Annotated in this window: 109 protein-coding genes, 4 tRNA genes and 4 pseudogenes (1 of these 117 only partly in view); 69 read left to right on the top strand and 48 right to left on the bottom strand. The window is 67.6% G+C overall.

From position 1 onward, the window contains the following. From BN3906_RS11455 to uraH, 10 genes are all read left to right on the top strand, one after another. A protein-coding gene (locus tag BN3906_RS11455; RefSeq protein WP_066588488.1) for a GntR family transcriptional regulator crosses the window boundary here: on the top strand, positions 1-447 show its 3' portion. 393 nt of this gene lie to the left of the window's left edge; the window shows 447 of its 840 coding nt (coding positions 394-840); its start codon lies beyond the left edge, outside the window; the stop codon is at positions 445-447. Further along, entirely contained in the window at positions 444-1091 is a 648-nt protein-coding gene (locus BN3906_RS11450; protein WP_066588485.1) for an amino acid synthesis family protein, read from the top strand. Before BN3906_RS11455 ends, BN3906_RS11450 begins: the two co-directional genes overlap by 4 nt. After that, entirely contained in the window at positions 1088-1648 is a 561-nt protein-coding gene (locus BN3906_RS11445) for an amino acid synthesis family protein (protein WP_066588479.1), read from the top strand. The genes BN3906_RS11450 and BN3906_RS11445 overlap by 4 nt, the downstream gene beginning before the upstream one ends. A 10-nt stretch (positions 1649-1658) precedes the next feature. After that, positions 1659-2459 (top strand): alpha/beta fold hydrolase, encoded by an 801-nt coding sequence (locus BN3906_RS11440; RefSeq protein WP_066588478.1) that lies wholly within the window; start codon positions 1659-1661, stop codon positions 2457-2459. An 8-nt stretch (positions 2460-2467) separates the two neighbouring features. Continuing rightward, a complete protein-coding gene (locus BN3906_RS11435) occupies positions 2468-3976 on the top strand; it encodes an aldehyde dehydrogenase (RefSeq protein WP_066588476.1) in 1509 nt (502 codons plus the stop codon). A gap of 16 nt (positions 3977-3992) precedes the next feature. Next, the gene (locus BN3906_RS11430; protein WP_066588472.1) at positions 3993-4253 is read left to right on the top strand and encodes a tautomerase family protein; all 261 of its coding nucleotides are present in this window, start codon (positions 3993-3995) and stop codon (positions 4251-4253) included. Between the two features lie 2 nt (positions 4254-4255). Then, positions 4256-5302, top strand: a complete 1047-nt coding sequence (locus BN3906_RS11425; protein ID WP_066588469.1) for an LLM class flavin-dependent oxidoreductase — start codon at positions 4256-4258, stop codon at positions 5300-5302. A 76-nt stretch (positions 5303-5378) separates the two neighbouring features. Then, positions 5379-8303 carry a guanine deaminase gene (gene guaD, locus BN3906_RS15225; protein ID WP_261797000.1) on the top strand — a complete coding sequence of 975 codons (2925 nt, stop codon included), beginning with the start codon at positions 5379-5381 and terminating at the stop codon, positions 8301-8303. Between the two features lie 86 nt (positions 8304-8389). Further along, positions 8390-8899: a 2-oxo-4-hydroxy-4-carboxy-5-ureidoimidazoline decarboxylase gene (locus BN3906_RS11410; RefSeq protein WP_066588466.1), complete on the top strand. Its 510-nt coding sequence runs from the start codon at positions 8390-8392 to the stop codon at positions 8897-8899. Between the two features lie 11 nt (positions 8900-8910). Next, positions 8911-9279, top strand: a complete 369-nt coding sequence (gene uraH / locus BN3906_RS11405; protein WP_066589901.1) for a hydroxyisourate hydrolase — start codon at positions 8911-8913, stop codon at positions 9277-9279. 5 nt (positions 9280-9284) lie between these two features. Here the strand turns inward: uraH and BN3906_RS11400 are convergent, their stop codons facing one another. After that, positions 9285-10334, bottom strand: coding sequence for an FAD-dependent oxidoreductase (locus BN3906_RS11400; RefSeq protein ID WP_147592951.1), 1050 nt, complete (start codon positions 10332-10334; stop codon positions 9285-9287). Beyond that, positions 10331-10444, bottom strand: a complete 114-nt coding sequence (locus BN3906_RS14600; RefSeq protein ID WP_147592948.1) for an FAD-dependent oxidoreductase — start codon at positions 10442-10444, stop codon at positions 10331-10333. Before BN3906_RS14600 ends, BN3906_RS11400 begins: the two co-directional genes overlap by 4 nt. 82 nt (positions 10445-10526) lie before the next feature. On the opposite strand from BN3906_RS14600, the gene BN3906_RS11395 reads away from it, so the two are divergent. After that, entirely contained in the window at positions 10527-12107 is a 1581-nt protein-coding gene (locus tag BN3906_RS11395) for an APC family permease (protein WP_066588463.1), read from the top strand. Positions 12108-12151: 44 nt separating this feature from the next. Beyond that, a complete protein-coding gene (locus tag BN3906_RS11390; RefSeq protein ID WP_315969048.1) occupies positions 12152-12553 on the top strand; it encodes a helix-turn-helix domain-containing protein in 402 nt (133 codons plus the stop codon). Here the strand turns inward: BN3906_RS11390 and BN3906_RS11385 are convergent. The 11 genes from BN3906_RS11385 to BN3906_RS11340 form a co-directional block, all read right to left on the bottom strand. Then, positions 12537-13130 carry a ClpP family protease gene (locus BN3906_RS11385; RefSeq protein WP_066588456.1) on the bottom strand — a complete coding sequence of 198 codons (594 nt, stop codon included), beginning with the start codon at positions 13128-13130 and terminating at the stop codon, positions 12537-12539. The two genes, BN3906_RS11390 and BN3906_RS11385, sit on opposite strands and share 17 nt — an antisense overlap. Positions 13131-13132: 2 nt before the next feature. Then, positions 13133-13762 carry a ClpP family protease gene (locus tag BN3906_RS11380; RefSeq protein WP_066589891.1) on the bottom strand — a complete coding sequence of 210 codons (630 nt, stop codon included), beginning with the start codon at positions 13760-13762 and terminating at the stop codon, positions 13133-13135. 99 nt (positions 13763-13861) lie between these two features. Further along, positions 13862-15289 carry an amidohydrolase family protein gene (locus tag BN3906_RS11375; RefSeq protein WP_066588454.1) on the bottom strand — a complete coding sequence of 476 codons (1428 nt, stop codon included), beginning with the start codon at positions 15287-15289 and terminating at the stop codon, positions 13862-13864. Then, positions 15286-16032, bottom strand: coding sequence for a pyridoxamine 5'-phosphate oxidase family protein (locus BN3906_RS11370; protein ID WP_066588452.1), 747 nt, complete (start codon positions 16030-16032; stop codon positions 15286-15288). The genes BN3906_RS11375 and BN3906_RS11370 overlap by 4 nt, the downstream gene beginning before the upstream one ends. Continuing rightward, on the bottom strand, positions 16032-16808 hold the full coding sequence (locus BN3906_RS11365; protein WP_078057511.1) for a creatininase family protein: 777 nt from the start codon (positions 16806-16808) through the stop codon (positions 16032-16034). The genes BN3906_RS11370 and BN3906_RS11365 overlap by 1 nt, the downstream gene beginning before the upstream one ends. Further along, the gene (locus tag BN3906_RS11360) at positions 16805-18235 is read right to left on the bottom strand and encodes an FAD-binding oxidoreductase (RefSeq protein WP_390620346.1); all 1431 of its coding nucleotides are present in this window, start codon (positions 18233-18235) and stop codon (positions 16805-16807) included. Before BN3906_RS11360 ends, BN3906_RS11365 begins: the two co-directional genes overlap by 4 nt. Beyond that, on the bottom strand, positions 18232-19416 hold the full coding sequence (locus BN3906_RS11355) for an ABC transporter substrate-binding protein (RefSeq protein WP_066588446.1): 1185 nt from the start codon (positions 19414-19416) through the stop codon (positions 18232-18234). The genes BN3906_RS11360 and BN3906_RS11355 overlap by 4 nt, the downstream gene beginning before the upstream one ends. Positions 19417-19515: 99 nt before the next feature. Next, complete coding sequence (locus tag BN3906_RS11350; RefSeq protein WP_078057510.1) at positions 19516-20439, bottom strand: ABC transporter permease; 924 nt, start codon at positions 20437-20439, stop codon at positions 19516-19518. A gap of 47 nt (positions 20440-20486) precedes the next feature. Then, positions 20487-21272 (bottom strand): ABC transporter ATP-binding protein, encoded by a 786-nt coding sequence (locus BN3906_RS11345; RefSeq protein ID WP_066588440.1) that lies wholly within the window; start codon positions 21270-21272, stop codon positions 20487-20489. Positions 21273-21511: 239 nt separating this feature from the next. Further along, entirely contained in the window at positions 21512-21637 is a 126-nt protein-coding gene (locus tag BN3906_RS15220) for a hypothetical protein (protein ID WP_261796996.1), read from the bottom strand. Beyond that, positions 21630-22859, bottom strand: coding sequence for an amidohydrolase family protein (locus tag BN3906_RS11340; protein ID WP_066588438.1), 1230 nt, complete (start codon positions 22857-22859; stop codon positions 21630-21632). Before BN3906_RS11340 ends, BN3906_RS15220 begins: the two co-directional genes overlap by 8 nt. 532 nt (positions 22860-23391) lie before the next feature. On the opposite strand from BN3906_RS11340, the gene BN3906_RS11335 reads away from it, so the two are divergent. From BN3906_RS11335 to BN3906_RS15210, 10 genes are all read left to right on the top strand, one after another. After that, a complete protein-coding gene (locus tag BN3906_RS11335) occupies positions 23392-24495 on the top strand; it encodes a PDR/VanB family oxidoreductase (RefSeq protein ID WP_261796995.1) in 1104 nt (367 codons plus the stop codon). Beyond that, positions 24492-24938, top strand: a complete 447-nt coding sequence (locus BN3906_RS11330) for an amidohydrolase family protein (protein WP_066588435.1) — start codon at positions 24492-24494, stop codon at positions 24936-24938. Before BN3906_RS11335 ends, BN3906_RS11330 begins: the two co-directional genes overlap by 4 nt. Positions 24939-25095: 157 nt before the next feature. Continuing rightward, a complete protein-coding gene (locus BN3906_RS11325) occupies positions 25096-25929 on the top strand; it encodes an amidohydrolase family protein (protein ID WP_390620345.1) in 834 nt (277 codons plus the stop codon). Positions 25930-26040: 111 nt separating this feature from the next. Continuing rightward, the gene (locus BN3906_RS11320) at positions 26041-27198 is read left to right on the top strand and encodes an isopenicillin N synthase family dioxygenase (RefSeq protein WP_078057391.1); all 1158 of its coding nucleotides are present in this window, start codon (positions 26041-26043) and stop codon (positions 27196-27198) included. A gap of 109 nt (positions 27199-27307) precedes the next feature. Further along, entirely contained in the window at positions 27308-27751 is a 444-nt protein-coding gene (locus tag BN3906_RS11315; RefSeq protein ID WP_066588424.1) for a pyridoxamine 5'-phosphate oxidase family protein, read from the top strand. 88 nt (positions 27752-27839) lie between these two features. Then, entirely contained in the window at positions 27840-28958 is a 1119-nt protein-coding gene (locus tag BN3906_RS11310; RefSeq protein ID WP_066588421.1) for an MBL fold metallo-hydrolase, read from the top strand. Further along, positions 28942-30762, top strand: a complete 1821-nt coding sequence (locus BN3906_RS11305) for an alpha/beta hydrolase (protein ID WP_066588420.1) — start codon at positions 28942-28944, stop codon at positions 30760-30762. Before BN3906_RS11310 ends, BN3906_RS11305 begins: the two co-directional genes overlap by 17 nt. Positions 30763-30923: 161 nt before the next feature. Further along, on the top strand, positions 30924-31976 hold the full coding sequence (locus BN3906_RS11300; RefSeq protein WP_066588417.1) for a transposase: 1053 nt from the start codon (positions 30924-30926) through the stop codon (positions 31974-31976). Between the two features lie 284 nt (positions 31977-32260). Further along, positions 32261-33067 carry an ISAs1 family transposase gene (locus BN3906_RS15215; RefSeq protein WP_222705283.1) on the top strand — a complete coding sequence of 269 codons (807 nt, stop codon included), beginning with the start codon at positions 32261-32263 and terminating at the stop codon, positions 33065-33067. 101 nt (positions 33068-33168) lie between these two features. Next, positions 33169-33441, top strand: a complete 273-nt coding sequence (locus BN3906_RS15210) for a transposase (RefSeq protein WP_222705282.1) — start codon at positions 33169-33171, stop codon at positions 33439-33441. A gap of 435 nt (positions 33442-33876) precedes the next feature. Here BN3906_RS15210 and BN3906_RS14595 read toward each other — a convergent pair whose 3' ends face one another. After that, a complete protein-coding gene (locus tag BN3906_RS14595; RefSeq protein WP_147592946.1) occupies positions 33877-34521 on the bottom strand; it encodes a hypothetical protein in 645 nt (214 codons plus the stop codon). A gap of 172 nt (positions 34522-34693) precedes the next feature. Between BN3906_RS14595 and BN3906_RS11290 the strand changes: the two genes are divergently transcribed. Beyond that, positions 34694-36007, top strand: coding sequence for an ISL3 family transposase (locus tag BN3906_RS11290; protein WP_025253818.1), 1314 nt, complete (start codon positions 34694-34696; stop codon positions 36005-36007). Here the strand turns inward: BN3906_RS11290 and BN3906_RS14590 are convergent. The 4 genes and pseudogenes from BN3906_RS14590 to BN3906_RS11280 form a co-directional block, all read right to left on the bottom strand. Continuing rightward, complete coding sequence (locus BN3906_RS14590) at positions 35994-36269, bottom strand: hypothetical protein (protein ID WP_147592944.1); 276 nt, start codon at positions 36267-36269, stop codon at positions 35994-35996. The two genes, BN3906_RS11290 and BN3906_RS14590, sit on opposite strands and share 14 nt — an antisense overlap. A gap of 118 nt (positions 36270-36387) precedes the next feature. Beyond that, entirely contained in the window at positions 36388-36759 is a 372-nt protein-coding gene (locus BN3906_RS15205) for a solute carrier family 23 protein (protein ID WP_261796994.1), read from the bottom strand. A gap of 100 nt (positions 36760-36859) precedes the next feature. After that, positions 36860-37513 (bottom strand): annotated as a pseudogene (locus BN3906_RS15200) (solute carrier family 23 protein); the annotation flags it as partial. Positions 37514-37785: 272 nt separating this feature from the next. After that, positions 37786-38853 carry an isopenicillin N synthase family dioxygenase gene (locus BN3906_RS11280; RefSeq protein WP_066588414.1) on the bottom strand — a complete coding sequence of 356 codons (1068 nt, stop codon included), beginning with the start codon at positions 38851-38853 and terminating at the stop codon, positions 37786-37788. Positions 38854-39207: 354 nt separating this feature from the next. Here BN3906_RS11280 and aqpZ point away from each other — a divergent pair, with 354 nt between their 5' ends. Continuing rightward, positions 39208-39975: an aquaporin Z gene (aqpZ, locus tag BN3906_RS11275; RefSeq protein ID WP_066588411.1), complete on the top strand. Its 768-nt coding sequence runs from the start codon at positions 39208-39210 to the stop codon at positions 39973-39975. Positions 39976-39982: 7 nt separating this feature from the next. Here aqpZ and BN3906_RS11270 read toward each other — a convergent pair whose 3' ends face one another. The 6 genes from BN3906_RS11270 to BN3906_RS11245 form a co-directional block, all read right to left on the bottom strand. Further along, positions 39983-41395 carry an NAD(P)-binding domain-containing protein gene (locus BN3906_RS11270; protein ID WP_261796993.1) on the bottom strand — a complete coding sequence of 471 codons (1413 nt, stop codon included), beginning with the start codon at positions 41393-41395 and terminating at the stop codon, positions 39983-39985. A gap of 226 nt (positions 41396-41621) precedes the next feature. Further along, a complete protein-coding gene (alc, locus tag BN3906_RS11265) occupies positions 41622-42668 on the bottom strand; it encodes an allantoicase (RefSeq protein WP_066588408.1) in 1047 nt (348 codons plus the stop codon). Positions 42669-42744: 76 nt separating this feature from the next. After that, complete coding sequence (gene allB / locus BN3906_RS11260; protein ID WP_066588401.1) at positions 42745-44307, bottom strand: allantoinase AllB; 1563 nt, start codon at positions 44305-44307, stop codon at positions 42745-42747. Positions 44308-44350: 43 nt separating this feature from the next. Further along, positions 44351-45736: an HpcH/HpaI aldolase/citrate lyase family protein gene (locus tag BN3906_RS11255; protein ID WP_261796992.1), complete on the bottom strand. Its 1386-nt coding sequence runs from the start codon at positions 45734-45736 to the stop codon at positions 44351-44353. A 20-nt stretch (positions 45737-45756) separates the two neighbouring features. Then, the gene (locus BN3906_RS11250; protein WP_066588399.1) at positions 45757-47265 is read right to left on the bottom strand and encodes an NCS1 family nucleobase:cation symporter-1; all 1509 of its coding nucleotides are present in this window, start codon (positions 47263-47265) and stop codon (positions 45757-45759) included. Then, complete coding sequence (locus tag BN3906_RS11245; RefSeq protein WP_390620344.1) at positions 47262-48014, bottom strand: aspartate/glutamate racemase family protein; 753 nt, start codon at positions 48012-48014, stop codon at positions 47262-47264. The genes BN3906_RS11250 and BN3906_RS11245 overlap by 4 nt, the downstream gene beginning before the upstream one ends. Before the next feature lie 305 nt (positions 48015-48319). Here BN3906_RS11245 and BN3906_RS11240 point away from each other — a divergent pair, with 305 nt between their 5' ends. Both BN3906_RS11240 and BN3906_RS11235 read left to right on the top strand, forming a co-directional pair. Beyond that, on the top strand, positions 48320-49840 hold the full coding sequence (locus tag BN3906_RS11240) for an MFS transporter (RefSeq protein WP_078057389.1): 1521 nt from the start codon (positions 48320-48322) through the stop codon (positions 49838-49840). Further along, positions 49827-50369: a TetR/AcrR family transcriptional regulator gene (locus BN3906_RS11235; RefSeq protein ID WP_066588396.1), complete on the top strand. Its 543-nt coding sequence runs from the start codon at positions 49827-49829 to the stop codon at positions 50367-50369. The genes BN3906_RS11240 and BN3906_RS11235 overlap by 14 nt, the downstream gene beginning before the upstream one ends. Positions 50370-50428: 59 nt before the next feature. On the opposite strand, the gene BN3906_RS11230 is transcribed toward BN3906_RS11235, so the two are convergent. The 3 genes and pseudogenes from BN3906_RS11230 to BN3906_RS15375 form a co-directional block, all read right to left on the bottom strand. Then, positions 50429-52114 carry a bifunctional NAD(P)/FAD-dependent oxidoreductase/class I SAM-dependent methyltransferase gene (locus tag BN3906_RS11230; RefSeq protein WP_066588394.1) on the bottom strand — a complete coding sequence of 562 codons (1686 nt, stop codon included), beginning with the start codon at positions 52112-52114 and terminating at the stop codon, positions 50429-50431. 21 nt (positions 52115-52135) lie between these two features. Next, positions 52136-52327: a hypothetical protein gene (locus BN3906_RS11225; RefSeq protein WP_147592942.1), complete on the bottom strand. Its 192-nt coding sequence runs from the start codon at positions 52325-52327 to the stop codon at positions 52136-52138. A 190-nt stretch (positions 52328-52517) separates the two neighbouring features. Beyond that, positions 52518-53921 (bottom strand): annotated as a pseudogene (locus BN3906_RS15375) (MFS transporter); the annotation flags it as partial. On the opposite strand from BN3906_RS15375, the gene BN3906_RS11215 reads away from it, so the two are divergent. Beyond that, positions 53920-54600, top strand: coding sequence for an XRE family transcriptional regulator (locus tag BN3906_RS11215; protein WP_078057388.1), 681 nt, complete (start codon positions 53920-53922; stop codon positions 54598-54600). The pseudogene BN3906_RS15375 and the gene BN3906_RS11215 overlap by 2 nt on opposite strands. Here BN3906_RS11215 and BN3906_RS11210 read toward each other — a convergent pair. Beyond that, on the bottom strand, positions 54578-55837 hold the full coding sequence (locus BN3906_RS11210) for a YibE/F family protein (RefSeq protein ID WP_078057507.1): 1260 nt from the start codon (positions 55835-55837) through the stop codon (positions 54578-54580). The two genes, BN3906_RS11215 and BN3906_RS11210, sit on opposite strands and share 23 nt — an antisense overlap. Before the next feature lie 704 nt (positions 55838-56541). Between BN3906_RS11210 and BN3906_RS11205 the strand changes: the two genes are divergently transcribed. Further along, positions 56542-57708, top strand: a complete 1167-nt coding sequence (locus BN3906_RS11205) for a hypothetical protein (RefSeq protein WP_162620193.1) — start codon at positions 56542-56544, stop codon at positions 57706-57708. 83 nt (positions 57709-57791) lie between these two features. Here the strand turns inward: BN3906_RS11205 and BN3906_RS11200 are convergent, their stop codons facing one another. Continuing rightward, a complete protein-coding gene (locus BN3906_RS11200) occupies positions 57792-58766 on the bottom strand; it encodes a hypothetical protein (RefSeq protein WP_066588379.1) in 975 nt (324 codons plus the stop codon). 409 nt (positions 58767-59175) lie between these two features. Here BN3906_RS11200 and BN3906_RS11195 point away from each other — a divergent pair, with 409 nt between their 5' ends. Both BN3906_RS11195 and BN3906_RS11190 read left to right on the top strand, forming a co-directional pair. Then, positions 59176-59718 (top strand): hypothetical protein, encoded by a 543-nt coding sequence (locus tag BN3906_RS11195; RefSeq protein WP_261796990.1) that lies wholly within the window; start codon positions 59176-59178, stop codon positions 59716-59718. Then, complete coding sequence (locus tag BN3906_RS11190; RefSeq protein ID WP_066588377.1) at positions 59715-59924, top strand: hypothetical protein; 210 nt, start codon at positions 59715-59717, stop codon at positions 59922-59924. Before BN3906_RS11195 ends, BN3906_RS11190 begins: the two co-directional genes overlap by 4 nt. Positions 59925-59951: 27 nt before the next feature. On the opposite strand, the gene BN3906_RS11185 is transcribed toward BN3906_RS11190, so the two are convergent. Genes BN3906_RS11185 through BN3906_RS11175 form a run of 3 tightly spaced genes read right to left on the bottom strand, consistent with a single transcriptional unit; the run spans position 59952 to position 62865 of the window. Beyond that, the gene (locus BN3906_RS11185; RefSeq protein ID WP_066588375.1) at positions 59952-60704 is read right to left on the bottom strand and encodes an ABC transporter ATP-binding protein; all 753 of its coding nucleotides are present in this window, start codon (positions 60702-60704) and stop codon (positions 59952-59954) included. After that, complete coding sequence (locus BN3906_RS11180) at positions 60701-61723, bottom strand: ABC transporter substrate-binding protein (RefSeq protein ID WP_066588372.1); 1023 nt, start codon at positions 61721-61723, stop codon at positions 60701-60703. Before BN3906_RS11180 ends, BN3906_RS11185 begins: the two co-directional genes overlap by 4 nt. Next, positions 61720-62865: a FecCD family ABC transporter permease gene (locus BN3906_RS11175; protein ID WP_066588368.1), complete on the bottom strand. Its 1146-nt coding sequence runs from the start codon at positions 62863-62865 to the stop codon at positions 61720-61722. The genes BN3906_RS11180 and BN3906_RS11175 overlap by 4 nt, the downstream gene beginning before the upstream one ends. 148 nt (positions 62866-63013) lie before the next feature. Between BN3906_RS11175 and BN3906_RS11170 the strand changes: the two genes are divergently transcribed. The 9 genes from BN3906_RS11170 (at position 63014) to BN3906_RS11125 (ending at position 72821) form a co-directional block, all read left to right on the top strand. Beyond that, positions 63014-63340: a helix-turn-helix domain-containing protein gene (locus tag BN3906_RS11170; RefSeq protein WP_066588365.1), complete on the top strand. Its 327-nt coding sequence runs from the start codon at positions 63014-63016 to the stop codon at positions 63338-63340. Between the two features lie 54 nt (positions 63341-63394). Then, the gene (locus BN3906_RS11165) at positions 63395-65287 is read left to right on the top strand and encodes an urease subunit gamma (protein WP_261796989.1); all 1893 of its coding nucleotides are present in this window, start codon (positions 63395-63397) and stop codon (positions 65285-65287) included. Continuing rightward, complete coding sequence (locus BN3906_RS11155) at positions 65268-66041, top strand: hypothetical protein (RefSeq protein ID WP_261796988.1); 774 nt, start codon at positions 65268-65270, stop codon at positions 66039-66041. Before BN3906_RS11165 ends, BN3906_RS11155 begins: the two co-directional genes overlap by 20 nt. A gap of 163 nt (positions 66042-66204) precedes the next feature. Next, on the top strand, positions 66205-66603 hold the full coding sequence (locus tag BN3906_RS11150) for an urease subunit beta (protein WP_066588358.1): 399 nt from the start codon (positions 66205-66207) through the stop codon (positions 66601-66603). Then, a complete protein-coding gene (gene ureC, locus BN3906_RS11145) occupies positions 66603-68342 on the top strand; it encodes an urease subunit alpha (protein ID WP_066588355.1) in 1740 nt (579 codons plus the stop codon). The genes BN3906_RS11150 and ureC overlap by 1 nt, the downstream gene beginning before the upstream one ends. A gap of 8 nt (positions 68343-68350) precedes the next feature. Then, on the top strand, positions 68351-69178 hold the full coding sequence (locus BN3906_RS11140; RefSeq protein ID WP_261796986.1) for an urease accessory protein UreF: 828 nt from the start codon (positions 68351-68353) through the stop codon (positions 69176-69178). Positions 69179-69284: 106 nt separating this feature from the next. Then, positions 69285-69902: an urease accessory protein UreG gene (gene ureG / locus BN3906_RS11135; protein ID WP_066588349.1), complete on the top strand. Its 618-nt coding sequence runs from the start codon at positions 69285-69287 to the stop codon at positions 69900-69902. Then, positions 69899-70951 (top strand): urease accessory protein UreD, encoded by a 1053-nt coding sequence (locus BN3906_RS11130; protein ID WP_261796985.1) that lies wholly within the window; start codon positions 69899-69901, stop codon positions 70949-70951. The genes ureG and BN3906_RS11130 overlap by 4 nt, the downstream gene beginning before the upstream one ends. Before the next feature lie 166 nt (positions 70952-71117). Beyond that, positions 71118-72821, top strand: coding sequence for a purine-cytosine permease family protein (locus BN3906_RS11125; protein ID WP_078057386.1), 1704 nt, complete (start codon positions 71118-71120; stop codon positions 72819-72821). Positions 72822-72928: 107 nt separating this feature from the next. On the opposite strand, the gene BN3906_RS11120 is transcribed toward BN3906_RS11125, so the two are convergent. Further along, the gene (locus BN3906_RS11120; protein WP_066588346.1) at positions 72929-73507 is read right to left on the bottom strand and encodes a gamma carbonic anhydrase family protein; all 579 of its coding nucleotides are present in this window, start codon (positions 73505-73507) and stop codon (positions 72929-72931) included. Positions 73508-74030: 523 nt separating this feature from the next. On the opposite strand from BN3906_RS11120, the gene BN3906_RS11110 reads away from it, so the two are divergent. The 3 genes and pseudogenes from BN3906_RS11110 to BN3906_RS11095 all read left to right on the top strand — a co-directional run bounded on the left by BN3906_RS11110 (position 74031) and on the right by BN3906_RS11095 (position 76262). Next, complete coding sequence (locus BN3906_RS11110) at positions 74031-74420, top strand: VOC family protein (RefSeq protein ID WP_066588343.1); 390 nt, start codon at positions 74031-74033, stop codon at positions 74418-74420. Between the two features lie 84 nt (positions 74421-74504). Continuing rightward, positions 74505-75424: pseudogene (locus BN3906_RS15525) on the top strand (IS3 family transposase); the annotation flags it as partial. A gap of 322 nt (positions 75425-75746) precedes the next feature. Continuing rightward, positions 75747-76262: a flavodoxin family protein gene (locus BN3906_RS11095; RefSeq protein WP_066588335.1), complete on the top strand. Its 516-nt coding sequence runs from the start codon at positions 75747-75749 to the stop codon at positions 76260-76262. Between the two features lie 56 nt (positions 76263-76318). Here the strand turns inward: BN3906_RS11095 and BN3906_RS11090 are convergent, their stop codons facing one another. Beyond that, a complete protein-coding gene (locus tag BN3906_RS11090) occupies positions 76319-76639 on the bottom strand; it encodes a hypothetical protein (protein WP_066588331.1) in 321 nt (106 codons plus the stop codon). 342 nt (positions 76640-76981) lie between these two features. Between BN3906_RS11090 and BN3906_RS11085 the strand changes: the two genes are divergently transcribed. Both BN3906_RS11085 and BN3906_RS11080 read left to right on the top strand, forming a co-directional pair. Further along, on the top strand, positions 76982-77929 hold the full coding sequence (locus BN3906_RS11085) for an NAD(P)H-dependent flavin oxidoreductase (protein WP_066589866.1): 948 nt from the start codon (positions 76982-76984) through the stop codon (positions 77927-77929). A 44-nt stretch (positions 77930-77973) separates the two neighbouring features. Then, positions 77974-78384 carry a DUF488 domain-containing protein gene (locus BN3906_RS11080; protein WP_066588321.1) on the top strand — a complete coding sequence of 137 codons (411 nt, stop codon included), beginning with the start codon at positions 77974-77976 and terminating at the stop codon, positions 78382-78384. An 11-nt stretch (positions 78385-78395) separates the two neighbouring features. Here BN3906_RS11080 and xdhC read toward each other — a convergent pair whose 3' ends face one another. From xdhC to BN3906_RS11055, 5 genes are all read right to left on the bottom strand, one after another. Then, on the bottom strand, positions 78396-79220 hold the full coding sequence (gene xdhC, locus BN3906_RS11075; protein WP_066588318.1) for a xanthine dehydrogenase accessory protein XdhC: 825 nt from the start codon (positions 79218-79220) through the stop codon (positions 78396-78398). Continuing rightward, the gene (gene xdhB / locus BN3906_RS11070; protein WP_066588315.1) at positions 79217-81649 is read right to left on the bottom strand and encodes a xanthine dehydrogenase molybdopterin binding subunit; all 2433 of its coding nucleotides are present in this window, start codon (positions 81647-81649) and stop codon (positions 79217-79219) included. The genes xdhC and xdhB overlap by 4 nt, the downstream gene beginning before the upstream one ends. Continuing rightward, a complete protein-coding gene (locus tag BN3906_RS15185; protein WP_261796984.1) occupies positions 81646-82581 on the bottom strand; it encodes an FAD binding domain-containing protein in 936 nt (311 codons plus the stop codon). The genes xdhB and BN3906_RS15185 overlap by 4 nt, the downstream gene beginning before the upstream one ends. Further along, on the bottom strand, positions 82578-83165 hold the full coding sequence (locus BN3906_RS15180) for a 2Fe-2S iron-sulfur cluster-binding protein (protein ID WP_066588311.1): 588 nt from the start codon (positions 83163-83165) through the stop codon (positions 82578-82580). Before BN3906_RS15180 ends, BN3906_RS15185 begins: the two co-directional genes overlap by 4 nt. A gap of 175 nt (positions 83166-83340) precedes the next feature. Beyond that, a complete protein-coding gene (locus tag BN3906_RS11055) occupies positions 83341-85935 on the bottom strand; it encodes an ATP-dependent RNA helicase (RefSeq protein WP_066589864.1) in 2595 nt (864 codons plus the stop codon). Between the two features lie 40 nt (positions 85936-85975). Between BN3906_RS11055 and BN3906_RS11050 the strand changes: the two genes are divergently transcribed. The 3 genes from BN3906_RS11050 to BN3906_RS11040 all read left to right on the top strand — a co-directional run bounded on the left by BN3906_RS11050 (position 85976) and on the right by BN3906_RS11040 (position 89829). After that, positions 85976-87496 (top strand): FAD-binding oxidoreductase, encoded by a 1521-nt coding sequence (locus tag BN3906_RS11050; RefSeq protein ID WP_066588308.1) that lies wholly within the window; start codon positions 85976-85978, stop codon positions 87494-87496. A 118-nt stretch (positions 87497-87614) separates the two neighbouring features. Further along, a complete protein-coding gene (locus BN3906_RS11045; protein ID WP_147592934.1) occupies positions 87615-88991 on the top strand; it encodes a class I SAM-dependent methyltransferase in 1377 nt (458 codons plus the stop codon). Positions 88992-89040: 49 nt separating this feature from the next. Next, on the top strand, positions 89041-89829 hold the full coding sequence (locus BN3906_RS11040; protein WP_078057382.1) for a septum formation family protein: 789 nt from the start codon (positions 89041-89043) through the stop codon (positions 89827-89829). Positions 89830-89886: 57 nt separating this feature from the next. On the opposite strand, the gene BN3906_RS11035 is transcribed toward BN3906_RS11040, so the two are convergent. Further along, a complete protein-coding gene (locus BN3906_RS11035) occupies positions 89887-90495 on the bottom strand; it encodes a hypothetical protein (protein ID WP_066588306.1) in 609 nt (202 codons plus the stop codon). A gap of 34 nt (positions 90496-90529) precedes the next feature. After that, positions 90530-91696, bottom strand: a complete 1167-nt coding sequence (locus tag BN3906_RS11030) for an aminotransferase class I/II-fold pyridoxal phosphate-dependent enzyme (protein ID WP_066588303.1) — start codon at positions 91694-91696, stop codon at positions 90530-90532. Positions 91697-91784: 88 nt separating this feature from the next. Between BN3906_RS11030 and BN3906_RS11025 the strand changes: the two genes are divergently transcribed. The 5 genes from BN3906_RS11025 (at position 91785) to BN3906_RS11010 (ending at position 93316) form a co-directional block, all read left to right on the top strand. Continuing rightward, a tRNA-Ser gene (locus BN3906_RS11025) sits at positions 91785-91876 on the top strand. Between the two features lie 176 nt (positions 91877-92052). Next, positions 92053-92125, top strand: a tRNA-Arg gene (locus BN3906_RS11020). A gap of 305 nt (positions 92126-92430) precedes the next feature. After that, positions 92431-92625, top strand: coding sequence for a Panacea domain-containing protein (locus BN3906_RS15175; protein ID WP_261796982.1), 195 nt, complete (start codon positions 92431-92433; stop codon positions 92623-92625). After that, entirely contained in the window at positions 92598-92888 is a 291-nt protein-coding gene (locus BN3906_RS11015; RefSeq protein WP_261796981.1) for a Panacea domain-containing protein, read from the top strand. Before BN3906_RS15175 ends, BN3906_RS11015 begins: the two co-directional genes overlap by 28 nt. Beyond that, positions 92885-93316 (top strand): hypothetical protein, encoded by a 432-nt coding sequence (locus tag BN3906_RS11010; protein WP_147592932.1) that lies wholly within the window; start codon positions 92885-92887, stop codon positions 93314-93316. Before BN3906_RS11015 ends, BN3906_RS11010 begins: the two co-directional genes overlap by 4 nt. Before the next feature lie 5 nt (positions 93317-93321). Here BN3906_RS11010 and BN3906_RS11005 read toward each other — a convergent pair whose 3' ends face one another. Next, positions 93322-94440 carry a tyrosine-type recombinase/integrase gene (locus BN3906_RS11005; RefSeq protein WP_066588293.1) on the bottom strand — a complete coding sequence of 373 codons (1119 nt, stop codon included), beginning with the start codon at positions 94438-94440 and terminating at the stop codon, positions 93322-93324. A 29-nt stretch (positions 94441-94469) separates the two neighbouring features. On the opposite strand from BN3906_RS11005, the gene BN3906_RS11000 reads away from it, so the two are divergent. From BN3906_RS11000 to BN3906_RS14575, 4 genes and pseudogenes are all read left to right on the top strand, one after another. Next, entirely contained in the window at positions 94470-94865 is a 396-nt protein-coding gene (locus BN3906_RS11000; protein ID WP_066588291.1) for a hypothetical protein, read from the top strand. Positions 94866-94868: 3 nt separating this feature from the next. Further along, on the top strand, positions 94869-95303 hold the full coding sequence (locus tag BN3906_RS10995; protein ID WP_066588289.1) for a hypothetical protein: 435 nt from the start codon (positions 94869-94871) through the stop codon (positions 95301-95303). A gap of 76 nt (positions 95304-95379) precedes the next feature. Next, a complete protein-coding gene (locus tag BN3906_RS10990; RefSeq protein ID WP_066588281.1) occupies positions 95380-96081 on the top strand; it encodes a VIT1/CCC1 transporter family protein in 702 nt (233 codons plus the stop codon). A 318-nt stretch (positions 96082-96399) separates the two neighbouring features. Further along, positions 96400-97593 (top strand): annotated as a pseudogene (locus BN3906_RS14575) (IS3 family transposase). 80 nt (positions 97594-97673) lie between these two features. Here the strand turns inward: BN3906_RS14575 and BN3906_RS10975 are convergent. After that, entirely contained in the window at positions 97674-97973 is a 300-nt protein-coding gene (locus BN3906_RS10975) for a hypothetical protein (RefSeq protein WP_078057380.1), read from the bottom strand. Between the two features lie 358 nt (positions 97974-98331). On the opposite strand from BN3906_RS10975, the gene BN3906_RS10970 reads away from it, so the two are divergent. Further along, positions 98332-99150, top strand: coding sequence for an SDR family oxidoreductase (locus BN3906_RS10970; protein WP_147592930.1), 819 nt, complete (start codon positions 98332-98334; stop codon positions 99148-99150). A 168-nt stretch (positions 99151-99318) separates the two neighbouring features. After that, positions 99319-99391 (top strand) — tRNA-Arg (locus tag BN3906_RS10965). 159 nt (positions 99392-99550) lie between these two features. On the opposite strand, the gene BN3906_RS10960 is transcribed toward BN3906_RS10965, so the two are convergent. Beyond that, complete coding sequence (locus BN3906_RS10960; protein WP_066588274.1) at positions 99551-100420, bottom strand: alpha/beta fold hydrolase; 870 nt, start codon at positions 100418-100420, stop codon at positions 99551-99553. Between the two features lie 55 nt (positions 100421-100475). Here BN3906_RS10960 and BN3906_RS10955 point away from each other — a divergent pair, with 55 nt between their 5' ends. Continuing rightward, on the top strand, positions 100476-101945 hold the full coding sequence (locus tag BN3906_RS10955) for a condensation domain-containing protein (RefSeq protein ID WP_078057379.1): 1470 nt from the start codon (positions 100476-100478) through the stop codon (positions 101943-101945). A gap of 26 nt (positions 101946-101971) precedes the next feature. Here BN3906_RS10955 and BN3906_RS10950 read toward each other — a convergent pair whose 3' ends face one another. Beyond that, positions 101972-102637: a response regulator gene (locus BN3906_RS10950; RefSeq protein ID WP_066588266.1), complete on the bottom strand. Its 666-nt coding sequence runs from the start codon at positions 102635-102637 to the stop codon at positions 101972-101974. 39 nt (positions 102638-102676) lie between these two features. Continuing rightward, the gene (locus BN3906_RS10945; protein WP_078057378.1) at positions 102677-103873 is read right to left on the bottom strand and encodes a sensor histidine kinase; all 1197 of its coding nucleotides are present in this window, start codon (positions 103871-103873) and stop codon (positions 102677-102679) included. A 145-nt stretch (positions 103874-104018) separates the two neighbouring features. On the opposite strand from BN3906_RS10945, the gene BN3906_RS10940 reads away from it, so the two are divergent. From BN3906_RS10940 to BN3906_RS10925, 4 genes are all read left to right on the top strand, one after another. Beyond that, positions 104019-104639, top strand: coding sequence for a hypothetical protein (locus tag BN3906_RS10940; RefSeq protein WP_147592928.1), 621 nt, complete (start codon positions 104019-104021; stop codon positions 104637-104639). A gap of 116 nt (positions 104640-104755) precedes the next feature. Next, positions 104756-105595 carry a hypothetical protein gene (locus BN3906_RS10935; protein WP_066588262.1) on the top strand — a complete coding sequence of 280 codons (840 nt, stop codon included), beginning with the start codon at positions 104756-104758 and terminating at the stop codon, positions 105593-105595. A 49-nt stretch (positions 105596-105644) separates the two neighbouring features. Beyond that, positions 105645-106622, top strand: a complete 978-nt coding sequence (locus BN3906_RS10930) for a hypothetical protein (RefSeq protein WP_066588254.1) — start codon at positions 105645-105647, stop codon at positions 106620-106622. A gap of 41 nt (positions 106623-106663) precedes the next feature. Next, positions 106664-107764: a serine hydrolase gene (locus tag BN3906_RS10925; protein WP_261796979.1), complete on the top strand. Its 1101-nt coding sequence runs from the start codon at positions 106664-106666 to the stop codon at positions 107762-107764. A 42-nt stretch (positions 107765-107806) separates the two neighbouring features. Here the strand turns inward: BN3906_RS10925 and BN3906_RS10920 are convergent, their stop codons facing one another. Then, a complete protein-coding gene (locus tag BN3906_RS10920) occupies positions 107807-108844 on the bottom strand; it encodes a prephenate dehydrogenase (RefSeq protein ID WP_066588247.1) in 1038 nt (345 codons plus the stop codon). A gap of 125 nt (positions 108845-108969) precedes the next feature. On the opposite strand from BN3906_RS10920, the gene BN3906_RS10915 reads away from it, so the two are divergent. The 4 genes from BN3906_RS10915 to BN3906_RS10905 all read left to right on the top strand — a co-directional run bounded on the left by BN3906_RS10915 (position 108970) and on the right by BN3906_RS10905 (position 110434). After that, a complete protein-coding gene (locus BN3906_RS10915; protein ID WP_066588244.1) occupies positions 108970-109503 on the top strand; it encodes a tRNA adenosine deaminase-associated protein in 534 nt (177 codons plus the stop codon). After that, positions 109496-110026: a nucleoside deaminase gene (locus tag BN3906_RS10910; protein WP_078057377.1), complete on the top strand. Its 531-nt coding sequence runs from the start codon at positions 109496-109498 to the stop codon at positions 110024-110026. Before BN3906_RS10915 ends, BN3906_RS10910 begins: the two co-directional genes overlap by 8 nt. 39 nt (positions 110027-110065) lie before the next feature. Further along, complete coding sequence (locus BN3906_RS14570) at positions 110066-110308, top strand: hypothetical protein (RefSeq protein WP_147592925.1); 243 nt, start codon at positions 110066-110068, stop codon at positions 110306-110308. A 39-nt stretch (positions 110309-110347) separates the two neighbouring features. Next, positions 110348-110434 (top strand) — tRNA-Ser (locus BN3906_RS10905). Between the two features lie 114 nt (positions 110435-110548). On the opposite strand, the gene BN3906_RS10900 is transcribed toward BN3906_RS10905, so the two are convergent. Beyond that, positions 110549-111304, bottom strand: coding sequence for an SDR family oxidoreductase (locus BN3906_RS10900; protein WP_066588239.1), 756 nt, complete (start codon positions 111302-111304; stop codon positions 110549-110551). A gap of 85 nt (positions 111305-111389) precedes the next feature. Here BN3906_RS10900 and BN3906_RS10895 point away from each other — a divergent pair, with 85 nt between their 5' ends. Together BN3906_RS10895 and BN3906_RS10890 are read left to right on the top strand one after the other, a co-directional pair. Beyond that, positions 111390-112085: a TetR/AcrR family transcriptional regulator gene (locus tag BN3906_RS10895; protein WP_066588235.1), complete on the top strand. Its 696-nt coding sequence runs from the start codon at positions 111390-111392 to the stop codon at positions 112083-112085. A 265-nt stretch (positions 112086-112350) separates the two neighbouring features. Continuing rightward, positions 112351-113755 (top strand): acyltransferase family protein (locus BN3906_RS10890; protein ID WP_078057376.1); only part of this gene is annotated, 1405 nt, incomplete at its 3' end.

The following is a 113755-nucleotide window of genomic DNA, read 5'->3' as shown; positions in this document are numbered from 1 at the left end:
CGCTACACGCAACTCGTCGGCGAGTTCCACTGGACCCTGGTCCGCGGGGCGGACAACCGGAAGCTCTACGAAATGTACGAGCGGCTCATGAACCAGCTCGCCTATGAACAGCTGGTGGCCCGCACCGTCTCCGACCCGCAGCGGCTGAAGGACTCCGACCGGGAGCACAACAAGGTCCTCGACGCGATCCGGCAGAAAGACCCCTACGGCGCCGAGATGGCGATGCGCGACCACGTGCACGCGTCCAGCCGGGCGGCCCTCCACCAGACCTTCGACCGGCACGACCGGCACCAGGATCCCCCCGGGGAACGGTCCGCCCGGCCGGCACGGTTCAACTACCTCGGCAACCCCGACGCAGTTGTCCCCGCCACCGGACCAGGTGACGCCGGCACAACCGGTGCACACTCACGCACCACCCACAGCACCGACGACGAGGAGCAGCGATGACAGACAGACCCACCACATTCGAGGAGCTCGGAGCGAGTCTCGGCATCCGCCGGGTCACCCTCGTCCACGAGGAGGTGTTCGGCGAAGCCGGATCCGTTCTGGACACCCCCGTACACAAGGCCGCGGCAGTCGCCGTGGTGAAGAACCCGTGGATCGTCGACGGGACGACCACCGGAACGGACGCCGACCTCGACCCGGCGACCCGGAAGATCGCCCCGGTGATCGCCAAACTCCTCGCCGACCGGCTCCTCGCGGCACTCGGCGGTGCCGGGAACATCGAGGCGTTCGGCAAAGCCGCGCTCGTCGGCACCGACGGCGAACTGGAACACGCCGGCGCCCTGATCCACACCCCCTACTTCGGGAACCTCATCCGGGAGATGCTCGAAGGCACCTCCATCATCTGCTTCACCGACGGAAGGGTCGAACCCGGGACCGACGTCCACGTGCCCATGTGGCACAAGACCCACGCCGCGAACCGGGACCACTACCAGACCATCGACGTCCCGCTGGCGGACGCCCCGCACGCCGACGAGATCTGTGTCATCGCCGCGGCGTCCACCGGGCCGCGCCCCTTCCCCCGCATCGGTGACCGGACCACCGACATCCCGGTCACCACCGACATCCTGAAAGGCCTGCTTCCATGACTCTTGAACTCCGCAAGCTCACCACCACCGTCGACGAGATCTTCTCCGAGGGCGGACGTGAGGTCACCCCTCCCAAGCGCGTGGTCGTCGTCGCCGCGGTGATCCGCAACCCCTGGGCAGGACAGGGCTTCGTCGAAGACCTCGCCCCCGGCATCGACGCGACCGCCTCGGACCTGGGTGCACTGCTGGCACCCCGGGTCATCGAGGCCCTGGGCGTCCCGCTCGAAGCCTTCGGCAAGGCGGCGATCGTCGGGGTCGACGGTGAGATCGAGCACGGGTCCGCGCTGATCCACACCCTGAAGTTCGGCAACCACTTCCGGGACGCCGCGAACGCCTCGACCCTGCTGCCCGCGGTGGAGAAGCGCGGCGTCTCCGGGGCGCCCTTCGACATGCCGCTGAAGCACTTCACCGACGCCACGATCCGTTCCCACCACCAGACGGTCGAGTGCCGGGTCTCCGACGCCCCCCACGCCGACGAGATCGTCATCGCGTTGGGTGGCACCGGGTCCGGGCGTCCCCAGCAGCGGCTCGCCGCACTGAGCACGGAAACCAGGTAGAGGAACGCCCATGGGTGCGCCGATCATCCTGCTGCACGGCGTCGGACTGGACCGGACGATCTGGGACGCCGTCACCGTTGAACTGTCCCACACGGCCGCAGGCAGGTCCGGGCGACAGACCGTCGCCCTCGACCTGCCCGGGCACGGCGGTCAACCACCGCTGACCCACGAGGTCAGCCTGGGCGACCTGGCGTCCGACATCCTCCACCGGATTTCCCGGACCACCACCGGACCCGTCCACCTGGTCGGGTTCTCCGTCGGGGCCCTCATCGCGCAGTACATCGCGGTGCACCACCCGGATCGGGTCCTCTCGTTGACCTGCGTGAGCTCCGTCTGCGCCCGGACACCGGAGGAGGCCGCCGCGGTCCGGGCACGCCTGGACACCGCCGGAACCGACTTCGCCCTCGGTGCCGAACGCGCGGTCGACCGGTGGTTCCCCGAGGACGCCACAGTCCCCGGGGCCACTGCGACACAGCTGCTGAGGGACCGGACCAGGCGCATCCTGCTCGCCAACGACATCCCCTCCTACCTGCACGTCTACCGCGTCTTCGCCACAGCAGACGCCGAACTTGCCCCGGAACTGCACCGGATCACCGTTCCGGTGCTCGCCGTGACGGGGGAGGAGGACCCCGGGTCAACACCCGACATGTCCCGCCGGATCGCTGAACGCATCCCCTCCGCCCACGTCCACATCATCCCGGGCGCCAGGCACATGGTGCCCGACACCCACCCCGAGCTGCTCGCAGCGCTGATCTCCGAGCTGGTCGGGACCGCCGAAAAGACCACCGAACCACACCCCGAAAGGAGCTGAACTGAGCCATGACCGCAACGACTGCAACAGCCGCCACGACCCCACGTCTTGACCACTTCATCAACGGCGAACACCGGACCCCCGCATCCGGTGAGTACTTCGCATCCACCAACCCCGCAACCCTGGAGACCCTCTACGAGGTCGCCCGTGGCACCGACGAAGACGTCACCGCCGCCGTCGACGCCGCACACCGGGCGTTCCGTGACCCCGCCTGGGCCGGACTCACCGCGACACAACGTGGCCGTCTGCTCCGACGCCTCGGAGACCTCATCGGGGAATACGGTGACGAACTCGCCCTCTACGAAAGCCTCGACAACGGCAAACTGCTGCGCGAGATGCGGGGGCAGCTGAAGTCCGTGCCGGAGTACCTGTACTACTACGGCGGACTCGCCGACAAGGTCCAGGGCTCCCAGATCCCCGCCTCGAACCTGGACATCATCAACTTCACGATGCGGGAGCCCCTCGGCGTCGTCGGGGCGATCACCCCGTGGAACTCGCCGATCACCCTGACGGTCTCCAAGCTCGCCCCGGCCCTCGCCGCCGGAAACACCCTGGTCATCAAGCCCAGCGAATACACGTCCCGCACCATCGTCCGCCTCGCGGAGATCGCCTCCGAGGCAGGTTTCCCCGACGGTGTGGTCAATGTCGTCACCGGATACGGTGCCGAGGCCGGGGCAGCCCTGGTCGACGACCTGAGGCTGGCGAAGATCTCCTTCACCGGTTCCACGGCCACCGGTGCCGGGATCGCCCGCTCCGCCGCCGGACGGTTCATCGGCTGCACCCTGGAACTCGGCGGCAAGTCGCCGAACATCGTCTTCGGGGACGCCGACGTCGACAACGCCGCTATGGGCGTCGTCGCCGGTGTCTTCGCCGCGGCGGGCCAGACCTGCATCGCCGGTTCACGGGTCTTCGCCCACCGCTCCGTCTACGACGAACTCCTGGAGAAGGTGACCCGCAGGGCATCCACCATCAGGATCGGCAACCCTGTCGACGACGACACCGAACTCGGTCCGCTGGCCTTCGAGGCACAGCTGAACAAGGTGAAGTCCTACATCGACCTCGGCAGGTCCGAAGGCGCGACGGTGCATTACGGCGGGGACCGCCCGGACGTCGGTCTCCCCGGCTACTTCCTGCAGCCCACGGTGCTGACGGACGCCACCAATGACATGCGCGTGTGCCGTGAGGAGATCTTCGGCCCCGTCACCGCGGTGATCCCCTTCGACACCGAGGAGGAGGTGCTCCGCCTGGCCAATGACACCGAGTACGGACTGGCCGCCGGTGTGTGGACCTCCAACCTGCAGCGCGCGATGAGGATGTCCCGCGGTCTGGAGGCCGGCACCGTGTGGATCAACACCTACCGGGCCATGTCGCCGATGTCCCCGCGCCAGGGCTTCAAGAAGTCCGGTGTCGGGATCGAGCACGGTATCGAGTCGATGTACGAGTACACGCGGTTGAAGTCCGTGTGGATCAACACCGACGAGGGTCCTGTCGCCGACCCCTTCGTCATGCGCGGTTAGTCGGGGAGTGCCCACAATGCCACTCATCGACATCTCCATCGCCGCAGGTAGAAGTCCGGAACAGCTCAGGGCGCTGATGGACGGCGTCCACAGGGTCGCCGTAGAGACCGTGGGTGCCGCCCCGGAGAACATCACCGTCATCGTCCGCGAGGTCCCCCACGAACTCTGGTCGCGCACGAACACGACCATCGCCGAGCGGGAGGCGGCGGCGCGTGCACCTGCCGCAGACGCCGCCGGAACAGAATTCTCACACACACGACACAGCAAGGAGCAGTGACAATGCGTTTCTCACTTTTCATCCACATGGAGCGCTGGGACGACTCCATCTCCCACGAACAGCACTGGAACAACCTCACCGAGCTCGTCCAGTTGGCTGAAGCCGGCGGTTTCACCACCGTGTGGACCGGCGAGCACCACTCCATGGAGTACACGGTCTCCCCCAACCCGATGGTCTCCCTCGCCTCCCTCGCGGCGAAGACCAGCACCATCCGCCTCGGTGCGGGCACGATCATCGCCCCGTTCTGGAACCCGGTCCGTGCCGCCGGGGAGACCGCACTGCTGGACATCATCTCCGGAGGACGCGCCGAGATCGGTGTGGCCCGTGGCGCCTACCAGTTCGAGTTCGACCGCCTCGCCGGAGGCATGTCCGCCAAGGACGGCGGAAGCTACCTGCGGGAACTCATCCCCGCCATGAAGAAGCTGTGGGTCGGGGACTACGCCCACGACGGCGAACACTGGTCGTTCCCCACATCCACCTCGGTGCCGAAGCCGATCCAGAAGCCGGGACCGACAGTCTGGGTCGCGGCCCGTACCGCCGAGACCCACGACTTCGCCGTCTCCCAGGGATGCAATGTCCAGGTCACCCCCCTGATGAAGGACGACACCGAGGTCCGGGACCTCAAGGACAGGTTCGATGCGGCAGTCGCCAACCACCCTGAGGTGGAGAAGAAGCCGGAGATCATGGTCCTGCGGCACACCTTCGTCCATTCGCCGGAGGACCCGGACGGCTGGATCCCCGGAGCCGAGGCCGTGAGCCGCTACTACCGGACGTTCAGCTCCTGGGCGTTCGGGAAGAAGGTCCCGGACGACGGCTTCCTCGCCCCGCAGCCGCTGGAGACCGTCAAGGACCGTCCGGAGTTCGGGCTGGAGTCCCTGCACCGGTCCGCGATGATCGGCACTCCCGAGGAGATCACCGCACGCCTGCACTCCTACGAGGACATGGGCTACGACGAGTACTCCTACTGGATCGACAACTCCATGTCCCACGAGGAGAAGAAGGCCTCACTGCAGCTGTTCATCGACCAGGTGGTCCCGAACTTCGTGTGAGGCCCGGGGGGGGTCTGCCGGGGACCGCAATACCGGGGACATCTGCCGTTAACACGACCCACGGACACTGTGGGACATGACTGTTTCAGCTCCTGACCCTGCTGTCCCGGCCCCTGCCCCGGCCGTCCACCCGGTCGACCAGAGGCCACCGTGGCCCCGGCTCATCATCCTCGGTCTCCAGCACGTGCTGGCGATGTACGCGGGAGCGGTCGCAGTTCCCCTCATCGTCGGTGGCGCACTGATCAATGCAGGCCAGTTCGATGCCGCTGACCTGCATCACCTCATCGTCGCCGATCTTTTCGTCGCCGGCATCGCCTCGGTGATCCAGTCGATCGGCCTCTGGCGCTTCGGTGCGAGACTCCCGCTGATGCAGGGGGTCTCCTTCGTCGCCGTGGCCCCGATGATCTCCATCGGTTCGGAACACGGCGTCACCGCGATCTACGGGTCCGTCATCGTCACAGGTGTGGTGATGATGGCGGTCGCCCCACTGTTCGCGAAGATCGTCCGCTACTTCCCCCCGCTGGTCACCGGCACGATCATCACGGTCGTCGGACTGTCACTCCTGTCCGTCGCCGCAGGATGGGTGTACAACGGCAGCGCCCCGGACGAAGCCGACCACGGTACAGTCGGCGGGTTCTTCCTGGCGCTGGTCTCCCTCGTCGTCGTGATCCTCATCCACCGTTTCGCCTCCCCGGCGATGAAGTCCCTCGCCGTCCTCGGCGGGATCATCGTCGGCACCGTGGTGGGACAGTTCATGGGCAGGACCGACTGGTCGGAGGTGGGCCCCTCCGAGTGGGTCGGCATTCCCACCCCCTTCCAGTTCGGTGCCCCCACCTTCGACGCCGCGTCGATCTTCACCATGGTCATCGTCGGACTGGTGATCATGACCGAGACCACCGGTGACATCATCGCCATCGGTGACGTGGTGAAGAAGCCCGTGGACGGCCGGACCCTGTCCGACGGTCTGCGGGCAGACGGCCTGTCGACCGTCCTCGGCGGTATCTTCAACACCTTCCCGTACACCGCGTTCGCGCAGAACGTCGGGCTGGTGTCCCTGTCCCGTATCGCCTCCCGGTTCGTGGTCACCGCGGCGGGTGTCATCCTCATCATCCTCGGACTCCTGCCGAAGATGGGTGCGGTGGTCACCGGCATCCCGTCCGAGGTTCTCGGTGGAGCCGGTGTCGCACTGTTCGGCATGGTCACGGCGTCCGGTATCAGGACCCTGTCGACCGTGACCTGGACGGAGACCCGGGCCCTCATCGTCGGCGTGTCCATTGCGGTGGCCATGCTCCCCAGCGTGCAGCCCGGACTGTACGAGAAACTGCCGGACGAGATCGAGATGATCGTGGACTCCGGTATCTCCGCCGGCGCGATTGTCGTGATCCTCCTGAACCTCCTGCTCAACCGGGAAGGCGGCGGCCACCTGGCGCCCGCGTTGGCTGACGGCGTCCACGAGACCGAACCCGGCCCGACCGGGGACTCCGAATCCACCTCGGTGGTGCTCAACAACTCCGAACGTGCCGCGGCCTGGGCCGAGCGCAAGGCTGAGGAGGCCCGGGCGGCGGTCGCCGAGGCGAAGCGAGAACGCCACGGGAGGTTCGGTCGGTGCGCCGGGGGCACCCCGGGAGGACGCCGGCGGCACTGGCAGTCCCCGGACCAGGTGAGGCAGCCCGTGGAGATCCATCTGGGCCATGTCGTCACCCCCTCGTCCGGGACGGACGCCACCCCCGGGACTCTTCTCGACATCCCCCGGGGCGCGGTCGTCACGGACGGACCGGTCATCGTCACTGTCGGCCCGGCCGACGAGGTCGTCGCCGGGTACACCCGCAGTGCGGCGTCCCCGGTCGTGCACGACCACGGCGGGAAGCTGATCGTGCCGGGCTTCGTCGACTGTCACGTCCACTACCCGCAGATCGGGATGATCGCCTCACCGGGGGAGCAGCTGCTCGACTGGCTCGACCGGTACACCTTCCCCGCGGAGGCACGTTTCGCCGACCTCGCCCACGCCAGGGCGACCGCGTCCTTCTTCACCGACCAGCTCATCTGTCACGGTGTCACCACGGCACTGGTGTACTCCACCGTGCACCCGCACAGTGTGGACGCGCTGTTCACCGCGGCCAGGGAACGGGGTCTGCGGATCATCACCGGCAAGACCTGCATGGACCGTAACGCCCCGGCTGAACTGCTGGACACGCCCGAGACAGCCCAGAGTCAGAGTGCCGCTCTGCTGGAACGGTGGCACGGGGTGGACCGCCTGGAGTACGCCCTGACCCCCAGGTTCGCCCCGACTTCCTCGGACGCCCAGCTCGAAGCGCTCGGAGAGCTCGCCGACTCCTACCCCGACGTGGTGGTCCAGACCCACCTGTCGGAGAATGTCGGCGAGATCGGATGGGTCGGTGAACTCTTCCCCGACGCCGTCGACTACACCGACGTCTACGACCGGGTCGGCCTGGTGCGGGAGCGTTCCGTCTTCGGGCACGGTGTCCACCTCACCGACCGTGAACTCGACAGGCTCGGTTCAGTGCACGCTTCGGTGGCGCACTGTCCGACGTCGAACAACTTCCTGGGGTCCGGACTGTTCCCGCTGGCGGCGTCCCTGCACACGGCCCCGGGTCTGCGCATCGGTTTCGGGTCGGACGTCGGCGGGGGGACCTCCCTGTCACCGTTGGCAACGGCGGGGGAGGCGTACAAGGTCTCCCGGCTGATCGCCAGCTCCGGGGACGCCGTGGCCCCGCTGTCGGCGGCGGAACTGCTGTACTACTCCACGCTGGGCGGGGCCAGGGCGCTCGGAGTTGACGCACATGTCGGCAGCCTCGAGCCGGGGAAGGACGCCGACCTCGTCATCCTCGACGCCACGGAGAGCAGTGGAAATGCGGTCCTCGCGAACCGTGCCGTCGAGTGCACGTCCACGGAGGAGCTCCTGTTCGCCCTGATGCTCCTCGGTGACGACCGGGCCGTGGACCGGGTCGTCGTCAACGGCGTCTCGGACGCACCCCGGTGACGGTGGCTGTGGCTGTGACGGTGCCGGTGGCTGTGACGGTGCCTGCTCGCCCGACGGATCCGGGCGGGGGTGGATACGATGGAGGCATGCCCACGATCACCCTGGCCGAGTTCAACACGGCGCCGGCGTCCGTCATTGTTCCGGAGCTGGAGAGCATCCTGGGGTCGGCCCCGTTGGCGGACTCCGTCGCCGCCGCCCGACCTTTCCGGGATGTCGCCGATCTTGTCGCCGCCACGTCCCGGCTGCTGGATGCCCTGTCCACCGGGGAGGTCAGGGACGCGGTGAACGCGCACCCCCCGATCGGTGGTTCGGTGGCGCGGGGGTCCCGGTCCGCAGATGAACAGGCCGGGGCGACCGAGTCCGCTGACCTTGACGTTGTCCGTGACCTGCAGCCGGTGTACCGGGAGAAGTTCGGCTGGAACTTCCTCATCCGTGCCGCAGGCCGGTCCAGTGGGCAGATCCGTGCGGAACTGGAACGGCGCATGAGCGTCGGGCCGGACGAGGAGTGGGTGTTCAGCGTGGACCAGCTCCGTGCGATCAACGAACTGCGCCTGCGCGGGTACGTCACCGACGACACTGACGACACCGACCGATGAAGGAGAACCAGATGAGCCTTTCCACCCACTGCCTCGACACGACCACGGGGTTGCCCGCCAAGGGTCTGCAGGTCGAACTGGTGAAGCTGCACGCCGTGGACTCCGGCGCCGACATCACCGCCGATCCGACCGTGCTGGAGTCCGCCTCCACCGACGGTGAGGGCCGGTACCGTTTCGTCGTGGACCCGGTTCCGGGCACCTACCGTCTCCGGTTCCACACCGGGGACTACCTGTCGGCGGCCGGCACCCCCACCCTGTACCCGTGGGTTGACGTCACCTTCGTGGTCGAGGATCCGGCGGACAACCCTGCGGCACCGTCACACCTGCACATCCCCCTGCTGCTGAACCCCTTCGGCTACTCCACCTACCGCGGGAGCTGAGCAGGTCACTGTTTCCCCCCGGCAGTCCCTGCGGCCAGTTCGGCGACCAGTTCGGCGACACGTTCAGCGGTGCCCCAGCTCAGTGTCACCCCCGCACCGCCGTGCCCGTAGGCGGCGATGACCGGGACACCGGCCGCCGGGGCGGCGTTGTCGGGGAGGGTCGCCGGATCCACCACCTCCAGCCGGATGGTGGTGCGGCCCGGGCGTAGTCCCGTCCCGTGACCGAGCACGGGAAGTCCCTCCAGTTCAGGGACCAGTGCCACGGCCCGCGCGAGGATCGCCCGGGCGGTCTCCGGGTCCGGGGTCTCGTCCCACACAGCCGGTTCGGCGGTTCCGCCGACGACAATGTCGTCGACCCTGGGCAGCACATAGGTCTCCCCGTCCGGGTTGTCGTCGTCGGTGATCCAGTCCGTCAGCGGCTCCGGTGACCCGTCCGTTCCGGTCCCGTTGGCCAGCACCACGATCTGCCCCCGGACAGGGGTGACCTCTTCATCTCCTCCGAGGAGTTCACCCCCGCGCAGCCCCCCTGCGACGACCACGACGTCCGGGGCCGCGGTCGCGTACTCCCCGTCGTAGAGGGCCGCGAGAGACTCGACCTTCCGCCAGCGGAACTGCACACCTGCCACGCGGCAGGAGTCCATGAGCCAGGCCAGGTAGGTGGGCATCATGATCATCGGCAGGGTCGTCTCCACACCGCCCGCGGTCGGACGGACGGCGTCCGTGCCGAGAACCGCAGTGACAGCGGGAACCCAGGAACGGTCCGGCGTCCCCCGACGTTCGATGACGGTGCCGCGACGCATCTCAACAGGGGCGATGTCATCGGTGACGTCGTCGGCGCCGTCCGCGACAGCCGCCGCCGCCGAGTCGGCGAGTTCCACGAAGCGGAGGAGGGAGCGTTCCGTCAGCCGGGTGGCGTCCTCCCCGGAGGGTACGGCGGTCCGGTAGGGGAACCAGACTGCGGCGGCGCGGGCGGAGACGGTGTCGCCCCGTCTCTTATACACCTCCAGATGCGGATAAGAGACCGGATGAAGAGGCCGGGGCGTCCGAGTGCTCATACCCCTACGGTGTCCCGGTCGGCGACGACGGTGACCTCGTGGCCCGCCTCGGCGAGTTCGTGGGCGCAGGACAGGCCGGTCACGCCGGCCCCGATGACGGTGATTTTCATGGACACCAGGGTATGTCCTCTTTCGCCCCGGCTGTACCGCTCACTACACTTGGCCCCCGACCTATCAGAGAGTGAGGACGCCGTGACGAATCTGTTCCGGACGAAGTCGATAGAGCAGAGCATCCGGGACACCGAGGATCCCGAACACCAGCTCAAGAAGAACCTCGGCCCCCTGGACCTGGTGGTGTTCGGTGTCGGGGTGTGCGTCGGAGCGGGGATCTTCGTGCTCACCGGACAGGTCGCCGCGGACCACGCGGGCCCGTCGGTGGCCCTGGCCTTCGTCATCGCCGCCGTCGGATGCGGACTGGCCGGCCTGTGCTACGCGGAACTGGCGTCCACCGTCCCGGTTGCCGGCAGTGCCTACACTTTCGCCTACGCCTCGGTGGGGGAGTTCATCGCCTGGATCATCGGCTGGGACCTCATCCTGGAGTTCACTCTCGCCTCCTCGGCGTTGGCGACCTCGTTCAGTGACTACCTGGCGATCGTGCTCGACGGCACCCCGTTGGCGATCCCGGAGTCCATCCAGAACACGGACAAGGGCGTGGTCAACCTGCCTGCGGGGATCCTCGTGCTCGGCCTGACAGCCGTCCTGGTCACCGGGATCAAACTCTCCAGCCGGATCAACCAGGTCATCACCTTCATCAAGATCGCCGGCGTGCTGCTCGTGGTCGTCGTCGGATGCTTCTTCATCAAGGTGTCCAACTGGTCCCCGTTCATCCCGCCGTCGGAGGGGACCCAGGGTGGTGTGTCCTCGGTGATGCACGCCCCGCTGCTGCAGACACTGCTGGGGATCGAGCCGAGCACCTACGGTCTCGGCGGACTGTTCTCCGCGGCGGCGCTCGTGTTCTTCGCCTTCATCGGTTTCGACGTCGTCGCCACGACAGCGGAGGAGACGAAGAACCCGCAGAAGGACCTGCCGATCGGGATCTTCGGCTCCCTGGCGGTGGTGGCCGTACTCTACGTGGCGGTGTCCCTGGTGATCACCGGCATGCAGAACTTCCGGGACATCGACCCGGCCGACGGTGCCCCGCTGGCCACCGCATTCAATGCCGTCGGTGTCCACTGGATGGCCGACGTCATCTCGGTCATCGCGGTCATCGGCCTGGTCGTGGTGTCCATGACCATGTTCCTCGGACAGACCCGCGTGGCTTTCGCGATGGCCCGCGACGGTCTGTTCCCCGAGTGGCTGGCCCGCACCCACCCCCGGTTCAGGACCCCCTACCGGATCACCGTCGTCACGGGTGTGGTCATCGCCGTGATCGCGGCACTGGTCCCGTTGGCGACCCTGGTCGAGATGATCAACATCGGCACCCTCTTCGCGTTCATGATCGTCTCGGTCGCTGTCATCGTGCTGCGGAAGACCCGCCCCGACGTCCCCCGCGCCTTCAAGGTCCCCCTGGTCCCGTGGGTGCCGGTGCTCTCGGTGATCGTCTGCGGGTACCTGGCACTGAGCCTCCCGCTGGACACGTGGATCCGGTTCGTGGCGTGGCTGGCGATCGGCGTGGTGGTCTACTTCGCCTACTCACAGCGGCACAGCCGTCTGGGCAGGCACTACGCCGGAGAGGCAGGGCACGAGGAGGTCCTCGCCGCCGAAGCCGCGCACAAGGCGCGTGGTGCAGCGTCCCCTAACGCCACGAACGCCGGGGACGCCGGGGAGAAGTAGCTTCGTGCTGCCCCGCCGGTGCCCGACACCGTAGGCTGGTCGGCATGAGTGAGCGCACGGACACCACACAGAGCTCCCCGGCGGGAACCTCCACCGACAGCATGTCCGACGTCACCGTGGTGCCGCTGCACCCGCGTGGTCGGGGAACGGGAACTCCGCAACGTACGGTCCCGGACCGACTGTGGCGGGAGGTACTCGGCGAGGAGATCCGCCGTCACCGCACCGCCAGGAAGGAACGTCTCAGGGACACCGCCGCCCGGGCCGGGATCTCGCCGCAGTACCTCTCCGAACTGGAACGAGGCATGAAGGACCCGTCCTCGGAGATGCTTGAGGCGGTGGCCGGGGCGCTGGGGAAGTCCTCTTTCGAACTCACCCGCTCGGCGGTCCGCGGCTGGGGTGCTGCAGCAGCCGGCTCCGGCGGGACCGTCCTCATGTGCGCCGCGTGAGCACCCTGTCGACGATCCCGTACTCGACCGCCGCCTCCGGGGTGAGCACCAGCTGACGTTCGGTGTCCTCCCTGACCTGGTCCGCGGTGCGTCCGCAGTGGGAGGCCAGCACCTCCTCCTGCAGCCGGCGGACCCGCTCCATCTCCTCGGCCTCGATGATGAGATCGGGGATGGTGCCGCGTCCCCCCTCGGTGGCCGGGGCGGACAGGACGACCCGCCCGTGGTGCAGGATCGCCCGGCACCCCGGCGTCCCTGAGGCCAGCAGCAGAGCGGCGGAGGCCACAGCCTGGCCCACACAGGTGGTCTCCACCTGCGGCCGGATGAACTCGAGGCAGTCCACGATCGCCATCGTCGCCCACAGGGACCCGCCCGGCGAGTTGATGTACAGCGAGACAGGGGCGTCCGCACTCTCGCTCTCGAGGTGAAGTAGCTGGGCGATGACCGCGTTCGCCACACCGTCGTCGACGGGGGTGCCGAGGTAGACGATGCGTTCGTCGAGCAGGCGGCTGTAGATGTCCACCGTCTTCTCGCCGACCGGGGTGGAGGTGGTGACGTAGGGGATCGGGTAACTGGTCACGGTCAGGCCCCCAGTCCCAGGCGGGGACGACGGGCGGTGAGCGCGCCGGGGCCGGTGAGGAAGCCCAGGTCGGACACGATGTGGTCGACGAAGCCGTACTCCTTCGCCTCCTCCGCGGTGAACCACCGGTCACGGAGTGAGTCGCGGGTGACCTGGTCGAGAGGTCGTCCTGTGTCGTCGGAGATGCAGCCGAGCACGGTGTCGCGGGTGTGGGTGATGTCCGCCGCCTGGATCTCGATGTCCTGCGCGGTGCCGCCGATACCGCCCGAGCCCTGGTGCAGCAGCACCTTCGAGTGCGGCAGGGCGTAGCGCTTGCCAGGCGTCCCCGAGGACAGCAGGAACTGGCCGGCACTGTAGGCCATGCCGAGGTTGACAGTGGCGACGTCATTGGGGACGCCGCGCAGGCAGTCACGGATGGCGAGCATCCCCGGCACGGAACCTCCGGGGGAGTTGATGAGCAGAACGATGTCCGCCTCCGGGTCGCGGGCGGACAGGAGCAGGACCGAGGCGCAGAGACGGTTGGCGGTGTCCTGCCCGAGAGCGTCGCCGAGGACGACAGTGCGGCGCTCGAAGAGGTCCCGGTAGATCTCGGCGTCGAGGATACGGGTGGGGTCGGGTGTGTTCTCTGACATGGTGTCCACCCTGGTGGTGCCGCACTGGCACCGGCAAGGCCACGCTGCCGGAGGCGGATCCGCTGTCAGCGGACCGTCCGGTCCGGCAGGCGGGCCGCCTCAGTACGCCGGAGTGAAACCGCCGGCGAGCGCGGAACGGACCATGCCTTCGTCAGCGAGCCGGTTGACCTCCCGGACAGTCACCCCGTCGGCTCCGACGACCGGGGAGGTGGCGTCGAAGGCGACCTTCCCGCCGACGTACACGGTACGCAGGTGCCGCAGTCCGCAGGCCAGCACATATGTCGCCACCGGATCCCACACGGGACCCGTGGCAGGGTCCCGGGGGTCCACGACCACCAGGTCGGCGAATTTTCCGACCGTCAGCGAGCCGACCCGGTCAGAGATCCCCACAGCCTCCGCGGAACCGAGGGTGTGCAGGTGCAGTACCTGGTCCACCGACATGACCGAAGGGTCCGAGTGGACAGCCCGCTGTGTGAACAGGCCGGTGCGCATGTTCTCGAAGGGGTCGGTTGTGTCGGTGCAGGACTGGTCGTCGACCCCCATCCCCACGGTCACGCCCCGTGCCAGGAGGGTGGTGATGTCGGCGATCCCGGAGCCCAGCCGGCCGTTGGACATGGCCTGCCACACCACAGAGGTCCCGGATTCCACGACCCGGTCCACCATGTGCCCGGTGGGGTGCACGAAGTGGCCGAAGGCGAAGTCCGGCCCGAGGACTCCGGCGTCGTCGTACCAGTCGAACTTCGACTGCTGGATGTCGATCTGCTCGGCAGTCTCCACGAAGTGTGCCTGGTCCGTGACACCCCACTTCACCATGAGCTCCCTCTCGAGCTCGGCGGTGCGGGGACGCGAGGCCCACTGCACCGCGCCGTAGACTGAACCGCCCAGGTTGAGATCGGCGGCGGGCCCGTCCGCCGAGGACGCCAGGCGTTGCATTGCAGCGTCGAAGCCGGCGACCGCCTCGTCCTCGGGAAGCTGTTCGTCGTCGACGCGGACCGAGGTCACCGAGCGGATACCGGAGGCCTCCACGCCGTCGATCTGACGGATGACGAAGTCCGGGTCGTGGACTTTCACGGCCTTCAGTGTCGAGGTCGCGTAGTCGAAACGGCAGATCACCCGGGACTGCGTGAAGTTGTAGACCGAGGTCACCCCGGATGCGAGGTGGTCGAGACCTCCGGCCCTCGACAGCCAGTACATCGTCTCCGGGTCGGCGTCGGCGAGCATCGCCGAATTCTGCGTGACCCACGCGTACAGGGGTGAGGAGTGCTCCACCCCGCGCATGCCGCCGGTGTAGATGTGGCTGTGACCGGAGACGAACCCCGGTGCGAGGAACGCCCCGTCGAGGTCGGTGACACGGCCTCCGGCGGCCAGGCAGGACGCCGTGAGTGAGGTGGGGGGTGTCCCCTCCCCGAGGCCGCTGATGCGGCCGGTGTCGTCGACGGAGAGCCATCCGCGGAACCAGCGGGGCTGTTCCGGGTCGACGGGGATGATGACGGCGTCGGTGAAGACGGCGGTGCGGGTGGTGCTCATCCGGGCAGGACCTCCATGATCCAGTTGTCGGCCACAGTGCCGGGCACGGTGCCGGGCACAGTGCCGGGCACGGTGCCGGGCAGGCGGCCGGAGGGACGGGTGAAGTGCAGCCGACGGGACGGGCCGTCGGAGTCGGCGGTCCAGAACAGGTACTCCCGCGGCACGACCGCGTAACCGGCCCAGGTGTCGGGAGGAGTGGAGGAGAGGTCCGGGTGCGCGGCAGCGAACTGTGCCCATGTCCGGTGCCGTTCATCCTCGGGACGCTGCGCCAGGTCACTGTCGTTCAACCAGGCGAGCAGCTGGAGATAGCGGACCCGGCCGGAGAACGCCTCCGCCTCCTCGTCCGGATCGGAGCGCACGGCGTCCCCGACGACGGTGACCTGACGCGACCGGTCAGGTGCGAGGACAGTCAACGAGACCTTCGGGTCGGCCCCGATGTGCCGGGCCTTGTCGGACCGGGAGTCGGTGTGAAGGTAGATCCGGCCGGCCGCCGGCGACCCGGCGGCGCCGGTGTGACTGACCATGACATTCCTGGTCCGCGGGTAGCCGTCCGGGCCGACCGTGGCCAGTGTCATGAGCACCGGCGGAACCTCCGAGAGGTCCCCGGAGACCGGCGGCCAGGTCAGACCGGCGTCCTCGGCGATGAGGGCGCGGAAGTCCGACATCCAGGTGTCGAAGAGCACGGTGGGGTCTGTGACCGTGCCTGTGACCGTGCCTGTGGAACGGTCCGTCGCCGCCGTCATCACAGTGCCCCCGGGTTGAAGGTGAGGATCTCGGGGACGGCGTCCACCACTGAAGTGACGTAGTCCTCGAAGAGCCGCTCCCCGGCCTCCGCCGTGGCACCGGTGGGGTCCCCCACCACGCCTGAGGCGTCGAAGTCGGTCGACAGCCAACCGAACTTCACAGTTCTGCCGAAACCGACGTGACTGCCGGACGCCACAGCGGCGGCGGGCTTCGGACCGAGTTCAGCTGCGGCGTCCATGGAGACCAGCTCCGGGGCGACGTGAAGCATCATCGAGGTCTCGGACCATCCGGCGTGGATACCCATGCCGAACTCCGTCTCCCCCGGGGTGGGAGGCGAGGAGACCAGGAAGGTCCGCAGGTCGAAACGCCTGCGCAGTTCACGTAGGGCGACCTCCAGCAGCGCAGAGTTGCCGCCGTGGCCGTTGACGATGAGCAGCCGGCGCACCCCCGAGGCGGCCAGCGACCGGCCCAGGTCCACCATCGTGGCGAAGAGGGTCGAGGCGTTCAGCCACAGGGTGCCGGGCAGGGCGGAATGCTCGTCGGACTTGGTCACCGACAGGGTCGGCAGCAGCCACAGGTCATGACCGGCGGCGACGGACCGTTCCACCACAGCGGACGCCACGGCAGCGGCCATCACCGCATCGGTGGACATGGGAAGGTGGGGGCCGTGCGGCTCCACGGCACCGACCGGCAGAACCACCAGTGAGCCGGGGCCGACGGCGGTGGGAACCTCGGCCGTGCTGAGATCCGCCCAGCGGCGGGACGCGGTACTCACATCCACCTCCCGGGGTTGAGGATGCCGTGGGGGTCGAAGTCCGTGGCGAGAGCCCGGACCCGGTCAGGTTCCAGGTCGATGTACCACTGGTGCGGTGAGTGCACGGACACTCCGAGAGCCTCGAGCTGCGGGACACCGGCGGCGATCCGCTCCCTCACCGAAGTGACGGACTCACCGGGGTCGATCGGGCCGTTGACCATGCCGAACATCATGCCGTTGCCGACCTCCAGGTGGAAGCTCGCCGACCTCAGCGGGGTCGAGTAGACGGCCAGTACCTCGTCGAGGTGCTCCACCACGGCCGTGCCCTGGCACTCCATGTGGAACCAGCGGCCGGGTTCCTTCTTCTGCAGCCACCAGGTCGGGTGGTTGTAGGACAGGGTGGACAGTTTCACCGTGGCGTTGATGCCGGTGCGCACGGCCTCCATCCGTCCCCCGCAGGAGGAGACGATCCGGGTGAAATCGTCCAGACGGGAGGCGTCGAGGATGCCCCGGACGCTGCCACGGCCGGGGACGAAGGCCTCGTCGGACGGGAGGGCGGCGACGATGTCGGGGCCGTCCGCGGACATCAGCCGAGGCTGCAGCCGGGCCCGCATGACCTCGGTCGCTGCCGAGAAGGCGGCGTCCCGGGAGGGGAAGGAGGCGTAGACGGCCCGCCAGTCGGCCAGAGGTTCGACCTTGACCGTCGCCCGGACGATGACCCCGGCGACCCCGTAGGTGTGGACGTAGGGTTGCGCGTCCTCGCCTTCGAGGTGGATGATCCTGGCGTCCTCGGTGGCGGGGACGATGTCCACGGCGGTGACGAACCCCTCGTGGTTGCGCCCGTGCACGATGGTTCCCGTCCCGGCGGAACCTCCGCCGAGGAAACCGCCGAGGGTGGACTGCACGGTGGAGGGGTACATCCACAGCTGGTGTCCGTGTTCCCAGGCGTAACTCTCCAGGGAGAGCATCTGCGCCCCGGCGTCCGCCGTGATCGTCCCGGCCCCGGTGTCTGCCGGGTCGAGTCCGTGGATGGTGGTCAGGGAGGTCATGTCGAGGACCAGTCCACCGAACCTGGGCAGGACCTGACCGTAGTTCCCGGTGCCCTTGCCCCGGGTGGTGACCGGCACATTGTGGCGGACGGCCGCCCGCATGATCTCCGGCACCTCCTCGACACTGCGCGGATAACAGACCACGTCGGGGACGCCGAGTTCACCGTCGGCGACCTGGGCGGTGATCACCGGGGACATCCCGGAACCGTCGCGTGAGGCACGTTCCACCGCGCGCGGCAGCTGGGTCACCCCGCGAGGTCCGAGAACCGCGAGAAGATCGTCGACGAGGGCGTCGACGTCGGCGGGGGTGAAGTCGGGGCGTCCCCGGCCGTCGGCGACGGCGAAGAGATGGCCGACGTCGGTGCTGACCTTCACCCCTTCCCTGACTGCCTGGCTCACAGTGACACCCCCGGGTCGAGGAACTCGTTGGTGGCGAACTCGGAGTTCTTCACGCCGTCCTTCACCGGGGTGTTCTGGGCGGCGAAGATCGGGGTGAGGATGTCGACGAGGCGGGACAGTCGGGCGTCCTCGAAGGAACCGAGGGTGCCGTCCGCACCGTTGGCGACGAGCTTCTCGTCCCTCATCTTGTCCACACCGTAGGAGGCGTTGCCGGCGTCGTAGACCCAGCCGGAGTTGAACTCGGACACCGTTTCGACGATGAGTTCATTGGTGGCGTCCGGGTTGTCCAGGTACGACTTCTCACCACGCTGGAGGACGGGGACGAGCTCCTTCAGGCAGTCGGCGTTGGCGTCCTTGGCATCGGCGCGGACAGCGAGGGCGGACTTGTACGTCGGGAATCCGACATCGTGGATGAGCTGGTACTCGACGGGCTTCTTCCAGCCCTCGATGGTGTTCTCGTAGTTGTAGGGCTCCGAGGAGGAGTAGCCCTGCTGGGCCTTGGCTCCGCCGGCGGCGACGAAGGTGGCGGGGGCGCCGTCGTAGGATTCGTCGATCTGCGACTGGTTGAGGATGCCGGAACCGGTGAGGTACTTGATGTAGGACATGTCAGCGAAGGTGAGCACCGTGACGTTCTTGTCCTTGAGGTCGGCGATCCCGTGGACGTCAGGGTAGGTCGCCGGATCCCACATGATCATCTGCGGGCTCTTGTCCAGGGTGGTCATCACCCCGACGGTGGGCATGTCCGCGGAATGCTGGATGGACTGGTCGGTGTCGACGTAGCCGAGGAGAATGTCCTGGTCCTGGTACATCTGCGAGGTCACCGACTGGTTGCCGATGGCCGGGCCGCCGGAACGGATCTCCAGGTTCACGCCCGTGTATCCGTTCGCCCCGTCGAACAGCGGCCCGGAGACGGTCTTCTTGTCCGCGTCGATGGTGATGTGGTCCTTGCCCTCACCTCCGTAGTTCAGCTGTTCGTAGAGGTGCCCGTGCTCAGCCTCGGGGAACCAGTCGGTCTGCACGACGACGGTGGAAGGGCAGACCGAGGACAGGTCGGTGGAGCCGATCTCGCCGTCGTAGGACGCCGCGGACGTGGACGAGTCATCGCCTCCGCAGGCTGCGAGGGAGACGGCGGCGGCCGCGGCGACGGTGGCGGCGGTGAGGGTGCGGACGGTGTACTTCATGGTTGAGCTCCTGTCAGGATTTTTGGTTGGGAAACAGCCGTCGGGGGACGGCGGGAAAGAGGCCGGGGAGATCCGGTCGTGCGCGGGAACCGGCCGGAACTACTTGCCGTACCAGCGGCCGACGACACGGTTGCCGATCCAGCCGAAGACCAGGAAGACGACGACACCGAGCAGTGACGCGAGGATGATCGCGGCGAAGAGGTCCGGGGACTGCAGCCGTGACCGGTAGTTGTCCAGGAGGACGCCGATGCCGGGGGTTCCCTGCTTGAAGAAGAAGTCACCGACGATCGCACCGACGACGGCGAGGCCACCGGAGGTGCGCAGGCCGACGAAGATGGACGGCATCGCGGCGGGGAGCTCCAGTTTGCGCAGCACCGTCAGACGTGAGGGGTGGTGCAGGGCGAACAGGTCCCTCATACCCGGGTTGACCGACTGGAGTCCGAACAGGGTGTTGGAGACCATCGGGAACAGGGAGATGAGCACACAGACGAAGACACGGGCGGAGAACCCGAAACCGAACCAGAACCCGATGAGCGGGACCAGCGCGAGGACCGGGATGCACTGGAGGATGACCGCGTAGGGGAACAGTGCGGTCTCCGCCCGCTTCGACTGGGCCATGACGATGGCCCAGACCACGCCGATGACCGCGGCGATGAGCAGTCCGGTCGCCGCGATCCGGGTGGTCTGCCACAGGGCCTCCCACATTTCCCCGGCATTCGGGCCGAACAGACCCTCGGTGACGACCTGGTGGGGCGGCGGCATGAGGAAGCGGCGGGACTCGTCGAGCAGGACGTAGCTGACGAGGTACCAGATACCCACGATCACCGCGAGGACTGCGAGGGGGAGCAGGACAGAGGCGTAGGGGATGTTGAGGGACCTCCTGCGCGTCGTGGGGGACGGTGCCGGCCCACCGTTTCCGGTTGCCGGGGACGTCCCCGCACCGGTTGACGACTGGGCGGGTGCTGACGTGTTCGTGACTGATCCTGGGGTTGATTCCGTGGTGGGTCCCGTGCTGACGGACATGGCGTCCTCCTTCTGGGTGTCGGATGAGCTGACCGGTGCGGGCGGGGTCATTTGTGCGCCGCCGTCAGTGAGCGCGACACCCGTTCGGCGATCGCGGTGAACTCCGGTGTGAACCGCAGCTCCGGTGACCGGGGGAAGGCGAAGGGGACGTCGACGACGTCGACGACGGTTCCGGGGCGTCCCGACATCACCGTCACCCTGGTGGAGACGAACACCGCCTCACTGACCGAGTGGGTGATGAACAGGCCACCGAACTGCTTCTCCGCGAAGAGCTGGGTCAGATCCACCCCGAGACGTTCGCGGGTGATCTCGTCGAGGGCGGCGAACGGCTCGTCGAAGAGGAACAGCTGGGGTTCGATGGTCAGTGCCCGGGCGAGGGAGACCCTCATCTTCATGCCGCCCGACAGCTGGTGGGGCAGGTGGTCCTCGAATCCGGTCAACCCCACCGTCTCCAGTGCCTCGGTGCACCGGCGTTCCCGCTCCTCCTTCGGCAGACGGTCGAGTTCACCGAGCAGCATGACGTTGTCACGGACACTGCGCCAGGGCAGGAGGGTGGCGTCCTGGAAGACGTAGGCGATCCGGTCGGTGGAGGTGGTCATGGTGCCTTCGGTGGCGGATTCCAGTCCGGACGCGAGGCGGAGCAGTGTCGACTTGCCGCAGCCCGAGGGGCCGACGACGCTGATGAACTCGCCGGGGGTGACGTCGAAGGTCACTCCGGTCAGGGCTGTCGTGCCGCCGTCGAAGGTCATTCCGGTGTCGACGAAGCTGACCAGAGGTTCAGCTGCCGTGTCGGCGGGACGACTGTCTGCGACGACAGTTCTGGGGGTACTCACGGTGTTCTCCTTTTTTCGCGGTATGCGGGGACGGTGACCGGCGGATGCCGGTGGTCAGTGGACCGTCCGGAGGTAGGGGTCGGGGTCGGTCTGCCGGACAGGGTCTGCACGGTCTGCAGGGTCTGCAGGGTCTGCACGGGGGTCCGGCCCGAAGGCCCGGGGCAGTTCGACGGTGGTACGCGACTGTGAGGCGAGGCGTCCCGCCGAGATGACGGTGCGGTCCGTCGGGCGGCACTGGCTTACCAGCTGACGATCCTGCAGTGGATCTTCACCGTCCCCTCCGGCATGTCCGCCGGCGCCGCAGACCGTGCGGCGAACTCGGCACTGCTGCGCATCGCTGTGGTCCGGACCTGTCTCTTATGCACACCGAGAGGTGTAAAAGGGACGGGCGGGAGGCAGGCCGAGGGCGGCCCGCGCGTCACGGGTGACCAGGTCCAGTGCCTGCCCGGGGCTCTGGTGGCAGGCGGTGACCAGAAGGGACGCGGTCTCCAGAGGGTCGGCGCGTCCGGTGGGGTTGAAGGGGTCACGGACATTGTCACCTCCGGCGGACACCGCCACGCCGAGTTCGCGCAGGACCGACACCGGGGCCACCCCCCGTTCGTGCGGGACGGGGACACCGTCGCCGCCCTGCAGGTAGAGGTTCGTCGCCGGCAGTGCGATGACATGGATCCCGGCGTCCCGCAGCCGGGCCGCGGTTTCCGCGAGCTCCTCCGGGCCCTCCTGGGACAGTCGGCAGCAGTGTCCGGCACCCCGGATCCGGCCGGCCGGCCACCCGCGGACACGTTCGGCGTACCTGCGGACCGTGCGGGTGCCCGCCACGGCGGGGGAACCGTCGGACGGTGCAGGCGGATCGAGGAACTCGTCGGTGTGCAGGTCGCAGCCGACGCCCCGGGCCTCGGCGACATCCAGGAGGGTGTCCGTCTGGGCGAGTGGGTCGGCCGCCAGGTGCGGGGCCCCGCCGACGAGGTCGGCTCCGGCGTCCAGGGCCCCCTCGGTGACGGAGACCAGCAGGTCGTCCGGGGTGTGCGCGGGGACGAGTGCGACGAGCTGGAGTGTCATCGTCCCCGCCAGTTCGTCGCGCAGCCGGTTGAGTGCACGGACACCGCGGTACGGGTCCGCGCCGGGACCGGTCGAACGGTAGATGTCGACGTGGGTGCGGACCGCGGTGGTGCCGGCGGCGAGCATCATCAGTGCGGCGCGTCGGGCACGGTCGAGGATGTCGTCCTCGGTGAAACGGTCGGACGCCTCCACCCAGGACCTGATCGCGGCGTCGAGGTCACCTGCCGGCGGGTCGATGACATCCCAGCTCAGAGCCTTGTCCAGATGGGCGTGCGGGTCGGCGGCCGCGGGGAACACGGTGTATCCGCTCAGGTCGATCCAGTTTCCCCGGGCTGTTGTCCGGACTGTTGACCGGGCTGCCGTCCCGGTCTCTGTCCTGCCCGGTGTACCGGTGGTCACGGGGGCGACACTTCCGGCCGGCAGGACGTCGGCGACGACACCGCCGTCGAAAGTGATGTCCACGGTTCTGCCGTCGGGCAGGTGAACACCGGTGATGCCGTGCAGTCGGTCACCCGGACGTACGTTCACGGGACCCTCCTCTCCTGGGTCTGGGACCGGAACCGCCGGACGTCGTGGACCCCGTTGTCACCGGGGTGCAGAGTCACCGGCTGTGCCGGTCGTGGAAACGGACGCCGGACGGCGGCCGTGTTCGTTGACCATGACAGCGGCGGTGTGCAGGAGTGCTCTCTTGTGTCCGTGATTCCCCGGGTCGGTGTCCCGGGGAGTGTCCGTGGCCGGGCTGGGGCTTGACGGGACTGGGGACCGGACAACGGTGGTGCACCGCTTATTTCGTCATGCACCGAGCAAAGCTACGGAGGGTGTGTTTCCCGTCTGTTTCCGGATCAACTCACCTCGGTGACACATACCGCGTGCTGAAACGGTTTCCCGATATAAGGGTGCGGTCGTGTTTCCTTCCGGTGAAAGGTTTCCTGAGCTGCTGTGATGCCGGTCCGCTCCCGGAGGCCCCGACATCTCGGCCGTGTTACAGTACCGGTAGTGCGTGACCGGGCTGGGGCGCGCCGGAACCTCCGGCGTCACAGCACGCCCGAAAGTGATCACCGTGACTGTCTTCCCCCACGCTCCCGCCCCTGTGACCGGTACTGCAGCCGGTCCGGCCTCCGGATCTGCCGCCGTCCGGGCCCTTCCCGCCTCCGGCACACTCACCGTCACCGTCAGCGGCCGACGGAAACTGACCGACAGGGTCACCGAGTTCCGCCTCACCTCCGCGGACGGGAGCCCGCTGCCGGAATGGACCCCGGGGTCGCACATCGACCTGCGCATCCCGGTCGACTCGCCACCCGCCTCCCCGGACACCCCTGACGCCGGCCAGACCGGCCAGACCGGCCAGACCGGCCAGACCGGCCGTACCCTGGTCCGCCAGTACTCGCTGTGCTCGGACCCGGCGGACCCGTCCAGCTATGTGGTGGCTGTCGACCGCTCAGCGGATTCCCGTGGCGGTTCCGCCGCCCTCCACCGGTACGCGACCCCGGGGACGGTCCTGGAGATCAGCGAGCCCCGGAACCACTTCCCTCTTACCAGGGCGCTGAACTACGTCTTCATCGCGGGCGGGGTCGGTGTGACCCCCATGGTCCCCCTCGCCGCGCAGGCCGCCCGGTCAGGGCGTCCCTGGCGGATGATCTGCCTGGCCCGTACCTCCGGGGACATGCCCTACCTGCAGGAACTTCAGGAACGACACGGCGGCGCCGTCGCTTTCCATGCCTCGGTCGAGGGCAGGATCGATCTCGCCGCCGCTCTGGCCGACCTGCCTCGGGGGACGGCCGTGTACGTGTGCGGTCCGGGGACACTGGCCGACGACGTGGCCGCGGCCGTGGAGGGACAACCGGCGGTGGACGTGTTCACCGAACAGTTCACCGCCCCGGTCAGCACCGGTGTGAACACCTCCTTCGACGTCTCCCTGGCCAGCACCGGGGAGACCTTCACCGTCCCCGAGGACGCCTCGGTCCTGTCGGTCCTCGAGGCGCACGGCAAGCTGCTGGCCTCCTCCTGCAGGGAAGGGATGTGCGGGACCTGCGAAGTCTCTGTGGTCGCAGGTGAGATCGACCACAGGGACTCGGTCCTCACCCCGGAGGAACGCGCGGAGAATGAGTCGATGATGATCTGCGTCTCCCGCTGCCGGTCCGGAAGGCTGGTGCTGGACCTGTGAATGTCCTGCTCACCGGAGCCCTCACAGGCACGGACACGGCAGTGACCGACGGAGTGGTGACCGCGGAACCGGCCGCGGACGCTGTCCGCGTCGACGTCTCCGGCTGTGTCGTCACCCCCGGCCTCGTCAATGCCCACCACCACCTTCTCCAGTCTGCTTTCCGTACCCTCCCGGGGACGCGGGGGGTCAGGATGCGACGGTGGCTGGAGATCATGGGACAGGCCTACCGCGACTTCCGGGTGGACCCGGAGCTTGCCGGGGCCGCCGCCCGGGTCGGCCTGGCGGAGTCTCTGCTGTGCGGGGTCACGACAGTCGCTGACCACCACCTGACCTGGCCGGACGGGGTGGATGAGGTGGAACTGGCCACCGCGACCGCCGTCGCCGCCGACGAGGCGGGGGCCCGGCTCTGTCTCTGTCTCCTATTAACATCTTTCTGTGGATAAGAGACAGGTGTAGGCGGGACGGGGAAATTGTCGGGGGGGAGGTGGCAGACGCGGCCCCGGGGCCCCGCGGGCACCCGGAGAGTAGGGAGAGGGTGGCGGAGGGGGAGAGTGGAGATATAGGGGGGGGCTGGTAACCACGGGCGGGGACCCGGACGAGGTGGTCGACTCTGTCCGGCGTCTCCACGACGCCTTCGGCACGGTCGGCGGCGGAGCACCGGTCCGGGAGGGGAGGCTGCAGCTCGCCGTCGGTCCTTCCGGAGTGCACACCGACGGCAGGGAGATGTTCACTGCACTGCGTGAGGTCGCCCTGGAACTGGGACTGCTGCGACGGACCCAGGCCAATGAGCAGGTGGACGTGGAACGCGCCGCCGCCGCGTACGGCAGGCGTCCCCTTGAGCTTCTGGCGGAATGGGGATGGCTGGAACCCGGTGTCACGGTCGCACACCTGTGCGGGGTGACGGACGCGGAGATTGACGCCGTGGCGGAGTCCGGGGTCTGCGTGACCCACGCGCCGGGGTGTGACGTCCCGATGGGCTGGGGCATCTCTCCTGCCGGGGCCCTGCTGGACCGGGGTGTGTCCGTGGGACTGGGGACGTCCGGTGGGGGGAGCAATGACGCCGGTCACCTCCTCGCCGACGCCCGTCTCGCGGTGCAGGTCTCCGGGCTCACCGGCAGGGTGCTCTCCGCCGACGAGGCCCTGGGGATGGCGACGTCCGGGTCGGCGACCGGTCTCGGCCGGCCCGAGTTGGGCACACTGGCCCCGGGGACTCCGGCTGACCTGTGCGTCTGGGACTGTTCCGGGGTGTCGGACGCCGGGGTCCACGACTGGCCCGCCGGCCTGTTGTGGGCCACACCCGGACGCAGGCCCCGTGACGTGATGGTCGCGGGGGAGTGGGTGGTGCGCGACGGTGAACTGCTCACCGCGGAGGAGTCGGAGCTGGCGTCCGGTCTGGACCGGTTGCTTACCGGCAGAGCTGTCCCGGCGAGATAGGGCGGGGACAGACCGACGCGACAACGGCCCGCACACCCGCAGGCACGATCAGACGGACTCAGGCACATTCAGACAGACTCACACCTACGAAGCATGAGAGGACGCCGGACAATGGACACCGGGGAAGAACACCTGAGCTCAGGGAAGACGGTACCGGGCACACCGGACACGACACAGGAGGCGCACACCACCGGGAGGGGAGCCTTCCGGGTCCCGGTCGTCGACATCTCGCCGTGGACAGGCGCCGGTACAGAAGCCGGCACAGACGACCGACGTGAGCGTGTCGCCCGCGAGGTCGACACCGCCGCCCGCGAAGTCGGCTTCATCCAGGTCACCGGGCACGGGATCGACAGCCGCACCTGGGACGGACTGGCAGACGCCCTCGACGCCTTCTTCCTGCGCGACCTGGAACTGAAGAAGAAGGTCGCCACCCCTCCGGAGATCAACCGCGGATACTCGCCGCCGAAGTCGGAGAGACTCTCCCTGTCACTGGGGGTGGAATCCGCGGACGGGATGAACGACTTCTTCGAGGCCTTCAACATCGGCGTCCAGGCGTCCGACTTTCCGGACCTCCACCTCCCGGAGGCCGACTACCCGGCCAATGTGTGGCCGCAGGAGACTGACGGTGGCATGGCGGTGTTCCGGGAGAACCTGGAACGGTGGTTCTCTGAGGCACAACGGGTCGCCCGGACACTGACCGACATTTTCGAGGTCGCCCTGGACGTGCCGCGGGGCACTCTCGCGGAGTTGACCGACCATTCCATCGACGTGCTGCGCACCATCAACTACGCCCTGGAGCCGGGGCAGGCGGTGGAACTCGACGGTGAGCTCAACGGGATGGGCGAGCACACCGACTACGGCATCGTGACCGTCCTGTGGGCGGACCGGGTGGAGGGGCTGCAGGTCCTCGGTGAGGACGGCGGGTGGCACGATGTGATGCCGGACCCGGGGGCACTCCTGGTCAACCTCGGTGACGTCACCGCACGCCTGACCAATGACCGGTGGAAGTCGACACTGCACAGGGTGAAGCCCCCGGTGGTGGACGGGACGATACGCCGCCGGCGGTCGGCGGCGTTCTTCCACGACGGGAACGTGGACGCGGTCGTCGGCCCGTTGCCGGGCACCGTCGACGAGGACCGTCCCGCCCGCTACCGGCCCATGACCGTCGGTGAGCATGTGGCGCGCAAACTCGCCGGGTCACGGGCCCTGGAACTCAACGACACGGACACCATGTCCGAGGCACAGCGGGTGCTGGCCTCGAAGAGGTAGCGCCGGAGAACCGGGCGGCTGCCGTGGGGCGGATCCGATGTGCGCTGATCCGGTGGGGGAGGGGTGACGGCCGCTGCACAGGTGCAGCGTGAGTGGAACAATGAGATGTATGACTGACAACGATTCCCCCGTCACCCGCCTCACAGACGAAGAGTCCCTCGACCTTCTCGCGACGAAGACCTTCGGACGTCTCGTGGTGCACCGTTCGAACGACATCGACCTCTTCCCGCTCAACTACACCGTCAGCGACGGGAAGATCTACTTCCGCACGGCTGAGGGCACCAAACTGTTCAGCCTGAACCTCAACGACGACGTCCTCTTCGAGGCCGACAACGTCGAGCAGGTCTCGGACGTCGACGGCCGGGCCTGGTCCGTGATCGTGAAGGGCAACGCCCGGATCCTCACCGAGTCCGCCGAGATCCACGCCGCCGATGAGCTGCCGTTGCGCCCCTGGCTGCCGACACTGAAGTACAACTACGTGGAGATAACCCCCGCTGAAGGGGGGATCTCGGGGAGGAAGTTCCACCTGGGCGCCGAACCGGACCGCTACTGAGCTGTGGGCAGCTGCGGGCAGCCTGTGGGCAGCTGCGGGCGGGTGCCTGCAGTGACGGTACGGCAGTGAAGCAGGTACGTTGACATCCATGGTCCACCGGCAGGTCACCCACCAGGTCACTCCCTTCGCGAAACCCCAGTACACCGCGGCCGTGAACAGCCGTACCCCCGGACCTGTCCGGATCGACGGCGGATCGGCTCCCGGCACCGGGACATGGGTGCGCCCTGTGGCCATGCCCGGTTCCGGGGTGATGGCCTCGGTGTTCTCCACCGTGCATCTCGGCGACGACGGCGTCACCGTCGTCGACCCCGGATGGACCGGCCAGGGTCAGGAGGGCCTGTACCTCAGCGGGCTGGACGCATTCCTCCGCGAGCGGGGACGCCGCCTCGAACAGATCACCCAGGTCATCGTCACCCACGCGCACCCGGACCACGTGACCGCGGCGTCCTGTCTGCTGGAGGCCACGCGCGCTCGGTTCATTGTCGGCGCCACGGAATGGCGGAGCGTGGAGGCTGCCCGCTCCGGAAACGGTGCGGGGGACTATTCGCTCTCAGTTGAGGAGGTCGGGGCACCTGCCGGAGTGCTCGACACCGTCGTCGAACAGCTGGAGAAGCCCGGGGTGCCCGGGTTCATCCCGCGCAGAAGCCCGGATGTCCTCCTCAGTGACGGCGACCGTCTCAGCGACCTCGGACTGTCCGCCGACCCGCACACGGAGGCGGTCGTCACCCCGGGGCACACTCCCGGACACCTGTGCCTGGTCAACAGGGAGACGAAGCTCTTCATCGCCGCGGACATGATCCTGCCGGAGATCCATCCGGGCATCGGACTCGGCGTCGGATCTCTCGGAGGCAATCCGGTGGTGGACTACCTCACCTCGCTGCGCAGGATCGGGGAGTTCGACGACCATCTCGTCGTCCCGGGACACGGTTACGTCTTCACCGGCCTGGCCCGCCGGCGGCGCGACACCGCCCACCATGTGCTCTCCCGGGCCCGCGAGGTGGAGCGGGTGCTCGCCTGGAACCCGTCGATCAGTGTGTGGCGCCTGGCGTCACAGCTGACATGGTCCTCGGGCTGGGAAGAGTTGCGTGGGTCGCCGATGCTCTTCTCCGGACTGCGTCAGACAATGATGTACCGTGACCTGGTGCTCTCCGGGGACCCCGGTGGCACACTCGACCGTTGGGAGAGGGACTTTGACCTCGACGACTGACACCGGATCCGGCGCGGAGGGGACGGCAGGAGCGGACGGTCCGGTCGTGCCGGACGGTCCGGTCCGGGAGACCGGACGATTCACCTCCTACCGGCTGCGCCTGAGCTACACCGGCTCAGTCGTCGCCGTGGTGATGCTCATGGCGTCGATGACACCGTCCCTGCTGCCACGGGGACCACTGTTCCAGGGTGCGGTCAGCGGCGCGTCCGCGGCGGTGGGCTACATGGCCGGAGTTTTCGCCGCCTGGTTGTGGCGCTACATGCTCTCCCGCGACCTCACCGAGGATCCGCGGGGCCGTACCCTGTCCGCCCGGTGGTGGATACCCCTGGGGACGCTCGGGGTCGTCGGAACGTCCGTGATGCTCAGATGGTTCACGGTGTGGCAGAACGACATCCGTGACCTGGTCGGGGTGGAGCACCTGGACTGGACGGCGGTGCCCGTGACCGTCATTGTGGCCGCGGTGGTCTTCCTGTTGCTGGTACTGGTCGGACAGGGCTGGGGGGACCTGGTCGGCAGACTGTACTCGGCGTTCCGCAGGGTCGTCCCGCCCAGGATCGCCAGGGTCTCCGCCGCTGCCGTGATGGTCGCACTCACCGTGGTGCTCGCCAACGGTGTCGTGGCGAACTACTCCCTGCGCCTGCTCAACGCGTCCTTCGCCAGTGCGAACGAGACGACCACGGACACCTCGGTGCAGCCGACCTCCGACCGGCGCTCCGGCGGTCCGGGTTCGCTGGTGAGCTGGGATTCCCTGGGCAGGGAGGGCCGCAAGTTCGTCTCCCACGGGCCGACGACCGACCAGCTCGAGGCGGTCAACGGCTACCGGGCGGTGGAACCTGTCCGGGCCTTCGTGGGCCTGGGCACCGGTGACGGTCAGGAGGGGGACCCCGGGGACGACCTGCGGGCGGATGCGGAACTCGCGGCCGAGGAACTGGTGCGCGCCGGTGGCCTCGGGCGACAGGTCATCGCCGTCGGCTCCGCCACCGGTTCAGGCTGGATCAACCAGGCCACGGTGGACTCCCTCGAGTACATGTACAACGGCAACGTCGCGACGGTGTCCATGCAGTACTCGTACCTGCCCAGCTGGTTGTCCTTCCTGGTCGACAAGGAGCGTGCGCGACAGGCCGGCCTGTACCTTTTCGAGGCCGTGGACGCCAAGGTCCGTGAGCTTCCCGAGAACCGGCGCCCGAAGATCGTGGTCTTCGGTGAGTCGCTCGGCTCCTTCGGTGCGGAGGCGGCGTTCGGGACGGTGCCGACCCTGACCGCGAGGACGGACGGGGCCCTGTTCGTCGGCCCCACGTTCAACAACGACCTGTGGCGGGAAGCCACCGACCAGAGGGACGCCGGGTCCCCGGAACGGCTGCCGGTCTACGACGGTGGTGAACATGTGCGTTTTGCTTCCCAGGTCGGTGACCTGGACACCCCGCAGCTGCCGGCCTCGGACTGGAAGGAGCCGCGGACGGTCTACCTCCAGCACGCCTCCGACCCGATCTCCCGGTGGTCACCTGACCTCCTGTTCGAGCAGCCTGACTGGCTCAGGGAGGCCCGTGGGGCAGATGTGCTGTCCGAGATGCGGTGGATCCCGGTGGTGACCTTCCTCCAGGTGTCTGCCGACATGGCGGTCTCCGCGGACGTGCCTGACGGGCACGGGCACACGTATATCTCGGAGATCCCCCGGGCCTGGGCGAAGATCCTCGAACCCGAGGGATGGACCGGTGACGAGGGGGAGCGGAAGCTGGAACAGATTATCCCGCTGATGGCCCGGTCCGGCGTGGTGCCAGGGGAGATGCCGGAGGGCGAGCAATAGAGGTGAAGGTTGTAACTCGCAGTGCCAGAATTAACAGTTAACCCGGATAGTTCATCCCACCGCTGATCCAGGCCCCTGAAAACACGAGAAAAGTGACCCTGAACTGCTAGAATTCATGGTGCTGAAGCTAGAATCCCCGCACGAACAGCATCACCCTCACGGTGAAGACTACCAACACGATCATCGATGTGACCACCGACCGATCAATCTGCTCCAACGCCGGCACTTTGCTGGTCGCCGACACCGCCACCACCCTCGGCATCACAGAGGTTCTCGACAAGCACCTCGCCGGCCTGACTCCCGACACCGTCACCCACACAGCCGGGACGGTGATGACGTCGCTGGCCGTCGCCCTGACCGCCGGAGCAACCTGCCTGGATGACCTGAACCTGCTGAATCCCCTGGTCACCACCGGTCTGACCCGCGCCATCGGTTCCGTGCCCACCGCCCACCGCCGGGTCCACCAACTCGCTGACCACGCCGACACCGTCGACGACAAGATGACCCGGGCGATGCGCACCATCCGCACCCACGCGTGGAACGCACTCGGGCCCCTCAATCCGACGAAGATCGCGACCAGGGACGATCCGTTGATCATCGATATCGACGCCTCCATAATCCACATCCACTCCACCAAGCAGGATGCGGCACCGACCTACAAAGGCGGCTACGGCTTCCACCCACTGTGCGCCTTTGTCGACCACGGCCCAGGACTGGGCGGGGAACCACTGGCCCTGCTCATGCGCCCTGGTAACGCCGGAGCGAACAACGCCGACGACCACATCACCTTGATCCGCAACGCCTACCGGGCCCTGCCCGGATCCGACCTCGGCGGCAACATCGGCCACAAAATCCTCGTGCGCACCGAAGGCGCCGGCGGGACGAGAAAAGTCGCGACCTACCTGCACTCCCGCGGCTTCGCCTACTCCCTGGGCATCCGGGTCAACGACAAAATCGGCACCCTGGTGTCCACCCTGCCCGAGCACGTGAAACAAGGAGTCCTGCGACCAGGTGCTGACGGTGGAGTCACCGACACCGCCTATGTCGGAAGACATCACCGGACTGCTGGCCACGGCTGCGACGGTGGCACGTCACGCCCGGCAGGTGCGGGTGCACCTCGATGGCAATGCCCCGAACGCCGGACTGTCGGCCGTCGCCTTAGCCCGGATACGGTCACTGACCATCGCCTGACCAGAGGCCTTACCCTGCCCTGAATACCTTCTGTCGCCCCTGTCCTTGTCCCGCCGATACGTTTCCGGACCCCAGCACCGGCCCTGGTTCGAACAACGGCCCGCGGCGTCGCGCGCCGTGGGTAGGATCAGGCGCAGGTCAACACCATCGGGCCTGAGGACCAGGGCTCCGTCAAAGTCGGTTGACGGCCCTGTGACCAGCCTGAACGTCGGCGACACGTCGGGGTAGATGCACGACAAGCGTGCAGTCACAACCGAAGATGAAAGTTCTCTACGCCAACATCTTCACAAGGACCGCACGCTCGCCGATGTCATCTTCCCTGACCAGGCCCCGCTCTGTCGAACCCGCAGCCGAGTTCACCACGCCTTGCCTGCTCGACCTGTTCGCCCGGGTGACTGACCACCTGGACCCCCGTGGCATCCGCTACCGACTGTCCACCCTGCTCACCGTCGCCCTCACCGCGATGCTCGCAGGGGCGAAGTCTTTCGTGGCTGTTGCGGAGTGGATCAATGACCCGACCAACACAGCCGTCGCCGACCTCGGTGTCGACCTGCACCGACGGCCGTCGGAAGCAACACTGCGGCGCGCTCTGTCCCACGTCGATGCCGACCTGCTCGACCGTGTCCTCGGCACCTGGATGTGGACCTGCACGGCCACCATCAACGATCGTCGGATCATCGCCGTCGACGGGAAAACCGTCCGCGGTGCCCGCACCCCCTCGGATCCTCACTCCCGTGCCCCGCACCTGGTCGCCGCCTACGACCACGCCGGCGCAACGGTCCTCGGCCAGCTCCAGATCGACGCGAAGACAAACGAGATCCCCGCCTTACGACACCTGCTCGACCAGTTCGATCTGACCGACTGCGTGGTCACCGCGGACGCGATGCATTGCCAGGACACCACCGCCGAGCGCATCATCAACGCTGGTGGGGACTATCTGCTCACCATCAAGGCCAACCGGCCGAGCCTGCTGGGCTGGGCGAAAACGAAGACCTGGAAGGACCTCCCGCCGAACACCGTACCGAACACGGGCACGGCCGGCGGGTCACCCGGACCACCAAGGTCCTGCAGTTGTCCCCGGAGGACTCCGATTTTCCGCACGCCCGACAGTTGATCCAGGTCCGCCGGACCCGCACGGTGTACCCGGCCAGAAGGTCAACCCAGAAGCCGTAGAAGAGTGTGGAGGTCGTCTACCTGCTATGTTCCCTGTCGCAAGTGGATGCACCGGTCCAGGCCCTGGCATCGTGGGCGCAGTCTCATTGGCGAATCGAGAACGCCCTGCACTGGGTCAGAGACGTGACCTTCGGTGAAGATGCCTCCCGGGTACGCACCGGTGCGGGCCCGCGGGTGATGGCGACGTTGCGTTCGACGGTGATCAGTCTGCTGCGGTTGGACGGGCACGACAGTATCGCCGCGGCTCTCAGGTTCCACGGACGTGATCCCGGGCAGGCATCACTGCTGGTCAGAACCGCTCACCAACGACTTTGACGGAGCCCTGGCCTGAGGGCTGGCGGGCAGACCCTCTCCATGAAAAATCCGGGTTAACCAACTAGAATCCAGAGAAGTAGCCAGGGGGAACTTCCAATAAGTAATCCCATGATGAGGATCTTGGCGAATATCCAGGGCTTTTGACTCGCGGGGTTGCTGAGCTACAGGTTCTGGTAGATCCAGTACATTCCAGCCAGGTATGCGGTGGGTAACAATAGGGTCAAAGTAATGTATACCCCTGTTCCCCAATAATATTCTCCTTCGGGGTTTTTGAAACTGAGTGCGCTCAATAATCTCCATACGCCGGACCGGTAGGATGTAACCCCTATTGCGAGTCCGGTAACAAACGTCACAATCATCGCCACTATTGAAAAATGTGGCGGGTGCGATGTTGTCCGTGAATGGTTGCCCATAGTCACTTGAGTGGTTTTATGTTTACCGAGTTTCAAAACCTGACATAGGCGTACTTTCCCCTTGAACTTCGAACGGCTTGGCAATTCCGTAGAGCATTGCTTGATGTGCTAACTTTGAGAATTCTCTCTGCCTGCCTCCGTACTCTGGCTCGCCGGGGCCGAAGTCGTAGTGGTCATAAAAATATGCTACTTGCTCGTACTGAAGGTATGTGTGGCCGTTGGGGTAAGGTCGTGCGATGACTGTAGTGGAAGTCGACATCTGGTGTCGTCCAAGAGAAGTTGTGTAGTCCTGGTCAATTCCTGCGATTGTGTACCAGCGTGTGGAACGGGCGTATTTAACATTCTTACCTGCGCCCCTGGCAACTCCTACAGCGCTAGAAATCGCGATCTGTCGGTGGATCAGGATAAGTGGCCACGGAGGGTCAACCCAATCCGGTGCACTTGAATCGTAGTCATTGGTTTCATCTTTGATCCACTTGTCGACGATTGAGGTGTCAAGTATGTATATGCCGCCACTGTTATTGTAGTAGTGCTGGTAAAGCTTCGGTGTCTCGATTTTTCCCTGCACATCCCTTACCCAAATGATTCCAGCGGCGGCGAGATTCTTATTTCCCTCTTTAATATCGTCAGGCGCGTAGGATTCTGAGCCATACAGGCTCAAGTCCACGGGAGAGTAGGTAGGGTGTATTCCATTATCGTACGACCTTATGTGGCTCTTCGCGGTTCGGAGTGCGTAGATAGCTGAAGGGCGGGACGCGGGGTGGTACAACATACAGAGGCCCTGGCCGGTACAAGATGAGAGTTGCGAAGCTTCCATCTGACCGAACCAGGACCCTACCGTGCACCCTACTGGCAACCTCGTCGCCGACACCATCTGCCGCACCGCAGAACTCGGTCTGACGATCACCGATGCCGCCGACGCCGGCACCCTCACCATCATCAACGCCGAGCCGGTGGACGTAGCCGACACCTGCCCGGACTGCGCGATGCCTGGGGTGAAGCGGGACCACATCCGACGTCGACTCGTCGACCTACCGGTCGTGGGGTTCCCCACCCGCCTGAACGTCCGGGTACCCCGCTTCACATGCACCAACCCCACCTGCAGCAGGAAGATCTTCCAGACCTCACTGGCCTGCGCTGACGACGGGGCGAAACTCACCCACCGGGTGACCCGCTGGATCCTCCAACGCCTCGCCATCGACCGTATGAGCGTGGCCGCCACGGCGAAGGCTCTCGGAATCGGCTGGGAGTTGGTCAATACCGTCGCCGTCACCGCGGCCCGGAGCATGGTCTACGCTGACCCCTCCCACCTGGCTGGGGTCCGGGTCCTCGGCGTCGATGAGCACGTCTGGAAACACACCCGCCGACCCGGCGAGCCGTCTTCGATGGTCACCGTGCTGGTGGACCTGACCCCGCTGACCGACGGGGCAGGCCCGGCACGTCTGATCGACATGCGCCCGGGGCGGTCCGCAGACGTCCTGAAAACCTGGCTGGGTGAGCGGGACCCGGACTTCCGGGCCGGGGTGCAGGTCGTGACGATGGACGGGTTCACCGGCTACGCCACCGCCGTCGACCACTCTCTCCCTGCGGCGCGCAAAGTCATGGACCCGTTCCACGTCGTCCACCTGGCTGCAGAGAAGCTCAGCGGGTGTCGGCAACGCCTGCAGCGAGAAACCACCGGACGTCGGGGGCAGAAAGACGATCCGCTGTACAAGCACCGCCGGGCGCTGCTGACCAGGACCGATTTCCTCACCGACCGGCAGCGCCAGCGCCTGGATCGGCTGTGGGACACCGACGATGACTACGTCGCGTTGCAGGTGACCTGGGAGTTCTACCAGGACCTGGTCAGTGCCTATGGTCAGCCGGACAGAGCGCGGGGCAAGAAGTTGATGGGCAGGGTGATCGGCACCCTGCGCAAGGGCCTACCGACGGGGCTGGAGGAGCTGGCGCAACTCGGCCGGACCCTGTGGCGCCGACGGCACGACATCCTGGCGTACTTCGATATCGGCGCATCCAACGGTCCGGTCGAGGCCATCAACGGCAGGCTGGAGCATCTACGCGGCATCGCCCTAGGGTTCAGGAACCTCGACCACTACATCTTGCGGTCGCTGATCCACTCCGGCCAGCTGCAGGACCGGATCAACGCACTCTAAATCGAGAAGAGCCCCTTATGTTGAGGTCGTCCCAGTTGGTGAGCTCTATGGTGTTACCGGGGTCCACCCATCCTGGTTCGACTTCGGAATTGAACGACTCGAGATTTCTTGAGTTGGATGGGTAGAATTCGTCACCTGGCGAAGGTTCCCCTAATGTCGCACTGCTGAATCCTTGGTGAGGTGATGACTCTATAATGGAATACGCATTGTCTAGTTCTTCGGGAATATACCAGTCGTGGAACTCGTCGCTGAACTTACTCATTTTCATTCTCTCCTGCCCGGGTGAAGGTGTCAACCTCTGTGTTGTTAGGTTAGGCTACACAGAGTGCTACCCCAAGGCAAGCACTGATTCGGAGCAGTTTCCTGGACTCCCCGGAATATCACAGGAACAGTGACTCGCTGACCGGCTTCGTCTCACTGCGCGAGGCCCGCGCCTTCTCCGCCAGGGACGTGTGGTTGAACAGCAGGTTGAGGAAGAAGGCGGAGAGGGCGGCGAGGACCACGCCGTCGGACAGGAGCGTCTGCGCCCAGTCCGGGAAATTGATCCAGATGTCCGACGCGAACTCGGAGAGCAGACCCACGGCCACCGCCGCTGAGAGGATCAGGGAGTTGATCGTGTCGCCTAGATCCGCCTTGCGCAGGGTGGAGACGCCCACCGCGGCGATCGAGGTGATCAGCATCATCGACACCCCGCCGACCACGGGGTCCGGCAGCGCGGCGATGACCGCTCCGGTCACCGGCATGAGACCCATGAGCAGCAGCATCGCACCGGAGGTCGCGGTGACGAACCGGGGAGTGGACGCGCGTCGTCTTGATCGCGCCGACGTTCTGGGTGAAGACCGTGTCGTAGAAGCCGTTGAAGATCCCGCCGAGAACACCGGAGAGGGCGTCGCCGGAGAGGGCACGGGCGACATCGCCGCGGGAGAGCTTCATGCCGGTGATCTCGGAGAGTGCGCCGACACTGGCGATGGTCTCGGAGAACAGGAACATCATGACCACGGTCATGGAGATCACGCCGACGACCGGGAATTCGGGGCTGCCGAAGTGGAACGGGGTGACCACGGCGATGAGCAGGGGCGCCTTGGCGACCATGCCACGGGCCAGGGCGCTGAGCCCGAAGGCGATGACGACCACGATGGCGGCGATACCGATGTACAGCGGTCGGGCGTAGCTGTCCGTGCCCTCGTCGCCGAGGATAAGTCCACCCGGAACACCGATGAGTGAGATTCCCAGCACCAGCAGGACCGCACCGGTGACCAGCGGAGGGAAGTACTTCAGCAGCTTGCTGAACGGCCAGGCCAGGGCCAGGCCGATCACACCGCCGGCGAGCATACAGCCCCAGATGGCGGGCAGACCGTAGGTGTTGCCGATCGAGATAATCGTCGCGACCTGGGCGAACGCGGCACCGCCGACGACAGGTATGCGTGCACCGGCGAACTTTCCCGCACCGAGCGACTGGATGAGCGTGATGACGCCGGCGACGAGCAGGTCGGCGTTGACCAGCATGGCGACAGTCGCCTAGTTCAGGCCGAGTGCTGCGCCGATGGTCAGCGGGACGGACACGCAGCCGACGTACATCATGAGCACGTGCTGGATGCCGAAGACGAGGTTCTGGCGCCAGCCGAGGTTGCGGTCGACGGCGGATCCGTCGGAGGAGAAGGAGGCGTCCGATGTCGGGGCGGTCTGACGGGGGGGGGTGTCGGTGGTCGTGCCCGATGCGGACGCAGGGGGAGGGACGGGGAGGGAGGACGAGGGGAGTGCAGCGTCCTCCCGGCGTCCTACTTCGTGGACGCGGCGGATTCGGCCCTGCCGAAGTTCGCCTGGATGCGCATGTCGAGGTACTCTCCGGCGGTCATGGGCTCGTACTTGCCCCGGGGGCCGGCTATGACGGCGTCCCGGTCGGCCTGGGCGAAGTAGGGCATGGAGTAGCGCTCGGGGATGTCGACGCCGATGTCGGCGGCCTTCACCCGGTGGAAGTTCGACTTCAGCCGGTCATCGGACCAGCGCATGAGCATGTCACCGATATTGCAGGTCAGCACGTCGGTGAAGGCGGGGACCGGGGTCCAGGCCTGGACGTCCTGGCCGGCGTCCGCACCCGGCATGACCTGCAGGCCGGACTGGCCGTCGGTCTGGAACAGCAGGGTCAGGAGGTTGAAGTCCGTGTGCGCCCCTGCACGCCAGATCGGGTTGCCGTGCTCGTCGGCGACATTGTGCCTGGCGTCCATGGCCATGTAGTGGATCATCCGGAGAGTGCACTGGTGCAGGTCTGACTCCGGGTCGTGGACCTTACGGAAGTAGTCCTTCGGGAAGCCCAGCTTCACGGCGAAGAACTCCAGGACGCGCATCGCGACCTCGTGGCACTTCGCCTCGAAGGCGAGGGAGGCCTCCCTGAACCCGGCGACGGAGGGGTTGGCGTCCTCGTCGATCCACATGCCCTCCATCAGCGGGCGGGTGATCTGGTAACTCTCCTTCTCGTCCGGGGTGCCGGTCGAGGGGCGGATCTGGGACCTGTGCTCGAAGCCGACGTTCCTGCCTTTCGGTTTGGCGACGGTGGCCAGGGTGTCTCCGGGGAGTGCGAAGAACCGTTCCGCCTCGGCGAACTGCGCCTCGATCTCCTGCCTGGTGATTCCGAAACCGGTCAGCTGGAAGAAGCCGATGGTGGTCGCTGCGTCCCAGAATTCCTCTGCCTTGGCGTCCCACTCCTCGTCGGTGAGTTCCCAGTTTCTGACGTCGATGACCGGCACTGCCCGGTCGGTGGTCTCTGTTCCGACGCCGCCCATGCGTGACTCGAGTTCGAGTTCGGGTGGGACGGTGTCGGTGCTGGTGGGCGTGGTGGAGTGAACCATGGACGGTCCTTTCACGTCACGCGGTTTCCCCTACGGTCGTACGCTCCGTCTCCCGACGCCGTGCGATGCAGACCCGGCTGAGCCGCTTGTGGTCTCGTAGTTGCGTGTCCGGGGTCCGGCTGTGCCGGTGCCCTGACAACGTCGACGCTACGGAGCGGGCATTTCAGGGTTGTGCCCGGAAGGTGACGGCGTTGTTGCCGCAGAATTCAGCTGAGTTCAGCAGAATTCAGCAGAGTTCATCCGGCGGGGGCTGCTTTTCGGCTGTGCCCAGGGATATATTCGGTACGTCACCCGTCCCAACTGTCACAGTAGTAACGTCAGCACCAATCCGTACGCCCCTTACAGGAGGACCCCATGACTTCCATCCCGATGAGCAAACGGCTCTGGGCCGAGTTCTTCGGCACTTTCTGGCTCGTCTTCGGCGGCTGCGGCTCCGCCGTCCTCGCCGCGAAAGTCGTCAGCGACGGCACGATCAACATGGGCATCGGCTTCGTCGGCGTCGCCCTGGCTTTCGGACTCACCGTCGTCACCGGTGCCTACGCCGTCGGCCACATCTCCGGCGGACACTTCAACCCCGCCGTCACCCTCGGCTGCGCGGTCGCCAGGCGCGTCGAGTGGGCCGCCGTCGTCCCCTACTGGATCGCCCAGGTCGTCGGCGGAGCCGTCGCGGGCGGCGTCCTCTACGTCATCGCCTCGGGCAAGGACGGGTTCAGCGCCTCAGAATCAGGGTTCGCCACCAACGGCTACGGGGAGCACTCCCCGGACGGTTACTCGCTCGCCGCGGTGATCGTCATCGAGGTCGTGCTCACCGCCGTGTTCCTCTGGGTCATCCTCGGTGTCACCTCGAAGAAGGCTCCCGCCGGTTTCGCACCTCTTGCCATCGGACTGACCCTCACCCTGATCCACCTCATCTCGATCCCGGTCTCCAACACCTCGGTGAACCCCGCCCGCTCCCTCGGTGTGGCCTTCTACGCAGGCGGTGACGCCCTCGGCCAGGTGTGGGTGTTCATCCTCGCGCCGCTGCTCGGTGCCGCGATCGCCGGAATCAGTTACGCCTTCCTCACCGGTGACGAGGACGATGCCCCGGCCGAGGCGGAGGCCCGCGTCGGTGCCGAGGGGTAGTACCGGATCAGTACCGCGGGCTGTCCGGGTACCAGGGCTCACCCTCACTGTGTGGGCCGACCTCTTCGATCTCGACGTGCTCGAAAGCCTTGAACTCACGGAAGAACGTGGGCCAGTTCTCCTTCGTGATGTCCGTGGCGATCCTCCGGGCAACCCTGGTCAGACCCGCATAGATCCCCGAAAGCTGGTTACCTGCGACACCGTGGGATGCCCTGGCCCCGGTGGACAGGTGCACCAGGCGCGGAATGTACTCCTTCGCCGCGTCGGAGGCCGAGTCCTTCGGCCGGAACTGGAACCCGTCACCGAGATACGGGCACAGTCCCATGCCGTGGCCCTCCGCAGGCCCGTAGACGTCAGACCACAGTGCGATGTCGGGGAGGAACTCCGCAAGCTCGGGCCGCAGTGACAGATCCACCGCATAGCCCGTGGCCGAGATGACGAAATCGCCGGTGTGCTCCACGCCCCTGTCGTCGGTGACCACGATCTCCTCACCGTCGCCGGTGGAGCGGACCTCGGCGTCGGCCCACCGGGTGTCGGTGAGCATCGAGAAATTGTCGTGGCAGAATGCCCTCCACACCGAAGCCTGGGTGGGAGGCTGGGGAAGACCACCGTTGAACAGGGAGAACTCCCACTTCTGGTCGTCTGTGAGGTCGAAGAAGTGCTCCTGCATCCCGGGGAACTCCATCCAGCGCAGGGAGTTCTGCCGGGGGATGTCACTGCGTCGCACGTGCATCTCCACGCTCGCCGCACCGTGTTCCAGGGCGGTGGAGGCGTTGTCGAAACCCGAGGCACCGCCACCGAGGACGATCACCCTTCTGCCCGCCAGCGCGTCGAAGTCGATGTCGTCCTCGGTGTGGGCGCGCAGATGCTCCGGCAGTTTCTTCACCAGCGGGGGAAGGAAGATCCCGCCGCCGCCTTTCAGCCCGAGGGCGAAGATGATCCGGCGTGCCCGGTACTCCACCTCTTCGCCGTCACGGACGGCGGTGACGTGGAAGTAGCCCGCGGCGTCCGGCGTGGTGACACCTGTCACCGTGGTGTTGAAGTCCACGTCGGCGCCGGTGACGTCACGGTACCAGGTGAGGTACTCGTTCCAGTCCTCCCTGGGAACCAGGTCGGTGGCCTCCCACGCCGCCCTGCCGTACTTCGCCTCGAACCAGCGCTCCGTGTGCAGTGAAGGGATGTCCAGCTCGATGCCCTTCATGTTCTTCGGACTGCGCAGCGTGTGCATGCGGGCGTACCTGGTCCAGCAACCGACCTCGTGCGCGGGACCTGCCTCGAGGATCTTCACCGCGCCGATGCGGTGACGGGACAGGGCGAAGGCGGAGCCGAGACCGGCCTGCCCGGCGCCGAGGACGAGGACGTTGAACGCGCCCTCCTCCGGGGCAGGCACCCAGTCATGGTTGTGGCCGAGCAGGGCCATGTCGGCGCGGGCCCGGTCCTGTCTATTTCCATGTCGGCGCGGGCCCGGTCCGCGAGGGCGGCGAGCCGGGACTGCGACTCGGCGTCCGGCAGAGGGGTGGGACGGTTACGTTCCGGCCTGGTGGGGTCATAGACGACGGTCATGTGTCCCACACTATTACCCCGGCATGTTTCAGCTGCGACAGCGATGTTACGGATGTGTTACGCGGCCGGGCAGGTCGGCAAGTTCACCACCGTGAACGGATGGTGCGGCGTCCTTCCTCGGTCAGTTCACCCCACACCCTCAGGCGGGACAGGCCGCCGTCCGGGTAGACGTCGACGCGTACCGCGGTGACCGGGGTCGGGCCGGTCGAGCCCTCCTCCGGGTCGGAGACGAGGAAACGGTGACGGTGGTCTGGCAGGGAACGGGTCTTCGCGACGAGTTCGACCTCCCCTCCGTCACCGGTGATCCCGGTGATCTTCACGTCACCGGGGGCGTTGAAGACGAAGTAGGAGGTGTCCAGTTCGATCCACCGGACCCTGCCTTCGCCGGCGAGTTCCACGGTGACGGAGTCATTGCCGTCGTCGCGGCGTCGGGCGTTCTCCCAGCCCTCACCCATGTTGCGTGCGCGGCCCAGGGAGATGACATGGTCGGGTCGTGAGTAGAACATGTTGCTGCACGCGGTCACCCGGCCACCGTTCTCCAGGGCGGCCAGATCGACGGTGCCCCCCAGGAAGCGGGGGTCCGGGACCGGTTGCCCGTGCACGCGGAGACGGGCGATGCCTCCGTCCGGGATCATGTCGAGACGGACGTGGGTGAAACGGCGGCCGGCGGCGTCCCCGGTGATCTCGAAGTAGTGCCTGTGGTCTCCGAGGGCGTCGGTCACCGGGACCAGGGTGGTCCAGGAGTCCTCCGGGAGTGCGGCGATCTCCTCGCCGGAGAGGACTTCGTCGCAGGTCAGTCCGGACACGGCGAACTGCGGCGGGAAATTCCCGGTGAACCAGGCGGTGTCCACGATGATCCCTCTGATCTGGCCGGGGACGCCGAGACGCACGATGGCGGCGTCGTGGCCGCCGATCTCACCGTGGCGGCGGCGACGGGTCTCCCAGCCGTCGTAGACCTTCCCCTTGTTCCCGAACTCCGTCGGGTCGAAGACCGGTTCGCTGGAACGGATGAGGTTTTCACGTTCGGCGAAGGATTCGTCGGTGGCCCAGACCACGGCACCGGCGTTGGCACGGCTGGCCAGGTCGGGCCAGCCCAGGAAATCGGGAAGTTCGGTGGGGATGTCACTCATGTGTCGGTTCCTCAGAGGTCGGTCGTACAGGGAAATGAAAAGCAGAGGCGAGCAGGGGCGAGCAGGGTGTGTACGGTCAGGGGCGGAGCGTGAAAGGTCGGAGATCTCCGGGGAACACCGCACGGTCACCGGGCTCTCCGGGGGCAGCGGGGGGCCGGGGGGCGGAGGGCCGGACGTAGACCGGCTCGCCGTCGATGAAGGTGCGGGTCACCACACCGGCCAATGCCCGTTGGGCGTACGCGGTGACCTTGTTGCGCTGGTTCAGGTTCTCGGGGAGGACCACGAATGCGTCGTCGGCGCTGATCTGCACCAGATCGGCGCGGCGTCCCGCCTGGATGGCCCCGCGGTCGGACAGTCCGGCCCATTCGGCGGGATTCTGGCACATCCAGCGGACGACGTCGGTGATGCCGAGCCCCCGGAGCCGCGCCTGGGACCACACGACGGGCAGCCCGAGCTCCACCGCGCCGATGCCGCCCCACGCCGTCGCGAAGGAACCGCCGGACCCTCGGTGGTCGGCACCGCCGGCACCGAGGTCGTTGCCTTTCGCGGCGAGGGCGGAGAAGGCCACGAGGTCGTCGGAGACTCCCGCGGCTGCGGCGGCGTCGGCTGCCTCGGCGAACCGTTTGAGCTCCGCGGTGCAGGGCGAGTGGTCGGAGACGACGGTGCCGATGACACCGTCGACGAGTCCCTTCCACAGGCGTTCACGGTTGCCGGCGGTACGGATAGGCGGGCAGCACTTGTACTGTGTCGCGCCGTTCTGGATCTCTTCGCTGAACAGGGACAGGTAGTGGGGGCAGGTTTCCGCGGAGATGCGGACGCCGCGTTCCTGTGCGGCGGCGATCTGGTCGATGGACCCTGAGTCAGACAGGTGCAGGATGTGCGCCCGGCAGCCGGTCTCCTCGGCCGCGGCGATGACGGTGGCGATCGCCGCAGCCTCCGAGGAGGAGGGGCGGGACGCCAGGAAACTGTCGAAGGTCTCGTCGACACCACCTGCGGCCCCGACCTTCTCCGTGGCCTCGTCGATGATCTCCCCGTCCTCGGCATGGACGATGAGCAGACCGTCGAACTCGGCGATCTCCCTCATCGCCGCGCGCAGCTGGTCCTTGTCCAGGGGCTGGAACTCGTCCACTCCGGAGTACAGCAGGAAACACTTGAAACCGAAGACTCCGCGGTCCCAGAGTGCCCGGAGATCACCGGTGCCGATGTTCTCCGGCACGACCCCGCCCCAGAAACCTACGTTGACCTTGACCTTGTCTTTCGCGACAGCCTGTTTGGTGTCCAGGGCGTCCACGGTGACTGTCGAGGGGACGGAGTTCAGCGGCATGTCCAGCAGGGTGGTGACCCCGCCGGACGCCGCGGCCCGGGTGACCGAGGTGAACCCTTCCCAGGTGGTGCGGCCCGGCTCGTTGACGTGCACGTGGGTGTCGACGAGTCCGGGGATGAGGACCTGGTCGTCGGGGATCTCGATGATCTCGGCGTCATGGCCGGCATGTACGTCCGGCTGCAGGCCCGGGAGTACCGAGACGATGGTGGCGCCGTCGGTGACGACGGTGGCGGGTCCGAGGGTGGGACGGCTGTCGGGACCGGCCTCCTCCGGGAGGTAGACGGCCTGTGCGGCGCGGAAGATTCTGGTGGTCATGATGCCTTTCTGGTCAGGTCGTCGGGGGTCAGGTCGTCGGGGGTCACAGTCGGCCGGTGACCTGCAGTGTGCGGAGCTGGCCGGTGGTGACCCCGGTCAGGGAGAGTTCGTCGTCGGTCACCGCTCCACATCCCCGTGCCCGCAGCAGGTAGCCGGCCATGGCTTTCGCGGTGGCGGGTTCGTCCATCCAGCGGGACGTGTCGCCGGTGACGTAGGCCCGCAGCCGGGCCGCGCTCTCCTCCCAGGAGGCCCGGAAGTAGGCGATGGTGGCCAGGTGCCGGGTCACGAGCTGGTTGGGGTGCAGGTCCCATCCCTGGCGGATGCCGCGGCGCAGGTGGCGGGTCACCAGTCTGTGGTGGAGGCGCCAGCCGTCGAGGATCTCCGCCGGGGAGCCTGCGGGGATCCGGTTCGTGGAACCGTCGGAGAGTTCCACGCCGACCGCTGCGGTGGCGACCTGGAGCACATCCTTGGCGTGGTCGGCGACGGGGTGCTCCATCGACTGCCGGGCGGCGTCCACACCCATCGACGCCGAGTAGTCGTAGGTGCCGTAGTGCAGTGCGAGGATCCGGCCGGCTCCGGCCGCGAGAATGCGGGCGGGTTCGGCTTCACCGTCGATGCCGGTGACGGCCTGTGGTGTCTCGATCTGGACTTCGAAGGGGATCTCCGGGACGCCGAACTTCTCCTCGATCCGGGTGAGGACCTCGACGAGTGCCTCCACCTGGCTGTGGTGCTGCACCTTCGGGAAGGTCAGGCGCAGTGCCCGGCGGTCGCGCTTCAGCAGGTCGGCGAGGACGCCACGGTCATGGAGGCCGGCGAGGACGATGACGAGTGTGCGCAGACCGCGGTCACGCACGTCGGGGTCGAAGGACCTGAACCGGATGCCGGCGAAAGCCGGGGAGGGTCCGGTCCGGTCCGGTGCCGTCGCGTCCCGGCCGAGCCACCGGGCGAGAATGCCCGCGGCTTCGGCGGCCCGGTCGTCCTCGTCGCTGTCCCACTGCTCCGGGGGGACGCCGCGACGGGTGTACCCGTCCTCGAAGTCGATGCGGAGGTCTTCGACGGGTTCGCGCCGAAGTTTGGCCACTGTCAGCGTTCCGACCGTGTCTGCTTCTGCGTCGGGTACGCCGAGCTCACGGGCGAGCGCGGCGGCGGCGGTCTCCGGGAAGGCGGCGGAGCCGTAGCTCTCCAGGGTGGAGAGTGCGGCGTCCCCCCATGTGCCGGCGATGTCGGGGTCTGACGCGTCCCCGGTCATGAGTTGTGCGGGCACGTAGACGGTGTGCACCGGCTGACGCCATGTCACGGGTGTGGCCCACCGACCCCGGACCAGTCTGTCGGTGCCGGTGAGGCGGGCGTCGGCGAGGGCGCCGAGTTCGCCGGTCAGTTCGGAGAGGTGCCCGGAGCAGTGACCGGGGAGAGTCGGGTGGGTGTTCACACGGTCAGCTTAGTCGCAGGCTAGTCGAGGATGCGCACCGTGTTTTCACGGGCTGCGGCCGCGGTGGCGGCGTCACGCATGATCACGGACGGGCGGATGTTCTCCAGCAGGATCACGAGAATCCCCGACAGAGCGGCGCCGATGAACCAGGTGTAGGTCGCCGCTGCGGAGAACGCCGGTGTGACGACGATGACGATGCCGACGACGGCGGCCACCCCGACGGCGATCACGGCGTTGACGTTGAAGCCCTTCGTGTAGTAGTATGCGCCGGAGGGGGAGGAGTCGAACAGGGCGGGGATGTCGAGATCGCCCCGGTTGATGACGTAGAAGTACGCGATGAGCACGCCGAACACCGGTCCGATGAACGCGGCGAGGGTGTCGAGTGTGTAGTGGATCGTGTCCGGTGAGTTGTACAGGTTCCACGGGGTGAGGAACACCGATCCGACGGCGGCGATCATCCCGCCGGTGCGCCAGGAGATCTTCTTCGGTGCCACGGAGGAGAAGTCGAAGGCGGGGGCGATGAAGTTCGCGACGATGTTGATGCCGACGGTGGCGATGAGCAGGGTCAGGGCCCCGAAGGCGATGGCGTAGGTGTTGTCGAGTTCGGCGATGGTCTCCACCGGGTCGGTGATGAGTCTGCCGTAGACGGGCACTGTCGCGGACGCGGTGAGCACCACCATGACGGAGAAGACGAGGAAGTTCACCGGGAGTCCGAGGAAGTTGCCCAGCCGCACCGCCTTCTGCGACTCACCGTAGCGGGAGATGTCGCCGAAGTTGAGCATGGGTCCGGAGAAGTAGCTGACTGTCGTGGCCACGGCGGCGCAGAAGGTGGAGAAGACGGCGAACCCGGTGAGCCGGTGGTCGGAGAGGTTGAGGTCGATGTTGGACCAGCCGGCCCTGGAGCACAGGTACACGGCGAGGACGCCCATGACGATGTACACGGCCGGTCCGCAGAAGTCGATGAACCTGCGGATCGTGTCCATCCCACGCCAGAACACCAGTGCCTGGACGATCCAGAGGATCGCGAAGGCGACGTAACCCAGCACTGAGAGTCCGAGGAAGCCGTGGGCGTCCTTGTCCGCCCACTCGGCCCAATCCGGCTGCAGCTTGACCATGAGGACGACCAGCGCGTGGGAGGCGAGGTAGGTCTGGATCCCGTACCAGGCCAGGGCTATGAGTCCCCGGATCATCGCGGGGATCTTGGCACCCTGGATACCGAAGGCGGCACGGCAGACCACGGCGAAGGGGGTGCCGGAGCGTTGGGAGGGAAGTGAGACGAGGTTGCAGAAGATGTAGACGAGGAAGATGCCGATAAGCAGGGCGAGGAGTACCTGCCAGGAGGTCAGTCCGAGGGCGAAGAGGCTGCCGGCGGTGGTGTACCCGCCGACGGAGTGGACGTCTGACATCCAGAACGCGAAGACGTTGTACGACTTCCACTTCTGTTCCTTGAGTGGGGCGATGTCGTCGTTGATGAGGTCGGGGTCCGCGCCCTGCGGGTGGATGACGTCTTTGCCGGTGGTGCCGCTCATGGGATCTCCAGTTCTTCGAATCCGGTCAGCTTCTTCGGGGAGCGGGGGGCGTAGGTCCCCGTCCGTGAGGTGGTGAGTCCCTGCCTGACGAGAGATTCGGCGATGCCGACGGCGGCGGTGACGCCGTCGACGACGGGTGCGCCGAGCCGGGCGGTCAGTTCGTGTGCCCGTCCGGCCATTCCGCCGCATCCGAGGCAGACGGCCTCCGCACCGTCGGTGAGTGCCTGCCGGGCGAGGTCGAGGATGATCCGGTCGGTCCGTTCCGGGTCCTCCTCCAGTTCGAGGACGCCGAGTCCGGTGCCTCTGACGCTGACGCACCGTTCGTGAAGTCCGGCGAGCTGGAGGCGTCCGCGGATCATCGGTACGGTGCGGTCGAGGGTGGTGACCACGGCGTAGCGGTCTCCGACAGCCATGGCGGCGACGGCGGCGGCCTCGGTGATGTCGACGACGGGGACGTCGACGAGTTCCTGGAGGGCCTCGCGGCCTTCATCGCCGTATCCGGCGATGATCCACGCGTCGATCGCCGGGGTGCCGGTGGTGACCGGCGCGGTGTGGCGCCGGTGGACCGCGGTGATCACGCCCACCTGGGACAGGGCCGCTTCAATGTGGGTCTCCACGGATTCGGGTCCGGTTGCGGGGGTGACACCGATGACGGTCGTGTCGGGTGCGGCGACGGTGCGCGCGGCGTCGACGATGGTCCGGGTCATTGATGAACTGGTGTTCACGTTGACGATTCCGATGGTGGGCAAGGGCAGGCGCTTTCCGGGAGTGTTGTCAGGTTGTCGTCAGGTCAGTGACCCGGCACACGCTATGGCACGGGACTGCGTACCCGGCGACAGGCGCGTTTCGGTCATGTTAACCGTGGTCCCGGGCGTGACGGAACAGTCGGCGGGGGTGTGGGCCGGCCGGCGGGCACCGCGTGATGTCCGGCACCGGATACATGCTGACCTTGATAACTGCACCGAACGTGCGTTACAGTTACGGATGACCGGAGGGGGTGGTGCGATTCCGGGAGGAAACAGACATGCAACACAGGAGAAACACGGGAGCTGAAATGACAACGGGAATCACCGCACAGACAACGCCGGGAAGAGGGCCCGACCGCGCGCCGGTGTCGCCTGCGCGACGGTGGGGCTTCCTCATCCTGCTCAGCCTGGGCCTCTTCCTCGTCGGCGCGGACAACTCGATCCTCTACACGGCGCTGCCCGCACTCAGGGACCAGCTGCACACCACCGACCTGCAGGGGCTGTGGATCATCAACGCCTACCCGCTGGTGCTCTGCGGACTGCTGCTCGGCGTCGGAACCCTCGGTGACCGCATCGGCCACCGGTTGATGTTCACCGTCGGCGTCACCGTGTTCGGCCTCGGTTCACTGCTGGCGGCACTGTCTCCGACCGCCACCGCCCTCATCGCCGCCCGGGCCGTCCTGGGCGTCGGAGCGGCGACAATGATGCCCGCCACCCTGGCGCTCATCCGCCAGATCTTCACCGACGAGCGGGAACGCAACACCGCCATCGGTGTCTGGGTCTCGGTCGCGGTCGTCGGTTCAGCCTCCGGGCCGGTGCTCGGCGGTCTGCTGCTGGAACACTATTCATGGCACTCGGTGTTCCTCATCAACATCCCGGTGGCCGTCACCGTCCTCATCGGCACGGTCCTGTTCGCTCCGGCGAACCTGCCGGATCCCACGCGGCAGTGGGACCTGGCGTCCTCGGTCCTGGCGATGGTCGCGATGGTCGGCGGCATCATGACCGTCAAGGAGCTGGCCAACCCTGACCGCACCGCGGTCCTCCTCGTCTCGGCCCTGGCCGTCGGCACCGTCGGGGCGGTGGCGTTCTCCCGCAGGCAGGGCTACCTGCGGTCGGTGGGGCGCGAACCTCTGCTGGAGTTCGGAATCTTCCGCAACGCCATGTTCACCGGCGGTACTCTCGCCGCGGTGCTGACCATGTTCATCATGTCCGGCACCGAGATGATGACCACCCAGCGCTACCAGACCGCCGGCGGGTTCAGCCCGCTCGAGGCCGGCATGCTGGTGGCCAGTGCCGCGGTTCCGGCTGTCCCGGCGTCCGTGCTCGGCGGGGCGTTCCTGCACCGACTCGGGTTCCGCACCCTGATCAGCGGAGGTTTCCTCCTCATGGCGGCGGGTCTGCTGGTGGGGCTGTGGGCGTTCGCCCATGCACCGTTGGCGGTGTTCGTGCTCTGTCTCGTGGCCCTCGGCGTCGGCGCCGGGATGGTCATGTCTGTCTCGTCCACGGCGATCATAGGTTCGGCACCGGAGTCCCGGGCAGGCATGGCGGCCTCCGTCGAGGAGGTCTCCTACGAGTTCGGAACCCTGCTGTCCGTGGCGGTCCTGGGTAGTCTGATGCCCATGTTCTACGCGCTGAAGGCACCCGAGGCTGTGGCCCATGACGTGGACCACGGCGTCAACCACCCGGTCTTCGGTGCCCAGGCGGTCGCCGCCTATGACTCGGCCTACCAGTACGTCATCTTCATCGCCTGTGTCGTGGCCCTGGTCGGCGCCGTGGTCACCGCCAGGTGCTTCCGCGGTAACCCCAGGGGGACCGTTGCGCTCAAGTAAGAGGGACCTCATCCTGGACGCCGCGGTGAAGATCATCGGTGAGGCGGGGGTGGACGCCGTGACCTACGAGTCCCTCGCGGAAGCAGCCGGAATGTCGAAGTCCGGCATGGTCTACCACTTCCCCTCCCGCCGTGACCTGCTCCTGGGGATCCACCGGCATCTCGCGGCCAGGTGGGAACGCGAACTGGAGGACGCCGCGGGCGGAACCGCGGACGAGGTGGACGCCGCGACCCGCCTGCGTGCGGTCGTGGAGACCATGAGTCACTCGGCGACCCGTGCCGAGCTGATGGTGCAGCTGGACGCCGGATCCGATCCGGCGTTCGCGGAAGTCTGGGACGAGGTCGACGGGCGGTGGATGCCCTCGGCGACGGCGATGACCGGTGACGGGGAGGCCGCCGGGCTCGCGCGGGCGTCCTACCTGGTGCAGATCGCCGCCGACGGACTGTGGGTCCACGACCACGTGCACAGGACGTTGACGCAGGCGCAGCGGCGCGTCCTCACCGAAGCGATCCTGGACATGATCCCCTGAACCCCGGCGTATCCGACCGCCAGGCTGCGGTGACTGCGGATTCTGCGGCTTCTGTGGTGTCAGCGTCGACGGAGCAGCAGCGCACGGTCACGTGACCGGGCGACCGAACCGTCCGGCAGGATCTCGTCGCGTTCCGGGGCGCCGCCGGCGACCACCGTCCAGTCCTCCGGGTCGAGTCCGGGAACCGTGGATACCGCGGCAGCACGGTCCGGGCCGGTGGAGCCGTGTCCGCCGGCGTCGGCAGGTGCGCCGGAGTCGTCCCCGGGGAGGATGTGGGAGAGGACGAAGAGATGGCCGCCGGGGGCGAGGAGGTCACCGGCGGTGTGCAGCAGGGAAGCACGGTCGGCCTGTGACGGTGAGTGCAGGTAGCTGACGGTCACGAGATCCGGGCGTGGCCTGGTCCCGCTGTTGACGGCGTCGCTGTACCCCACCAGGCCGTCTGCGGTGAACTCCACCCGGTCGCCTGCTCCGGCCTTCTCGGCGAGGGCACGCGCGCGTCCCAGTGCGGTTCCGGAGACTTCGACTCCGGTGGTTGTCCAGCCGTGGGTGGCGAGCCAGACCGCGTCGGCGCCTTCACCACATCCGATGTCGGCCGCGTGGGCAGCTCCGGCCGCTCCGGTCGCGTGGGCGGCTCCGCCCGTGGCGTCCTCGCCGAGGTACCTGGTCAGGTAGTCGACGAGGGCGGAGTTCGGGCGTCCGCTCCAGCGGGGCCGGGCACCGGCGTAACTGCTCTCCCAGTAGCCGGCGTCGGCGATCTCCGGGCGTCCGCGGTGTGGTTCGGTGGCGCGCACGGCGGCGTCCGTGTCCTCCTCGATGAGCGCGAGGTTCAGGGCGGACGCCGTCATCGTGGCCAGTCCGCCGGACATCGGGACATTCAGCCAGGGCTGGACGACATTGCCCGCCGCCCAGATCCGCGGGTGCCCGGTCCTGCCGGCCGGGTCGACGGTGAGGAAGCTGCCCGATCCCGGGACCTGCGTCCGGTCCAGGCCGAGGCCGGCGACGCAGGAGTCGCGGGGCCGGGGAACAGGGACGACAGCCAGGGCGTCGAGTTCGTGGACGCTGCCGTCAGCGGTCCGCACCCCGGTGAGGGTTCCGCCGGAGGACAGGACCTCGGTCACCGGGGACCCGGTCAACCGTATGCCGCGGGCGGCGAACCGTGCGCGGGTGTCCTCGTCCATGTCCCTGAGCGCCGCGGTGCCGGCCTCGCCCACCGGCAGGACGGTGAGACGGTCGGTCCACTGTCTCAGCAGCATCCCGTAGTGGGCGATGCTCCCGGAGGTCGCGAGAACTCCGATGCGCCGGTCCCGGACCTCCCATCCGTGGCAGTAGGGACACTGGAACACGGTGTCTCCCCAGTGCTCGGCGAGTCCGGGGACATCCGGGAGTTCGTCGTCGACTCCACCGGCGAGGAGCAGCGCACGCGTGTACTCCACGGTCCCGTCGGCACAGGTGACCTTCAGTCCCCGGACGATGTCGCCGACCTGTGCGACGGTTCCGGTGGTGACGGTGACGTCGTAGCGTTCCAGTTCCCGGTGGCCGGCTTCCAGCAGGTCGAGCGGGGGAAGCCCGTCGTGGCCGAGTACGCCGTGCATGTGGCCGGCGAAGCGGTTGCGGGGGGCTGCGGAGTCGATGACGAGGACGCGGCGACGTGCGCGTCCGAGGGTGAGGGCGGCGCTGAGGCCGGCTGCTCCGCCACCGACGATGATCACGTCGTAGGCGGTCGCGATGGTGGTGTGCTGATGCATGGTCGCCAGACTGCACCACCCTCACCGCGGACCGCAATGCGTGTTGCCGGACCGGCAACAGATCAGGGTCACCACGATGACGACGACCCCGCAGACCGCGGTGACGAGAGTGCCGGTCCACGCCCCGGGGCCGCCGGCGGCCAGCGCTCCTGCGACCGCCGCCCCGACAGCGGTACCGACCTGCCTCGCCGTCGAGGTCACACCCCCTGCCACGCAGAACCATAAAGGGACTCGACATCGGAGGAGGTGAGACCGAAATTTGGCGAAGTGACCGCCTCACGGCCACGGGAATTCCCCAAAGTGACCGGAAACTAGCTCTTATACGAACCAAGTTGATTATAGGGAACGTACCGACCTGCCTCGCCGTCGAGGTCACACCCCCTGCCACGCCCGCCCGGTCCGCGGGAAGACTGTTCACCGCCGTGGTGGTGAGCGGAGAACTGGACAGGCCCACCCCGGTACCGGTGAGGAGACAGCCGGCGGACAGCAGGACACGGTCGACACCGCCGTCGCCGGCCGCGACGCTGAGCAGCAGTCCGCCCGCAGCCAGACAGGCACCGGAGACCAGCAGTGGCGTCCCCGCCCCTGTCCTCCCGACCAGGAGTCCGGACACCGGGGCACCGACGAAGGCACCGAGCGCGGCCGGCAGGGCAGCGGTTCCGGCGGCGGTGGCGGACCAGCCGTAGGCGTCCTGCAGCAGGACAGTCGTCAGGACCAGCATCACGCTGAACGCGGTGAACACCACGACCGCCGAGACGACCGCCCCGGTGAACGGCAGGAACCGGAAGAGTCCCGGGTCCAGCAGCGGTTCGGCACGCCTGGACGAGGTGAGGACGAACACCGGCACCGTCACCACCAGGACCAGGACAGCTGTCACGGTGACCGGGGAAGACCATCCGAGACGGGGTCCTTCGATGAGCAGTCCCACCCCGCACACCAGCAGCAGTGTCAGCAGCAGCTGTCCGGGAATGTCAGGACGCCGCGGTTGTCCGGCCCGTGACTCCGGAACGAACCGTGCCACCAGCGCCAGTGCCGCGGCCACCAGGGGAATGTTGATCCAGAACACTCCCTGCCACCCGACCGTATCGGTGAGCAGACCTCCGGCCACCGGGCCCACGGCAGTACTCAGCCCGAACACCGACCCCCACACCCCGACCGCCAGGGCACGCTCCCGCGGTTCGGTGATCACGTTGACCACGATCGCGAGGGCGACCGGGGAGAGCATCGAGGCGCCGACCCCCTGGACCGCGCGCGCCGTGACGAGCATCCCGGCCGTCGGTGCCAGGGCACAGGCCAGGGACGCCGCGGCGAAGATGACCAGTCCGGTGCAGAACACCCGTCGGCGTCCGAACCGGTCGGCCAGGGCCCCGGAGGTGATCAGCAGTCCGGCGAAGGGGACGGTGTAGGCGTCCACCACCCAGGCCAGCTGGCCGGGGTCGACCTGAAGTCCGTCGCCGACCGCGGGGAGGGCGACGGTGACGACGGTGGTGTCCAGCCCGACGAGGAACAGCGCGGAGGCGCAGACCGCCAGGACCGTCCACCGTCGGGTGGGGGAGAGCGCGGTTGCTGTGGTCTGTGACGGGTGCACGGGATCTCCGGGGCAGGGTGGCTGGGGAACAGGTGATGTCGCGTCCACATCATGGGGCCGGCCGGCCCCGGGGAACCAGGTTTCTTGCGGAGACTGCAAGAAGGTCAGGAAGGTGCAGGACGGGGACAGGAGAGGGCGCAGGAGAGGGCGCAGGGGAGGGCCGTCCGCCACAGGCCCGCTGCGGGACACCCCCGGAGAATTCTGGGACACTGTGAGCATGACCGACCCCGCCACCGGCCACAGTGTCGACGGAAACACCGGGCGCAGCCCCGGTGGACCTGCCCAGCTCTCCGCTGTCCTCAGCGCGGTGGGTCCGAGGCTCCGGGCACTGCGCCGGGGGCGCGGGCTCACCCTCGCCGAAGTGGGCAGGAGGTCAGGGCTGTCGGTCAGTGTGCTGTCCCGGGTGGAGACCGGCCGACGGCAGCCCACCCTGGACCTGCTCATCCCCCTTGCCCGTGTGTACCGGGTGAGCCTCGACGAGATGGTGGACCCGCCGCAGACCGGTGACCCACGGGTGAACCTGAAGCCCCGGGCTTTCACCGGACCGTCCTCGGACCGCAGCGTGATCGTCCCCCTCACCGGGTACCCGGGCAGGGTGCAGGTGTTCAAGCATGTCCTCGGTCCCCGCGAACCGCGCCTGGTCAGCCACCCCGGGTATGCCTGGCTCTACGTCCTGGCAGGTTCACTGCGCCTGCTTTTCGGTGATCCTGAGACAGGCAGGGAAGGCAGGGAAGGTGGGGAAATCGTGGAGGAGCTTGTTCTGCAGCCGGGGGAGACGGCCCGGTTCGACCCACTGACTCCGCACTGGTTCGGACCGGTGGGGCAGACCACTGTGGAACTGCTGCACCTGTTCGGCCCTCAGGGCCACGGCCCGGTCACCCGGCTGTCCCGGCCCTGACCCTGGTCTTCGCGGTCGTGGTGACGGCGGCGATCGCGGTGGTCAACGGCACCGCGGCGACGAGAGCCAGGGACCCGGTCGCCGAGCGCAGGATCTCGGTGGCCATGATGTCGGAGGTGAGGATGTGGTTCAGTGAGCGGCCGGAGACGCTGAGCAGGACCAGCAGGGGAAGGGCGGCGCCGGCGTAGGAGAGCACCAGGGTGTACACCGTCGACGCCAGGTGGTCGCGTCCCACCCGCATCGCGGTGGTGAACAGTTTCCAGCGGGAGGCGTCCGGGTCCGCCGCCTGGAGTTCACTGATCGTGGAGGCCTGGGCGACTGTCACGTCGTTGAGCACGCCGAGGGTGCCGATGATGAATCCGGCGAGCAGCAGTCCGGTGACCTGCACCCCGGGGAGGTACAGCAGGATCTGGAAGTTGTTCTCGTCGGCGAGGCCCCTCAGTTCCGAGGTGTCGATGGCCAGGGCGGCGAGTCCGGTGCCCAGCATCATCGCCACGAGAGTGCCTCCCAGGGAGGACGCCGTCTTCCAGTTCATCCCGTGCACGAGGAAGAGCACCAGGTACAGCACCGCCGCGCAGGCAGTGATCGCCAGTGTGACGGGGTTGCCGCCGCGGGCGAGCGCGGGCAGCAGGAACACCGCGATAACGCCGAGGGTGATCGCCAGTCCCACGATCGCCCTCACTCCCCGCCATGCGCCGACCACGCAGATGGCCAGCAGGGTGACCGCCAGCCAGATCCACAGGGGGGTTCCCCGCTGGAAGTCCTGGAAGGCGTAGGAGCGGGTCCCGTCCTGGTTGGTGGTGGTGGACAGCAGGACCTTGTCGCCGATGTTGACGTCGGCGTCACCGTCTGCGTTAGGTGAGGCCAGCAGTGTGCGGGTTCCTTCGTCGGGTCCGTCGGTGATGTCCACGATCAGCTGGTCGCAGGCCCGGGTGCCGGCGGGCACCTGTTCGGTGGCGGGCGCGGAGGTGAACGTCCGGCCGATCTGCGCCGAGGAGCAGGAGCCGGAGGTTTCCAGGGCGACCGTGCCTTCGGCGACCTGCTGGGCGAGGTTGGATGTCTGGTGGAAGTTGTCGCTGGTGACTGCTTTTCCGTGGGGCCACTGGAGCGTCACGGCGATGACGGTGGCCACGGCGCCGAGGAAGAGGAAGGACGCCAGGATCACCCGTGGCGCGGTCCAGACGATCTTGCGCGGGTCCGAGATCCACGGTCCGGTGTCGTGGGAGTGGCTGTGCACGTGCCCGCTCCGGTGGACGGGTCCGGGGTCAGACTCGGGGTCAGACTCGGGGGAACGGGGGGAGGTGCGGTCACGGTCAGGACCGTGCGGGTGAACCCCCGGCTCCGCCGGGGTCGGCGCCGCAGCCGGGGACTCCGGTCGGTCGGGTTCCGGGGCTGCATGGTGTCGTCCCACGTCAGAGCTGCCTTTCTCTGGGGTTGATCTGGTGAGCCAGATGCAGTGGTCCCGGTTGCCGGGCTGTCCCGACCAGTCTGCCACGCGTCGGGCCAACTCCGGATCTGCGCCGGGCCGCGGTTGCGTCCGGGTCCGGTTCCCGGAGGCGGCAGACGGGCGGAAGAAATGGTAGGAGACGGAGAGGGGACACAGAAGGTGCCGGTGATAACAGAAGAAACAGTAAGTAAGGTGTGCCTTGGAATGACGTCGACAGGCATTCGCCGGAAATGTGCGGGTGTCACAGGGAGAAGGAGAATATGGCGGACCATCGACGGCCCGACGGGCCGGAGGACCAGTGGCAGGACCGGTACCGGCCTCAGGCACCACAGTGGAACACCCCACCTCAGCGGACCGGGCATGCCGGTCAGACCGGACAGCCCCCGCAGCAGCCGGGTCGTTGGTCGGGCCTTCCGGTACAGGCACCGACGGGACCGTCGTCACCGTCGGTCCCGCCGGCGACGCACTCCGGTCAGCCCGGTGTGACGACCGGCATGTTCACTCCTGTGACAGTTGGGGCTGCCGCAGGGGTACTGCTCCTGCTCACCGTGCTGAGCTACTCGCTGAACTGGAAGAAAGCCGTGGAAGATGACGGAGGTTCTGCCCTGGTCAACGGCTTCGGGATACAGAAGATCTTCTCCGACGGCGAATCCGCCCGTAGCCTGGCCACCCCCTGGTTCTTCCTCTCCCTCGTGGTGGTGCTGCTCGTCGCAGCTGCCGCGGTGCTGGCACTGACGTCGGTGTACCGGCGGATCGCCGCCCTGTGTCTGACCGTTGCTGGAGGCGTCGGGCTGCTCTACGGGCTCCTGTCGCTGGTCACGGACTTCGGCATGGACGAGAACTTCATGGGGCTGACGATGAATGCGGCTGCGGGTGACACCCCGCTCGACTTCGGCGTCCGCTTCGGTCTCATCTTCGCCGTCCTCGTCAGCCTGGCGACACTGGCGGTGGGTCTGCTGTACCTCCTGTCCGGCCCGGGACCGCTGCTGCCCGCTGCCACCCGTGCCCCGGTGTCCGGCCTCCTGCGTCCGCTGTATGTGGCGTCCTCGTCGGTCCTCCTTCTTCTGCTGCTCACCGGCAGCTACCTCCTGGACTGGCGGACAGTGACAGAGAAAGACTCCGGCAGCAGGTTCAGCATCGGTGTCGACGGTCTGGGACGCCGGACTTTCGACATGTACGCCGGTGGAGAGACCCTCTCGGTGACGGACGTGAACCTGGGCGCCCTGCTCACGGCGTCCGCGGTCATCGTCCTTGTCGCCGGCGGTGTCCTCCTGGTCGCAGCGACCGGTCGGACGTTGGCCGGGGCGGTGCTTCTCACCGGAGGTGCGGCACTGTCGACGGTGTACACCCTGGTCGGGCTACTGAGTGACCTGGGAGCACTCCGGGAGTGGGGCGGCGAGGATCCCACCGCGGGACTCATTGACAGCACCGATGTATCGCCCGGGATCTTCGCCTCGCTGTTCCTCAGCCTGGTCCTCCTGGCGGTCGCGGTGGTGTACCTGCTCGCACAGTTCGGGATCATCGGCGGTAGCCGGCGACTGCTACCTCAGCAGACTTCCGGTCCGCAGGGTTTCGGTCCGTCGGTCGCGGCACCTCAGGAACAGGGACGGCAGAACCCGCAGTTCGGCGGCTTCTCCGGCGGGTACCCGGACCACCGGTAGCGGCCTCTCGGAAGTGTCCGGGCGCTGCCATCCGGAAACAGTGTCCGGAAACGGTGTCCGGAAGAGGTGTCCGGAACAGGTGTTCAGAACAGGCGGCGTCCCCGCTGCCGTAGCCGAATCACCGGATTCTTTCCGGCTGCGCCGAGGCGCAGGACCCTGTCGGTGAGCAGTCCGGCGACGGCCATGTCGGTCTCCGTGGGGGCTTCGTCACTGACTGACATCCTCGGCAGCCAGGAATTGTCGGGGTCGGGCTCACCCATCTCCACGAGCCGGCCGTTGTCCACGTCGATCCAGTAACCGCGTTCGGCCATGTAGCGGGTGCGGTGGCCCTCGAACTCGTCGCCGCGCCAGCCGCCGTCGGGGATCCGGAAGACATAGGGGCACCAGCCGTAGCGGGACGGGACGATGTACGTCGTCTCCGGTTTGATGCTCCAGTGCCCCCGCGCAGAACTCCACACCTGGTCAGGACCGTCAGACAGGGACATTCCCAGGCGCAGTCTCCGGTTGAGGTCATTGTCGTGGAGTACCCCGGGAACCACCGTGGCAAGCTCGTCCAGGTCAGAGGCGTCGGTGATGTGCCAGCCCAGCCACGCCTCCTCCGGGGAGGCCCATGTCCCGGTGGGATCGGCGGGCACCCTGGCAGGCAGTGCATTCCCCGCATTGCGCGGGGTACGCTGCCGCACCGCGTACCCCCACAGTCGCGGAGGGCCCATCCGGAACAGGACCACGGTTTCGGAGGGCAGGTTGTCGTGCACGCTCTGCCGGGTCAGGGTCTGCCCGGTGGCGATCCGTTCGAGGATCCTGCGGGCACGCTCCGACTCCACCTGCCGCGCGGCGGTCCGGCCGGGTTCCGTCTCCCCGAGTTGGGCGGTGACGAGCAGTTCGATGAGATCGGTGACGTCGACGACATCGGTGAGCTTGTCGCTGAAGGCGTCGTGGGCGTCGTAGCCTCCGAGGACGGCGACACGCCTGACCAGCTCCGGGGACAGGGTGAGACGGTTTCTCGCACCCTGGAGTTCCGCGGCCGTGAGATCGCGCTGTGTCGGGTCCTGGGGCATGAGGCGTCCTCAGTTGTCGTCGGGATCGGTGGGATCGGTGGGATCGGTCGGATCGTCGGTGTCAGTCGCGGCAGTGCGGTCGGTGCGGTCAGCGTGGCAGGGGTGACCGGTCGTCCGTCATCCGTCGTACAGATGACACTCTAGCCACGACTCCCCCCGGAGGGGGGTATCGGAGGGAGAGGTGCCGGCAGGGGACCCGGCGACGCCCGGAGCCGCCGAGCGCCAGCAGGGCCGGTAGCTTGGCCGGCAGCCTGGCCGGCAGCAGGGCCACGACGGTGACCCGGCTTCCCCACGCCCGGCGGTGGTCCTGCTGAGCTCTACGGGGGTTCCCGTTCACACTGGTCACGGACTCGTCACAGTGTTGTGCGTAGTTAGGAACGCCGCCTCGGACGCTGCTAACGTGGGTCCCATGTCCACCACCAGCCAGGTCGCCACGGGTCACGGCGTCACGGGAGTGCCCGCACTGACAACCGGTGAAGTCTCACCGGTCGTTGACGTGCAGGTCAGGGGCACGCGGAGTGCCGGGTCACCGGCGGAGCAGTCGAACGACCGCCCCCACAGGGCCGTGTCCGCCCCGAGGTCCCGCGCTGACCGGTTCATGCTGCGGATGCTCCGGATCAGCCCGGCGGATGTCGACAAGATCGACACCGAAGAAGTACGCGCCGCCCACCGCGCTTTCCGGTGGGCGATCGTCGTCTCCGCCGTGCGCTGCACCATCAGTTACGTCATCATCCCGGTACTGATTCCGATTCTCAGCGTGATGGGCTCGTTGGCTTCACCGATCAGCATCGCCCTGTGCCTGGTCGCGCTCGTCAACGGCTGGCTCGGTGTCCGTCGGTTCTGGAAGACCGACCACCAGGGAAAGTGGGTCTACACCTGGTTCATGGCTCTGATATACGTCATAAGTATCGGGACGATCATCCACGAGATGACGAAGGTGCTGGCCTCATGAACGAGACGAACAGTTCCGCCCGTTCCACCGCCCGGTCCGGTGACACCGACGATCCCACCGCATATGAGGAGGCCCTGCGCAGGCAGGAGGAACTCCAGGCTGAACAGCAGGAGATCCCGTACTCCTCGAACGCCGACGTCGTCACGATGATCCTCGGAGCCCTGATGCTCATCGGGCTCATCATCTGTATGACGATCTACATGTGACCTGCCCGCTCGGAACCGCGCTGGGCTTCAGCGGGGAAACAGCAGGTGCATCTCCCCGTCGAACTCCACTCTCCTGACACGGACCTTGTACACCGGTTCCAGGATCTCCGGGACCAGCACCTGGGACGGGGTACCGGCCGCCACCACCTTCCCCGCGTCCAGCACGACGATCCGGTCGCAGTAACGGGCGGCGAGGTTGAGGTCGTGGAGTACCACGGCGGCCCCGGGCAGTTCACTGACCAGCTCCAGAACATCATGCTGGAAGCGGATGTCCAGGTGGTTGGTCGGTTCGTCGAGCAGGACATGCCCCGCCTGCTGGGCCAGCGCCCGGGCAATCAACGCCCGCTGACGCTCTCCTCCGGACAGGACGGCGACGTCCCGGGCAGCCAGTGCGCCCAGTCCCACGGACTCGAGGGCCCCGACCACCGTGGTCCGGTCCTCGTCGGTGGTCTGAGCCATGATCCCCTGGTGCGGCAGACGTCCCAGCATCACCAGTTCCGCCACCGAGATCGGCGTGGCAGGGTCGTGGTGCTCCTGCGCCACGACGGCGATCCGCCGGGCCACCGCCCGCCGGTGCATCGCAGACAGTGACGTGCCGTCGAGGAGCACATCACCCGATGTCGGTCCCAGCGCACCGTAGAGACAGCGCAGCAACGTGGTCTTACCTGAGCCGTTGGGGCCGACCAGTCCGAGGACACCGTGGTCGGCGACCGTCAGTGAGACCCCGTCGACCGCGGTCACCGGACCGAAACGGACCGCGAGGTCACGGGCCTCGATCATCCGGCGTCCCCCGGGGCCTCCGCCTCTGTCGACGGGCCTGTCGCCGACCCGTCCCGGAGGAACCCGGCGACCTTCTCCACACCGTCCACTGCCAGGGGGGTCGGAGGCTCAGCGTAGTTCAGCATCAGGGGCATGATCCGGTGGCCCTGCCCGGCGGTGGTCCGGTCCATCCCGGGCAGGGCGGTGACGGCCGCGACCATGGCGTCTCCGTCATCGGGACCGGATTCCGCGGAATGCAGGGCGATGACGACATCCGGGTTGCGGTCCACGATTTCTTCGGCACTCACCTCGAAAACCCGGTCCGCCGAATCAGCGAACACGTTCTCACCCCCCGCCTTCTCCACGACGGGTGTGGCCATCGACCCGGCCCCGTAGGCGTAGGTCGTTCCTCCGCCCGGGGTCGGGTAGAGGACGGCGACCCGCGGCCGCGGGGCTCCTTCGGCCGGCCCGGGCAGTGATTCGAGGCGTTCCTGCAGTTCAGAGATGTAGGAGTCGGCGTCCTGACCCCGGTCGAAGACCGTGCCGTACAGCCGGATCTGGTCCCAGACATCGTCCCAGTTCGCCGGCTCGTCGAGTGCTCCGCAGAACGCGGGCTCCTCGATCAGAGGAATGTGGGAGGAGGCCAGGGTCTGCGCGTTGACCGTGTCCGTCGCCCCGAGTACGAGATCTGCCCCGGTGGCCACGACCTCCTCCCGGCTGACCTGCACATGGCCTTCCGGGTTCAGCTTGTCGGTGATCGAGGGGACGGCCGCGAGGGCACTGTTCGTGGCGTCGTCGTAGTACCCGGTGGGGAACACGCCCGCCTTCGCGTGGACCCTGTCGAGGACGCCCAGATGCTGCAGTGTCGGCACTGCGGCGCTCTTGAGCAGGGTGACGTTCTCCGGGACATGGTCGAAGCTCACGGTGGCACCGCAGTTACGGACCTCGGTGGTCCCGGATCCGCTGTCGGAGCAGGACGCCAGGGTCACGGCCACGGCGGCCGCGGCGACGGTGGAGACGATGCTGGAAATGTGGTTCATGGTTCCTTCCGGTGCATACGGTGGATGAGCAGGAGCAGGAACGGCGCGCCGACCAGTGCCGTGATGATGCCGACGGGGATCTCCTGCGGGGCGAGCAGAGTACGGGCACCGACGTCAGCCCAGCTCAGCAGCACCGCGCCGAGCAGGGCGGCGACCGGGGTGAGGGCACGGTGGCGTCCCCCGACGAGACGCCGTGCGAGGTGGGGGACCACCAGGCCGATGAAACCGATCGCCCCGGCCATCGCCACGACTGCTCCGACGATGAGGCAGGACAGGACGATCAGTCCGAGCCGCAGCCGTTCCGGACTGATCCCCAGGGTCAGGGCGGTACCGTCGCCCAGGTTCAGGGCGTCGACCCGCGGACCTGCCACGGCCAGGATCACCGCACCGGACACCACCACGACGGCGACGGCGGCGAGCGGGCCCGACCAGGACGCCAGGCCCAGGGACCCCAGGAGCCAGAACATCACCGACCGGCTCGACTCCGCCGAATCGGAGGCGAAGACGAGGAAGCTCGTCAGGGCGGACAGGGCGTATCCGACGGCGATGCCTGCCATGAGAAGCCGGTCGGCCGTGAAACGACCGGCGGTCCTCGCCACGCCGAGAACCAGGACGGACGCCACCAGTGCCCCGAGGAAGGCGCTGGTCTGCAGGGCGTAGTCGCCGAGAGCGGCCGTCGCACCTGTCCCGACGCCGAGGGTGATGGCTCCGGCGGCGCCGACCGAGGCACCCGAGGAGACCCCGAGCACGTACGGGTCGGCCAGGACATTGCGGACAACCGCCTGGAGAATGACTCCGGCGACTGAGAGACCCGCCCCCACCAGGGCGCCGAGAACTGCCCGGGGGGCGCGGATGGTCCAGATGACGGCGTCGTCCCTGGCGAGGTCGGACGCCTGTCCACCTGTACCGTCGCCGGCGGGGTCGGGGCCGGCGCCGAAGAGGTGGTGGGCGAGGATGCGGACGGAATCGGAGGGGGGGACGTGGACGGAGCCGAATCCGACGCTGAACACCAGGCTGACGACGAGTACGACCGTCAGCACGAGAACCCAGGACACGGTGCGGCGGTGGGAGGCCGTGAAGCCGAGGGCGTCCGGCGTCCGGTCACCGGGACGGGTCCTGTGGTGGTCGGCGAGTACGGTCACCGCTCTGACGCTAGCCGGCGGACCTCCTCATTTGCACATTCAATCGACTGTTTGAATGAAGGTTTTACCTGACGGTAACACGGCCCGGGGGAGGGGTCCCCGTCCTTTTCAGGGCACCCGACCCGACGCAGGACTAGAATCCGGAGCCATGACCGGCGGCGACGCACACGCAGACCCACTCGCCCACCTGTGCGCGCTCTCCGACGACTGGGCCGAAACCTTCCGCCTCCTCGGTGACCCGACCCGCCTACGCCTGCTCACCCTCCTGCACTACGCCGGCCCCGGCACCCTGAGCATGTCCGAGCTGGCCGAGAGAGCAGGCGTCAGGACAGCGACCGCCTCCGCGGCACTGCGGCTGCTGACGACGGCGGGGATAGTCACCGCGCACCGGGACGGACGGATGATGCGCTACGCACTCACCGACGAGAGGGTCCACAGGCTGCTGCACCACCTCGGGGGAACCCACGCCCACTGACGGGCCCAGGACCGCTCCGGGAACTCAGGGGCCCTCCCGGACGACTACTACCCCGTGACGACGAACACCCAGCACCCCTCCCGCGCCCCGGAACCGTCCGGAACCCCCGGAGCAGAACGCAGGAAAGACCCGGACCGCAGTTCAGGACGCCAGACCACGCGCCTTCTCACCCGCCTGCACTTCTTCGCGGGGATCTTCTGCGCACCGTTCATTCTCGTGGCAGCGCTGAGCGGACTGCTCTACGCCACCGCCCCGACAGTCGAGCAGATCGTCTACCACGACATGCTCACCGCCGAACCCACCGCCGCCGACCCTGTCGAACAGCCTGTCGGCGACCTGGTGACCAGGGCACAGGAGCTCCACCCCGACCTGGCCCTGGCGGGGGTCAGGCTCGGAAACCCGGACGAGACCACCCGTGTCCTGTTCACCGACCCGACGCTGCCGGCGTCCACCCTCAGGGCGGTGTTCCTGGACCCGTACTCCGGTGAAGTCAAGGGTGACAGCACCCAGTACGGCAGTTCGGCGTCGCTGCCGCTGCGCCAGTGGATCGACGAAGGTCACCGCAGTCTGTGGCTGGGGGAGAAGGGGCGCCTCTACTCCGAACTGGCGGCGAGCTGGCTCGGCGTCCTCGCTGTCGGGGGTCTGGTGGTCCTGTGGCGACGGCAGCGCGGCAGCGGGTCGGTGACCCGGCTCCGGGGCATGCTGCGCCGGGACGGCAGCGGCCGGGCGCAGGTGATGAGACGCCACGGAGCCACCGGAACGGTCATCTCCGTCGGACTGGTCTTCCTCACCGTCACCGGGCTGACCTGGTCCTCGGTCGCCGGCACGAACATCGGCGAGGTCCGGGCGAACCTCAACTGGGGCACGCCCACGGTCTCCACGGAGATGCCGGGGATGAGGGACACCCCCGACGCCGCAACCGCCGCAACCGGTGCAGCCGGACATGCCGGTCACGAGGGTCACGGTGGCGGCCGGACCGGACCGTCTGTGAGGGTCAGCGGACTCAACCCGGGTGCCGTCGACCGCGTCGCCGCCGCCGCGCGCCGGGAACTGGAGACCCCGTTGACCCTCACCCCGCCGGCACAGGAGGGTGCGGCCTGGTCCGCGGCGGAGAACCGGACCGCCTGGCGTCTGCACAACAATTCCGTGGCGGTGGACTGGGCCACCGGGCAGGTGACCGACAGGCTGCGGTTCTCCGACTGGCCTCTGGCCGCGCAGGCGACCGCCTGGCTGATCCAGCTCCACATGGGGACCCTGTTCGGACTGCCGAACCAGATCGTCCTGGCGCTCCTGGCGGCGGCCATCATCGTGATGGTGGTCCGGGGCTACCGGATGTGGTGGATGCGGCGTCCCCGTGGCAGGTCCGCCGGTACGCTGCCCGCTGCCCCGCGCCGGGCGGGCCCCGCGCCGGGCGGGCCGGGGGCGTCCGACCGTCGGCACCCTCATCCTCTGCGCAGCTCTGGTGGCCTACGGGGTCATCGCCCCGCTGTTCGGGGTCACCTGTCTGGCGTTCGTGGCGGCCAGCGTGCTCTGGGACACCGCCCGCCGCGTGTTTCGGCGGAGTTAAACACCCCGTCGTCCGGTGCGCGGCGTCCCGCCGCGGCAGTACCGTTGGGGACAAACACCGAACGGAAGGACGCCATGGATCTCACTGCCCGGGAGCAGGAGAAGCTGCTCCTGTTCACCGCTGCCGAGGTGTCACGTCGACGCCTGGCCCGTGGTCTGAAACTCAATGTCCCCGAGGCCACCGCCCTGATCAGCGAAGCCGTCGTCGAAGCCGCCCGTGACGGGCAGACCGTCGCCGAGGCCATGGAGACCGGGACGAAGGTCCTCGGCCCCGAGCAGGTGCAGGACGGGGTGCGGGAGATGCTCGACCTCATCCAGGTGGAGGCGACGTTCCCCGACGGAACGAAGCTGGTCAGTGTCCATGACCCGATCGGACAGTGACACCGTGGGAACCGGAACAGGGTCCACTCCCGCCGCGTCAGGTCCCGCGCCTGACGCGGTGACTGTCCTGTACGCGGGTGCCGAGGCGCCGGCTCCCGGCCCACTCGCCGAGGCCACCGGAACCACTGTGGTCACCGGACCCCGGGGTCTGTCACCCCATCTGGAGAGGGCGGGGAGCCTCGGCGTCCCCCTGGTCGTCATTCCCGCCGGTACCGGCCGTGACCTCACCTCGGTGACCCAGGCCGCCCAGGCCCTGCAGTGGGCGGCCCGTTCGGGTACCGGGGTGGTTCTCGGCCCGTCCCTGGCGGACGCCACCCGCTCGATCGCCGAGATGCGACGTCACCTGCGTGCCGCGGTGTCGGTCCACGGGGCGGACTCGGTGCTCTTCCTGGCCCGCACCGTGGACCCGTTCGCCGACGCCGAACTGCTCCGCCGGGTACGTCTGGCACGCCAGTTCTCCGAGGACCTGGAGGTCGAGGTCGCGTTCGAGGGGGCGTGGCCGTCACCGGCGAAGGCCAGAGAGCGGCTGCGGCTGTTGGGAGCGAGGGAGACGGTGCAGGTCCGTGCCGATCTGGCGTTCCCCGCCCGTGCCGGGGACGGCGCCGCGGACGCCACTGATGACGCCACCCCGCTGTTCCGGGCGTCCGCCCTGGCCACCGCGGTGGGGCACCCCGCTGTTCCGGGCGTCCGCCCTGGCCACCGCGGTGGGGGAGGCGTCCCGTACGGCCCTGCACCTGCTGCGGGACCACGGTGACGACGGAATCGCCGACGGACTGCTCGCCGACCACGCCACCGGTTTCGCACACTCCCACGGCGACGACGACCACAGTCACAGTCACCCGCACGGTCACGGTCACAGTCACAGTCACACGCACAGCCACAGTCACACCCACCACCACTAAGGCAGGAGAACCACCATGTCCGGATCCGCCGCAGGCTACGGCACCGCACCCGGTGCCGCGCCCACCGTCGAACTCAATCCGGGACGCCGTACCGTCACACTCCGGGTGTCCAACACCGGTGACCGCGCCGTCCAGGTCGGTTCGCACTACCACTTCTTCGAGGTCAACGCAGCCCTCGACTTCGACCGGGAAGCAGCATGGGGCATGCACCTGTCCATCCCCTCCGGCCTGGCGGTGCGTTTCGAACCCGGGGACTCCCGGGAGGTCGAACTGGTGGACTTCGGAGGACGCCGCATCCTCCACGGATTCGCCGGTCTCACCGAAGGTGCCCTCGACGACCCTGCGGTCAGGGCAGCGGCACTGGAGAAACTGCCCGCATTCCTGCACAGCAACGACGAACTGGAGACCCGCTGATGACCCGCATCGACCGACGTCGCTACCAGGAGATCTACGGACCCACCACCGGTGACACGGTCCGTCTGGCGGACACCGACCTCACCGTGCGGATCACCCGCGACCACCTCGCCTCCGCCTACGGTGACGAGTCCGTCTACGGCGGTGGCAAGGCGGTGCGCGACGGGATGGCCCAGGACCCCACGGCCACCTCCACCGGTGGTGCCGGCAACCGTGCCCTCGACACCGTCATCACCGGCGTCATCGTCCTCGACGCCGTGGCAGGGGTCGTCAAAGGTGACGTCGGCATCAGGGACGGCCGGATCGTCGGGATCGGCAAGGCCGGAAACCCGAACACCCAGGACGGGGTGGACCCTGAACTGGTCATCGGTCCCGGCACCGAGGTCATCGCGGGGGAGCACCGAATCCTCACCGCCGGCGGCGTGGACTCCCACATCCACTACATCACCCCGCAACAGGCCGAGCACGGCCTGGCGGGCGGGATCACCACCTTCTTCGGCGGAGGTACCGGACCGTCCGAGGGAACTCTGGGGACCACCTGTACTCCGGGGCCCTCGGGTGTGGAGTTCATGCTCCGTGCCGCCGAGGGACTCCCCGTGAACACCGGTTTCCTGGGCAAGGGGTCGGGCTCCCTGCCGGAGGCACTGGCAGAACAGATTGTCGCCGGTGCCGCCGGGCTGAAGATCCACGAGGACTGGGGTGCGACCCCGGCGAACATCCGCAACGCCATGGACGTGTGCGACAGCTTCGACGTGCAGCTCGCGATCCACACCGACACCCTGAACGAGGGCGGATTCTTCGAGTCGACCGCCCGCGCCTTCGGCGGACGTACCGTCCACACCTTCCACTCCGAGGGCGCCGGCGGCGGACATGCACCGGACATCCTCAGGGTCACGGGAATGCCCAACGTGCTCCCGGCGTCCACCAACCCCACCCTCCCGTACACGGTCAACTCCGTGGACGAGCTGCTCGACATGGTGATGGTGTGCCACCACCTGTCCCACGACATCCCGGAGGACGTCGCCTTCGCGGACTCCCGTGTCCGTGCCGAAACCATCGCCGCGGAAACGGTGTTCCACGATCTGGGCCTGATCAGTATCTTCAGTTCCGACTCCCAGGCGATGGGACGCGTCGGCGAATCCTGGCAGCGTGCTTTCCAGACCGCCCACCACTGCAGAGTGGAACTCGGTGAGCTGGAGGAGGACAGGGGCCACGGCGACGACAACGAGCGCGTACTGCGCTACGTCGCGAAGATCACCCTCAACCCGGCGATCGCCCAGGGAATCAGCGCCCATGTGGGCAGCATCGAACCGGGCAAGCTCGCCGACCTGGTCCTCTGGCCCGTGGAGACCTTTGCGGCCAAACCGCACCTGGTCCTGCGTCAGGGCCGCATCGCCTACGCCCGGATGGGTGACCCGAACGCATCACTGGCCACTCCGCAGCCGGTGTTCTACCGGGACATGTTCGCCAACTACGGTTCCGCCCTGCAGAACACCCGCACAACCTTCATGAGCCGGGCAGCAGTGGACGCCGGAGTACCCGAGCACCTGGGACTGCAGTCACTGGTCCTGCCCGTGGAGAACACCCGCGGCCTGGGCAAGAAGGACATGGTCCGTAACGACCGTACGGCGGACATCCGGGTCGACCCGGACACCTACGAGGTCACCGTCGACGGAGTCCACGCCACCATCGCACCGGCGGAGACCCTGCCCCTGGCACAGAAGTTCTTCCTGTTCTGAGTGCCCTGATGCCGCCCACCTCCTCGTCCCCGCCACCCGCTCCACGGTCCCTGCTGCCGTTCCTCCAGGCCATGACCTATGCGGACTCCGCGTACCCCTCCGGCAGGTACACCCTGTCGCACGGTCTGGAGGGACTGGTCCAGGCGCACCGTGTGCAGGGCGCGGACGAGGTGTCGTCCGCGCTCGCCGACCACCTGAGATACACGGCCGCCCCCGGTGACGGGGTGGCGACCGCGGCCGCGGCGACGGCGGGACCCGGCCGGATCGCCGTGCTCATCGACCTCGACCACGAACTGTCGGCGACGAAGGTCACCCATGAGCTGCGCCGTGCGTCCACCCGGGTGGGACGCCAGATGCTGCAGGTCACCACCGAGGTGGAACGCCGCCTCGGTGGTGAACTCCCGGAACCGTTGCTCAGCTACGCCGCCGCCGTCGCAGCGAAGGAGACCCCCGGCAACCAGGCTGTCGTCGCCGGTCTCGTCCACCGCGCCCACGGTCTCACCCCGCGGGACGCGGTCGCCACCGAGCTGACGGGCCTCGCAGTCGGCTGGGCGGGGGCGGCGCTGCGGCTGCGGCAGTGCGACCACATCGACGCCCAGGTCGTCATCACCGCCGCGCACCCGGTCATCGCCGGGCTGGCCGTGCAGTGCGTGCAGGTGGCGTCCGACCTGGTGCCCGGTACCGGCCCGGAACCCGTACCTTGCCCGGGATCCGGTCACGTGTACGCCAACTCGCCCGGCCGCCGCGGCTGGCGGTTCCTGGGCCGGGCCAGTCCGGGTTCCGACCTCGCCTCAGCCGCGCACGAGACCGCACCGGCCCGCCTGTTCATGAGCTAGAAAGGACGCCATGCCCCCCCCAGACGTACCCCCCTCAACAACCGCAGCCACCTCAGATGTCCGCGACCCCGCCCCCGCCCCGTCCGCCGTTGCCGCACCGGACCCGGTGACCGGGTCCGGTTCCCCGCTGCGCATCGGCATCGGCGGGCCTGTCGGGTCCGGCCAGACCCCCCTCCTCGAAGCTCTCGTCCCCCTGTTCGTCGACGCCGGCCGCCAGGTCGGCGTGATCACCAACGACATCTACACCCAGGAGGACGCCCTGCATGTCCGGCGGGAACTCGACGGGATCATCAGCCCGGACCGGATCATCGGGGTGGAGACCGGCTCCTGCCCGCACACCGCCGTACGTGACGACCCGACGATGAACCTCATGGCCGCCGCCGACCTGGTGGAGGAGCATCCGGACATTGACACGGTCTTCTTCGAGTCCGGCGGAGACAATCTCACCCTCACCTTCTCACCGGCGCTGGTGGATGTCTTCGTCTTCGTCCTGGACACGGCGGAGGGGCAGAAGATGCCGAAGAAGCGTGGCCCGGGCATCACCGAGTCCGACATCCTCGTCATCAACAAGACCGACATCGCCCGGTACGTCCGCTGTGACCTGGACATCATGAACGCCGACGCCGTGGATGTCCGTGACGGTCGTCCGGTCGTGCTCACAGACTGTCTCGCCGGCAGGGGAATCGCGGAGCTTGCGGCGAAGCTGGAGAGGTACCGCGTGTGAGACCGTCCTCCCCGGCAGTGCCCGGAGCCCGGTCGGACATGTCCCGCCTGGACCCGGCGTCCGTCACCCCTCCGGTGCCGTGGGAGTTCCTCCCCCTCGTCCGTGAGACCGGGGAGGGGACCGGCGACGACGGAGCTGCGGTCCCTGACGGAGTCCAGCCGGTCGGGCGCCCCGGGAAGGTGGGGATCCTCGACCTCACGCTGACCGCAGACATGGTGTCCCCGGTGCACAGGACCGGCGTGACCTCCCGGTATGTCAAGGCGCCGATGCAGTTGACCCGTCCCCTGCACATCGACCCCGGCGATCCGGGGGAGGCGTTCGTCTACGTGCGTTCCACCGGCGGCGGGCTGGCGCAGAATGATCGCATCCGGCAGCGGCTGAGGCTGGGCGTCGGTGCACGGGCGACGGTCACCACTCCCGCTGGTACTCCGGTGCACCGGATGAACGCGGGACTGGCGACCCAGTGGGTCACCCTGGAGGTGGGGCAGGACGCCGTGTGCGAGTACCTCCCCGGCCAGAACATTCTCTTCGCAGGCTCCCGTCTGCTGCAGGTCACCGACGTGGTCCTGGCAGATTCGGCGACATTTCTCGCCGCCGAGGTGGTCCTCACCGGGCGTCTGGCCCGCGGGGAACGGGACCTCTACGACGCCCTCGGCCAGTGCTGGCGTGTCGAGAGGGCGGGGCGGCCCCTGCTGTCTGATTCGCTGTGTGTGACAGGGGCAGGTCAGGGCAGGTCGGAGATGCTGCTGTCCCGGTGGCCGGTGTGGGCGACGGTGCTCGTCGTCCCGCCCGTCGGAGAATCTGTCAGAGATCTGCTGGTGAAGATCCGCGAATTGCTGGCGGAGGTGACCGGTGGTGTGTCGGCTGCCCACGGGGCAGTCCCGGAGGATCTCAGCGCCGCGGCGTCCACCATGGTGGGGGACGCCGGGATCACGGTACGGGTCGCCGGGGAGGACCCGGTGGTGGTGCGGTCAGTGGTGGACACGGTGTACGGGTGCGCCCGTCTGGCTCTGCTGGGCCGGCCGGCCGTGGACCTGCGCCGGATGTGAAGCTGCGCGGGTGGGTGCTCCGGCCTGTGCTGTCCTGCAGGGTCCTGCTGTCTCACGCCGTCTCACACGTCCGTAACACAGGACGCCGGGTGAACCCTGTTTAGCACCGTGTCGGAAACATACAAGGTCATCCGGAGGAAACCGGACGTCCATACCGTTGGCTCCCATGACTCCTCCAGTGGACATGCTCCATCAGACCCGGGACTCCGAACCGACGGACGGGCGGTCCGGTCCCGTCTCCGCCGTCGAGGGTGCCAGCCCGGTGGGTACCGAAGACTTTTCGTTGCGGTTTGCGCCGCGTCATTACCGGCGGTGGACTCCGGCGGCGGTGGCTGCCAGTGCGTTGGGTGGTATCGCGTATCTGGCGGATTTCTCCATCGGTGCGACCATCGGTGTGGAACACGGGACGGTCAACGCTGTCGGTGGTGTGCTGATCGCCGCGGTGTTGATTTTCGTGTCGAGTTTCCCGTTGGCGTACTACGCTGCCCGGTACAACGTGGATCTTGACCTGATCACCCGGGGGTCGGGGTTCGGGTACAAGGGGTCGATCATCACGAACCTGATTTTCGTGTCGTTCACGTTCATCCTCTTCGCCACGGAGGGGGCGATCATGGCGCAGGGGTTGAAGGCGGGGCTGGGTGTTCCGTTGTGGGCGGGGTACGCGGTGAGTTCGTTGATGATCATTCCGTTGGTGGTGTACGGGATGAAGTTGTTGTCGAAGCTGCATTCGTGGACGAATCCGCTGTGGCTGGTGATGATGTTCGTGCCGTTGGTGGTGCTGATCATCCAGGAGCCGGGGTCGGTGGGGACGTTTCTGGAGTACTCCGGTGAGGAGGACAAGGGGGTGTCGTTCGCGGCGATGATGCTGGCTGCGGGGGTGTGTCTGTCGTTGACGGCGCAGATCGCGGAGAACATCGACTACCTGAGGTTCATGCCGCCGCGGACGGCGCAGAACCGTCGGGCGTGGTGGACTGCGGTGGTCTGTGGCGGCCCGGGGTGGGTGGTGCTGGGTGCGACGAAGCAGATCATCGGGATTTTTCTGGCGGTGTACATGATTTCTGTGCTGGGTCAGGGCACGGATCTGGCGGTGGAGCCGGTCAATCAGTTCATGAGTGAGTACCGGCAGATGATGCCGGGGTGGCTGGCGACGACGTTGGCGGTGATCCTGGTGGTGATCTCGCAAATCAAGATCAACACGACCAACGCGTACTGCGGGTCGTTGGCGTGGACGAACATCTACTCGCGGACGTTCAAGAGGTATCCGGGCCGGGTGTGGTTCGTGGTGCTGAATGTGGGGATTTCGCTGGCGTTGATGGAGTTCAACATGTTCAGTGTGCTGAGCTTTGTGCTGAGTTTCTACTCGAATCTGGCGATCGCGTGGATTTTCACCGTTGCCGCGGACATCGTCATCAACAAGTACCTGCTGGGGTTGTCGCCGAAGGTGCCGGAGTTCCGTCGCGGGATGCTCTACGACTGGAACCCGGTGGGTATCTCCTCGGTCATTCTCTCCGGTGGGATTTCGGTGGCGATGTTCTTCGGTGTGTTCGGTGACGGTGTCGCGGCGTTTTCCCCGTTGTTCGCTGCGGTGATTGCCGTGGTGGTCACGCCGTTGGCGGCGGTGGTCACCGGGGGCCGGTACTACCTGCGCCGGTCTGACGACGGTATTGATCTGCCGATGTTCGACGCTGACGGTAATCCGGTCGACGACCGGTTGACCTGTGCGATCACGGGGGAGTCGTGTGAGCGTCCGGACATGGTTGCCTCGGCGTTGCCGGGGCCTGACGGGGAAAGGCAGTATGTGTCGTCTCTGGCGTTGACGTTGGATGTGAGCGGGGAGCATGTGCTTCCTGCTGATCCGCCGCGTCGGTGAGGTCGTGGGGAGGGTCGTCGGTGAGGGCCGGTGGGGGGCGGTGGTGATTCGGCGGCGGTGAGTGCGGTAGGGAAGGTGGAGGGACGTGACAGAACGTGCGCCGGCTCTCAGCCGAACCGGACCTCATCGAGGTCCAGGGCGTCCCCGGGAGACGCCTGGGCCCTGGCCAGTGCAACGTAACCGGCGGCGTGAGCGATGAGATGCTCCCGCTCCGCGGTGGAGAGTTCCCGCCTGACCTTCGCCGGCAGACCTGCGGCGAGAACCCCGTCGGGAATCTCCTGGCCCTCGAGAACAACGGCCCCGCCGCCGATGATGCACCCCGATCCTGTGACTGACCTGCTGAGCAGAGTGGACTGCATGCCGACCAGGGTCCCGTCGCCGACGGTGCAGGCGTGGACGAGAGCCTGGTGCCCGACCGTGACATCGTCACCGAGCACCGCGGCAGAGGCCTGCTCACAGTGGATCACCGCATTGTCCTGGACATTGGTGCGGGAACCGATCCGCACCGCACCGACATCGCCGCGCAGGACCACGCCGTAGAAGACCGAGGCGTCCTCCCCGACTGTCACGTCCCCGACGATCACAGCACCGGGGGCGATCCAGGCGGAGCGGTGTATTCGTGGCACCCTCCCGTTGAACGGGAGGATCAGGGGACCGGTGACAGGGGGAGGCAGAGTTCCGCTCATGTAACCACGCTAACGGACGGCCGGGGCATGACGGGAGTGGAATCCCATGCTCTGAGTAGACGGTGAGACGGGTCTGCTGCACGGCACGATGCCATCTTTCCAGGCCTGCCCTGCCGGGCAAGTCAGATCAGATGTCACCTCACCGTGCAGCAGACCCCCCGGGTTAGTCGCTATTGATGACCCGTAGCGCCGACCATGGACACGCAAGTAGGTACTCGCCTATCATCGCGGGATGGGTGATGTCTTCAAAGAGTTGGAGAACCCGACACGGCGCACGATCCCGGGCGAGCTGACCGAGTGTGTGATAGGCAGTCTCTGCTCGAGATTTGCTCGCGCCCGGCCGTGCGGCACGGCAACACCTCGTCGCAGCAGGTCATCTCTGAGCACCTGGCCTTGCTGGAGAAGGCCGACCTTGTCCGCTCGCGCTGGGAAGGGCGGGCAGAGATCTATCACCTGAACACTGAATCGCCGCTTTCGATCGTCGATCGCTGGCCACAACACGGACTCATGGAGTGAACGCACCATGCCCAGGATCAATGTGACGAGCGTGCTGGTCGATGACCAGGCCAAGGCGCTCGCTTTCTACACCGACATGCTCGGCTTCGTGGCTAAGACCGACATTCCGCTCGGGGAGCACCGGTGGCTGACCGTGGTCGGAGCGAACGAGCCCGACGGCGTCGAGCTGCTGCTGGAGCCCGACGTCCATCCCGCCGCGAAGGCGTTCAAGCGTGCACTGGTCGAGGACGGCATTCCACTCACCTCGTTCGCCGTCGACGATGTGGTCGCCGTCCATAAGGATCTCGTGGCGCGAGGGGTGAGCTTCACGCAGGCTCCGACCGCTATGGGCCCGGTGGTCACAGCGGTCCTGGATGACACCTGCGGCAACCTGATCCAGCTCACGAGCCCCGCATGAGCTCGACAGAGTCGGGTTTGGCCCTACCTTCGTTGAGTGGACACCCGATTTAGCGGGACCCGTTCCGCACGAGGGGATGTCACCATCGCCGAGAAGACCTCCGGGAAGAAACCCCGCCGGACTTTCACCCCCGAGTACCAGCACGAGGCCGCCCGTCTTGTCATCGACACCGGGCGGGCCGTCGCCGACGTCACCCGAGAGCTCAACGTCGCCCCCCCCGGTCGTTGGGCAAGTGGGTCGCCGCCGAGCGAGCCACTGACACCGGGCGAACCCACCGGTGAACTGACCCTGGATGAACGCGCCGAGCTCAAAGCCTCACGCCGACAGGTCGAGGACCTGCACAAGGACAACGAGTTCCCGGGAAAAGCAGCAACCTTCTTCGCGAGCCTTGCCGACGACCGACGAACGGTACGCACTGATGGCAGGGTGAACAAGAAGTTCACCGGTGGTGACAACGATCCCCGGTGTGGCCCCCTACAAGATCCCTGACCGGGTCAAGCGCGGTTGGGACCAGGGCAGACCCGACCGCGTCCGGATGTCGGACAACACCTACCTGCGTACCGGTGAAGGCTGGTTGTACCTCGCCGCGGTCACCGATGCGCACTCCCGTCGGATCCTGGGATGGTCGATGGACTCTCACATGGTTACGTTCCCTGGTCGCCAGAGCCCTGGAAATGGCTCGAACACTGCGTGGGGAGGTTCCTGACGGTGTGGTGGTCCATGCTGACCGCGGTACGGGGTTCACCAGTGATGACATGTTCAAGGTCTGCCGGGGTCTGGAGATGGTGCAGTCAGTCGGGCGGACGGGTGTGTGTTGGGACACTGCGATGGCTTCAGAGTGTGTGGGGGACGTTGAAGACTTCAGTTCTACGACCGGCGTAAGTGTCCCACCCGGGCTGAGGCGCGGATGAAGGTCAGCGATTGGATCGAGTCCCGGTACAACCGTCGGCGGCTGCACTGAAGCGCTGGGTTACGTTCCGCCGGTGGAGCTCGACATGAATCTGCCCAACAAACCTGCTGCTGAGGAACCTGACGCAGCTCAGTCACCTGTCCACGATTTGCGGGGAAGGCCAGGGCCACAAGAGTGGACCTCGAGGGTGGAGGTACTTGCAGCGATCTTGCGGCAGACAGCGATGCCGTCACTGTCAGGGGAGCCGGAGGACGGCGGCGACCTCGGTGCGGGATGCGTCGAGCTCGGTGACCACGGCTACGGCGTCGGCTCTGAGCTGCTCTCGATGTGGCGTCCGCACCCCTGGGGTCCGATGGATGTGGGTGGGACAGTTTTGTGGGTCTCACCGTCTACCTGAGGTGTGATACACCAGGGCCATGTCCCGACAAACGGCCCGGCCCTGTCTGCTCATCGTCCACCACAGCCCCACCGGCCTGCTGAACTCGGGGACGGAGGAGGTCGTTGACGCGGCCAGCTCCGCCGCCGCCGAGGTCAACGCCACCCTGCCCGCCGGACTTCACCTGGAGGTCAGGCAGCGGGACGCCCTGCGGCCGGACGCGGATGAACTGCTGGCGGCGTCCGCCCTTCTCTTCGGGACGAGCGCGAACTTCGGCTACATCTCCGGGGCCCTCAAGCACTACTTCGACTCGACATTCAGGCAGGTCACCGGTGACCCCGGATACAGCGCCCGCAACGTGCCCTTCAGCTACTGGATCCGTGGCGGGCACGACACCACCGGCGCGCAGAAGGCCATGGACTCCATCACCACCGGATACGGCTGGACGCGTGCCGCCGACCCCGTGTGCTTCACCGGAGACCCGGCGCCGCACATACATGCGTTGCGGGAGATGGCGGAGAACACCGTCGGCGCCTGGTACGCCTCGTTGGACTGAACCGGGCACTGAACCGGGCACTGAACCGGGCTCTCTGACCCGGTGGGGACGTGAGACTACTTCGCGTCAGAGAGGAAGTGCGCGGCGCCGGCCGCCGCCGTGGTCACCGCGATGACCGAGGGCCAGGCGCCGATCTTCTTCGCCAGGGGGTGGGAGAGCCCGAAAGCGCCGATGAAAGCGCCGGTGAGCCCGACCGCCAGGGGGGCGCCGCCTTTGGCGACCCAGGAACGGTTCGCCCAACCGAGTGCCGCGACCATGGGAATCGTCCCCAGCGGCCGGATCCCGGTCTCCCTGGCGGTGAGCCAGCCACCGACGAGGCCGAGTCCGACGAGTGCGGAGGTGTTGACGTCTTCAGCTTTTTTCAGGGACATGTCCATGGACAGCCATGGTACGCGGTGCGTCTTCCCGGGTAGACTTCTCCGACGTACGGTCTGCTGTGAACCGGTGGAGCGGTCTCCTGTGCCGGTTCCCTCACCCGCAGTGACGTGTACGTCGAACCCGGAGAACGTGCCACACGACGTGGCAGCAGAAATCGTGTTCCAGAAAGTGTCATGGTCCAGTCAGTCCGGAAGGGGAGTCCACCTGTGGTCAACCGAGATGCCGACCGAGTTACCGGACAGGACGCCGGTCCGGTCGGCCGGGAACAGTCCACCCCAGGCAGCTCCACCGTCCCGGGCACCCACCGGTCTCCGGGGGTTCTCGCCACCAGACTCACCAGACTGTGGGGAGTGGACCTCCCCCTTGTCGGGGCACCCATGGCGGGCAGGGCCGGCGGTCGTCTCGCCGCCGCGGTGAGTGCGGCGGGCGGCCTCGGGATGATCGGGGTGGGTGCACGCAGCACCCCCGCGTGGATCACCGGTGAGGCGGAGACCGCGGGAACCGGGGGGAACTTCGGCATCGGGCTGATGGTCTGGGCCCTGGACGCCGAGGCCGCGGACAATGACGGGACCTCGACGGTGTTCGACGCCGCAGTCGAGGCCAACCCCACAGTCCTGTCCCTCGCCTTCGGGGACCCCGCCCCGTGGGTTCCTGCGGCACACCGGGCCGGTATCAGCGTTGTCGCCCCGGTCAACGACATGCTGCAGGTCCGGCAGGCACTTGCCGCTGACGTCGATGTGCTCTGTGTCCAGGGTACCGACGCCGGAGGTCACACCGGACGGCTGGGAACGATGCCCCTGATGCAGGAGGTCCTCGACTTCACGGCCGTCCAGGCCCCGGGTGTGCCTGTCGTCGTCGCCGGCGGCATCGGTACCGGCCGTGGTGTCGCCGCAGCCCTCGCCGCCGGAGCGGACGGGGCGTGGATCGGTACCGCACTGCTGGCGTCCCCGGAGGCCGAAGGCGACGAGGAACTCCGCGCTGCGGCGGTGAAGGCCGGGAGCGGGTCGACGGTACTGACCGGCATCTACGACCGTGCGGAGCAGCAGGCCTGGGACATCACCCTCTGGCCCACCAGGACGGTGCGCAACGCCTTCGTCGACCGGTACGTCGATGACGCCACCGTCACCGACGGGGAACTGGTCGCCGCCCGGGCACCGGGGGGACCCTACGCGGGGGAGCTCAAGCTCCATGCCGGGCAGTCGGTGGGGCTGGTACGGCAGCAGGCACCGGCAGGCGACGTGGTCCGCCGGCTCGCCGACGAGGCGGAGAGACTGCTGGGCAGGTTCTGACAACTCCCCGGTCAGGGCATTCTGCCGCGCGTAACGTGGGGGTCATGGCAGACAGGGACGGTCAGGGTCATCTCAGTATCGACCGGGTGTACGACGCCCGCAGGGGAGAAGGCGCAGAAGGCGTCCCCGACGGTGCCGCCACGTTCCTCGTCGACCGGCTGTGGCCCCGTGGGGTGAAGAAGACCGACCTCCGGCTCACCGGCTGGCCCCGGGAACTGACCCCGTCGACAACACTGCGCCGGCAACTCCACGACGGAACCCTGACCTGGGAACAGTTCGGGGACGCCTACCGCACCGAACTCGACGGGCGACATTCCGCCGGTGAACTGGACGACATCCTCACCCTGCTCAGACAGACTCTCAGCGAACGGGACGTGGTGCTTCTCTTCGCCGGCAGGGACACCGTCCACACCCACGCCAGGGTCCTGGAGGACTGGCTTGACGGGGTCCTGTGACATAAGGGGCGTCACATGCGCTGCAGAAGGTCGGCGGCGATACTCACGGCGATGGTCGCAGGGTGGCGTCCTCCCAGGTCGGGAATGCCCACGGGGCAGCGGATACTGTTGATCTCCCCGTCGGTGAAGCCGGCGTCCCCCAGCTTCATCCGGAACCGGGCCCACTTCGCCGACGACCCGATGAGGCCGACAGACCCCAGGTCACCCGAAGCCCGGGCCCGGGTGAGCAGGGCCTGGCACAGGTGCAGGTCCTCACCGTGGTCGTGGGTCATGACAACCACATGACAACCCCGGGGGAGCTCGTCGACGACCTCCTCGGGGACCATGCTGTGCCGCATGCGGACGGACGCCGGAGCACCGTTGACCTCCGCGGCCACGGCGTCGACGGCCTCGGGACGGGAATCGCAGAACCACAGGTCGGCGTCCTGCCTGGACAGGATGCGCGCCAGTTCCAGCCCCACATGACCGCAGCCGAACACCGCCACCGCGGGGGGGACGGGAAGGGGTTCGAGAAACACGGTGACCTCTCCGCCGCAGCACTGGCGGCCGTGCTCGTAGGGGGCGTGCTCGTTGAGCGCGAACTCCAGGAACTCCGGGCCCCCGGACGGGGGACTGTCCGGCGGGCCGGACGCCGCCGCGGCGAGCATCTCGCGGGCACGGTCGACCGCTCCGGCCTCGAGATTGCCGCCACCGACGGAGCCGAAGATCTCCGACCCGGTGACGAGCATCTTCGCACCTGCCTCACGTGGGGCGTGTCCCCGGCGGGCTGCGAGGGTGACCAGCACCGAAGGAATCCGGCGGGCGCGCAGGTCGGCGGCGTCGGAGATCCAGCTCATGACGACACCGGCTGGAGGCTACGCAGACCGCGCACCCGCTGAACCGCCCAGAACACCGCCTCGGGGGTTGCCGGGGAGGGAAGCTCCACCACTGTGCCGCTGCCGACGCCGGGCTCTCCCGCGTCACCGAAGGCGGCGACCGCCTGCCGCAACGCCTCACGGACGGAGAAGGCGAGCATGAACGGCGGCTCACCGACAGCCTTCGACCCGTACACCGCCCCCTCCTCATGGGCCTTGTCGAGCAGTTCGATGTTGAACACCGGGGGAAGCTCGGACAGTGACGGAATCTTGTACGTCGAGGCGCCGGCGGTGGTCAGGCGTCCGGTTCCCCGGTCCCCGTCATGGGAACCGTCGTCCCAGCGCAGGTCCTCCAGGGTGAGCCAGCCGGCGCCCTGGACGAAACCTCCCTCGATCTGGCCGAGGTCTATCAGGGGGGACAGGGAGTCCCCCACGTCGTGGACGATGTCGACCCGCCGCAGTGCGCAGGAACCGTCGAAACGGCTGACCTCCACCTCCGCGGCGGCGACACCGTAGGCGAAGTACTTGAACGGTTCGCCCTGCATCACCGAGGCGTCCCAGTGCAGTCCCTCGGTCCGGTAGAAACCGGACGCGGACAGCTGCACCCGCTGACTGTAGGCGGTGGCGACGACCTCCTCCCAGGTCAGGGAACCGGGGACGCCCAGGGCGGTGACCCTCCCGCGGGAGAAACGGACGTCTGCGGGGTTCACCCCCAGGCGGGAGGCCGCGACCGTGCGCAGGCGGGAGATGATCTGCCCGCAGGCGTCCTTCACCGCACCACCGTTGAGATCGGCCCCGGAACTCGCCGCCGTCGCGGACGTGTTCGGGACCTTGTCGGTCCGTGTCGGAGAACTCCGCACCATCGACAGAGGAACCCCGAGGGTTGTCGCCGCGACCTGCATCATCTTCGTGTGCAGGCCCTGGCCCATCTCGGTACCGCCGTGGTTGACCAGCACCGACCCGTCCTTGTAGACCAGCACCAGAGCCCCGCCCTGGTTGAACGCGGTGAGGTTGAAGGAGATGCCGAACTTCACCGGGGTCATCGCCAGGGCACGCTTCCGGTCCCGGTGGGTGGCGTTGAAGGCCTCGATCTCCGCCTCCCGGGCGACCACGTCCGCATGGTCGAGGACCTGGTCCCAGGCCGCCTCCAGGCGTTCGGGGTGACGCACCGGCATGTCGTAGGGGGTGCGGTCGCCGCTGCGGTAGAAATTCCTGCGGCGGACCTCCCGGGCAGGCAGACCGAGGTCCTGGGCGATCCTGCCCATGATGTCCTCGATGACGATCATCCCCTGTGGTCCGCCGAAACCCCGGAAGGCGGTCTGCGACGTCCGGTGGCACAGGGCGATACGCCCGTGGACCGCGATGTCCGGGATCCGGTAGGCGTTGTCGATGTGGCACATCGCGCGGGCCAGCACCGGCTCGGACAGGTCGAGCGACCACCCGCCGTCCGCGGTCAGGGTCACGTCAAGGGCGGTGAGCCGGCCCTCGTCGGTGTAGCCGACTGTCCAGGTGGAGTGGAAACCGTGACGCTTGCCCGTCATCACCATGTCCTGGGCCCGTGACAGCCGGACCCTCACCGGACGACCGGTGAGCACCGCGCCGAGTGCTGCAACGGCCGCGTAACCGTGGGGCTGCATCTCCTTGCCGCCGAAACCACCGCCCATCCGGAGGGACTGCACGGTGACCGCGTTCGCCGGGATTCCGAGGACGTGACTGACGATGTCCTGGGTTTCGGTGGGATGCTGGGTGGAGCACTGGATGAAGATCTGCCCCGACTCGTCGACCACGGCGACGGACGCCTGGGTCTCCAGGTAGAAGTGCTCCTGGCCGGAGAACTCGAAAGTCCCGGACATGACGCGCTGACAGGGGTCGGACGCCGCGGTCCTGAGCGCGGACGCGGCGTCCCCCCGCAGCATGGTGGGCCGGGCACCGTGGAAACTCCCCCGGGCTATCGCGTCGGTGAGGGTCAGCACCGCCGGCAGGGGTTCATAGTCCACCTCGACCGCGGCGGCACCTTCCCTGGCCGCCTCCAGGCTTTCGGCGAGGACCCAGCAGACCGCGTGCCCGACGAACATGACCTCTCCGCCGGGGGTACCGGGGCGGTCCGCAGGCGGTGCCACGGGGAACAGCGGCTCGTCATGTTTTGTCCCGGCGTCGTTAACCCCGGGGACATCGGCGGAGGTCAGTACCCGGACCACCCCGGGGACGCCGAGAGCGGCGTCCACCCGCAGTCCGGTGATCCGGGCGTGGGCGTGCGGGGACCCGACCGGGCAGGCGTGCAGGATACCCGGGTAACGGTTGATCAGGTCGTCGGTGTACAGGGCGGTGCCGGTGACGTGGAGGGCGGCGGACTCGTGTGCGTGGGACTCGCCGACCACCGGGTCAGCGGGACGCTGTGACAGGGAACTCATGACCGCACCTCCTGAAGCCCGTCTGCGTCACCCGGTCCGCCCGGTCCGCCAGGTCCGTCCGTACCGTCCGTACCGGACTTCTCGGCGTAGAAACGTTCCAGAGAAGTGCCGAGCACCGCCGAACGGTAGGCGGCACTGGCACGGTGGTCCGACATGGGCGTGCCCTCCGACCGCAGGATCTCCGCTGCGGCCGCGACCGTGTCCGCCGACCACGGGGACCCCTCGAGGAAACTCTCGGTGGCGTAGGCGCGCAGCGGCGTGGCGGCGACACCTCCCAACCCGATCCTCGCCTTCGACACGGTGCCGTCCGTCACGGTCACCGCGTATCCGACAGCGACCGAGGAGATGTCGTCGAACCGACGCTTGGCGATCTTGTGGAATGCGGTGAGCGGTGACAGCGGAAGAGGGATCCGTACCGCGGCGATGAGCTCGTCGGCCCGTCTCACCGACTGCCGGTAACCGGTGAAGTACTCCGACAACGGAACCACACGCTCCGAGTCGGCGGAGGCCAGCACCAGCGACGCCTCCAGGGCCAGCAGCGCCGGTGGAGTGTCCCCGATCGGGGATCCGGTGCCGAGGTTGCCGCCGATGGTCGCACTGTTGCGGATCAGACGGGAGGCGAACTGCGGGAGCAGTGCACCCAGCAACGGCACCGCCTGCCCGAGCTCCCGCTCGATCTCGGTGAGTGTCTGCGCGGCACCGATCTCGATGAACTCACCGTCGGCGGTGCTGCGCCTGGTGACACCACGCAGTTCCGGGATCCTGTCGACGGCGATGACATTGCCGGGGCGCAGGGCCCTGATGTTCACCAGGACGCCGTGGTCGGTGGAACCGGCGACCACGGTGACGTCAGGTTCGTCCCGCAGGATCGTGAGAGCCTCACCGAGGGACATCGGACGCCGGAACCTGGCCGTGCCACCGGTCGCGGTCACCGAGACGACGTCCGTGCCCACCGGCGCCGGGGCGGGACGGTCGCGCTATAAGAGACATGCCGTGCCGCGGACATGTCCGGGGTGCCCAGGGCGAGCGCGGCGTCCCGGATCGGCCGGTAGCCCGTGCAACGGCACAGGTTGCCCGACAGGGAATGCAGGTCAAAGGGCTTCTCCGGGTCCGGGCGGTAGTACTCGGCCGCCATCGAACAGACGAACCCCGGTGTGCAGTATCCGCACTGGGAACCGCCGGCACGGGCCATCTCCTCCTGCACCGGGTGCAGGCAGTCCGGCGTCCCCAGCCCCTCGGCGGTGACGACCTCCTGGCCGTCGAGTGCGGCGGCGGGGATGAGACATGCATTGACCGGCACCCAGCGGGTCCGCTCGCCGGAAGGACCGTCGGGGCGCGCGACCATCACCGCGCAGGCGCCGCACTCGCCTTCGGCGCAGCCTTCCTTGCAACCGGTGAGGCCGTGGTCGCGCAGGGCGTCCAACGCGTTGGTGTGGACGCCCCGGTCTCCTCCGCCACGGAGAGTCACTCCGTTGACGGTGATAGTGAACTGTTCAGTTGTCTGTGCAGTAGTCACGGGTGGATCTCCTGGTGACTCTCGGTGGACCGGCCGCCTGGGTCCGGGCGCCCGGATCGAATCGTGCTCTTCTGAGTTCCTTCCGGGCCGTATAGCGTCCGGCTGTCCACCTCTGACCGGACAGAGTATTGCACCGTCGCATTTCGCGCAGGTTTCAGCGGTGATCCGGGTCTGCTCACGGATTCTCGGGCCAGGCGTGCTTCGGGTAGCGGCCCCGCATCTCCGAACGGACCTGGTGGTAGGGACCGGCCCAGAAACTGGCCAGGTCATCGGTGACCGCCAGCGGCCGTTGCGCCGGTGAGGTCAGCTGGAACTGCACCCGACGCCCGGCGATCTCCGGAGACGCCTCCAGACCGAAACAGTCCTGCAGTTTCGTCACCACGACCACCGGGCCACCTGACCCGACGTCCGGGTACCGCAGCCGGACCGTGCGGCCCGAAGGCAGTGTGAGAGTGGTCGGTGCATCAGTGTCGAGGTGCCGGTTCCACGGGACCAGTCCGCGGAGAAGTCCGGCCAGGTCCGGACGGCGTCCTGCCGCCAGGTCGGGGACGACGAACTCGGTGAGCTGCACAGCTCCGCCGGAGTCCGCCACATCCGGGTAGCCTTCGACCTGCCGGTCATGCAGGTACTGGATACGCCGACGGAGTTCGGCGGCGTTGGACGACCACTCCAGGACGCCCGGTCCGTGCCGGGCCAGCCCGGCGCGCACCGCCTTCTCCCGTTCCCCGGCGGCCAGATCCTTCACGGACACGGGGGTGGACGCCAGTTCCACCGCCCCCAGCCCACGGACACGACGTGCGCTGAGCCTGCCGGAAGGGCCTCCCGGAGTCCAGGTGCAGGTCACCTCGTCGTGAAGTAGCGGTGCCGCTGCCTCGAAGGCGAGCGATTCCGTCAGCGGGACGGCGGCGAGGATGACTGCTCCGGTGCCGTCGGTGGAGCGGGTGGACGCCCCGGTGATGTCGGCGACGGCGATCCATTCCGGGGCCCCGGTGCCCCCGGCGTCGCGCCACACGGCGCCGGTGCCGGAGACTGTGAGATAGCGCTGACCGTGGGACCCGGGAGAATTCGGTCCGGCGCCCCGGCTGCCCCGGCTGCCACTGCTGCTTCGGCCGCCACCGTCTTCCCTGTCGTCGACGCGGTGGGCGATGAGTCCGGGGAAGGAACACGCCAGGGTGTATGCGACAGCGTCGGTACCGTGCAGGCTGCTCCCTGTGCGCCCGCCCTGCGTCGCGGCGTCCTCCAGGATTCTGCGGAACCTGGCGACCACCGGGTCTTTCGCGGAAGGCAGATTCCGGGTCAGGTCGTCGACCGGTCCGGCTCCTCCGTCGAGTACGGCGAGAACCTTGGCGACGGTGCCGGTGCTGACCCGTCGTGAGGCCACGAGTCCGCCCCGCGCCAGCCGGGGGTCGGCAGGGATCTCCGCGAGCCGGCGTCCGTACCCGGTGACCGCACCGGAGGAGTCGAGGGCACCGAGGCTCCGCAGCGTTTCTGCGGCGGCTTCTGCGGCGGGGGCGGGGAAGGGGTCCGGCAGCGGCAGGTCTGTCCCTCCCGGTGAGCCCCAGCAGGCGACGTCGAGCATCGCGGCGGTGAGGTCACTGGTCAGGACTGCCGGCGGGGACGCGACCGGGGCTCTGGAATACTCCGCGGCGGTGAGACACCGGTATACGGTGCCCGGGCCCTCACGTCCGGCGCGTCCGGCGCGCTGGGTCATCGACGCCTGTGAGGCGGTCTCGGTGACCAGGACCGACATTCCGCGGGTGGTGTCGCGCCGGGACACCCGTGACAGGCAGGAGTCCACGACCACGCGGACGCCGGGGACGGTCAGCGAGGATTCCGCGACGTCGGTGGCCACGACCACGCGACGTGGTCCGTCCCCGCCTCCGTGGTTCCCGTCACCGCTGCGGCCGCTGACTATGCGTGCCTGTTCGGCGGGGGTCAGTCGCCCGTGGAGGGCAACGGCGTCCACTCCGTCCCGGGACAGTGCGGAGGCCACCGTCTGCGTGCCCCGGATGGTGGGCACGAAGACGAGCACATCACCGCCTGTGCCGCCTGTGCCGCCCGTGCCGTTCGCACCGGGTGCCGTCTCCGCGAGGGCGCGACGGACGGTGGCGGTCACCAGGTCCTCCACCGCGCGGCGGTCCCGGCGGTCCCGGTTGGTGACGGAGTCCCGGGACGTCGCATAGTGCATCTCCAACGGGTGGACGGGGGAGGGGGCGTCGACCAGCGGTGCCGGCCCGTCGGCCCCGCCGAGCAGTCCGGCGAATTGTGCGGCGTCGAGGGTGGCGGACATGGCGACGACGACGAGGTCGTCACCGAGGTCGCCGCGCAGTTCCCGCAGCTGGGCGAGCATGCCGAACACCAGGTCAGATTCCAGGTGGCGTTCGTGGATCTCGTCGATGACCACGGCGTCGACCCCGTCGAGGTCAGGGTCGGAGAGCAGGCGGCGCAGCAGGACTCCCGGCGTGACCATCTCGATCAGTGTGCCGGCGGAGACTTTCCGGTCACCGCGGACGGTGTAGCCGACCTCCCCACCGGTCTTCGACCCCCGCAGGGCCGCGATACGGGCGGCCGAGGAGCGGGCGGCGACGCGGCGGGGCTGGGGGACGATGACGCGCCCGGTTCTGCCGGCGTCCCGGAGGAACTCCAGCACGTACTGGGGGGCCAGTGTCGTCTTGCCGGTTCCGGGAGGGGCCTGGACGACAGCTGTTCCGCGGGCGGACAGGGCCTCCATGAGAGGACGTCGTCCGGCGCTGAAAGGAAGTTCGGGCATCACAGGCATGCCGTCCAGGGTAGGACTACAGTTGCTCTCCATGAGCCTGAAGGACGCCGCAGTCGGCATAGCCGGTAGGTTGACCGACTGCATCCACGTAGGAAATGGACTTGACCAGCGCAGTCTGGCTCCGGTGGGCTGGTTCGAGCACGACAGGGCCGTCCGCCGGCTGAAGGACAGTTTCGCCGCTGTTCCCCCGGGGCGCCGGGTGAGACTGGCGAAGAAGACCTCCAATCTCTTCAGGGGGCGCAGCGGGGATCTTGAGGGGCTCGATGTCTCGGGACTGCACGGTGTCATCGCCGTTGACCCGGTGAACTGCACCGCGGACGTCCAGGGAATGTGCACCTACGAGGATCTGGTGGACACGCTCCTGCCCTACGGCCTGGCCCCCACGGTCGTCCCGCAGCTGAAGACCATCACTCTCGGAGGGGCGGTGACCGGGATGGGGGTGGAGTCCACGAGTTTCCGTAACGGCCTGCCGCACGAGGCGGTCCGGGAGATGGACGTGCTCACCGGAACCGGTGAGATCCTCACCTGCTCGCCGACCCGGAACACCGACCTCTACCGTGGTTTCCCGAACTCGTACGGGTCGCTGGGGTACGCGGTGCGGCTGAAGATCGTGTGCGAGAAGGTGCAGCCGTATGTTGCTCTGCGGCATGTCCGGTTCGATGACGTGGAGTCGGCGTCGCGTGCGCTCGCCGAGATCAGTGAGACCAGGCAGTACGCCGGTGAGCAGGTCGACTACCTCGACGGGGTGGTGTTCAGCCTCGACGAGGCCTACCTGACCCTGGGCAGGCAGACCGGTGAGCCGGGCCCGGTGAGCGACTACACCCGCGGCCGGATCTACTACCGTTCCCTCCAGCATCCCCGGGGGGTCAGCTACGACAGGTTGACCGTCCGCGACTACATCTGGCGCTGGGACATCGACTGGTTCTGGTGCAACCGGGCTTTCGGCGCCCAGAATCCCACGGTCCGTACCCTCTGGCCCCGCGATCTGCTGAGGTCCAGTTTCTACTGGAAGATCATCGGACTTGACCGCAGGTTCGACATCGCCGACAGGATCGAGGCTCACCACGGGCGTCCACCGCGCGAGAGGGTGGTCCAGGATATCGAGGTCACCCCGGATAAACTGCCGGAGTTCCTGACCTGGTTCTTCACCCACTGCGAGATTGAGCCGGTGTGGTTGTGCCCGATCCGTCTGGCCGGGGACGCCGGAGAACTGGTGGGCAGGACCGGGGTCCTGGACACGGACACCGCAGAATCAAGTCCCTGGCCGTTGTACCCGCTGACCCCGGGGACGACCTGGGTCAACGTGGGGTTCTGGTCCTCGGTCCCCGCCGACCTCACCGGCCCTGACGCGGCGCCGGGTGCCTTCAACCGGGAGATCGAGCGGGTTGTCGCCGGTCTCGGCGGGCACAAGTCCCTGTACTCGGAGGCGTTCTACACCCCTGAGCAGTTCGCCGCGCTGTACGGCGGTGACCTTCCGGGAAAGCTGAAGGACGTCTACGACCCGGACGGCCGGTTCCCCGGACTGTACGAGAAGACGGTCCGGGGCGTTTGAGCGGACGGTCCTGACCCGGGCTCCGGCACAGTACGGCCCAGCACGACACAGCAAGATCCAGCGCAGAATAAGACCGCAGAAGAAGACCGCAGAAGAAGACAATGAAGAGGAGTCGCTGATGAGCAGCAGCCGCACCGCTTTCACCCCACTGACCGTGGGACAGATCGTGGAGAAGTGCGTCGCACCGCCGATGCCCTTCCGTGTCACCGCATTCGACGGTTCCACCGCCGGGCCGGAGGACGCCCCGCTGCACCTCGACATCACGTCGCCGGATGCACTCGCCTACGCGGTCACCGCACCCGGTGACCTCGGTCTGGCCCGGGCGTACATCACCGGCGGCCTGCGGGTCAGCGGCGAACACCCGGGACACCCCGTCGCAGTCTTCGACCACCTGCAGCATCTCTACGGCCAGTTCCACAGGCCCACGGCGTCCGACGCGGTTGCGATCGCGCGCAGTCTGAAGCGGCTGGGGGCGTTCCGGTTCCAGCCCGCCCCGGCGCAGGAGACCCTGCCAGGGTGGAAGCGGGCACTGCTCGAAGGACTGTCGAGGCATTCCCGGGAGCGTGACAAGGAGGTCGTGAGCCGCCACTACGATGTCGGCAACGACTTCTACGAGCTTTTCCTCGGCGACTCGATGGCCTACACCTGTGCCTACTACCCGGAGGACGAGGGGCTCGACAACATCCCCGGCCCCTACGGGGACTGGAATCCGGTGAACTGGCCGAAAGGTGCGGACGCCAATGCTCCGCTGACCGCCGCACAGGACAACAAACACCGTCTCGTCTTCGACAAACTGCGGCTGAAGCCGGGTGACCGGCTCCTCGACGTCGGCTGTGGCTGGGGTGGAATGGTCAGGTACGCGGCCCGCCACGGGGTGAAGGCACTGGGTGTGACACTGTCACAGGAGCAGTACGAGTGGGGCCGTGCGAAGATCGAGGAGGAGGGGCTGCAGGATCTCGCCGAGGTCAGGTGCATGGACTACCGCGACATCCGGGAGACGAAGTTCGACGCCGTCAGCGCCATCGGAATCCTCGAGCATATCGGCGTGCAGAACTACGGCGCCTACTTCTCGTTCCTCTACGGGAAGCTCCGTCCGGGCGGGCGAATGCTCAACCACTGCATCACCCGTCCGAACAACGTCAGGACGAAGACCGGCCAGTTCATCGACCGGTACATCTTCCCCGACGGTGAGCTGACAGGTTCCGGCCGGATCATCACGATCATGCAGGACGCCGGTTTCGACGTGGTCCACGAGGAGGACCTGCGCCCCAACTACCAGCGCACCCTCCACGACTGGTGTGAGTTGCTGGTGGCGAACTGGGACGAAGCCGTTGCACTGGTGGGGGAGCCCACCGCCCGCCTGTTCGGACTGTACATGGCCGGGGCCGAGTGGCATTTCGAGCACAACAAGGTCCAGCTGCACCAGGTGCTCGGGGTGAAGCCGGACGAGGACGGGTTCACCGGCGTCCCGACACGTCAGTGGTGGAGGCCCTGACCGGCGCCCTGTTCCCGGTGTGACGGGGCCGGCCTCTAGAATCGGCCACATGCCAAGGCCATTCACGGGCGCCGGTGTCCTGACCACTGCCGCCGTCACCGCCCTGCTCCTGACCGCGTGCAGTTCCGGGGACGACAGTGTGGATCCGTCCGGGGGTGCCGGTACCACCTCACCGACGTCGGGCACGTCCGCGGCCGGGACGACGGAGGCGGATCCGGTGACGCTCGGGCTCACCGTCGGTGACTGTGTCGCTGACCTCGGGGACCGGGGCGCGGCAGAGGGCACCGGGGAGGAACCGGGGGAAGATACCGGTGACGCCACGGGTCCCGCCACCACGTCGGAGACCCCTGCCCGTGGTGTGCGGGGCGCAGGCTCAGGGACAGTGGCCCCGTCCGGCACAGAGGAACGTACGACCCGCTCTGCCTCGCAGAACGACGACGGCGGGGACCGGGACGGGGACGGTGTCCCCGACGAGCCCCGGGACACTGCGAGTGCATCGGAGCCGGGCGTCCTCGACGACACCGTCCCTGACTCCGCGACCGGGGTGACGAAGACCGACTGTGACCTGCCCCATGTCGGTGAGGTGTTCGAGCAGCGGGAGCTCGACAACGAAGTCCTCTTCCCGGGGCAGAAGATGAACCGGCTCACCGCCGCCGTGTGCACCGGGGACGCCTTCGAGGACTACATCGGCTACCCCTTCGCCTACTCCGTCTTCGATGTCGTGACCTACGCCCCGTCGAAAGAGAGCTGGGCACGTGGGGACCGCACGGTCACCTGCGTGGTCACCGACCCTTCCGCGGGGTACATTCCGGGGACGTTGAAGGACGCCGGGTACTGATTCCACCGGGAAGGACGCCGGGGTCCCGTCATGCTCCCGGTGGCGCGGACCCTGCGGTCAGTCGCCGGCCCCGGTTCCGAGAAGGGTCTCGAGCTTGAGCCGGTTGGACTCCTCGAGGTGTGCCACGGTCAGTTCCCAGGCCTTCGCCGGTGGCAGGGCGGTGCGCCGGTCCACGTCAGCGAGAAGTCGGGTGTAGACCTCCTCGACCGGGGGAACCGCCTGCGGGTCGGACACCGGGATCATTGCGACGGCCTCGGGGGAACCCCACACCTCAGGGTCGGCGATGAACAGGTGTCCCTGGACCGCCGCATATCCCAGTGCCGCCTCGCGCAGTTCGGCGATCTGGTCTGCGCTCAACGATCCCGCGTTCGCGGCGTCCTCGATCAGGGGCACCCGGTCGATGGGGCGGTGCACGTCCACGATCCCCTTGATCAGCGGGGTCGGCAGAGTGTGGAGCGACCTCGCCGCCGCGTTGTAGACGTCCCCGTCCCGCAGGTACGGTCTTCCCACCACGATGGTGCGGGCAAGTTCCCGGCAGGCGGTCATGAACGTCAGCAGTGTGGTGAGCTGCTCGGCGGGCGCGGCGTTGAACCCGGCGAGATCGTGGACCGCCGGGGTGGAGGCGGGACGGGTCGCGAACAGGGGGGAGAAGGTCGGTGTGTCCATGTACGAATGGTCCGCCCCCCGGGTTACGCCACTGTTAAGGACGTGCGAACTTGTCGATGTCCACGACGTCGAGCACGCTGAGCAGCAGATCCGTCTCCGCCTCGTCGGTCACGGTGATGCGCACACCCTCGCCGTCGAAACAACGGACCGCCACGTGGCAGGCCGCCATTGCGTCGGTGAGCTCCCGGGCACGGTCACCCAGCGGAAGCCACACGAAGTTCGCCTCGGCCTGCCCACGCAGGGACTCAGGCAGACGCGCCAGAACCCTCTCACGCTGAACGGCGGTCTCGTCGGTGCGGCCGAGCAGTTCCTCCCGGGCGGCGATACTCGCGACCGCGGCGGCCTGGGCCACGGCATTGTTGCTGAACGGGATGCAGACCTTGTTCAGCGCGTCAATGAACCCGGGGCGTCCGATGACGTAACCGACCCGCAGACCGGCCAGCCCGAACGCCTTGGAGAACGTCCGCGCGACCGCCAGACCGGGGTGCCTGTCCAGCAGACTCAGACCGTCCGGGGAGGACTCGTCACGGACGTACTCGTAGTACGCCTCGTCGAGCAGGATGTGGACGTCGTCGGGGATCGAGTCGATGAACTCCTCGAGCTCTGTCCGGGACACGGTGGTCGACGTCGGGTTGTTCGGGTTGCAGACGATGACCAGCCGGGTGCGGTCGGTCACGGCGGCGGACATCGCGGGAAGATCGTTGCGCAGGTCCGGAGTCAGGGGGATCTCCACGGCCTCGGCACCCGCCACCTTGGCGAAGATCGGGTAGGCCTCGAAACTGCGCCACGGGTAGATGACCTGGTCCGCCACCGGAGCACAGTCGCCGGAGCCCTGTCTGTCATCCTGTGCAGCGCCCTGTCCGGCGCTCTCTGCGGAGCTGTCTGCGGCAGTGCTGTCACCACCCCGGCAACACGCCAGGACGGCCTGCTGGATGAGAGCGGAGGACCCCGCACCGACGGCGACGTTCTCGGCGGTGAGGCTGAGGGCGGAGTCGTCGTCGAGCCACCGTGCGATTGAGGTGCGGAGCTCGAGGGCCGCCATGTCCGGGTACCGGTTGGACTCTGCGAGAGCGTGTGCTGCGGCGTCGACCACACCGGGCAGCGGTCCCCGGCAGCTCTCGTTGCTGGACAGCTTCACCCCCTGCGGGTCGCTGCGGCCGGCGACGTAGGACGGGAGGGTGGACAGAGCAGGCCTTATCATGGTCAACAGCCTAGTCTCCGTGCAGGTTTGTCGGCCCTGCGGGGGCTGATGTAGGGTGACAAAAGCCGTTGCGTGAGTGCGACGGCGTGGAGACGTGCCAGAGCGGCCGAATGGGACTCACTGCTAATGAGTTGTCCTCTTAACCGAGGACCGGAGGTTCAAATCCTCTCGTCTCCGCCACTTCAGTTTCCCACGGCTTTCGTGAGGATGCGTCAGTGTGCCGTCCGGATCTTGTGGTGAGTTCCGGACACTGTGGCCCCTGTCCCGCTATACGGGGTGTGTGGTGTACCCCGGGGCAGGGTGACGTATTCCGTCTGGTGGTGTGCCGGGGAGACTGAAGTCGCTGGAAACAGCGGGCGCCCGTAGCTCAACGGATAGAGCATCTGACTACGGATCAGAAGGTTGGGGGTTCGAATCCCTCCGGGCGCACGCTTTATCTGGACACAAACCCCCAGGTCAGACACCCTCTGGCCTGGGGGTTCAGTCATGTCCGGGCCATGGGAGAACACGACACATCACGCCTGGTCGTGTGTGCTCGTCACGAACAGATCCCGAACACCGAACGGGGCTCCTGGGGCAGGGAAGCCTTGTCGCACCTGATTGGGGTTGCACGGATGGAAAACGCCGCGTCACACGTTAACACGACACGTCCCCTGCGATAGGGTAGGACGAACAGGAAAACTACTTCCTGAACAGATACGACATTGCTGGAGAAGGGAGCGGAGGTGAACACCGTGGTTGGAACTGGACTGAGCGCGATTGACATCGCCAAGTGGTTCGTCGCGTGGGCAGAGGAGTCAGAGGACGCCGACCTGACCCCCCTGAAGTTGCAGAAGCTGCTCTACTACGCGAAGGGCGTCTACATGAAAACAGCGGCGGTCTTCCCCTGTTCCCTGACCAGATGCAGGCATGGGCGCATGGGCCGGTAGTCCGTGGCGTGTACCGGGAGCTGAGGCACTACGGGAAGAATCCCATCGATGCGGACGCCTTCATCGGCGACGACTTCGACTGGGGTGACTACGCACAAGTCGAGGATTCCCTCGTTGAGACCTGGCAGAAGTACGCTGTCTACTCCGCCTGGGCCCTGCGCAACAAGACCCATCAGGAGACCCCCTGGCGGAAGAACTTCGTCGAAGGACGCAATGTGGAGATCACTGATGCTGATCTCAAAGAGTTCTTCTGCCAGCAGTGAGTGTCAAAAAGAGGAAGCGGCGGGGGACGCCGCCGAACAGCGGCGCGCCGCAGGACCCGGGGAGGGTGTTCGCGCCCACCCATGATCCTCGACAGGAGTATCCCGTACTGTCGTTCCGATTTCTCGAAAAGGGGTGGGACTTCGAAGAGCTGTCAGACGAGCAGTGCCGGGAGTTCGTCTGCAAGTGGCAGAAGCGCTCGGTGAAGACATGGCGCGAGCTGTCCCAGATCGATAGGCACAACATCGGCAGCGAGAAGCTGCCGAAGAGAGAGTTCAAGCCAGCCATCCCGGAGCGGTTTGCCGCCGAGGACAAGTTCATGGTGTTCCGGCACCATGGAAACTTGCCGATGGCAGGGGTGAAGGTGGACAACGTCTACTACGTCATCTGGATCGAGAAGAAGTACAACGAGCTGTACAACCACGGGTGATCCAGTCACACCGCCCGAACGCCCGACCCACTACCGGCGTCCCCGGGCTCGTCCTTCCTCCGGCCGAGATTCTTCTCCGCCGCGCGCTCGCGCCGGGCACGGAACCGCCCCCGCTCCTCCCGCATGTGCTCGTCCATCCGCGCCGGGATCGCGTCGAGCTCCTCGTCCCACAGAAGCCCGTAGTGCTTGAGCGTCGTGGAGACGTCGGAGTGCCCGAGCATCCGAGCGACGGTGTAGGCATTCGCCCCCGCGTGGATCGCCAGTGACGCCGCGGTGTGCCGCAGCTCGTAGGTCGTGAAGTTGTCCTCAATGCCGGCGGCATCCCGCAACTTCTTCCACACCGTCCGCCACCGCGCCGAGGTCCACACATGCCCGTCGGCGGTGGCCGGCAGCAGCCACTCGCCCCTGGTGCGACCCTCGACCCAGTCCTCGAGGTCCATGCAGAACTCGCCGCCGACGGGAACGTCCCGATGACGGTCGGTCTTCGTCGTGTCGATGCGGCCGAGGGCGTCCACATCCCGCTGGACGCGGATGCGCCCCCGGGTGGGGGAGAAGTCCCCGACCTGGAACCCGAAGGCTTCCCCGGGGCGCACGCCGGTGCGCACGAGCGTCTCGATGGTCATCCGGATCCGCGGCTCCACCTCTTCCCCGTTTTCGGTGGCCGCCCGGTCGAGCTCGTCGGCGGCCGCGCACAGCCGGTCGAACTCCGGCACCGAGAGATACCGGCGCTCCACCGGGCCCTGGGTGGGCACGTCCTTCGGCTTCATGGGGTTGTGGAGGAGTACGCGCTCCTCGACCGTGGCGTCGAGCAGCTGTTTCATCGTCAGGGCGACCAGGCGGCGGGTGGAGTCCCCCAGCGGGCGCGGATCATCACTCGGCTCGGTGCCCTTGGTGGTTGTCAGTCCGTGGAGCCAGACGACGACCTCGGATCGTCTGATTGAGGCGCACGTGCGGTCAGCCCACTCGGGCTCCCGGTGCTGCCGCCACGCCGAGTGGTAGTTGTCGACGGTGGACTTCGACTTGCCGCCCTTCGTCGCGGCGAACTCTTCGGCGGCGTCCCGAGGAACTGACCTATGGCCACCACACCGCAGTCCACGTCGACGGACCTTGAGTTCATCGGCCACATCATCAACGACAAGCTCGAAGCGCAGCCGTGGGGGGGCGGAAAGTCGCCAACACTGTCACCGCGCTCGTCGGCGCGGTCGTCACCATCGCCGCCGGTGCGATGTCCATGGGGATCAACCTGCCGGACTGGGCCATGCTCACCGTCATCTGTGTCACAACCCTGGGCACCGTCCTCGGTGTCAGGGAGACGAAGAACCGATTCTCGGACTCGCAGATCGAGAAGCTGCAGCAGTGGCAGGCGGACTACATCGACGCCCGTCACACCCACGACGAAGCTGCGGTCACCGCTGCGGAGACCTTCACCGGCCAGAGCACGCAGGAGACAACCGAGGAAGCCGGATGCCACGCTCTGCCTTCACCCTCGATGGACGCCGCGGGCCTGTCCGAAATGGTCAGAAGGTTCCTGGCAGTCAGGGAGAGGTGACAGATGCTCGCGGACCTCACCATCGCCAGTGCCGTCCCACTCATCATCGCGGTAGTGGGAGTGGTCTGGAAGATCCGGAAGGAACGGACCGAGACGCAGGCGCAGATCGCGCAGGCGAAGACAGACGCCGAGCATACGGCTCGGTCAGTGGCAGTCGAGGAATCCGAGAATGCTGTCCGGTCCCTGGGCGCAGCACTGGAGCGCGCGGAGAAGACCATCGAGCGGACCGAACGCACCGTGTCTGACCAAGGGGAGAGAATAACCCTGCAGGAGGTGAGGATCACGGAGGTGTCCCATCGCCATGGTGTCGCCATTGACCACATCGCGCACCGCGAGGATGCCGCCGATGAACATCTCGGGCCGGTCCGCCCGCCGTGGCTCCCGCCGGTGCCGGATCTCATCCGACCGGATGTGGAGGCTGCGCGCCGGATACGGTAGATGAGAGGGTCAGGCGGCGGTGAAGGAAGCCTGTCCACGCTGGTAGATACCCGGATTGCTCCCCTACTGTGACGTTATGCACTCGACACATCCAGGTGAAGCACATTCGACTTCCGTGAGTTCGAAGCTGAACACACTGCGCGCCGGAGTGCTCGGAGCAAACGACGGTATCGTCTCCACCTCTGCCCTGTTGCTCGGAGTCATCGCCGCCGGAGCTGGGGCTACAGAGACCTTCACTGCCGGCATGGCAGCTGCTGTTGCCGGTGCGGTGTCCATGGCGCTGGGCGAGTATGTCTCGGTGTCTGCCCAGCGCGACAGTGAGAAGTCCCTCATCGCTAAAGAGAGCGGTGAGCTGAGGGACATGCCGACCGAGGAGACCAGTGAGATGGAGGAGATTCTCCGGGGGTTCGGCGTGTCGGAGAAAACTGCGGCTACGGCAGCAGCGGAGATTCATGCCGGAGATCCGCTTCATGCCCATCTGCAGCTTGAGTTGGGGATAGACGCAGAGGACCTCACTAGCCCCTGGTCCGCGGCTGCCTCCTCAGCGCTGTCCTTCATCCTGGGTGCTCTGCTGCCGTTGGTATCAGTCCTTCTCGCTCCGCACAGTTCCGCGGCCGCAGTGGTGACCTTGGTAACTCTGGTGTCACTTGGGGGCACAGGCTTAGTCTCAGCCCGGCTATCAGACACGCGGACGAGAAGGTCGGTGGCTCGGCTCATCATCGGCGGTGCGATAGGGCTGGCGTTGACATACGGGATCGGCTCACTCTTCCCCGTATAGCCTCTTCTACCCGCAACTCGGACTGTGGGGGCATCGGAGTACGTCTCCTGCGCCGCAGCGACTTCCTCGCCGGGCCACCCCGGTGTCGCCCCCTCCCAGGGGCAGCGCTCCCCACACGGCCCCCATCGTCCATGGACGGTGGGGGCCTCCTCGCATTCTGGTTCCGAACCATAACCGAACACGGAGAGTTGCGCAGCAGGTCAAGCCCATATCGAATCTGACTACGGATCAGAAGGTTGGGGGTTCGAATGGGACTGCTGCGCGAGTAGGTGACATCTGATCTGGCTTGCCGTGGGGTGGGCCTGGAAGGATGTTGCTGTGCCCAAGCCTTACCCGTCCGAGTTTCGTGACGATGTCGTGCGCGTCGCGAGGAACCGTGAGCCCGGAGTGACGATCGAGCAGATCGCGAAAGACTTCGGCGTTCACCCCATGACGCTGCAGAAGTGGCTGCGTCGCGCCGACATCGACGCCGGAGCCAAGCCCGGAACGACCCGAACCGAGGCTGCGGAGATCCGTGAGCTGCGCAAGCGGAACCGGCTCCTCGAGCAGGAGAACGAGGTCCTCCGGCGTGCGGCGGCGTACCTGTCGCAGGCGAACCTGCCGGGAAAAGGTTCTACCCGCTCGTGACGGAGCTCGCCGAAGCAGGGATCCCTGTGACGGTGACGTGTCGGGTGCTCAAGCTCTCCCGTCAGCCCTACTACCGGTGGCTGGCGAACCCCATCACCACAAGCGAGGTGGTGGAGGCGTATCGCGCGAACGCGCTGTTCGACGCACACCGCGACGACCGGAGAATTCGGGCACCGGCTGCTGGCCGACGAGGCCCGCGACGCGGGTGAGGCGATGCCGGACCCGACCGCGTGGCGGAGCGCCTCAGCGAACCGCTGGTGGTCCGCGTTCGGGAAGAAGCGGGGCCGTAACGGCAAGAAGCCGGGACCGCCGGTCCACGACGACCTCTGCGCCGTCATCGACGAGCACGGCCGGACCCGGCACGTCTTCGCCGCCGACGCCCCGAACCAGCTCTGGCTCGTCGACATCACGGAGCACAAGACCGCCGAAGGCAAGCTCTACTGCTGCGCCATCAAAGACGCCTGCAGCGGCAAGATCGTCGGGTACTCGATCGGCTCGAGGATGAAGTCCCGCCTGGCCGTTCAGGCGCTCGAGAACGCCGTCTCGATGCGCGGCGACGTCGCCGGCTGCATCGTCCACAGCGACAGGGGCAGTCAATTTCGTAGCAGGAAGTTCCTGCGCGCTCTGGCCCGTCATCGCCTGGTCGGATCCATGGGCCGCGTCGGCTCCAGCGGGGACAACGCCGCCATGGAATCGTTCTTCGCCCTGCTGCAGAAGAACGTCCTCGACCGCCGAGCCTGGACCACCCGCGAGCAGCTGCGCATCGCGATCGTCACCTGGATCGAGCGGACCTACCACCGACGCCGCAGACAGGCACGCCTGGGCCGTTTGACGCCCATCGAGTTCGAGACCATCATGAACACGACCGTCGCACTGACGGCGTGACTACACCCTGTCACCTATCCGCGCAGCAGTCCCGGGTGCTGGTGTCCGAGGTTTCCTGGCTGTTGGTCATGGGGCTCCTCCTAATCCGGTATCTCGTTACGGATCCTGTCGACCGTGGCCAGCTGCTCCGGCGTGAGATCCTCTAACTGCTTGCGATCGGCCATCAACGCCCACCACACCGTGGCGTCCATCCCGCAGCGTCCGCAGGTACGCGGGGAAACCACACCCCACTGGTACATCTGCGGTGGGTAGCCCCAGCCGGCCGCGTAGGCCTCGGTGGAGGTCAGCGACTCGGTTTTCCCGCAGACCTCGCAGACGTGCTCGAAGGGGACGTCATCCGGGATCATCCGGGGATCGGGGTAGTCGGGGTGGACAGTCATGCTTCCTCGTTCCACATCGTTAGGTCGTCGCCGGTGTCGCGCCTGCCCGAGGCCACGCGCCACGTCCACGAGTCGGTGTCGAGAATCGCCACGGAGCCGACACGGGTCTCCAGGGAGTGGTGGAGAGAGCTGGGGAATAGGACCGTCAGTTGGTTTCTGGTCCGTTTGCGAGGGAGTGCTGGAGGGTGTTACAAGTGCGCGGAAACCCTCGGGAGTTTCCGCAGGGTGTGAGCGGGAACGAGGCGTTGGATCGGGGCTGTGAGCTGGTATCGTGGACCGCGCACGCTTTTCTTGTACCCCGTGACCGGACCCGGCGAACAGCCTCCGGACACGGGGTACTTCTGTTAGGTTCGGACCCGTGCCCACCCACGTGACTTTCACCACTCTCATTACGGGGGCGAGCTCCGGGATCGGAGCTGAGATCGCCCGCCAGTCCGCTGCGCTCGGACACGATCTCGCACTGTGTGCCCGCAGGACCGACCGGCTTGACGCCCTCGCCGCGGAGATCACGGCGTCCTTCCCCACGGTCACGGTGCGGACCTACGCCCTTGACGTCACCGATGCCGACGCCGTGCGCAGAGTCTTCAGGACCGCCGACACCGACGCGGGACACCTCGACAGGGTCGTGGTCAATGCGGGCCTGGGAAAGGGGAGGAAAATCGGGTCGGGTTTCCCTGAAGCCAACCGGGAGACCGCCGTCACCAATGTCCTCGGAGCCCTCGCACAGGCGGAGGCGGCCACCGAGATCTTCAGGGAACAGGGGAGAGGACACCTCGTCCTGGTGTCCTCGGTGTCGGCGGTGCGGGGCAACCGCGGTGCGGTAACCACCTACGGAGCGACGAAAGCGTTCGTCGCGAACCTGGGGGAGGGCCTGCAGAGTGAGTTCCTGCGTTCACGGCTGCCGGTCGATGTGACGGTGGTGCTGCCGGGCTTCATCGAGTCGGAGATGACCGCAGGGATCACCGGCGGGGCCTCGGCCGGTGACAGTCCGGCCGGTGACAGTCCGGCCGGGGGACGGCGGCCACCGTTCATGGTCTCCACGCAGACCGGAGTGCGCGCGATCATGACTGCGGTGGAGAAACGCCGACGAAGGGCGTTCGTCCCGGCCCTTCCGTGGAGGGGCGTGGCGCTCCTGCTCCGGGTCTCTCCGCTGTGGCTGGTCAGCAGACTCACCTGACCTGGGACTGACCTGGGACCCGACCTGACCGGCCCGGGCGGGCCCTGACCTTCCCGGCATGGCGCCGGAGAACGCGGGATAACCCGTACTGATCTGCCTCTTTGTGATGCGCCGGGTCGCTGTGTAAGCTATGTCCTCGTTGCAGGGCGATCCGGCAACAACAGGAAAGCGCCCGTAGCTCAACGGATAGAGCATCTGACTACGGATCAGAAGGTTGGGGGTTCGAATCCCTCCGGGCGCACGCTGTGCAGTTCACGAACTGCAGGGCCGGAGGTCACCAATTCGAAAGAGTTGGTGACCTCCGGTTTTTCGTTGTCCGCACCGAGTTGTCCCCGGGATGTGGCCGGTCCGGGCGCGTCCGGTGCAGGCACTGTGCAAGCGCCCGGTAACCCCGGCAGGCTCACGCGTGCTCCCGGATGAACTGTCCGATCAGGCCGGGCCACTCCGCGACATCCTCCGGGGTCCGGGCCACTGTCGTCCTCGCCTGCGGCAGCAGCTTCTTCAGTTCCTCCATGACCGCCAGCGGGTGACCTTTGTCCTCCCCCCAGCCGAGCATGAACACCGGAATCCCCGTACGGCCCAGCTCTGCGATCCGTTCGCGCGGTGGCAGGTCATTGCCCGCGGCCCCCCGGTACACCGACGGCAGCAGTGACTGGTCGATGTCGGGCCAGGTGAACGGCACGTCGGCGGCCCTGGTCGGAGGCACCGGTTCCGCCCGGGTGGTCTCGGCGAACGCCGCCAGACCGTGCTCTTCGACGAACCTGGCGTTCGCCTCGTAGATGGCGGCGCGGTCACCGCGCCACTCCCACACGGTAGGAGGGATTCCCAGCACCAGAGAGGCGAAACGCTCACGGGCGGTGGCGGGGTCGGATGCCGCCGCAGTGAGAATCGTCGCCGAGCCCATGGACTGCCCCACCGCATGCACCGCCGGGGTGACGGTCCGGCCGTCCGGCCCCGTCTCGTCGAAGAAATGCACCATTTTGCCGAGGTCACGTGCCAGGGAGGTCCAGTGGTACAGGGCCGGGATCCTCGCTCCGAGAGAATGCCCGTGTCCACGAGCGTCGTAGCGCAGGACGCGCAGGTGGTCCTGCCCCGCGGTGAGGTCCAGGTGAAGGACCACGTCACGGGCGCGGCTGGATGTCAGTCCGTGCAGCTGGACGACCGGGATTCCGTTCGCCGGCCCCCACGCATCGTAGGCGAGTCCGTCGATGTAACCCGCTGTCGCGTCAACTGCGTCGGTCGCCTCGATCGTTCCGCCCGTGCCACCCATGGTTTGTCCCTTCCCGGAAATACCGCCGTAACCCCGTCTGCCTAGATTGCGGGGCATGAGACTCACAACTGTAGCCCGTATGGACATTTCTGCAGGACAGGTTCATGTGTTCGAGACGACGGTCGCCCCCGCACCGGGGGCGCACCCCGACGGTCATGCCGCATCATTCGACCAGAGCATGCACGCAGGTGCCGGTACGCGCCCGGGTTCCTGGCTGGCGGTCTCCTTCTGTATTCCACCGGTGGGGCTGGGCAGAATCGGTGACGCCTGGCGCAGGGTCATCGACCGGCACGGTACGTTGCGCACGGTACTGACCCAGGATCCGGCCTCGCGCAGCGCCCCGCCGGGTTCCCCGACACTGGTACGCACACACGACATCATCGTCACAGGTGGACAGTGGCGCCGGGTCGGTGACGGGTCAGAGGACCCCCGGAAGGTCCTGCGTGAACTCTTTGACGCCACGTGTGAACCCTTCGGGCTTCCCTCGTACCGGATGACCGTGGTGGCACACGACGACGGGACCCGCACCGCGGTGATCGGACTCGACCACTGCCACGGTGACGCCTGGTCCCTGCTGGTGCTCGTCCGCGACATGCTCGCCTTCCTCGGGGTCGGTGAAGAAGCGGGGGTGGGACGGTCCACAGAACTGTCCGCCGACAGTCCGGTGCGGCTCAGGCCGAGCGTCCCTTCTTTTGCTGACCACACCCGGGAACTGGAGCGGAGGCCCACCGCCCCCGACGAGGTGCGTAACCGTTGGGCCCGGATCATGGCGGACGGGGGAGGGCTGATGCCCAGGTTCCCGTTGACCCTCGGTGACGTCTCCGCCCCCCGCGACGAGGTCGTCGAGGTGGTGGACGTGCTGGACGCCGACGGGGTCGCCGCCCTGGAGTCGGTTGCCCATGACGCCGGCGTCCGTCTGCTGCCGCTGACCGTCAGCGTCCTGGTGCAGGTCAACCATCTCATGGACGCCGGGCCGTTGCGCGCGGTGTTCCCGGTCCATTCCCGTCGGGGCCCGGAGGGTGACCGCAGGAAATGGGCGGACTCGGTGGGCTGGTTCATCACCAACTCGGTCCTCGAATGCGACTCCGCCGACCCGCTCGACTGCGATGCCGCAGTCTCCGACGCCATCGGCCTGGGCTCCCACCCCCTGGAACCCCTGCTGCGACCCTGGGGCGGTATGCCGAAGACCCCGGGAATGTTCGCACTGTCGTGGCTGGACAACCGCCGTCTGCCGGTTCAGGTGCCTGCGGAGGCACACCCCCAGCATGTGTCGGCGTGGATCAGGACCGACGGGGTGATGGCCTGGTTCGTGCTCAACTCCGACGGTATGCGCCTGCGGGTGCGCTATCCGCAGACTCCGGAGGCCTGCGAGACTGTGGGCTCCTGGTCACGTCTGGTCGTCGAGAGGCTGCGGGCACTGGTGGAACCGTCGGTCGGTGCGTCCGGCGGGAGGGAGGACGCCACCGGGACAGTTCCCGGGGCCACCACCGAGACAGTTCCCGGGACCGACGGGCTTCTTCTCTGAGCCGGAGACCGCTGACTCCTGCCCCGTCACACCACCCCGTTCTCGTAGGCGAAGACAACCGCCTGCACCCGGTCGCGCAACGACAGTTTCTGCAGGACGCGCCGGACATGAGTCTTCACGGTCTCCTCGGAGATGAACAGCACCTCGGCGATCTCCTGGTTGGACCGTCCCGTGGCGATCTGTTCGAGGATCTCCCGTTCCCGCGGCGTGAGGGTGGCCAGGGTACGACGTGACCGTGGCGTCCTGTCCCGTCTGACGGGGTCTGCCGCGAGGGCGTCGGCGATGAGCCTCTTCGTCACTGTGGGGGCGAGCAGTGCTTCCCCGGACACGGCGAGGCGTGCGGCGCGTACCAGTTCCCCGGCCGGGGCGTCCTTGAGCATGAATCCGCTGCATCCTGCCCGGAGTGCCTCGAAGACGTAGTCGTCGAGGTCGAAGGTGGTGAGCATGACGATCCTCGGTGCCGGGTCCAGCCCGGAGGCGAGGATGCGGCGGGCGGCTTCCAGGCCGTCCATCACCGGCATGCGGACGTCCATGAACACCACGTCCGGGTGGAGGCGGGTGACCTGTTCCACGGCGGCGGCACCGTCGGCGGCGTCCCCGACGACAGTGATGTCCGGCTGTGCACCGAGAAGTGCCGCGAACCCCTGACGGACCATGGCCTGGTCGTCGACGACAGTGACGGTGATGCCCACGGAACCCAACCTACCGTCAGTGCCCACCGTGTCTTCTTATCACCGGGTCTTCCGGGGCCGCACATGCACCGGTACCACCGCGGTGACGGTGAACCCGCCGTCGGTGGCGGGAACCGCGGTGAAGGTACCCCCCACCGCCTGCACCCGCGCCGCCATACCGGCGATCCCCGTCCCCCCGCCGTGTTCGGGCACGGCCGGTGCACCGTCCACACCCGGACCGTTGTCGGTGACGACGGTCGCCGTGTCATCGTCGACGGTGATCCGGACCAGCACCGTGGCACCGGGTGCATGCCGGGACGCGTTCGACAGGCTTTCCTGGACCACCCTCTGCAGGATGATTCCGGTCGTGCCGTCAAGTCGCCCGAGATCTCCGGTGACAGACCAGGTGAGGTCCATCCCCGCCCGTCGGGCGGCGGTGAGCACCGGTTCGATCTGGTCCGCACCGACAGGGGTCGTCGCTCCGGTCGCGGCGTCACTGCGCAGCACACCGAGGAGTTCCCGCACCTGGTTGAGGGCTTCACGGGCGGTGCCGGCGACCGAGTCGAATTCGGCGTGGATCGCCGGGGTCACCCCCTGGAGCCGGTAGGGCGCGGACTGTGCCTGGACGACGATCATCGACATCTGGTGTGCGACGACATCATGGAGGTCCCTGACCAGTCTGTTCCTCTCCTCGGCGGTGACCCGCAGGCGGGACTGCTCGGAGGCACGCGCTGTCTCCGCCCGTACCTGCCGGCGGGAGACGAGAAGCCACCGCAGCAGCACGAAGAACACCGACCACAGGAGAACTCCGACGACCCACCCGACAACCACGGGGGACGGGTTGGCGAGCATGAGGAGGGTGGACGTGGCCACGGCCGCGAAGACCCGCACTGTGTCGGCCTGCAGAACCACCGCCGCCAGGGTCGCGGCCAACGCCAGATGGAACGTGACCGGCCATCCGAGGGCGAATCCGGGACTGTCGTGCAGGGGTACACAGACCAGGCAGGACGCCGCCACCACCGCCCACGAGGTCGTGGGTCTCCGGTGCGTGGTGAGAACCGGCCAGGTACCGGTCGCGCAGAGCACCGGAACCAGGACGGGGGTCAGAGAGTGGGTGAGGTGGAACGTGGGCCAGGCGACGGCGAACAGCACCACGGTGAGCAGGACCGCAGGTGCGGGTACCCCCGCCGGACGTGACGACACCAGCGACGTGAGGGATCTGAGGGGCCTGAGGGGTCGACGTGCGGTGGGGGACATGGTCTCCAGACACTATGACGGTCCGGTGGCGGACACATCCCCCCTGAGAGGGATTCGTGCGGTGGTCGGGGACGGGGTAGGGCCGGTGAGAATCCCCTCGGAGGGGGATCCGCCGGCAGGCCCGTCATTCCTACTGTGCCGGACCATGCGAATTCACCGGAACATGGTCCTCGGCCGTCTGCTCGTCCTCCTCGTCTCCGCCCTGGGAGGCAGTGCCGCCGGGGCGGGGTCTGCGGAGACGGCCGTGGCGGACCCGCCCCAGATGGTGGGGACGCCGGGATATGAGGACGCAGCGCCGTCGGGCAGTGTCGTCGCGGCGGCACAGGATCTGGCTGCAGGCACTGCTTCGTTCACCTCCGGGGGTGCTCCTGCCGGGGCGGCGGCGTGGATCGCCGCCCTTCCGGAGGGGACGGTCGAGGCCCTCGGATATGTCCCCGTGACCGTCGACGGCATGCCCGCGGACCCGGAGGGGGACTGTTCGTCCCCGGTGCCGCTGCCGGCGTCCTTCACCCCGGCGTGCCTCACCCACGACCTGGGGTACGACCTGCTCCGGCTCGCGGCAGACAGAGGGGAGACCGTACCTGCGGGGGTACGTCCCGCCCTTGACCGCCAGCTCGCAGCGAGGATGGTCTCCTCCTGCGGAGGTGGACCGGTGTCCCGGGCAGGATGCCGGGTGGCGGCCGAGGTCGCGGACGCCGTCGTCACCGCGAACAGCTGGCGTCAGGGGGACGGTGTCCCCGTCGCCGAGAACTTCCCGTGGTCATGACCTGCCGGGGCACTTTCCCAGCCTGTCACCTCCTGATGCGTCCGGCAGTGTCCTAGACTGAGGAACTGCTCAGGAGAATGCACAGGAGAACAAAAGAACTCAGGAAAGGTGCCGACATGACCCAGGGCTGGGGACACAACCCGCCGGAGGACCCGGACCGCGGTATGGATGACGCCACCCGGATGTTCCCGCCGGTCACCCCGGGGTCCGCCCCGTCCGGGCCGGACCGGGAGTTCACCGACAATCCTTTCCGCCAGGCGGGTGCCGGCCAGTCTGGTGCGGGTCAGGCGGGGGCGGGCCAGTGGGATCAGCAGATCCCGTACCAGGATCCCGGTCGGCAGGACGGCGGCCCCGTGACCGGAGGCGCACCGTGGTACGGCGGACCGGTGCCCGTGACAGGTGCGGAAGGGCAGAAGAGCCGGGGACCGTGGATCGTGGTGGCGGTCCTGGTCGTCCTGCTGCTCGCGGCGGTGGGAACGATCCTCGCGATGCGGTGGGACAGTCTCTTCGGCTCCGGCGGGTCCGGGCAGTCCGACGGTACGGCGGTCACCACAGTGGTTGTGCCACCGCCGGGAGAATCAGGCGGCGCACAGGACCCGGGCTCCGGTGGCGGGCAGGGCCGGGGAACGGACGACAGTTCCACAGCCGGTGGTTCCGGCGCACGGCCCACCCGGCCCTCCCTGCCCTCCGGGGTCACCGCAGTCAACGCCGCAGCGCTCAGCGGTGCCCCCACCGGCGACTTCAACTCGATCTGGAAGTCGGGGCCGACCACGGACGATTTCGCTCTCGCCGTCCGCGACGCCTACGTCCAGGCCTACCTCGCCGACCGTGACACCGACCAGACCGTCAACGCCTACAGTCCCACCACCCAGCTGACCTACACGATGACCTGCACGGACACGGGCAGTTACGTCCACTGCACCGGGGGAAACAACGCCAATGTCTACATCGCCTGAACATAGCCGGCCGGCGGGCCCGGCGGCCGATCCGGCACCCGCCCGCACCATGGCCCTCACCCGGTCCAACAACCCTGCCCGCCCCACGGTCCTGTCGGCGTCCCTCGCAGTAGTCACCCTGGCCACCCTGACAGGCTGTGTCATCGGTACCCCGGACAGTGACCGGGGCGGAGAAACAGCCCCGCAGGACGCCGGGCAGGCGACTGTCGTCACAGTCACCGGATCCGCCCCGGCCCCCACCGTCGCAGGGACGCCGGGGGCGGCGTCCTCCACAGTCCCTGCGGACACAGCCCCCGGCCCGGTCGTGGACATCGGGGTCCCGTACTCACTGACCTACCTCGACAACGGTGTCCCCGTCACCGGGGGAGAACTGGAGGGCACACTCGCGGCTCCGGGACCCGTCGCCTGGTCGACCAGCAAGGTCCCGGTCGCGGTCGCAGCCCTTCGGGCCGTCGCCGACGGCACATCCCTGTCGGATGACGCCACCGTCCGCGCGAACGTCACGTCGGCGATCACCGCCTCCGACAATGCGGCGGCCCAGGCACTGTGGGACTCACTGGGTGACCCTGCCGCCGCAGGTGCAGCCACCGACGCCGTGCTCCGCGACGGCGGTGACACCACCACCCGGGTGCAGACCACGGTCACCCGGCCCGGGTTGACCTCCTTCGGACAGACAGTGTGGACCACGCAGTCGCAGGCGCGCTTCGCTGCCGGACTGCAGTGCCTCGCCGGGGCAGGACCGGTGCTCACTGCCATGGGCCAGATCTCGGAGGGACAGGACTACGGTCTCGGGAGAATTCCCGGTGCCGTGTTCAAGGGCGGTTGGGGGCCGGACCTGTCCGGTGCCTACCAGGTCAGGCAGTTCGGTCTCGTGCCGGGTGCCGACGGCACCCTCGTCCCCGTCGCCGTAGAAGTGGTGTCCGCCGACGGAAGCTATGCGTCGGGGTCGGCCGCACTGGACACCCTCGTCGACCGGATCAGCGGCGTCCTCGCCGGCGCGCACGGGGTGAGCGGCACCGCCTGCTGACCTTTCGTCGCTTCCCGCACACATGCTCTATGGTCATGGGGGTGGGCAGCAGGAAAGAACATCACCTCCGCGACGGGGAGGAGCCGGACGCCGAAATCCGGGGGACCCCGGATCCTGCAGGCACGGAATCCGCCGGTGCAGACCGGGTCGGCCTGTGGGTCCTCGGTGCCATCCTCCTGCTGATACTCAGTGTCGCGGTCTTCGTCTCAGCTCTACGCGACTCCCCGGACAACTCCCGGTCAGGGACCCCGCCGCAGGCGGCGCTGCAGAGTGCGGCGGCGCAGGCCGCCCGACCGACCAGCGACGACCAGGCGGAGTCCGTCACCACCAGGATCGTCACCCTGGTCGCTGACGTGGAGAAAAGGTACGACGTCTCCGTCGGGGTCAGTCTCCGCGCCGGAGGCGGGGTGGTCCATGTCGGGGCTGTACAGGATCTCCGGGCATGGTCGACGGTCAAGGTGCCTGTCGCTCTCGCCGCCGTGCAGAAGTCCCTCGAAGGCAGTCCGGGCGACAGTGCGGAAGACAGTCCGGAAGACAGTGACGGTGCCGACCTCGCCGAGGATCTCCGGCTGGCACTGGGTATGTCCGACAATGACGCCGCGCTGCGGCTCTGGCAGACCCTTGGTACCGACGAACAGTCCTCCGCCGCGGTGGACGCCGTCTTCAGGGAGGCCGGTGACCCCACAGACGCCGAAGGTGACCGTGGCCGGGAAGACTACGGCGGATTCGGGGACGTCCACTGGAGTCTCGACAACCAGGTCATCTTCTCCAACCGTCTGGCGTGCCTCGACGGTTCAGCACCTGTGCTCGACCAGATGGGACAGGTCGTGCCCGAGCACCGCCGGGGCCTCGGCCTCCTGCCCGGGGCACGGTTCAAGGGCGGATGGGGTGGCGAACCGGACGGGAACTACCTGTTGCGTGAGTTCGGGCTCGTCGGTGAGCGGGGCAGCCAGGTGCCCCTCGCTGTCGCGGTCCTGTCACGGGACGGCAGTGACGCCACAGCCCGTCAGGCGTCCGGAGCCCTCGCTGAAGCGATGGAACCGCTCATCGCCGAGCTTCCCGGGCTCGGGGGGAAGGCCGAGTGCCAGGTCCCGGACTCAGTTCCGGCGGCATCCACCGCCGCTCCGATCGACCAGACCTGACCGGCGCTGGACCGGCACTGGGCCCGCCGCAGGTGTCTGGGATCAGACCTCCAGCAACCCGATCTGGGCCCCGATGCTCTCGGCGTAGTGCAGCTGGTCGAGCCAGCCGGGCGTCCCGGGGCGCAGGAGGATGAACGGGCGGTTAGCCTGCCCCGACCCGGACCGACCCGCACGGGCCTCGTACCGCAGCCGGGCATCGTGACCGGCCTCGACAAGTCCGCTGATGTCACGTTCAGGGTCAGCGAGATCTTTCCGTGCCCCGTTGAGCAGCTCGATCGTCTCGTCGAGTGCGGTGACCAGGGCGTCCCTGTTGTTCTCGCACATTGCCCGGACCAGACCCGGTTCGGTGCCGGCGACCCGGGTGGCGTCCCGGAAGCTCGACGCCGCCAGGGACAACGACAGTGCCCCACCCTGGTCCGCGGTGACTGCCAGGGCCTCGGCGAGGACATGGGTCAGGTGGGAGACACGGGCGACAGCCTTGTCATGTTTGCGGGCGCGGGCGGGAATCACCGCCGCACCGACAGCCACAGCCATGTCGATCACCCGACGCCAGACCCGCAGCCACGGTTCCACGTCGGCGGGGGCGGGACCTCCGGCGCTCTCTCCGGTACTCTCACCTGCGGTGTACCCGGTGGCGTCCTCTCCGGCGGCGCCGTCGGTGGTGACCACCCACACCGCGTCACGGAACAGTCCCTCGGTCGTGGCGTCCCAGCCGGAGTCGGCGGTACCCGCCATCGGGTGACCGCCGACGAACCGCCCGGACAGTCCGTAGCGGCCCACCAGTCGCAGGACCTCGCCCTTGACCGAGGTCACGTCGGTGATCCCGCACGAAGGTGCGTGGCGGGCCACCGCGGCGAGCATGTCCGGCAGGGCGGGTACGGGCACACCCAGGACGACCAGGGCGTCCTCCCTCTCGGCGCGGGCCAGGGTTGCCGGCAGGTCGCCCGAGACGTCGTAGCCCTCGTCGGAGGCCGCGGTGACCGTCTCCGGTGACCGGTTCCAGCCGAACGCGGGAATCCCGGCGGCCGTCAGATCACGGAGCAGACTGCCTCCGATGAGCCCCAGTCCGAGCACGCACACCGGCCCCGACCTGCCCGGGCCGTGCGGGGCCGCGGGGGACGGGGACGGTGCGGGGCCGGAGGAGGGGACAGAGCTCGGTGAAGTCACCTACCAAGTGTGGCACAAAGCCGACTACCGTTGCGGGCATGAGTGGTTTCGTTGTCGCAGCGCACCTGGCTGACGGTGTCTGGCATCTGCGCGTGGTCCAACGGTCGGTGCCGGAGGGGCTCGCCCCGCTGATCTCGGAACTGCGGGCCATGCGTGCCGAGGGGGTGCTGCTCGGCATGGTCAGTGTCGACGACGACTGGTCTGTGCTGGTCCGCCCCGCGCCGGGTGGTGCCCGCCTCCTGCTGGGGGACTCCACCGTCGCCCTCGAGGACGAGGACGACCCCGAGGTCGACGGGGTGCGCCTGGCGTCCGACATCCTCGACGAACTCGGGGTGGACGCACCTTCCGACGAAGAGATCGAGGACGCCGACGATCCCGACGCTCCCTGGCCCGAAGGTGACTTCGGGATCCTCGCCGACCTCGGCGTCGGGGAACAGTCACTGTCCGTGCTCTTCGACGACCCCGACATCTACGCCTCCCGCCAGCTGCTCACCATCGCAGAAGAGCTCGGCTTCGGTGACGAACTCGCCGACCTCTACGACGGTGAGCTCTCCGAATTCACCGATGACTGACACGGGCACCGGCCGGCAGGTGGTCGGCAGTGGACTTCCTGTGGAACAGTCGGTTCTCCGGGACAGGATGTGGATGGCCAGGGCTCTGGAGGTCGCGGCGTCCACCCCCCCGGGTGACGTGCCGGTGGGGGCGGTGGTCTTCGGCCCGGACGCTGTCTCTTATCCCCATCTAGATATGTATAAGAGAACGGTCCTCCGGAGTCTCCCCAACCCCACCGCGCACGCCGAGATCCTGGCACTGCGCGCGGCCGCCGCGGTCCACGGTGACTCGTGGCGACTGACGGGCTGCACCCTCGTGGTCACCCTGGAGCCTTGCGCCATGTGCGCCGGAGCACTGGTGGGGGCGAGGACCGGTGCGGTGGTGTTCGGGGCGTGGGAGCCGCGCACCGGTGCCTGCGGTTCGGTGTTCGACGTGGCCCGTGAGTCTCCGCTGCACCGGGTCGAGGTCCGGGGAGGGGTCCTGGACGACGAGTGTGGCCGACTTCTCCGCACGTTCTTCTCCCTGAGGCGGTCCGACGGGTGAGTTCTGGCCCGCGTTCCCGCCGGGTGTGCAGGTGAGGTGTTGTGTATTCTCGGCAGGGCACGCCGGGACCGTTCCGGCACTCCACTGACCCGGAAGGGATACACCATGGGTATCGACGACCTGAAGAAGTTCGCGGACAAGGCCAGGAACGCCGTCTCCGACAACCGGGAGACCATCGAGAGCAGGGCCGGTGAGGCCATCGACAAGGTGGCGAAGGGTGACAAGGGTGACAAGGTCAAGGACGCCCTGCACAGCGGTCTCGACAAGCTGACCGGGAAGTAGATTTCCGTTCCGCCCGTGCGGTGATGTAGCCTTTTCCGCGGTGGCGTGTCCGAGCGGCCGAAGGTACTCGCCTCGAAAGCGAGTGTCGTGTAACAACGACCGGGGGTTCAAATCCCTCCGCCACCGCAGCAGAACCCCCGGCACAGTGTGCCGGGGGTTCCTCCGTTTCCGCGCCCGTTGTGACTGCGGGACAGGACAGGTACCGCGGGGTCGAAGGGCCTCAGCGGACTCCAGTGGACGTCAGCGGGTGGTGTATCCGCCGTTGGCGAAGATGGTCTGGCCGGTGATCCACCACCCGTCGGTGGCCAGGAAGCGGATGATCGGGGCGATGTCCTCGATCTGGGTCAGCTGGTTTCCCATGGCCTGTGACCTGTGGAACTCCACGCGTTCCGGTGTCTCCTGGCCGTAGAAGAAGGGGGTGTCCATCGGCCCCGGAGCCACTGCGTTCACGGAAATTCCGCGGTCCGCGAACTCCTTGGCTGCTGCGCGGGTGAAGTGCTCCACAGGGGCTTTGCCGCCGGCGTAGGTGGAGTACCCGTCGGTGAAGGCTGCCAGCAGTGACGTGACGACGGTGATGATCTTTCCGTCGTCTGCGAGGTGTCTGCCTGCCTCGCGGATGAAGAAGTAGGCGGCCTTGGAGTTGATGTCGAACATCGAGTCGTACTCCTCCTCGGTGGTCTCGACGATCGGTTTGCGCAGGACTTTCCCGACGGTGTTGACCGCGACGTCGATCGTTCCGAGTATCTTCTCAGCCTCGTCGAACAGGGCCTCGACGTTTGCGGCGGAGGTGAGGTCGCCCTGCAGCAGCCCTGCGCGGACGCCCTGTGCCTCCACCGCGGCGAGGGTCTCCTCTGCCTCGGCCCGGCTGGACCCGGAGTTGTAGTGGATCACCACGTTCGCGCCGGCGGCGGCGGACTGGCGTGCCACCAGACCGCCGAGGTTCTTTCCTCCTCCGGCGATGAGGACGTTCTTTCCTGTGAGTGTGCGTTCGGTCATGCGGTATTTCCTTTCGTGCGTACCCGGACTCGGTTATCACCGGTATATCACTATATAGCGATGATATGGCGGCTACGATAGCAGCATGGGTCACGCCGTGTCGACAGGTACGAGAGAAAAACTGGTCACCGCAGCCGCCGACATGATCGCCGGCTCTCCCGGTGAGGACTTCTCACTCCGGGCGGTCTGTGACACCGTCGGGGTTAAGCTTCCGACCGCCTACCATTTCTTCGGGTCGAAGCAGGGGCTGGTCGAAGCTGTGGTGGAACACGGATTCGACATGTACATGTCGCAGAAGAACGCCATGGAGAGCTCCGGTGACCCGGTCCAGGACATCCGTGCAGGCTGGGACGCCCACGTCGCCTTCGGCCTGGCCAATCCCGGCTTCTACGCGCTGATGTACGGAAAAGTTCAGCCGGGCTATTCTCCGGCGGCACAGTCCGGTCCCTGGGAAGCGCTGAGGTCACTGACCGCAAAAGCTGCGGAGCAGGGGAGGCTGGCAGTCTCCCCGGAGCAGGCGGCCGCCCACATCCTGGCGACGAACATCGGTGTCACACTGCGCCAGATCATCCTCGACACACCTGACCCGGACCTGTCTGCGGCAGTGCGTGAAGGGGTGGTCCGGGCCATCACGGGGGAGGGGAGGGAAGGGGAGGATCTGGCCGCGGCGACGGTGGCGGAGACGGCGGCCGCCCACCCTGAGATTCTCGGGACGGCAGAGACGCGGCTCTTCCTCGAATGGCTGAAAAAGCTGAAGGACGCCGGCCGCCCGGAAGCGTGACCGCCCCAGTTCGGGGACAGTCACGGAGACAGGCACGGGCGGAGATACAAGGGGTGTCACGGGGGTGCCCGGCGGGCGCTTCCGGCGGAAAACATGAGCAGATCCTCGGGTTCACCGTGGAGACTTCTTCCCATGGTGCTATTTTTGGTCGGGGAAAAATGATGTGAAGCCGTGGAAGTCTCAGGTACTGCACGTGCCCGGGGGCGGCGGAGCACGGCAGAAGACGGCCGGTGACGGCAGATGCGGAAAGGTAGGGCGGTTCGGCGTGCCGAAGCCGGTGGACAAGGGGACCACGTATGTCCCGGGGTTGGACGGGCTGCGCACACTCGCGGTCACGGTGGTGATCCTCTATCACCTCGGCGTCCCGGGCTTCCCCGGTGGACTGCTGGGGGTGGGGGTCTTCTTCACGCTGTCCGGATACCTCATCACCTCGAACCTCATGCGTTCCTGGGACCGGCACGGCGGTCTCGGGCTGAAGACATTCTGGTTGCGCAGGTTTCGCCGCCTGGCCCCGGCCATGATCGCTACAGTCGTGGCCACCCTCATCCTCACCGCAGCCCTGGACCGCGGATCCCTCACCACACGCGCCGGTGAGGCACTGTCCACCCTGTTGTACGTCAACAACTGGCACACGATCCTCGCCGGCAGCTCCTACTTCGACAACTTCGCCGGGCCGGGTGCCCTCGACCACATGTGGTCCCTGTCCGTGGAGGAACAGTTCTACCTGGTGTGGCCGTTGCTGCTGCTCGTCATGCTGTTCATCCTGCGGGGCAGAAGGGGACCCGTCGCCCTCGCCACCGTCCTGGTCGCCGTGGCGTCCTTCGCACTCATGTGGGTTCTCGCCGTTCCGGGGGCGGACAACACCCGCGTGTACGAGGGAACCGACACCCGCGCCGGAGGCCTGCTACTCGGCGCAGCACTGGCGGTATGGCTGTCCTCCCGCCGCGCCGCAGGAAAGTCCACCACCCCGGACGGCCCCGCCTCCGTGCTACTGGGAGCCGCAGGTGTGACGGGGATCGTCGCCATGGTCGTCCTGGTCGACCGGGACAGCATGTTCCTGTACCACGGGGGAACCACCCTGCTGACAGTGGCGGCCGTCTGTGCAGTGCTCGCCGTGTCCCGTCCCACGGGTCTGTGGTCCCGGGTCTTCGGCTGCCTGCCGATGCGGTGGCTCGGTGAACGCTCCTACGGCATCTACCTCTGGCACATGCCGGTCATCGCCTTCCTCCCTTCAGCGTGGCTCAGTGACCGGCTCGCGCTCTCCGCCGGCCTGGTGGCCGTCATCTCGGTCCTGTTGTCTGCGCTGAGCTGGAGGTACCTTGAGGATCCCATCCGCCGTCACGGGGTCGTCGGCCCGGTGAAGCAGTGGTGGGCGCAGCGACGGTCGAGCACCCCGGTCCACGACGGGGGCGGCAGCGGTATGCGTCCGGAGACCGGTGACGCCCCGGCGCGTGCCAGGGTCAGTCTGCAGAGTTACGCAGGAGCGGGGGCTGCAGTGGTCCTCTCCGCCGTGGTCGTCATCGGCGCGCCGGCCGTCGTCGCAGATCCGGACGGGGCGACGGTGTCGGGAAGTCACGGTCCCGGCATGAGGATGGAACTCGACGGGGCAGGTGCCGCGAAACCCGGCGCCCCCTCCGACCCCGCCGCGGGTGCCGCGCCCGGAGCAGGGG

This window comes from Corynebacterium provencense, from assembly GCA_900049755.1.
Classification (GTDB): domain Bacteria; phylum Actinomycetota; class Actinomycetes; order Mycobacteriales; family Mycobacteriaceae; genus Corynebacterium; species Corynebacterium neomassiliense.
Note: the sequence above shows the minus strand (reverse complement) of the source record. Positions and strands in the feature narration are given on the sequence as shown.

What these genes read in the sequence shown, in the direction of transcription:
- BN3906_RS11450 (WP_066588485.1), top strand. Translation starts at nt 444, where the DNA reads ATGACAGACAGACCCACCACATTCGAGGAGCTCGGAGCGAGTCTCGGC.
- BN3906_RS11445 (WP_066588479.1), top strand. Translation starts at nt 1,088, where the DNA reads ATGACTCTTGAACTCCGCAAGCTCACCACCACCGTCGACGAGATCTTC.
- BN3906_RS11440 (WP_066588478.1), top strand. Translation starts at nt 1,659, where the DNA reads ATGGGTGCGCCGATCATCCTGCTGCACGGCGTCGGACTGGACCGGACG.
- BN3906_RS11435 (WP_066588476.1), top strand. Translation starts at nt 2,468, where the DNA reads ATGACCGCAACGACTGCAACAGCCGCCACGACCCCACGTCTTGACCAC.
- BN3906_RS11430 (WP_066588472.1), top strand. Translation starts at nt 3,993, where the DNA reads ATGCCACTCATCGACATCTCCATCGCCGCAGGTAGAAGTCCGGAACAG.
- BN3906_RS11425 (WP_066588469.1), top strand. Translation starts at nt 4,256, where the DNA reads ATGCGTTTCTCACTTTTCATCCACATGGAGCGCTGGGACGACTCCATC.
- guaD (WP_261797000.1), top strand. Translation starts at nt 5,379, where the DNA reads ATGACTGTTTCAGCTCCTGACCCTGCTGTCCCGGCCCCTGCCCCGGCC.
- BN3906_RS11410 (WP_066588466.1), top strand. Translation starts at nt 8,390, where the DNA reads ATGCCCACGATCACCCTGGCCGAGTTCAACACGGCGCCGGCGTCCGTC.
- uraH (WP_066589901.1), top strand. Translation starts at nt 8,911, where the DNA reads ATGAGCCTTTCCACCCACTGCCTCGACACGACCACGGGGTTGCCCGCC.
- BN3906_RS11400 (WP_147592951.1), bottom strand. Translation starts at nt 10,334, where the DNA reads ATGAGCACTCGGACGCCCCGGCCTCTTCATCCGGTCTCTTATCCGCAT.
- BN3906_RS14600 (WP_147592948.1), bottom strand. Translation starts at nt 10,444, where the DNA reads ATGAAAATCACCGTCATCGGGGCCGGCGTGACCGGCCTGTCCTGCGCC.
- BN3906_RS11390 (WP_315969048.1), top strand. Translation starts at nt 12,152, where the DNA reads ATGAGTGAGCGCACGGACACCACACAGAGCTCCCCGGCGGGAACCTCC.
- BN3906_RS11380 (WP_066589891.1), bottom strand. Translation starts at nt 13,762, where the DNA reads ATGTCAGAGAACACACCCGACCCCACCCGTATCCTCGACGCCGAGATC.
- BN3906_RS11375 (WP_066588454.1), bottom strand. Translation starts at nt 15,289, where the DNA reads ATGAGCACCACCCGCACCGCCGTCTTCACCGACGCCGTCATCATCCCC.
- BN3906_RS11370 (WP_066588452.1), bottom strand. Translation starts at nt 16,032, where the DNA reads ATGACGGCGGCGACGGACCGTTCCACAGGCACGGTCACAGGCACGGTC.
- BN3906_RS11355 (WP_066588446.1), bottom strand. Translation starts at nt 19,416, where the DNA reads ATGAAGTACACCGTCCGCACCCTCACCGCCGCCACCGTCGCCGCGGCC.
- BN3906_RS11350 (WP_078057510.1), bottom strand. Translation starts at nt 20,439, where the DNA reads ATGTCCGTCAGCACGGGACCCACCACGGAATCAACCCCAGGATCAGTC.
- BN3906_RS11320 (WP_078057391.1), top strand. Translation starts at nt 26,041, where the DNA reads ATGGACACCGGGGAAGAACACCTGAGCTCAGGGAAGACGGTACCGGGC.
- BN3906_RS11315 (WP_066588424.1), top strand. Translation starts at nt 27,308, where the DNA reads ATGACTGACAACGATTCCCCCGTCACCCGCCTCACAGACGAAGAGTCC.
- BN3906_RS11310 (WP_066588421.1), top strand. Translation starts at nt 27,840, where the DNA reads ATGGTCCACCGGCAGGTCACCCACCAGGTCACTCCCTTCGCGAAACCC.
- BN3906_RS15215 (WP_222705283.1), top strand. Translation starts at nt 32,261, where the DNA reads ATGTCATCTTCCCTGACCAGGCCCCGCTCTGTCGAACCCGCAGCCGAG.
- BN3906_RS14590 (WP_147592944.1), bottom strand. Translation starts at nt 36,269, where the DNA reads ATGAGTAAGTTCAGCGACGAGTTCCACGACTGGTATATTCCCGAAGAA.
- BN3906_RS15205 (WP_261796994.1), bottom strand. Translation starts at nt 36,759, where the DNA reads ATGGGTCTCATGCCGGTGACCGGAGCGGTCATCGCCGCGCTGCCGGAC.
- BN3906_RS11280 (WP_066588414.1), bottom strand. Translation starts at nt 38,853, where the DNA reads ATGGTTCACTCCACCACGCCCACCAGCACCGACACCGTCCCACCCGAA.
- aqpZ (WP_066588411.1), top strand. Translation starts at nt 39,208, where the DNA reads ATGACTTCCATCCCGATGAGCAAACGGCTCTGGGCCGAGTTCTTCGGC.
- BN3906_RS11270 (WP_261796993.1), bottom strand. Translation starts at nt 41,395, where the DNA reads ATGGCCCTGCTCGGCCACAACCATGACTGGGTGCCTGCCCCGGAGGAG.
- alc (WP_066588408.1), bottom strand. Translation starts at nt 42,668, where the DNA reads ATGAGTGACATCCCCACCGAACTTCCCGATTTCCTGGGCTGGCCCGAC.
- allB (WP_066588401.1), bottom strand. Translation starts at nt 44,307, where the DNA reads ATGACCACCAGAATCTTCCGCGCCGCACAGGCCGTCTACCTCCCGGAG.
- BN3906_RS11250 (WP_066588399.1), bottom strand. Translation starts at nt 47,265, where the DNA reads ATGAGCGGCACCACCGGCAAAGACGTCATCCACCCGCAGGGCGCGGAC.
- BN3906_RS11240 (WP_078057389.1), top strand. Translation starts at nt 48,320, where the DNA reads ATGACAACGGGAATCACCGCACAGACAACGCCGGGAAGAGGGCCCGAC.
- BN3906_RS11230 (WP_066588394.1), bottom strand. Translation starts at nt 52,114, where the DNA reads ATGCATCAGCACACCACCATCGCGACCGCCTACGACGTGATCATCGTC.
- BN3906_RS11215 (WP_078057388.1), top strand. Translation starts at nt 53,920, where the DNA reads ATGACCGACCCCGCCACCGGCCACAGTGTCGACGGAAACACCGGGCGC.
- BN3906_RS11205 (WP_162620193.1), top strand. Translation starts at nt 56,542, where the DNA reads ATGTTCACTCCTGTGACAGTTGGGGCTGCCGCAGGGGTACTGCTCCTG.
- BN3906_RS11200 (WP_066588379.1), bottom strand. Translation starts at nt 58,766, where the DNA reads ATGCCCCAGGACCCGACACAGCGCGATCTCACGGCCGCGGAACTCCAG.
- BN3906_RS11195 (WP_261796990.1), top strand. Translation starts at nt 59,176, where the DNA reads ATGTCCACCACCAGCCAGGTCGCCACGGGTCACGGCGTCACGGGAGTG.
- BN3906_RS11190 (WP_066588377.1), top strand. Translation starts at nt 59,715, where the DNA reads ATGAACGAGACGAACAGTTCCGCCCGTTCCACCGCCCGGTCCGGTGAC.
- BN3906_RS11185 (WP_066588375.1), bottom strand. Translation starts at nt 60,704, where the DNA reads ATGATCGAGGCCCGTGACCTCGCGGTCCGTTTCGGTCCGGTGACCGCG.
- BN3906_RS11180 (WP_066588372.1), bottom strand. Translation starts at nt 61,723, where the DNA reads ATGAACCACATTTCCAGCATCGTCTCCACCGTCGCCGCGGCCGCCGTG.
- BN3906_RS11170 (WP_066588365.1), top strand. Translation starts at nt 63,014, where the DNA reads ATGACCGGCGGCGACGCACACGCAGACCCACTCGCCCACCTGTGCGCG.
- BN3906_RS11155 (WP_261796988.1), top strand. Translation starts at nt 65,268, where the DNA reads ATGACCCGATCGGACAGTGACACCGTGGGAACCGGAACAGGGTCCACT.
- BN3906_RS11150 (WP_066588358.1), top strand. Translation starts at nt 66,205, where the DNA reads ATGTCCGGATCCGCCGCAGGCTACGGCACCGCACCCGGTGCCGCGCCC.
- ureC (WP_066588355.1), top strand. Translation starts at nt 66,603, where the DNA reads ATGACCCGCATCGACCGACGTCGCTACCAGGAGATCTACGGACCCACC.
- BN3906_RS11140 (WP_261796986.1), top strand. Translation starts at nt 68,351, where the DNA reads ATGCCGCCCACCTCCTCGTCCCCGCCACCCGCTCCACGGTCCCTGCTG.
- BN3906_RS11125 (WP_078057386.1), top strand. Translation starts at nt 71,118, where the DNA reads ATGACTCCTCCAGTGGACATGCTCCATCAGACCCGGGACTCCGAACCG.
- BN3906_RS11120 (WP_066588346.1), bottom strand. Translation starts at nt 73,507, where the DNA reads ATGAGCGGAACTCTGCCTCCCCCTGTCACCGGTCCCCTGATCCTCCCG.
- BN3906_RS11110 (WP_066588343.1), top strand. Translation starts at nt 74,031, where the DNA reads ATGCCCAGGATCAATGTGACGAGCGTGCTGGTCGATGACCAGGCCAAG.
- BN3906_RS11095 (WP_066588335.1), top strand. Translation starts at nt 75,747, where the DNA reads ATGTCCCGACAAACGGCCCGGCCCTGTCTGCTCATCGTCCACCACAGC.
- BN3906_RS11090 (WP_066588331.1), bottom strand. Translation starts at nt 76,639, where the DNA reads ATGGACATGTCCCTGAAAAAAGCTGAAGACGTCAACACCTCCGCACTC.
- BN3906_RS11080 (WP_066588321.1), top strand. Translation starts at nt 77,974, where the DNA reads ATGGCAGACAGGGACGGTCAGGGTCATCTCAGTATCGACCGGGTGTAC.
- xdhC (WP_066588318.1), bottom strand. Translation starts at nt 79,220, where the DNA reads ATGAGCTGGATCTCCGACGCCGCCGACCTGCGCGCCCGCCGGATTCCT.
- xdhB (WP_066588315.1), bottom strand. Translation starts at nt 81,649, where the DNA reads ATGAGTTCCCTGTCACAGCGTCCCGCTGACCCGGTGGTCGGCGAGTCC.
- BN3906_RS11055 (WP_066589864.1), bottom strand. Translation starts at nt 85,935, where the DNA reads ATGCCCGAACTTCCTTTCAGCGCCGGACGACGTCCTCTCATGGAGGCC.
- BN3906_RS11050 (WP_066588308.1), top strand. Translation starts at nt 85,976, where the DNA reads ATGAGCCTGAAGGACGCCGCAGTCGGCATAGCCGGTAGGTTGACCGAC.
- BN3906_RS11045 (WP_147592934.1), top strand. Translation starts at nt 87,615, where the DNA reads ATGAGCAGCAGCCGCACCGCTTTCACCCCACTGACCGTGGGACAGATC.
- BN3906_RS11040 (WP_078057382.1), top strand. Translation starts at nt 89,041, where the DNA reads ATGCCAAGGCCATTCACGGGCGCCGGTGTCCTGACCACTGCCGCCGTC.
- BN3906_RS11035 (WP_066588306.1), bottom strand. Translation starts at nt 90,495, where the DNA reads ATGGACACACCGACCTTCTCCCCCCTGTTCGCGACCCGTCCCGCCTCC.
- BN3906_RS11030 (WP_066588303.1), bottom strand. Translation starts at nt 91,696, where the DNA reads ATGATAAGGCCTGCTCTGTCCACCCTCCCGTCCTACGTCGCCGGCCGC.
- BN3906_RS11015 (WP_261796981.1), top strand. Translation starts at nt 92,598, where the DNA reads ATGCAGGCATGGGCGCATGGGCCGGTAGTCCGTGGCGTGTACCGGGAG.
- BN3906_RS10995 (WP_066588289.1), top strand. Translation starts at nt 94,869, where the DNA reads ATGCTCGCGGACCTCACCATCGCCAGTGCCGTCCCACTCATCATCGCG.
- BN3906_RS10990 (WP_066588281.1), top strand. Translation starts at nt 95,380, where the DNA reads ATGCACTCGACACATCCAGGTGAAGCACATTCGACTTCCGTGAGTTCG.
- BN3906_RS10975 (WP_078057380.1), bottom strand. Translation starts at nt 97,973, where the DNA reads ATGACTGTCCACCCCGACTACCCCGATCCCCGGATGATCCCGGATGAC.
- BN3906_RS10960 (WP_066588274.1), bottom strand. Translation starts at nt 100,420, where the DNA reads ATGGGTGGCACGGGCGGAACGATCGAGGCGACCGACGCAGTTGACGCG.
- BN3906_RS10955 (WP_078057379.1), top strand. Translation starts at nt 100,476, where the DNA reads ATGAGACTCACAACTGTAGCCCGTATGGACATTTCTGCAGGACAGGTT.
- BN3906_RS10945 (WP_078057378.1), bottom strand. Translation starts at nt 103,873, where the DNA reads ATGTCCCCCACCGCACGTCGACCCCTCAGGCCCCTCAGATCCCTCACG.
- BN3906_RS10940 (WP_147592928.1), top strand. Translation starts at nt 104,019, where the DNA reads ATGCGAATTCACCGGAACATGGTCCTCGGCCGTCTGCTCGTCCTCCTC.
- BN3906_RS10935 (WP_066588262.1), top strand. Translation starts at nt 104,756, where the DNA reads ATGACCCAGGGCTGGGGACACAACCCGCCGGAGGACCCGGACCGCGGT.
- BN3906_RS10930 (WP_066588254.1), top strand. Translation starts at nt 105,645, where the DNA reads ATGGCCCTCACCCGGTCCAACAACCCTGCCCGCCCCACGGTCCTGTCG.
- BN3906_RS10915 (WP_066588244.1), top strand. Translation starts at nt 108,970, where the DNA reads ATGAGTGGTTTCGTTGTCGCAGCGCACCTGGCTGACGGTGTCTGGCAT.
- BN3906_RS10910 (WP_078057377.1), top strand. Translation starts at nt 109,496, where the DNA reads ATGACTGACACGGGCACCGGCCGGCAGGTGGTCGGCAGTGGACTTCCT.
- BN3906_RS10900 (WP_066588239.1), bottom strand. Translation starts at nt 111,304, where the DNA reads ATGACCGAACGCACACTCACAGGAAAGAACGTCCTCATCGCCGGAGGA.
- BN3906_RS10895 (WP_066588235.1), top strand. Translation starts at nt 111,390, where the DNA reads ATGGGTCACGCCGTGTCGACAGGTACGAGAGAAAAACTGGTCACCGCA.